The organism is Candidatus Pantoea symbiotica (assembly GCF_056491525.1).
The window spans coordinates 1,377,336-1,492,678 of the sequence record NZ_JBSZHR010000002.1; the positions used below are offsets into that span (position 1 = coordinate 1,377,336).

At 54.9% G+C, this 115,343-nt stretch carries 107 protein-coding genes (1 of these 107 only partly in view); 49 read left to right on the top strand and 58 right to left on the bottom strand.

What is annotated here, in order from left to right; genetic code table 11:
• Window positions 1–139: 139 nt before the first annotated feature.
• On the top strand, window positions 140–1,573 hold the full coding sequence (gene ptsG, locus ACXIZX_RS06970) for a PTS glucose transporter subunit IIBC (protein WP_008103049.1): 1,434 nt from the start codon (window positions 140–142) through the stop codon (window positions 1,571–1,573).
• A 180-nt stretch (window positions 1,574–1,753) separates the two neighbouring features.
• On the opposite strand, the gene bglB is transcribed toward ptsG, so the two are convergent.
• Together bglB and ACXIZX_RS06980 are read right to left on the bottom strand one after the other, a co-directional pair.
• On the bottom strand, window positions 1,754–2,893 hold the full coding sequence (gene bglB / locus ACXIZX_RS06975; RefSeq protein WP_479403835.1) for a beta-galactosidase BglB: 1,140 nt from the start codon (window positions 2,891–2,893) through the stop codon (window positions 1,754–1,756).
• Window positions 2,890–4,494: an MFS transporter gene (locus ACXIZX_RS06980; RefSeq protein WP_154194698.1), complete on the bottom strand. Its 1,605-nt coding sequence runs from the start codon at window positions 4,492–4,494 to the stop codon at window positions 2,890–2,892. Before ACXIZX_RS06980 ends, bglB begins: the two co-directional genes overlap by 4 nt.
• Window positions 4,495–4,850: 356 nt before the next feature.
• Between ACXIZX_RS06980 and hinT the strand changes: the two genes are divergently transcribed.
• The 8 genes from hinT to ACXIZX_RS07020 all read left to right on the top strand — a co-directional run bounded on the left by hinT (window position 4,851) and on the right by ACXIZX_RS07020 (window position 10,990).
• Complete coding sequence (gene hinT / locus ACXIZX_RS06985) at window positions 4,851–5,201, top strand: purine nucleoside phosphoramidase (protein ID WP_007885755.1); 351 nt, start codon at window positions 4,851–4,853, stop codon at window positions 5,199–5,201.
• Window positions 5,202–5,218: 17 nt separating this feature from the next.
• Entirely contained in the window at window positions 5,219–5,584 is a 366-nt protein-coding gene (locus tag ACXIZX_RS06990; protein WP_008103043.1) for a YcfL family putative periplasmic lipoprotein, read from the top strand.
• Between the two features lie 10 nt (window positions 5,585–5,594).
• Window positions 5,595–6,191, top strand: coding sequence for a penicillin-binding protein activator LpoB (gene lpoB, locus ACXIZX_RS06995; protein ID WP_479403836.1), 597 nt, complete (start codon window positions 5,595–5,597; stop codon window positions 6,189–6,191).
• Window positions 6,192–6,207: 16 nt separating this feature from the next.
• On the top strand, window positions 6,208–6,993 hold the full coding sequence (gene thiK, locus ACXIZX_RS07000) for a thiamine kinase (protein ID WP_479404854.1): 786 nt from the start codon (window positions 6,208–6,210) through the stop codon (window positions 6,991–6,993).
• Window positions 6,994–7,008: 15 nt separating this feature from the next.
• Window positions 7,009–8,052 (top strand): beta-N-acetylhexosaminidase, encoded by a 1,044-nt coding sequence (nagZ, locus tag ACXIZX_RS07005; protein ID WP_479403837.1) that lies wholly within the window; start codon window positions 7,009–7,011, stop codon window positions 8,050–8,052.
• 38 nt (window positions 8,053–8,090) lie between these two features.
• A complete protein-coding gene (gene ycfP / locus ACXIZX_RS07010) occupies window positions 8,091–8,633 on the top strand; it encodes an alpha/beta hydrolase YcfP (protein ID WP_008103034.1) in 543 nt (180 codons plus the stop codon).
• Window positions 8,634–8,845: 212 nt separating this feature from the next.
• Window positions 8,846–10,150: an NAD(P)/FAD-dependent oxidoreductase gene (locus ACXIZX_RS07015; protein ID WP_085982480.1), complete on the top strand. Its 1,305-nt coding sequence runs from the start codon at window positions 8,846–8,848 to the stop codon at window positions 10,148–10,150.
• Window positions 10,151–10,447: 297 nt separating this feature from the next.
• Window positions 10,448–10,990 (top strand): glycine zipper 2TM domain-containing protein, encoded by a 543-nt coding sequence (locus tag ACXIZX_RS07020; RefSeq protein WP_007885735.1) that lies wholly within the window; start codon window positions 10,448–10,450, stop codon window positions 10,988–10,990.
• Between the two features lie 118 nt (window positions 10,991–11,108).
• On the opposite strand, the gene mfd is transcribed toward ACXIZX_RS07020, so the two are convergent.
• Window positions 11,109–14,552 (bottom strand): transcription-repair coupling factor, encoded by a 3,444-nt coding sequence (gene mfd, locus ACXIZX_RS07025; protein ID WP_179451256.1) that lies wholly within the window; start codon window positions 14,550–14,552, stop codon window positions 11,109–11,111.
• A gap of 127 nt (window positions 14,553–14,679) precedes the next feature.
• Window positions 14,680–14,889 (bottom strand): hypothetical protein, encoded by a 210-nt coding sequence (locus ACXIZX_RS07030; protein WP_064740896.1) that lies wholly within the window; start codon window positions 14,887–14,889, stop codon window positions 14,680–14,682.
• A 229-nt stretch (window positions 14,890–15,118) separates the two neighbouring features.
• Between ACXIZX_RS07030 and lolC the strand changes: the two genes are divergently transcribed.
• From lolC to cobB, 4 genes are all read left to right on the top strand, one after another.
• Window positions 15,119–16,318, top strand: a complete 1,200-nt coding sequence (gene lolC, locus ACXIZX_RS07035) for a lipoprotein-releasing ABC transporter permease subunit LolC (protein WP_154194704.1) — start codon at window positions 15,119–15,121, stop codon at window positions 16,316–16,318.
• A complete protein-coding gene (lolD, locus tag ACXIZX_RS07040) occupies window positions 16,311–17,012 on the top strand; it encodes a lipoprotein-releasing ABC transporter ATP-binding protein LolD (RefSeq protein ID WP_008103026.1) in 702 nt (233 codons plus the stop codon). The genes lolC and lolD overlap by 8 nt, the downstream gene beginning before the upstream one ends.
• Complete coding sequence (gene lolE / locus ACXIZX_RS07045; protein ID WP_061716936.1) at window positions 17,012–18,256, top strand: lipoprotein-releasing ABC transporter permease subunit LolE; 1,245 nt, start codon at window positions 17,012–17,014, stop codon at window positions 18,254–18,256. The genes lolD and lolE overlap by 1 nt, the downstream gene beginning before the upstream one ends.
• A gap of 97 nt (window positions 18,257–18,353) precedes the next feature.
• Complete coding sequence (gene cobB, locus ACXIZX_RS07050; protein WP_008103022.1) at window positions 18,354–19,187, top strand: Sir2 family NAD+-dependent deacetylase; 834 nt, start codon at window positions 18,354–18,356, stop codon at window positions 19,185–19,187.
• Between the two features lie 72 nt (window positions 19,188–19,259).
• On the opposite strand, the gene potD is transcribed toward cobB, so the two are convergent.
• From potD to potA, 4 genes are read right to left on the bottom strand one after another with little or no spacing between them, the layout of a single operon-like run.
• Window positions 19,260–20,303 carry a spermidine/putrescine ABC transporter substrate-binding protein PotD gene (gene potD, locus ACXIZX_RS07055; protein ID WP_479403838.1) on the bottom strand — a complete coding sequence of 348 codons (1,044 nt, stop codon included), beginning with the start codon at window positions 20,301–20,303 and terminating at the stop codon, window positions 19,260–19,262.
• Between the two features lie 10 nt (window positions 20,304–20,313).
• On the bottom strand, window positions 20,314–21,087 hold the full coding sequence (potC, locus tag ACXIZX_RS07060; RefSeq protein WP_479403839.1) for a spermidine/putrescine ABC transporter permease PotC: 774 nt from the start codon (window positions 21,085–21,087) through the stop codon (window positions 20,314–20,316).
• Window positions 21,084–21,944: a spermidine/putrescine ABC transporter permease PotB gene (gene potB / locus ACXIZX_RS07065; RefSeq protein WP_479403840.1), complete on the bottom strand. Its 861-nt coding sequence runs from the start codon at window positions 21,942–21,944 to the stop codon at window positions 21,084–21,086. The genes potC and potB overlap by 4 nt, the downstream gene beginning before the upstream one ends.
• Entirely contained in the window at window positions 21,928–23,040 is a 1,113-nt protein-coding gene (gene potA / locus ACXIZX_RS07070) for a spermidine/putrescine ABC transporter ATP-binding protein PotA (RefSeq protein WP_479403841.1), read from the bottom strand. Before potA ends, potB begins: the two co-directional genes overlap by 17 nt.
• Window positions 23,041–23,339: 299 nt before the next feature.
• Here potA and pepT point away from each other — a divergent pair, with 299 nt between their 5' ends.
• The gene (gene pepT, locus ACXIZX_RS07075; RefSeq protein ID WP_479403842.1) at window positions 23,340–24,566 is read left to right on the top strand and encodes a peptidase T; all 1,227 of its coding nucleotides are present in this window, start codon (window positions 23,340–23,342) and stop codon (window positions 24,564–24,566) included.
• A gap of 74 nt (window positions 24,567–24,640) precedes the next feature.
• Here pepT and ACXIZX_RS07080 read toward each other — a convergent pair whose 3' ends face one another.
• The 8 genes from ACXIZX_RS07080 to rluE all read right to left on the bottom strand — a co-directional run bounded on the left by ACXIZX_RS07080 (window position 24,641) and on the right by rluE (window position 32,475).
• Entirely contained in the window at window positions 24,641–25,762 is a 1,122-nt protein-coding gene (locus ACXIZX_RS07080; RefSeq protein WP_008103010.1) for a ribosomal protein uL16 3-hydroxylase, read from the bottom strand.
• Between the two features lie 57 nt (window positions 25,763–25,819).
• Entirely contained in the window at window positions 25,820–27,280 is a 1,461-nt protein-coding gene (gene phoQ, locus ACXIZX_RS07085) for a two-component system sensor histidine kinase PhoQ (protein ID WP_479403843.1), read from the bottom strand.
• Between the two features lie 3 nt (window positions 27,281–27,283).
• Window positions 27,284–27,952, bottom strand: a complete 669-nt coding sequence (phoP, locus tag ACXIZX_RS07090; protein ID WP_256696218.1) for a two-component system response regulator PhoP — start codon at window positions 27,950–27,952, stop codon at window positions 27,284–27,286.
• Window positions 27,953–28,054: 102 nt separating this feature from the next.
• Window positions 28,055–29,425: an adenylosuccinate lyase gene (purB, locus tag ACXIZX_RS07095; protein WP_008103005.1), complete on the bottom strand. Its 1,371-nt coding sequence runs from the start codon at window positions 29,423–29,425 to the stop codon at window positions 28,055–28,057.
• 44 nt (window positions 29,426–29,469) lie between these two features.
• Window positions 29,470–30,111, bottom strand: a complete 642-nt coding sequence (gene hflD, locus ACXIZX_RS07100) for a high frequency lysogenization protein HflD (protein ID WP_061716917.1) — start codon at window positions 30,109–30,111, stop codon at window positions 29,470–29,472.
• 36 nt (window positions 30,112–30,147) lie between these two features.
• Window positions 30,148–31,260: a tRNA 2-thiouridine(34) synthase MnmA gene (gene mnmA, locus ACXIZX_RS07105; protein WP_479403844.1), complete on the bottom strand. Its 1,113-nt coding sequence runs from the start codon at window positions 31,258–31,260 to the stop codon at window positions 30,148–30,150.
• Window positions 31,261–31,302: 42 nt separating this feature from the next.
• Window positions 31,303–31,776, bottom strand: coding sequence for an NUDIX domain-containing protein (locus ACXIZX_RS07110; RefSeq protein WP_479403845.1), 474 nt, complete (start codon window positions 31,774–31,776; stop codon window positions 31,303–31,305).
• A gap of 30 nt (window positions 31,777–31,806) precedes the next feature.
• Window positions 31,807–32,475, bottom strand: a complete 669-nt coding sequence (gene rluE / locus ACXIZX_RS07115) for a 23S rRNA pseudouridine(2457) synthase RluE (protein WP_479403846.1) — start codon at window positions 32,473–32,475, stop codon at window positions 31,807–31,809.
• Window positions 32,476–32,576: 101 nt separating this feature from the next.
• On the opposite strand from rluE, the gene icd reads away from it, so the two are divergent.
• Entirely contained in the window at window positions 32,577–33,827 is a 1,251-nt protein-coding gene (gene icd / locus ACXIZX_RS07120) for an NADP-dependent isocitrate dehydrogenase (protein WP_008108175.1), read from the top strand.
• Between the two features lie 85 nt (window positions 33,828–33,912).
• Here the strand turns inward: icd and ACXIZX_RS07125 are convergent, their stop codons facing one another.
• From ACXIZX_RS07125 to ACXIZX_RS07150, 6 genes are all read right to left on the bottom strand, one after another.
• Window positions 33,913–35,325: a hypothetical protein gene (locus ACXIZX_RS07125; RefSeq protein ID WP_479403847.1), complete on the bottom strand. Its 1,413-nt coding sequence runs from the start codon at window positions 35,323–35,325 to the stop codon at window positions 33,913–33,915.
• A complete protein-coding gene (locus tag ACXIZX_RS07130; RefSeq protein WP_179451234.1) occupies window positions 35,318–36,232 on the bottom strand; it encodes a glycosyltransferase family 2 protein in 915 nt (304 codons plus the stop codon). Before ACXIZX_RS07130 ends, ACXIZX_RS07125 begins: the two co-directional genes overlap by 8 nt.
• Complete coding sequence (locus ACXIZX_RS07135) at window positions 36,229–36,588, bottom strand: GtrA family protein (RefSeq protein WP_008108178.1); 360 nt, start codon at window positions 36,586–36,588, stop codon at window positions 36,229–36,231. The genes ACXIZX_RS07130 and ACXIZX_RS07135 overlap by 4 nt, the downstream gene beginning before the upstream one ends.
• Window positions 36,589–36,764: 176 nt before the next feature.
• A complete protein-coding gene (locus tag ACXIZX_RS07140; RefSeq protein ID WP_479403848.1) occupies window positions 36,765–38,021 on the bottom strand; it encodes a mechanosensitive ion channel family protein in 1,257 nt (418 codons plus the stop codon).
• Between the two features lie 99 nt (window positions 38,022–38,120).
• Window positions 38,121–38,516, bottom strand: coding sequence for a type II toxin-antitoxin system HicB family antitoxin (locus ACXIZX_RS07145; RefSeq protein WP_312663127.1), 396 nt, complete (start codon window positions 38,514–38,516; stop codon window positions 38,121–38,123).
• A 40-nt stretch (window positions 38,517–38,556) separates the two neighbouring features.
• Window positions 38,557–38,739: a type II toxin-antitoxin system HicA family toxin gene (locus ACXIZX_RS07150; RefSeq protein ID WP_061717566.1), complete on the bottom strand. Its 183-nt coding sequence runs from the start codon at window positions 38,737–38,739 to the stop codon at window positions 38,557–38,559.
• A 270-nt stretch (window positions 38,740–39,009) separates the two neighbouring features.
• Here ACXIZX_RS07150 and ACXIZX_RS07155 point away from each other — a divergent pair, with 270 nt between their 5' ends.
• Complete coding sequence (locus ACXIZX_RS07155; protein WP_008108184.1) at window positions 39,010–39,207, top strand: DUF6404 family protein; 198 nt, start codon at window positions 39,010–39,012, stop codon at window positions 39,205–39,207.
• Between the two features lie 101 nt (window positions 39,208–39,308).
• Window positions 39,309–39,503, top strand: a complete 195-nt coding sequence (locus tag ACXIZX_RS07160; protein WP_061716803.1) for a hypothetical protein — start codon at window positions 39,309–39,311, stop codon at window positions 39,501–39,503.
• Window positions 39,504–39,531: 28 nt separating this feature from the next.
• On the opposite strand, the gene ACXIZX_RS07165 is transcribed toward ACXIZX_RS07160, so the two are convergent.
• The 3 genes from ACXIZX_RS07165 to ACXIZX_RS07175 all read right to left on the bottom strand — a co-directional run bounded on the left by ACXIZX_RS07165 (window position 39,532) and on the right by ACXIZX_RS07175 (window position 40,871).
• Window positions 39,532–39,780, bottom strand: a complete 249-nt coding sequence (locus ACXIZX_RS07165; RefSeq protein ID WP_007891510.1) for a CsbD family protein — start codon at window positions 39,778–39,780, stop codon at window positions 39,532–39,534.
• Window positions 39,781–39,928: 148 nt separating this feature from the next.
• The gene (locus tag ACXIZX_RS07170; protein ID WP_179451230.1) at window positions 39,929–40,480 is read right to left on the bottom strand and encodes a hypothetical protein; all 552 of its coding nucleotides are present in this window, start codon (window positions 40,478–40,480) and stop codon (window positions 39,929–39,931) included.
• A 61-nt stretch (window positions 40,481–40,541) separates the two neighbouring features.
• The gene (locus ACXIZX_RS07175; RefSeq protein WP_008108186.1) at window positions 40,542–40,871 is read right to left on the bottom strand and encodes a hypothetical protein; all 330 of its coding nucleotides are present in this window, start codon (window positions 40,869–40,871) and stop codon (window positions 40,542–40,544) included.
• Window positions 40,872–41,070: 199 nt separating this feature from the next.
• Here ACXIZX_RS07175 and ACXIZX_RS07180 point away from each other — a divergent pair, with 199 nt between their 5' ends.
• Window positions 41,071–41,250: a hypothetical protein gene (locus tag ACXIZX_RS07180; RefSeq protein ID WP_008108187.1), complete on the top strand. Its 180-nt coding sequence runs from the start codon at window positions 41,071–41,073 to the stop codon at window positions 41,248–41,250.
• Window positions 41,251–41,379: 129 nt separating this feature from the next.
• Complete coding sequence (locus ACXIZX_RS07185) at window positions 41,380–41,763, top strand: hypothetical protein (protein ID WP_479403849.1); 384 nt, start codon at window positions 41,380–41,382, stop codon at window positions 41,761–41,763.
• A gap of 1 nt (window position 41,764) precedes the next feature.
• Here ACXIZX_RS07185 and ACXIZX_RS07190 read toward each other — a convergent pair whose 3' ends face one another.
• Together ACXIZX_RS07190 and ldcA are read right to left on the bottom strand one after the other, a co-directional pair.
• On the bottom strand, window positions 41,765–42,439 hold the full coding sequence (locus tag ACXIZX_RS07190; RefSeq protein ID WP_179451226.1) for an MBL fold metallo-hydrolase: 675 nt from the start codon (window positions 42,437–42,439) through the stop codon (window positions 41,765–41,767).
• Window positions 42,440–42,462: 23 nt separating this feature from the next.
• Window positions 42,463–43,386, bottom strand: coding sequence for a muramoyltetrapeptide carboxypeptidase (ldcA, locus tag ACXIZX_RS07195; RefSeq protein WP_479403850.1), 924 nt, complete (start codon window positions 43,384–43,386; stop codon window positions 42,463–42,465).
• A 163-nt stretch (window positions 43,387–43,549) separates the two neighbouring features.
• On the opposite strand from ldcA, the gene emtA reads away from it, so the two are divergent.
• Window positions 43,550–44,179 (top strand): membrane-bound lytic murein transglycosylase EmtA, encoded by a 630-nt coding sequence (emtA, locus tag ACXIZX_RS07200; RefSeq protein WP_072093393.1) that lies wholly within the window; start codon window positions 43,550–43,552, stop codon window positions 44,177–44,179.
• Between the two features lie 46 nt (window positions 44,180–44,225).
• Here emtA and ACXIZX_RS07205 read toward each other — a convergent pair whose 3' ends face one another.
• The gene (locus tag ACXIZX_RS07205; protein ID WP_179451222.1) at window positions 44,226–45,176 is read right to left on the bottom strand and encodes a sugar-binding transcriptional regulator; all 951 of its coding nucleotides are present in this window, start codon (window positions 45,174–45,176) and stop codon (window positions 44,226–44,228) included.
• A gap of 183 nt (window positions 45,177–45,359) precedes the next feature.
• On the opposite strand from ACXIZX_RS07205, the gene ACXIZX_RS07210 reads away from it, so the two are divergent.
• From ACXIZX_RS07210 to ACXIZX_RS07240, 7 genes are all read left to right on the top strand, one after another.
• Window positions 45,360–46,301, top strand: coding sequence for a D-ribose ABC transporter substrate-binding protein (locus tag ACXIZX_RS07210; RefSeq protein WP_061716792.1), 942 nt, complete (start codon window positions 45,360–45,362; stop codon window positions 46,299–46,301).
• 13 nt (window positions 46,302–46,314) lie between these two features.
• Window positions 46,315–46,926: a DUF2291 family protein gene (locus tag ACXIZX_RS07215; protein WP_179451220.1), complete on the top strand. Its 612-nt coding sequence runs from the start codon at window positions 46,315–46,317 to the stop codon at window positions 46,924–46,926.
• Complete coding sequence (locus ACXIZX_RS07220; RefSeq protein ID WP_154153915.1) at window positions 46,926–48,440, top strand: sugar ABC transporter ATP-binding protein; 1,515 nt, start codon at window positions 46,926–46,928, stop codon at window positions 48,438–48,440. Before ACXIZX_RS07215 ends, ACXIZX_RS07220 begins: the two co-directional genes overlap by 1 nt.
• A 1-nt stretch (window position 48,441) precedes the next feature.
• Window positions 48,442–49,548, top strand: a complete 1,107-nt coding sequence (locus tag ACXIZX_RS07225; RefSeq protein ID WP_008108196.1) for an ABC transporter permease — start codon at window positions 48,442–48,444, stop codon at window positions 49,546–49,548.
• Window positions 49,549–49,636: 88 nt separating this feature from the next.
• On the top strand, window positions 49,637–50,470 hold the full coding sequence (locus tag ACXIZX_RS07230) for a transketolase (protein ID WP_154194740.1): 834 nt from the start codon (window positions 49,637–49,639) through the stop codon (window positions 50,468–50,470).
• Window positions 50,463–51,407 carry a transketolase family protein gene (locus ACXIZX_RS07235; RefSeq protein WP_154181488.1) on the top strand — a complete coding sequence of 315 codons (945 nt, stop codon included), beginning with the start codon at window positions 50,463–50,465 and terminating at the stop codon, window positions 51,405–51,407. Before ACXIZX_RS07230 ends, ACXIZX_RS07235 begins: the two co-directional genes overlap by 8 nt.
• A gap of 2 nt (window positions 51,408–51,409) precedes the next feature.
• Entirely contained in the window at window positions 51,410–52,897 is a 1,488-nt protein-coding gene (locus ACXIZX_RS07240) for an FGGY family carbohydrate kinase (RefSeq protein WP_479403851.1), read from the top strand.
• 203 nt (window positions 52,898–53,100) lie between these two features.
• Here ACXIZX_RS07240 and ACXIZX_RS07245 read toward each other — a convergent pair whose 3' ends face one another.
• Window positions 53,101–53,835 (bottom strand): flagellar brake protein, encoded by a 735-nt coding sequence (locus tag ACXIZX_RS07245; protein WP_179451216.1) that lies wholly within the window; start codon window positions 53,833–53,835, stop codon window positions 53,101–53,103.
• A gap of 186 nt (window positions 53,836–54,021) precedes the next feature.
• On the opposite strand from ACXIZX_RS07245, the gene ACXIZX_RS07250 reads away from it, so the two are divergent.
• Window positions 54,022–54,270, top strand: coding sequence for a GlsB/YeaQ/YmgE family stress response membrane protein (locus ACXIZX_RS07250; protein ID WP_008102737.1), 249 nt, complete (start codon window positions 54,022–54,024; stop codon window positions 54,268–54,270).
• 62 nt (window positions 54,271–54,332) lie between these two features.
• Here ACXIZX_RS07250 and ACXIZX_RS07255 read toward each other — a convergent pair whose 3' ends face one another.
• Window positions 54,333–56,432, bottom strand: a complete 2,100-nt coding sequence (locus ACXIZX_RS07255) for a TonB-dependent siderophore receptor (RefSeq protein ID WP_479403852.1) — start codon at window positions 56,430–56,432, stop codon at window positions 54,333–54,335.
• A gap of 317 nt (window positions 56,433–56,749) precedes the next feature.
• A complete protein-coding gene (gene treA / locus ACXIZX_RS07260) occupies window positions 56,750–58,429 on the bottom strand; it encodes an alpha,alpha-trehalase TreA (RefSeq protein ID WP_179451212.1) in 1,680 nt (559 codons plus the stop codon).
• A 208-nt stretch (window positions 58,430–58,637) separates the two neighbouring features.
• Between treA and ghrA the strand changes: the two genes are divergently transcribed.
• The 3 genes from ghrA to ACXIZX_RS07275 are packed head-to-tail and all read left to right on the top strand — an operon-like array spanning window position 58,638 to window position 60,926.
• Complete coding sequence (gene ghrA / locus ACXIZX_RS07265; protein WP_179451210.1) at window positions 58,638–59,576, top strand: glyoxylate/hydroxypyruvate reductase GhrA; 939 nt, start codon at window positions 58,638–58,640, stop codon at window positions 59,574–59,576.
• A gap of 24 nt (window positions 59,577–59,600) precedes the next feature.
• Window positions 59,601–60,338: a phosphatase gene (locus ACXIZX_RS07270; RefSeq protein WP_008102746.1), complete on the top strand. Its 738-nt coding sequence runs from the start codon at window positions 59,601–59,603 to the stop codon at window positions 60,336–60,338.
• A 27-nt stretch (window positions 60,339–60,365) separates the two neighbouring features.
• The gene (locus tag ACXIZX_RS07275; protein WP_008102748.1) at window positions 60,366–60,926 is read left to right on the top strand and encodes a TorD/DmsD family molecular chaperone; all 561 of its coding nucleotides are present in this window, start codon (window positions 60,366–60,368) and stop codon (window positions 60,924–60,926) included.
• Window positions 60,927–60,929: 3 nt separating this feature from the next.
• On the opposite strand, the gene ACXIZX_RS07280 is transcribed toward ACXIZX_RS07275, so the two are convergent.
• Both ACXIZX_RS07280 and ACXIZX_RS07285 read right to left on the bottom strand, forming a co-directional pair.
• Window positions 60,930–62,291, bottom strand: a complete 1,362-nt coding sequence (locus ACXIZX_RS07280; RefSeq protein ID WP_479403853.1) for a CoA transferase — start codon at window positions 62,289–62,291, stop codon at window positions 60,930–60,932.
• A gap of 46 nt (window positions 62,292–62,337) precedes the next feature.
• Window positions 62,338–63,222 (bottom strand): DMT family transporter, encoded by an 885-nt coding sequence (locus ACXIZX_RS07285; protein ID WP_061716778.1) that lies wholly within the window; start codon window positions 63,220–63,222, stop codon window positions 62,338–62,340.
• 190 nt (window positions 63,223–63,412) lie between these two features.
• Here ACXIZX_RS07285 and ACXIZX_RS07290 point away from each other — a divergent pair, with 190 nt between their 5' ends.
• Window positions 63,413–64,138: a glutamine amidotransferase gene (locus ACXIZX_RS07290; RefSeq protein ID WP_479404855.1), complete on the top strand. Its 726-nt coding sequence runs from the start codon at window positions 63,413–63,415 to the stop codon at window positions 64,136–64,138.
• Here ACXIZX_RS07290 and ACXIZX_RS07295 read toward each other — a convergent pair.
• Complete coding sequence (locus tag ACXIZX_RS07295; protein ID WP_061716776.1) at window positions 64,126–64,689, bottom strand: class I SAM-dependent methyltransferase; 564 nt, start codon at window positions 64,687–64,689, stop codon at window positions 64,126–64,128. The genes ACXIZX_RS07290 and ACXIZX_RS07295 overlap by 13 nt on opposite strands.
• A 318-nt stretch (window positions 64,690–65,007) precedes the next feature.
• Here ACXIZX_RS07295 and exaC point away from each other — a divergent pair, with 318 nt between their 5' ends.
• Window positions 65,008–66,528 (top strand): acetaldehyde dehydrogenase ExaC, encoded by a 1,521-nt coding sequence (gene exaC, locus ACXIZX_RS07300; RefSeq protein ID WP_479403854.1) that lies wholly within the window; start codon window positions 65,008–65,010, stop codon window positions 66,526–66,528.
• A 172-nt stretch (window positions 66,529–66,700) separates the two neighbouring features.
• Window positions 66,701–66,913 carry a hypothetical protein gene (locus ACXIZX_RS07305; RefSeq protein WP_008102759.1) on the top strand — a complete coding sequence of 71 codons (213 nt, stop codon included), beginning with the start codon at window positions 66,701–66,703 and terminating at the stop codon, window positions 66,911–66,913.
• 101 nt (window positions 66,914–67,014) lie between these two features.
• Here ACXIZX_RS07305 and fumA read toward each other — a convergent pair whose 3' ends face one another.
• Window positions 67,015–68,658, bottom strand: a complete 1,644-nt coding sequence (gene fumA, locus ACXIZX_RS07310; protein WP_008102761.1) for a class I fumarate hydratase FumA — start codon at window positions 68,656–68,658, stop codon at window positions 67,015–67,017.
• A 164-nt stretch (window positions 68,659–68,822) separates the two neighbouring features.
• Complete coding sequence (locus tag ACXIZX_RS07315; protein WP_008102763.1) at window positions 68,823–70,337, bottom strand: anion permease; 1,515 nt, start codon at window positions 70,335–70,337, stop codon at window positions 68,823–68,825.
• A 605-nt stretch (window positions 70,338–70,942) separates the two neighbouring features.
• Here ACXIZX_RS07315 and ACXIZX_RS07320 point away from each other — a divergent pair.
• Together ACXIZX_RS07320 and ACXIZX_RS07325 are read left to right on the top strand one after the other, a co-directional pair.
• On the top strand, window positions 70,943–73,723 hold the full coding sequence (locus ACXIZX_RS07320) for a flavocytochrome c (RefSeq protein WP_154152585.1): 2,781 nt from the start codon (window positions 70,943–70,945) through the stop codon (window positions 73,721–73,723).
• 146 nt (window positions 73,724–73,869) lie between these two features.
• Window positions 73,870–74,835: an FAD:protein FMN transferase gene (locus ACXIZX_RS07325; protein ID WP_479403855.1), complete on the top strand. Its 966-nt coding sequence runs from the start codon at window positions 73,870–73,872 to the stop codon at window positions 74,833–74,835.
• Here the strand turns inward: ACXIZX_RS07325 and dcuR are convergent.
• The 4 genes from dcuR to ACXIZX_RS07345 all read right to left on the bottom strand — a co-directional run bounded on the left by dcuR (window position 74,829) and on the right by ACXIZX_RS07345 (window position 78,433).
• Window positions 74,829–75,548, bottom strand: a complete 720-nt coding sequence (gene dcuR / locus ACXIZX_RS07330; protein WP_008102769.1) for a two-component system response regulator DcuR — start codon at window positions 75,546–75,548, stop codon at window positions 74,829–74,831. The genes ACXIZX_RS07325 and dcuR overlap by 7 nt on opposite strands.
• Complete coding sequence (locus ACXIZX_RS07335; protein WP_479403856.1) at window positions 75,545–77,170, bottom strand: sensor histidine kinase; 1,626 nt, start codon at window positions 77,168–77,170, stop codon at window positions 75,545–75,547. The genes dcuR and ACXIZX_RS07335 overlap by 4 nt, the downstream gene beginning before the upstream one ends.
• A 108-nt stretch (window positions 77,171–77,278) precedes the next feature.
• On the bottom strand, window positions 77,279–77,815 hold the full coding sequence (gene msrA / locus ACXIZX_RS07340; RefSeq protein ID WP_479403857.1) for a peptide-methionine (S)-S-oxide reductase MsrA: 537 nt from the start codon (window positions 77,813–77,815) through the stop codon (window positions 77,279–77,281).
• A gap of 63 nt (window positions 77,816–77,878) precedes the next feature.
• The gene (locus ACXIZX_RS07345; RefSeq protein ID WP_008102775.1) at window positions 77,879–78,433 is read right to left on the bottom strand and encodes a flavin reductase family protein; all 555 of its coding nucleotides are present in this window, start codon (window positions 78,431–78,433) and stop codon (window positions 77,879–77,881) included.
• 106 nt (window positions 78,434–78,539) lie between these two features.
• On the opposite strand from ACXIZX_RS07345, the gene ACXIZX_RS07350 reads away from it, so the two are divergent.
• Together ACXIZX_RS07350 and ACXIZX_RS07355 are read left to right on the top strand one after the other, a co-directional pair.
• Complete coding sequence (locus tag ACXIZX_RS07350) at window positions 78,540–79,043, top strand: P-loop nucleotide/nucleoside kinase family protein (RefSeq protein WP_154194764.1); 504 nt, start codon at window positions 78,540–78,542, stop codon at window positions 79,041–79,043.
• Window positions 79,044–79,061: 18 nt separating this feature from the next.
• On the top strand, window positions 79,062–80,120 hold the full coding sequence (locus tag ACXIZX_RS07355; RefSeq protein ID WP_479403858.1) for an NAD(P)H-dependent flavin oxidoreductase: 1,059 nt from the start codon (window positions 79,062–79,064) through the stop codon (window positions 80,118–80,120).
• Window positions 80,121–80,134: 14 nt separating this feature from the next.
• Here ACXIZX_RS07355 and ACXIZX_RS07360 read toward each other — a convergent pair whose 3' ends face one another.
• Window positions 80,135–81,061, bottom strand: a complete 927-nt coding sequence (locus ACXIZX_RS07360; RefSeq protein ID WP_479403859.1) for a LysR family transcriptional regulator — start codon at window positions 81,059–81,061, stop codon at window positions 80,135–80,137.
• Between the two features lie 95 nt (window positions 81,062–81,156).
• Here ACXIZX_RS07360 and ACXIZX_RS07365 point away from each other — a divergent pair, with 95 nt between their 5' ends.
• Entirely contained in the window at window positions 81,157–81,660 is a 504-nt protein-coding gene (locus tag ACXIZX_RS07365; protein WP_479403860.1) for an N-acetyltransferase family protein, read from the top strand.
• A gap of 61 nt (window positions 81,661–81,721) precedes the next feature.
• On the opposite strand, the gene ACXIZX_RS07370 is transcribed toward ACXIZX_RS07365, so the two are convergent.
• From ACXIZX_RS07370 to ACXIZX_RS07385, 4 genes are read right to left on the bottom strand one after another with little or no spacing between them, the layout of a single operon-like run.
• Window positions 81,722–82,543: an alpha/beta fold hydrolase gene (locus ACXIZX_RS07370; protein ID WP_479403861.1), complete on the bottom strand. Its 822-nt coding sequence runs from the start codon at window positions 82,541–82,543 to the stop codon at window positions 81,722–81,724.
• A gap of 36 nt (window positions 82,544–82,579) precedes the next feature.
• A complete protein-coding gene (locus ACXIZX_RS07375) occupies window positions 82,580–84,205 on the bottom strand; it encodes an MFS transporter (RefSeq protein ID WP_479403862.1) in 1,626 nt (541 codons plus the stop codon).
• A complete protein-coding gene (locus ACXIZX_RS07380; RefSeq protein WP_479403863.1) occupies window positions 84,192–84,611 on the bottom strand; it encodes a DoxX family protein in 420 nt (139 codons plus the stop codon). Before ACXIZX_RS07380 ends, ACXIZX_RS07375 begins: the two co-directional genes overlap by 14 nt.
• Window positions 84,612–84,613: 2 nt before the next feature.
• On the bottom strand, window positions 84,614–86,491 hold the full coding sequence (locus ACXIZX_RS07385) for an amidohydrolase (RefSeq protein ID WP_479403864.1): 1,878 nt from the start codon (window positions 86,489–86,491) through the stop codon (window positions 84,614–84,616).
• A gap of 196 nt (window positions 86,492–86,687) precedes the next feature.
• Between ACXIZX_RS07385 and ACXIZX_RS07390 the strand changes: the two genes are divergently transcribed.
• The 5 genes from ACXIZX_RS07390 to ACXIZX_RS07410 are packed head-to-tail and all read left to right on the top strand — an operon-like array spanning window position 86,688 to window position 93,926.
• Window positions 86,688–87,380, top strand: coding sequence for a hydrolase (locus ACXIZX_RS07390; RefSeq protein ID WP_479403865.1), 693 nt, complete (start codon window positions 86,688–86,690; stop codon window positions 87,378–87,380).
• Between the two features lie 54 nt (window positions 87,381–87,434).
• Window positions 87,435–87,686 carry a DUF1427 family protein gene (locus ACXIZX_RS07395; protein WP_479403866.1) on the top strand — a complete coding sequence of 84 codons (252 nt, stop codon included), beginning with the start codon at window positions 87,435–87,437 and terminating at the stop codon, window positions 87,684–87,686.
• 2 nt (window positions 87,687–87,688) lie between these two features.
• Complete coding sequence (locus ACXIZX_RS07400) at window positions 87,689–87,940, top strand: XapX domain-containing protein (RefSeq protein ID WP_008102799.1); 252 nt, start codon at window positions 87,689–87,691, stop codon at window positions 87,938–87,940.
• 41 nt (window positions 87,941–87,981) lie between these two features.
• Window positions 87,982–88,368, top strand: coding sequence for a response regulator transcription factor (locus ACXIZX_RS07405; RefSeq protein WP_179451191.1), 387 nt, complete (start codon window positions 87,982–87,984; stop codon window positions 88,366–88,368).
• A complete protein-coding gene (locus ACXIZX_RS07410; protein WP_479403867.1) occupies window positions 88,365–93,926 on the top strand; it encodes a trifunctional serine/threonine-protein kinase/ATP-binding protein/sensor histidine kinase in 5,562 nt (1,853 codons plus the stop codon). The genes ACXIZX_RS07405 and ACXIZX_RS07410 overlap by 4 nt, the downstream gene beginning before the upstream one ends.
• A 67-nt stretch (window positions 93,927–93,993) precedes the next feature.
• Here the strand turns inward: ACXIZX_RS07410 and ACXIZX_RS07415 are convergent, their stop codons facing one another.
• Entirely contained in the window at window positions 93,994–94,608 is a 615-nt protein-coding gene (locus ACXIZX_RS07415) for a response regulator transcription factor (protein WP_061716758.1), read from the bottom strand.
• A 190-nt stretch (window positions 94,609–94,798) separates the two neighbouring features.
• A complete protein-coding gene (locus tag ACXIZX_RS07420; RefSeq protein WP_008102808.1) occupies window positions 94,799–95,191 on the bottom strand; it encodes a YgiW/YdeI family stress tolerance OB fold protein in 393 nt (130 codons plus the stop codon).
• A 251-nt stretch (window positions 95,192–95,442) separates the two neighbouring features.
• Between ACXIZX_RS07420 and katE the strand changes: the two genes are divergently transcribed.
• Both katE and ACXIZX_RS07430 read left to right on the top strand, forming a co-directional pair.
• Window positions 95,443–97,707: a catalase HPII gene (gene katE, locus ACXIZX_RS07425; protein ID WP_479403868.1), complete on the top strand. Its 2,265-nt coding sequence runs from the start codon at window positions 95,443–95,445 to the stop codon at window positions 97,705–97,707.
• Window positions 97,708–97,976: 269 nt separating this feature from the next.
• Entirely contained in the window at window positions 97,977–99,545 is a 1,569-nt protein-coding gene (locus ACXIZX_RS07430) for a sensor domain-containing diguanylate cyclase (RefSeq protein WP_479403869.1), read from the top strand.
• Window positions 99,546–99,553: 8 nt separating this feature from the next.
• Here ACXIZX_RS07430 and ACXIZX_RS07435 read toward each other — a convergent pair whose 3' ends face one another.
• From ACXIZX_RS07435 to umuD, 3 genes are all read right to left on the bottom strand, one after another.
• Window positions 99,554–99,805 carry a hypothetical protein gene (locus tag ACXIZX_RS07435; RefSeq protein ID WP_479403870.1) on the bottom strand — a complete coding sequence of 84 codons (252 nt, stop codon included), beginning with the start codon at window positions 99,803–99,805 and terminating at the stop codon, window positions 99,554–99,556.
• Window positions 99,806–100,472: 667 nt separating this feature from the next.
• Complete coding sequence (gene umuC / locus ACXIZX_RS07440; protein ID WP_479404856.1) at window positions 100,473–101,510, bottom strand: translesion error-prone DNA polymerase V subunit UmuC; 1,038 nt, start codon at window positions 101,508–101,510, stop codon at window positions 100,473–100,475.
• A 37-nt stretch (window positions 101,511–101,547) separates the two neighbouring features.
• Window positions 101,548–102,492 carry a translesion error-prone DNA polymerase V autoproteolytic subunit gene (umuD, locus tag ACXIZX_RS07445; RefSeq protein WP_479403871.1) on the bottom strand — a complete coding sequence of 315 codons (945 nt, stop codon included), beginning with the start codon at window positions 102,490–102,492 and terminating at the stop codon, window positions 101,548–101,550.
• A gap of 348 nt (window positions 102,493–102,840) precedes the next feature.
• Between umuD and ACXIZX_RS07450 the strand changes: the two genes are divergently transcribed.
• Both ACXIZX_RS07450 and arsH read left to right on the top strand, forming a co-directional pair.
• The gene (locus ACXIZX_RS07450; protein ID WP_050680605.1) at window positions 102,841–103,176 is read left to right on the top strand and encodes an ArsR/SmtB family transcription factor; all 336 of its coding nucleotides are present in this window, start codon (window positions 102,841–102,843) and stop codon (window positions 103,174–103,176) included.
• The gene (gene arsH / locus ACXIZX_RS07455) at window positions 103,173–103,895 is read left to right on the top strand and encodes an arsenical resistance protein ArsH (RefSeq protein ID WP_050680606.1); all 723 of its coding nucleotides are present in this window, start codon (window positions 103,173–103,175) and stop codon (window positions 103,893–103,895) included. Before ACXIZX_RS07450 ends, arsH begins: the two co-directional genes overlap by 4 nt.
• A 58-nt stretch (window positions 103,896–103,953) precedes the next feature.
• On the opposite strand, the gene arsC is transcribed toward arsH, so the two are convergent.
• From arsC to cadR, 4 genes are all read right to left on the bottom strand, one after another.
• Window positions 103,954–104,382 carry a glutaredoxin-dependent arsenate reductase gene (gene arsC, locus ACXIZX_RS07460; protein ID WP_050680607.1) on the bottom strand — a complete coding sequence of 143 codons (429 nt, stop codon included), beginning with the start codon at window positions 104,380–104,382 and terminating at the stop codon, window positions 103,954–103,956.
• 49 nt (window positions 104,383–104,431) lie between these two features.
• A complete protein-coding gene (locus ACXIZX_RS07465; protein ID WP_050680608.1) occupies window positions 104,432–105,715 on the bottom strand; it encodes an arsenic transporter in 1,284 nt (427 codons plus the stop codon).
• Window positions 105,716–105,811: 96 nt separating this feature from the next.
• Complete coding sequence (locus tag ACXIZX_RS07470) at window positions 105,812–106,165, bottom strand: metalloregulator ArsR/SmtB family transcription factor (protein WP_006785991.1); 354 nt, start codon at window positions 106,163–106,165, stop codon at window positions 105,812–105,814.
• A gap of 262 nt (window positions 106,166–106,427) precedes the next feature.
• Window positions 106,428–106,886 carry a Cd(II)/Pb(II)-responsive transcriptional regulator gene (gene cadR / locus ACXIZX_RS07475; protein ID WP_050680609.1) on the bottom strand — a complete coding sequence of 153 codons (459 nt, stop codon included), beginning with the start codon at window positions 106,884–106,886 and terminating at the stop codon, window positions 106,428–106,430.
• 259 nt (window positions 106,887–107,145) lie between these two features.
• Between cadR and ACXIZX_RS07480 the strand changes: the two genes are divergently transcribed.
• Entirely contained in the window at window positions 107,146–109,596 is a 2,451-nt protein-coding gene (locus ACXIZX_RS07480) for a heavy metal translocating P-type ATPase (protein ID WP_061704436.1), read from the top strand.
• Between the two features lie 199 nt (window positions 109,597–109,795).
• On the opposite strand, the gene silA is transcribed toward ACXIZX_RS07480, so the two are convergent.
• From silA to silC, 4 genes are all read right to left on the bottom strand, one after another.
• Window positions 109,796–112,942: a Cu(+)/Ag(+) efflux RND transporter permease subunit SilA gene (silA, locus tag ACXIZX_RS07485; RefSeq protein ID WP_039389865.1), complete on the bottom strand. Its 3,147-nt coding sequence runs from the start codon at window positions 112,940–112,942 to the stop codon at window positions 109,796–109,798.
• 10 nt (window positions 112,943–112,952) lie between these two features.
• On the bottom strand, window positions 112,953–114,245 hold the full coding sequence (locus ACXIZX_RS07490; protein ID WP_050680612.1) for an efflux RND transporter periplasmic adaptor subunit: 1,293 nt from the start codon (window positions 114,243–114,245) through the stop codon (window positions 112,953–112,955).
• Window positions 114,246–114,358: 113 nt separating this feature from the next.
• On the bottom strand, window positions 114,359–114,712 hold the full coding sequence (gene cusF / locus ACXIZX_RS07495) for a cation efflux system protein CusF (RefSeq protein ID WP_039389861.1): 354 nt from the start codon (window positions 114,710–114,712) through the stop codon (window positions 114,359–114,361).
• Between the two features lie 28 nt (window positions 114,713–114,740).
• Window positions 114,741–115,343: the end of a Cu(+)/Ag(+) efflux RND transporter outer membrane channel SilC gene (gene silC / locus ACXIZX_RS07500; protein WP_479403872.1), read on the bottom strand. The gene runs 783 nt beyond the window's last position; 603 of the gene's 1,386 nt are visible here — the last part of the coding sequence; its start codon lies beyond the right edge, outside the window; its stop codon occupies window positions 114,741–114,743.

The window sequence follows — 115,343 nt, forward strand, 5'->3', positions numbered from 1 at the left end:
TGGCCGTCAATTTAACAATTAGCGATTTATTTTACTCTTCGTAATAAATCAAAAGACGCTCAGCGTCACCCCGGCGAAGGATCCTCCCCCTAAGCCATGCGCACTGCGCAAAAAATTGCACTCATACTCAGGAGTTTCTATGTTCAAGAACGCATTTGCGAACCTGCAGAAAGTAGGTAAATCGCTGATGTTGCCGGTATCGGTTTTGCCGATTGCCGGTATTTTGTTAGGTGTTGGTTCAGCAAACTTCAGCTGGCTGCCGGAAGTAGTTTCCCACGTCATGGCCGAAGCGGGTGGTTCGGTGTTTGCCAATATGCCGCTGATCTTTGCGATCGGTGTGGCACTTGGCTTTACCAATAACGACGGCGTGTCTGCGCTGGCGGCCGTAGTTGCTTACGGCATCATGGTGAAAACCATGGCGGTGGTTGCGCCACTGGTACTGCATATGCCTGCCGGAGAAATCGAGGCCAAGCATCTGGCGGATACCGGTGTGCTCGGCGGGATCATCGCCGGTTCCATTGCGGCGTATATGTTTAACCGCTTCTACCGCATCAAACTGCCTGAGTATCTCGGCTTCTTTGCCGGCAAGCGCTTTGTGCCGATCATCTCCGGTCTGGCCGCGATTTTCACCGGTGTGGTGCTGTCATTCATTTGGCCGCCAATCGGTACCGCAATTCAGGACTTCTCACAGTGGGCTGCATACCAAAACCCAGTCGTCGCCTTTGGACTTTACGGTCTGATTGAGCGTTCACTGGTGCCGTTTGGTCTGCACCATATCTGGAACGTACCTTTCCAGATGCAGATTGGTGAATTCACCAATGCCGCAGGTCAGGTGTTCCACGGTGATATCCCACGTTATATGGCGGGCGACCCAACGGCAGGCAAACTGTCAGGCGGCTTCCTGTTCAAAATGTACGGTCTGCCAGCAGCAGCGATTGCGATTTGGCATACCGCTAAACCAGAAAACCGCGCCAAAGTGGGCGGCATCATGATCTCAGCCGCGCTGACCTCGTTCCTGACCGGTATTACCGAGCCAATCGAGTTCGCTTTCATGTTCGTGGCGCCGATTCTGTATGTGATCCACGCGATTCTGGCGGGCCTGGCCTTCCCAATCTGTATCCTGCTGGGTATGCGTGATGGCACCAGCTTCTCACACGGTCTGATCGACTTTATCGTGCTGAGCGGTAACAGCAGTAAAATCTGGCTGTTCCCGATTGTGGGTATCATCTACGGCCTGATTTACTACACCGTGTTCCGTTTCCTGATTGTGAAACTGAATCTGAAAACCCCTGGCCGTGAGGACACCGCGATGGAGCAGAGCAGCGCAACCGGCAGCGAAATGGCTGGCAAACTGGTTACCGCGTTTGGTGGTAAAGAGAACATCACTAACCTTGATGCCTGTATCACTCGTCTGCGTGTGAGTGTGGCAGATGTCGGCAAGGTTGATCAGGCTGAACTGAAAAGCCTTGGCGCACGTGGTGTGGTGGTAGCAGGTTCAGGCGTTCAGGCGATCTTCGGCACCAAGTCCGATAACCTGAAAACTGAAATGGATGATTATATCCGCAGTATGTAACGATAAAGGGCAGGCAGAGCCGGTGCGATGAAGCGGCGTCAGATCGTAAAGACGCCATAAACCATCCCTGGGGCTCGGCCCAAGCCATCCCTGGCTTGGGACGCTTTACTCCTCTGCCGCCACTTCATCGCACTTCACTTTCGGTGCGTAAAAATGCCCTCAAATGAGGGCATTTTTTATTTATAAATAAACCCGCAAATACTCTGTCAAACACAGCAGCGCCATCGCCTGACCATACGGCATCGAGGTGAGTGGTATCTGACGGTAATACTCCAGATCGCTACCCATCGCCGTTCCGAACGACACCTGCTTCAGTTCCCCATCCTCATCGATATTTCCGATCACCCCACGCAACGCTTTCTCCGCTAGCGGTAAATAGGCGGGCGAAAGGTAGTGTTTGCGCACCGCTTTAAGAATGCCATAGGCGAAACCGGCGGTGGCGGAGGCTTCAGGATAGCTGTTGGGATCGTCGAGCAAGGTGTGCCACAAACCGCTGCTGTGCTGACAGGTGCTCAGCGCCTTCACCTGGCTCTCCAGCACCTGCTGCAGGAAACGCCGCGTGGCATGCTGTTCCGGCCAGTTCATCATCTCGAGGAAATCAGGAATAACGATAGTCAGCCAGCTATTGCCGCGCGCCCAGCGCGCGTTGGCGAAGTTGTGCCGTCCCTCGAACGTCCAGCCGTGGAACCACAAACCGGTTTGGCGATCCATCAAATATTGGGTATGAATCAGGAACTGATAACTGGCTTCTTCGACAAACTCCGGACGTTCCAGCAGCTGACCAATCTTCGCCAGCGCCATCACGCTCATCATCAAGGTGTCATCCCACAGCTGCTGGGTGTTTTCGTTGTTGTAGACGATGTGCTGCAAGCCGCCTTGCTCGGTACGCGGCATCTCATACATCACCCATTCAGCCCAACGCTCCAGCACCGGCCGCCACGCGGCATTTCGCGTCTCTTCATAGCGATACGCCAGCGTCAGGAACGGACAAACGGTATTGACGTTCTTGGTTGGCGTACCTTCCGCCAGCCGCGCACTGAACCAGTCATCGATGATCTTCAGCGTCTCTTGATCGCCGGTTTGCTGATAGTAGTGCAGCATGCCGTACAGGCCGATGCCGTGTGTCCACTCCCAACCGGCCCAGCCTTTGGTATCGATCACGCGGCCATCATCGAGGCGCAGCAAAAACTCGCCGCTGTGATCGGTAATATTCACCAGATTATGGGTTAGCTGCTGAATCAACTGCACCAGCTCACTACGTGGCAACAGATATTCAGGCTGGCGCAGTAACGCGCTGTGCTTCACAGGAAATACAGTCATGGTTCATTCCTATCGTTAATCAGGGTAGAGAGAGAAGGTAAAGATCGTGGCTGAGTCGGCAGCGGCGGTGCGGCAGGCTTATGACGGTTGAGATACCCGACGTTGTTATTGCCCCACAGATTTTCATACGGCATGCCCGCCAGCATTTCGACCACTTCACGCGCTTGCGGCGTAATGCGTTCCGGCACCACGCGTCCGGCTTCGCGCATTTTCAATGTCTCTTCGCGCAACACGGTGTGGGTTTGCAGGTTGAGCTTGAAGCGCAGTGAAATAATGAAGCCGCAGGCCAGCACGCAGAGTGTGCCCACGCTGAGGATCGCCAGAATGGTATGGCCGACAGCCGGGACTTGTGTGGCCTTGCCGGAAGAGAAGCCCGCCAGCTGCAACACGATCCCGACGAACATCACCGCACCTGCTTGTGACGCTTTGCGCGTCAGCGTCATGATGCCGGCAAAAATGCCTTCGCGACGTTGACCGGTAATCACTTCATCGACGTCAGCGATGTAGGTGTATGTATTCCACGGCACATAGTTGATGCCACCGCGACCAAGACCAGCAAGGCCAGAAATCAGTACCAGCAGGGCGAAGTTGTCGTTCATGCCGGTGTACCACAATCCGGCGTAGGAGAGGGCGCTCAGACCAAACAGCACCACCACCATACGATACGCGGGCGCTGGTCCAAGGCGAATACACAGCGGAATCATCGCCATCACCGCAATAAACTGCATCACCGCCATGGTGCCCATCAGGTTGGAGGCGATTTGCGCGCTTTGCATCAGCACAAACACCACATACCAGGTAAACACCGCGTTAAACACGTCCTGCGCGATATAGCCACCGAGATACATGCCCAGATGCTGGCGGAAAATACGAATGCGCAGCGTTGAGGCCAGCTCGGTGTAGAGGCGTTTCAGGCTCTGCAGCAAGGTCAGCTGTGATTTCTCCTGCTCTGCGCGGCGTGATTCAGCAGAGAAATCGTCGGGATCGCGCTCCCATGTAAACAGCCACACCAGCGTTAACACCAGCGCACAAATCACTGAGAACACCAGGCTGGCGTAGAAGAAGGAGATCGGATTATCTTTGCCAAACCAGCCAATCAGCACGCCCGGCAGGAACGCCGCCAGAATAGCCGACAGCTGCGCCAACCCAATACGCGCGCCAGAGAAGCGGGTTTTCTGTTTAAAATCATCGGTCATCTCCGGCACCAGCGTTTCGTAGGGCACCAGAATCATGGTGTAGACCATATCGAACAGCAGATAAGTCAGCAGATACCACCAGAAACTCATGTCACCAACCCACATCAGGCTGTAGCTGAACACGCACGGGATGCCGAGCAGGATAAAGAATTTGCGGCGGCCAAAGCGCTTGCCGAGCCAGGTCGAACCAAAGTTATCGGTCAGGAAACCCATCAGCGGGCTCACTACCGCATCCAGCACGCGAGCGGCAGCAAAAATGAAGGTCGCCTGAATCGGCGAGAGCCCACAAAAGGTGGTGTAAAAGTAGAGCAGCCAGGCGGCGGTTAACGCCGTGGTGCCTGCACCGAGGAAATCCCCGGACCCATAGGCCAGATAATGGCCCAGGCCAATCTTACGAGAGCGCATGGCAGGTTCTCCTTGAATTAGTCGGTAAACACATCCCTCATCACTCCGTACAACTTGCTCGGATTGGATTGAAAGTAGAGCGGCTTAAGCGTGCAAACCTTCGTGATTTCGCAATGACTTTCTGGTGGATGGCAAAATCACAAAGAAAATGGCGTGATATCTCTAATTTATAAAACAGCGTTTCATTTTTGTGGTTAATGAGATGTTAGAAATGCGAGTTGCAGCACAATGCGTGGCGAAGGGAGAAAACGGCTTAAAGGCAGTCATTTAATACAGGAAATGTGGTCCTGAGGTTGAAAGAAATGGAATTCCTCACGCATACTGCCTGACTGAACTCAGGCTTAAGGAAATGCACCATGGCTGAAGAAACCATTTTCAGTAAAATCATCCGTCGCGAGATCCCCGCCGACGTGGTTTATCAGGACGAACTGGTCACCGCCTTCCGTGATATCGCGCCCAAAGCGCCTACCCATATTCTGATCATCCCCAATGTATTGATTCCCACCGCCAACGATGTGCAGGCCGCACACGAGCAGGCGCTGGGCCGGATGATTACCGTGGCCGCCAAAATTGCCCGTGATGAAGGCATTGCCGAAGATGGCTATCGTCTGATCATGAACTGCAACAGTCATGGCGGTCAGGAGGTTTATCACATCCATATGCATTTGGTCGGCGGTCAGCCGCTGGGCCCAATGTTGGCCATCTAACTCAGGCGGACAAATTGATGCGTCAATGGCTGAGTGGCTTGCTGTTGCTGACCCTTGCAGGTTGCAGCAGCGATAAGCCGATGATTAATACCTCGCAGTCGCTGGTAATGGAATCGTCTGTATTATCCGCAGGCATTATTACCGATGATCCGAAGTTGACCGAGCAAGATGGTCAGCAGCGTGCCATGAGCGTGTTGTATAACCAGCGGGAAACGCCGGTGAAAGTGCACTATCGTTTCTATTGGTACGACGACAAAGGATTGGAAATCACGCCGGAAGAGCCGGCGCAGAGCCAAATTGTCCCGGCGCATGGCAGCGTAGAAGTGGCCTCACAAATGGGCAATCCGACCGCCAGTAAGGTGCGTCTCTATCTTTATCTTTGAGGAGTAAGCTGTGATTTGCAGTGTAAAACGTTCGGGCGCGTTGTTATTTGCGCTAATGCTCACCGGTTGTGTGGTGAAACAACAGACGCCAGCGCCGGTAGAACCCACGCAGCCGACCACGCCAACTCAGCCGGTTGAACCGACGCCGCAGCCGGTGCCGCCGCCAGAAACCGTGCCGCAGCCACCGAAGCTGAAAACCATTAACTGGGATGCCAGCGTCCAGCCATTAGTCGGCAAGATGGTGCAATCTTCAGGCGTGAATCCTGGCAGCGTGCTGCTGGTGGATCGCATAAAGAACAGCACCAACGGCGCGCTGCAAACCGACAAAGCCACCGATGCGATTCAGAATGCGCTGGCCAACAACGGCAAGTTCACGCTGATCACTCCCGAACAGCTGGCGCAGGCCAAGCAGACGCTGGGCTTATCGCCGGATGACAGCCTCAACTCGCGCAGTAAAGCGATTGGTCTGGCGCGCAACGTTAACGCGCAGTATGTGCTCTACAGCAATGCGCAGGGCGATGTGAAAGCACCAACGCTGCAAATGCAGCTGATGCTGGTACAAACCGGTGAAATCATCTGGTCAGGAAACGGTGTTGCTCAACCCTGATCCGCAGCTGCAAAACATGCTTCAGCAACAATGGCCGACGGCGCAAGCTGCCGGTCATTTTTTCGCGCTACCGGGACTGAGCGGGCAAAGCGTGCGCGTGCAGATGCCGCAGGGCGCGTTGCTGGCGCGACGTGCGCCGCCGCAGCCGATCCCGTTTGTTGATCGCCAGCGCGAATACCGCATCCTGCAGCAGCTCAGATATGCAGATCTCGGGCCGCAGCCGCTGGCATGGCGCGATCCCTGGCTTCTGCAAAGCTGGTTGCCGGGCGAGGTGCTCACCTCCGCGCAGTTTAACGCGCAGCGGGAGGCGATTGTGGCGCTGCTGCAGCGCCTGCATCAACAGCCACTCACCGGCTATCGTTTACGATTAGCGCCACTGCTGCAGCGCTATTGGCAACTTTGCCAGCAGCGTCACTGGCGCTGGCAGCGTCGTCTGCAACGCTTATTACAGCAGGGCGAACCGCCGCCGCTGCGCCTGGCACCGCTGCATATGGATGTCCACGCCGGCAACCTGATTGCCACGCCTGCCGGTTTGCGCCTGATCGATTGGGAATATGCCGCCGATGGCGACGTGGCGCTGGAGCTAGCGGCGGTTTGTGCGGTTGATGGCGATACGCGTTCAGCGTGGATTGCCGAGTACGCCTCGCGCGCGAAGTTGGATGAGCATGAACTGGCGCGCCAGATGCAGCGCTGGCAGCCGTGGCTGCAACTGCTGATGGCCAGCTGGTATCAGTTGCGCGCCGAGCAGAGCCAGGACGACACATTACAACAGCTGGCGCAGGCCAGTTGGCACGACCTTTAACGTAGGATTTTAATCATGACCATGAACACGCCTGGACCGCTGATGCTCGACGTCGAAAGCTATGAGCTGGACGCCGAAGAACGCGAAATTCTGCAGCATCCGCTGGTGGGCGGACTGATTCTGTTTGCCCGCAACTTCCACGATGTCGACCAGCTGGCAGAGCTAGTGCGCCAGATTCGCGCCGCGTCGCGCCATCGTCTGGTTGTCGCGGTGGATCAGGAAGGCGGACGCGTGCAGCGTTTCCGCGACGGCTTCACGCAATTGCCGGCCATGCAATCCTTCGCCGCGCTGCACGATCTCAACAGTGCCGGTGAACTGGCGCAGCAGGCGGGCTGGCAGATGGCATCGGAAATGATCGCCATGGACATCGACATCAGTTTCGCGCCGGTGCTCGACATTGGTCATATCAGCGCGGCGATTGGCGACCGTTCGTTCCATGAAGATCCGGCCATCACCCTGCAAGTCGCGCGTCGTTTTATCAACGGCATGCATGAAGCGGGCATGAAGACCACCGGCAAACACTTCCCCGGTCACGGTGCGGTCAGCGCGGATTCGCACAAAGAGACGCCGCGCGACAATCGCGATGCCGCCACGCTGCGTCAGCATGACATGGCGATCTTTAAGCAGTTGATCGATGAGCAACTGCTTGATGCGGTGATGCCAGCGCACGTTATCTATACTGAGGTGGATCCGTTGCCCGCCAGCGGTTCACCGTACTGGCTGCAAACCGTGTTGCGCAAAGAGCTCAGCTTCAACGGCGTGATTTTCTCCGACGATTTGTCGATGGAAGGTGCCGCCGTGATGGGCAGCTACGCCGAACGCGCACAGCAGTCGCTGAATGCCGGTTGCGATATGATCCTGGTGTGCAATCAGCGCGCCGGCGCGGTAAGCGTACTGGATAACTTGACGCCGATCGGGGCAGAGCGCGTGACGCAGTTATACCATCAAGGGCGTTTTACCCGTCAAAGCTTGCTGGCAAGCGAGCGCTGGCGGCAAAATCAGCGTCAGCTCAGCGCATTGCAAGAGCGCTGGTTGGCGCACAAAGCTTCGGGCAGATAAGCCGCGCTGCCCGGATTTATTCCACGCTGAGGAAAATCATGATCATCTATCTGCACGGTTTTGATTCCAACAGTCCGGGCAACCATGAAAAAGTGCTGCAGCTGCAGTTTATTGACCCGGACGTCAGATTAGTCAGCTACAGCACTCGCCATCCCAAACACGACATGCAGTTTCTGCTGAAAGAGTGCGACAAGCTGCTGCAGCAGGGCGACGATGCGCATCCGCTGATTTGCGGGGTTGGGCTGGGCGGTTATTGGGCCGAGCGCATTGGCTTCCTGTGTGGCATGCGTCAGGTGATCTTTAATCCCAATCTGTTCCCGTTTGAGAACATGGAAGGCAAAATCGATCGCCCGGAAGAGTATCTCGATATTGCTACCAAATGCGTCAATGATTTCCGCGAGAAGAACCGCGATAAGTGTCTGGCGATTTTGTCTCGTCAGGATGAAGCGCTGGATAATCAGCGCAGCGCGGCGTATCTGCAGCCGTTCTATGAAATCATCTGGGATGACGCAGCCAGCCACAAATTCAAGAACATCGCCCCGCATTTACAGCGCATCAAAGCCTTCAAACTCCTCGCCTGACCGTCGGTGCGCCGTGTGACGCGGCGCATAAAATGTGTAACATTCTGATAATGCTGCTTAAAGATTGATGTACATCAATTTTCTTATGTGATGTCTTTGACGCCGTGATATTCTGCCCTCAGCTCGCGATTTAACGTCGCCAACCCTATGTTTATTAAGGTTTTTATTAACCATTAATTAACTATTGGTTTACAACTTTGAGGGGGTCTTTGTTGACTACATCTATGGAAAAAATCGTTATTATCGGCGGTGGTGCTGGCGGCTTAGAGCTGGCAACGCAGCTCGGTCACAAGCTGGGACGCAAGAAAAAGGCCGAGATCATATTGGTCGATCGTAACCACAGTCATCTGTGGAAACCGCTGCTGCACGAAGTGGCAACCGGTTCGATGGACGAAGGGATTGATGCGCTGAGCTATCTGGCGCACGCGCGTAATCACGGCTTCCAGTTCCAGCTGGGGTCGCTGACGCAAATCAACCGTGAAAACAAAACCCTTGAGCTGGCTGAAATCCGCGATGCGGAAGGCGCGTTGTTAGTGCCGCAGCGTGAGCTGGCCTACGATCGCCTCGTTATCGCACTTGGCAGCACCTCAAATGACTTCGGCACGCCGGGTGTGAAAGATCACTGCATCTTCCTTGATAACCCGCATCAGGCACGTCGTTTCCACAACGAAATGCTCAACCTGTTCCTGCGTTTCTCGGCCAGCGAAGGCAGCCTGGAAAAAGTGAATATTGCGATTGTCGGCGGTGGCGCCACCGGCGTTGAGCTCTCCGCTGAGCTGTACAACGCGGTAAAACAGCTGCACAGCTACGGCTACAAAGGTCTGGATAGCAGCTCGCTGAACGTCACGCTGGTGGAAGCCGGTGAACGCATTCTGCCTGCGCTGCCACCGCGCATCTCGGCGGCAGCGCATCAGGAGCTGACCAAACTTGGCGTGCGGGTGTTGACGCAAACCATGGTCACCAGCGCCACTGAAAACGGCTTGAATACCAAAGGCGGCGAATTCATCGATGCCGATTTGATGGTGTGGGCGGCCGGTATCAAAGCGCCAGATTTCCTGAAAGAGATTGGCGGACTGGAAACAAATCGCATCAATCAGCTGGTGGTGAAAGAGACGCTGCAAACCACGCTGGATGACGACATCTACGCGATTGGTGACTGCGCCTCCTGCGCGCTGCCGGGTGGCGGATTTGTGCCGCCGCGCGCGCAGTCAGCGCATCAGATGGCATCGCGCGCGCTGGAGAACATCCTTGCACAGCGTAAAGATAAACCATTGAAAGCCTATGTTTATAAAGATCACGGTTCGCTGGTATCGCTGTCGCGCTTCAGCACCGTGGGCAGTTTGATGGGTAACCTGATGCGCGGATCGATGATGGTGGAAGGGCGCATTGCGCGTTTTGTCTACATTTCTCTATATCGCATGCACCAGATTGCGCTCCACGGATACTTCAAGACCGGTCTGATGATGTTGGTCGGCAGTCTTAACCGCGTCCTACGTCCGCGCCTCAAGCTGCACTGATGATTTTCGGGCGGTGAATGCCGTTCCACGCCACGCCAGCTGCCGTAACCCGCTGAAAACAGCACGTTCAGCTTAAGGTTACGGCACTATTTCACCCGCTCTCAGAACTCTCCTAAAAGCTGGCCCTGATGGGTTTCCGCTGCGTTTCCTCCATTAATCTGATGTTGCAATTACGGTCCATCTGTAAAACTTATTACCAACAAACACGGCGCGGCGCGCACGCCGGTTATGCCTCGGCTACATCAGGATTTCGTAGCGGCAGGAATGCGCGGTAACAACCTTCAGGAGGACATTCCTGTGAATAAATCAATGTTAGCGGGTATCGGTATCGGCGTAGCAGCAGCGTTAGGCGTTGCCGCAGTCGCCAGCATGGATGTCTTCGATCGCGGCCCGCAGTTTGCACAAGTTCTGTCGGCGACGCCGATCAAAGAGAGCATCAAGCAGCCGCGACAGGAGTGTCGCAATGTGACGCTGACCCATCGTCGTGCGGTGCAGGATGAGAATCGCATTGCCGGTTCGGTGCTGGGCGCAGTAGCCGGCGGCGTGTTGGGCCATCAGTTTGGTGGCGGACGCGGACGCGATGTGGCAACGGTAGCGGGCGCGTTGGCCGGTGGTTACGGTGGTAATCAGGTGCAGGGTGCGCTGCAGGATCGCGACACTTACACCACCAACGAGCAACGTTGCAAAACGGTGTACGATAAACAGGAAAAAATGCTGGGTTATGACGTGACCTATAAAATAGGCGACCAGCAGGGCAAAATCCGCATGGAAAATGACCCTGGCACCCGCATTCCGCTCGACCGTAATGGTCAGCTGATCCTGAATTCGAATCAGGCCTAATTGGGCAAAGATGCATCACAGCAGCAGTAACAAAAAAGCGCCGCAAGGCGCTTTTTTTCGTATTACACATCATAGCGGTGTAGGGTCGCCATTCATGGCGACCTTCCGCAACACGGCATCAAACCCGATTTTTCGCCAGCTCGCTGACAAAACCCTGCACCCATTCCATACGGATTTTCCGGTCCGCCATGTCTCGGGTGAATTTCAGGCGCGTTGGGCCATCCAGTTTCCACTGCTTAGGATCTTTCTGCAGCAGGCCAATCAGCCAGCCCGGATCAACCTGATTCTGCGGCGCAAATTCGAAGAAGCCGCCTTTGTCGCTGGCTTCGATCTTACGAATCCCCAATTGGCGCGCCACTAGACGCAGCCCGGCGATATCCAGCAGATTACGTGCGGCATCCGGCAGTTTGCCGAAGCGGTCAATCATCTCGACCTTCAGCTCCGCCAAATCCTGCTCATCCGCCGCGCTGGCCACGCGCTTGTAGAGCGACAAGCGGGTATTCACGTCCGGGATAAAATCATCCGGCAACAGAGCAGGCATACGCAATTCGATTTCAGTTTGATTGCTGGTGAGATCTTCCAGCGACGGCTCGCGGCCCGCCTTCAGCGCATCGACCGCATTCTCCAGCAGCTCCATATACAGCGTGAAGCCGATGGTTTCCATCTGGCCGCTCTGGTCTTCGCCGAGCAGTTCACCCGCGCCGCGAATCTCCAGATCGTGGGTTGCCAGCGCAAAACCGGCGCCAAGATCTTCCAGCGACGCGATAGCTTCCAGACGCTTCTGCGCATCGGTGGTCATCGCTTTTGGATGCGGCGTCAGCAGCCATGCATAGGCCTGATGGTGCGAACGTCCCACGCGGCCACGCAATTGGTGCAGTTGCGCCAGGCCAAAGTGATCGGCGCGTTCGATGATAATGGTGTTGGCGCTGGGAACGTCGATACCGGTTTCGATGATGGTGGTACACACCAGCACGTTAAAGCGCTGATGGTGGAAATCATTCATCACCCGCTCGAGATCGCGTTCGCGCATCTGGCCGTGACCAATGGCAATACGCGCTTCCGGCACCAATTCGGCCAGTCGCTGCGCCGCTTTCTCGATGTTTTCGACGTCATTGTAGAGATAGTAAACCTGGCCGCCGCGCAGCACTTCACGCAGGATCGCCTCGCGCACCACCAGACTGTCGTACTCGCGCACAAAGGTTTTCACCGCCATGCGTCGCGCCGGTGGCGTGGCAATAATCGACAAATCGCGCATGCCGCTCATCGCCATATTCAGGGTACGCGGAATCGGCGTGGCGGTGAGCGTCAGGATATCGACGTCGGCGCGCATCGCCTTGATCCGCTCTTTGTGACGCACGCCAAAGCGGTGCTCTTCATCGACAATCAGCAGGCCGAGATCGTGCCATTTCAGGTCGTTCGACAGCAGCTTATGCGTGCCAATCAAAATATCGACTTTGCCCTCGCGCGCCTGTTCCAGCACCTGACTCTGCTCTTTGGCGGTGCGGAAGCGCGATAGCATTTCAATGCGCACCGGCCAGTTAGCGAAACGATCGCGGAAGTTGTCGTAATGCTGCTGCGCCAGCAAGGTGGTGGGCACCAGCACCGCGACCTGTTTGGCGTTCTCAACCGCGAGGAACGCGGCGCGCATCGCCACTTCGGTTTTACCAAAGCCGACGTCGCCGCACACCAGACGGTCCATCGCCAGCGGCTGACACATGTCGCTCAGCACCGCGTTGATCGCCTGACCTTGATCCGGCGTGGTTTCAAACGGGAAGCCTTCGCAGAACAGCTGATATTGATCGCGATCGTGCTTAAAGGCGAAGCCGGTTTTGGCCGCGCGCTGAGCGTAGATATCCAGCAGCTCGGCCGCTACGTCGCGCACTTTCTCGGCGGCTTTCTGTCGCGCGCGCGACCAGGCATCGCTGCCGAGTTTATGCAGCGGCGCATTCTCATCGGCGCCACCGGCATAGCGGCTAATCAGATGCAGCGATGAAACCGGCACATACAGCTTGGCGTCGCCCGCATAGGAGAGCATCAGATATTCGGCCACGATGCCGCCGGCTTCCAGCGTGGTCAGGCCGATATAACGTCCAACGCCGTGCTCCAGATGCACCACTGGCTGGCCGGGATGCAGCTCGGCGAGGTTACGGATCAGCACATCAGGATTGATGGTGCGGCGATTATCCTGGCGACGACGACTGACGCGCTCGCCAAGCAGATCGCTTTCGCAGATCAATGCCAGCTGGCGTTGCGTATCGATAAAGCCGCGCTCGCTGGCGCCAATCATCAGGCTATGCGGTTGATTGGCGGCCTGATCAAAGTGATCGATGGCATGCGGACGCAGTTTGATGCGCGTCAGCAACTCTTGCAGGCTTTCGCGGCGACCTTCACTCTCAACCGAAAAAATCACCTGACCGCTGAATTGTTCAAGGAACTGACGCAGCAGATCGAGTGGCGCTTTTGCCTGCGCCTGCACGGTTAATTCCGGCAGCGGCTGATAACCCAGATTGGTATTTGCCGCTTTCTCCGGCAGCGTGTCGCTGCTTAACTGCATGCGCGGCCAGGCTTTCAGTTCGCTCATTAGCGTGTCGGGACGCAGCCACAGCGTAACCGGCTCCAGCAACGGACGCATCGGATCGATACGCCGATTCTCAAAGCGCGCGTTGGCATCAAGCCAGAAGCGCTCGGCGCTGGCCAGCAAATCGCCGCTGTTGAGCAGCAGGGTATTGGCGGGCAGATAGCTAAACAGCGTTGGCAATTCCTGCTCAAAGAACAGCGGTTGCCAGTATTCGATACCGGCGGGCAGCGTGCCTTTGCTCACCTGCTGATAGACGTGCTCCGGCTCGCGCCGAACGTCAAAGGTTTCGCGCCAGCGGCTACGGAACAGCTCGATGGCGGCTTTATCCGTGGGGAATTCATGCGCCGGCAGCAGGTTAATCGCGTTAACCGCTTCCAGCGTGCGCTGAGTATCGACATCAAACAGGCGCAGGCTGTCGATCTCGTCATCAAAGAAGTCGATGCGATAAGGTTGATCGCTGCCCATCGGGAACAGATCGAGCAGCGCACCGCGTGTAGCATATTCGCCGTGCTCCATGACCTGATCGACATGGCGATAACCAGCCTGCTCCAGCTGATCGCGCAGCGCATCGCGCGACAGCTTTTGCCCTTGCTGCATCACCAGCGCATGACCGTGCAGGAAGCTGTGCGGACAAACGCGCTGCATCAGCGTGTTGACCGGCATAATCAGCATACCGCGCGTTAAGTTGGGCAGCTGATACAGCGTGGAGAGGCGAGCAGAGATAATGTCCTGATGCGGCGAGAAACTGTCGTAGGGCAGGGTTTCCCAGTCAGCGAGGTTAGTGACCGGCAGATCGGTGAACTGGCGTATCTCCTCCTGCAGACGCAAGGCAGATTGCATATCCGGGGTAATCATCAACACCGGACCGCTGTGGCGTTCGGTGATACTGGCACACTCAAGCGCTTGCGCGGCGCCGACTAGCTGGCCGAGCTGGCGATGGTCGCCGGCTTTGACTGGCAGGGTATAACGACTCTGTTCCGACATGGGATCTCGACATTCTCTCCTTGGATTACAGGGCGTCATCATTCCATAATCCGCCCTGAGGATCATCTGTCGTTTCGGAGTTTCTGCCAGGTCGTCATAAATGACGACCCTACAAAACCCCCACGAATCACTTACTCGATTGCTGTGTGTAGTGCATACGCGGGCGATCGACATTGGCCCATGACAGCTCTTTCTCCAGATGGTAGCTGTGATTGCCGTCGTCCCACTTCACGTAATAGCCGGTTGGCGCATCTCCCTGTTCAAAAACGTTAACGATCTCGCCTCTGATCTCTCCCGATTTATGCTTCACGATACTGTTCTTAGGGAATTTGAACATGGTGTACTCCTCGTCGCCTACGGTAATTCACCTTTAAGTCTACGCCAGCCGATGACGAATAAACGTACAAATAACATCATTAATTTGTCGCAATTTTATGCATAAGCGTTGGCTGGTACGGTTTTTGACACAACTTTGCCGCAGACTCAGAGGGTTAGAGGTTTCATAAAGGGGACGCCTCCTTTATCATCCCACTACTTATTTTCAGGCAACTGCCAAGACGGATCTCATGTATCAACCAGTCGCGTTATTCATCGGTTTGCGCTACATGCGTGGACGTGCCTCAGACCGCTTTGGTCGCTTCGTCTCCTGGCTCTCTACTATCGGCATCACGCTCGGCGTGCTGGCGCTGGTCACCGTGTTATCGGTGATGAACGGCTTCGAGCGTGAGCTGGAGGGTAATATCCTCGGCCTGATGCCGCAGGCGCTGATCACCAGCGACAAAGGCAGCATCAACCCAAAGGAATTGCCAGCCGAGGACCTCAAGCTGCAAGGCGTTAAGCGCATCGCTCCGCTCACCACTGCCGATGTGGTATTGCAGAGCGCGCGTAACGTCTCGGTCGGCGTGATGCTCGGCATCAATCCTGACGAACAGGATCCGCTGACACCGTTCCTCGTCAACACCCAACAAAGCGTGCTGCAAGCGGGCCAGTACAACGTCATCCTCGGTGAGCAACTGGCTGCACAGCTGGGCGTGAAGCGTGGCGATCAGCTGCGTTTGATGGTGCCGTCGGTCAGCCAGTTCACGCCGGTGGGCCGCTTGCCGAGCCAGCGTATTTTCACCGTGGCCGGCACGTATGCCGCCAACAGCGAAGTGGATGGCTATCAGATTCTGGTCAATCAGCAGGATGCATCACGCGTGATGCGCTATCCGCTCGGCAACATCACCGGCTGGCGTTTGTGGCTGGATAAGCCGTTGAGCGTTGATGCGCTCAGCCAGCAGAAACTGCCGGATGGACTGGCGTGGAAAGACTGGCGTGAACGCAAAGGCGATCTGTTCCAGGCGGTGCGCATGGAGAAAAACATGATGGGGCTGCTGCTGAGCCTGATCATCGCAGTGGCGGCCTTCAATATTATTACCTCGCTCGGCCTGCTGATCATGGAGAAGCAGGGTGAAGTGGCGATCCTGCAAACGCTGGGTTTAACCCGCCGCCAGATTGTCGCGGTATTTATGGTGCAGGGCGCCAGCGCCGGTATTATTGGCGCGTTGTTAGGTACCGTGCTTGGCGTGCTGCTTGCCAGCCAACTGAATAATTTGATGCCGGTAATTGGCCTGTTCCTCGATGGCGCGGCGCTGCCGGTCGACATCAATGTGCTGCAGGTGATCACCATCGCGCTGGTCTCAATGGCCGTCGCGCTGCTCTCTACTCTTTATCCGTCGTGGCGCGCTGCCGCCGTCCAACCCGCTGAGGCTTTACGTTATGAGTAATACTCCTTTGTTGCAGTGTCGTGACCTGTGCAAACGCTATCAGGAAGGCAGCGTGCAGACCGATGTGCTGCGCAATGTGGCTTTCAGCCTGCAGCCGGGTGAATTGACGGCGATTGTCGGCAGCTCCGGTTCGGGTAAAAGTACCTTGCTGCATCTGCTCGGCGGCCTGGATGCACCTACCTCGGGCGATGTGATTTTTGATGGTAAATCGCTGAATGCGATGTCGTCCGCCGCGAAAGCCGAGCTGCGCAACCGCGAGCTGGGCTTCATCTATCAGTTCCACCACTTGCTGCCGGACTTTAGCGCGCTGGAGAACGTGGCGATGCCGCTGCTGATTGGCAAAATCGGCAAAGCGGAGGCGGAGTCACGCGCGCGTGAAATGCTGGCGGCGGTCGGGCTGGAAAAACGTGCCGCGCATCGGCCTTCTGAGCTGTCGGGCGGTGAACGTCAGCGTGTGGCGATTGCCCGCGCGCTGGTGAATCGTCCGCGTCTGGTGATGGCCGATGAGCCCACCGGTAACCTCGATGCGCGCAACGCCGATGCAATTTTCGAACTGCTCGGCGAGTTGAACGTCAAGCAGGGCACCGCTTTTCTGGTAGTGACGCACGATCTGCAGCTGGCGAAACGCCTGAGCCGTCAGATGGAGATGCGCGACGGTGAGCTGAGCGACCAACTGACGCTGGGAGTGATCTGATGGCTTCGTCATTATCCCTGCTGCTCGGGCTGCGTTTTAGCCGCGGTCGGCGGCGTGGTGGCATGGTCTCGCTGATCTCCATCATCTCCACCATCGGCATTGCGCTTGGCGTGGCGGTGCTGATCATCGGCCTGAGCGCCATGAACGGCTTTGAGCGTGAGCTGAACAACCGCATTCTGGCGGTGGTGCCGCACGGTGAAATCGAGCCGGTGAATCAGCCGTTCCGCAACTGGCAACCGATGATCGCGCCGATTGAGCAGGTTGCTGGCATTGCCGCTGCCGCGCCCTATATCAACTTCACCGGACTGATTGAGAGCGGCGCGAAACTGCAAGCGCTGCAGGTGAAAGGTGTCGATCCGCAGCAGGAAGCGCGCCTTAGCGCCTTGCCGAGCTTTGTTGCCGGTGATGCGTGGTCGCAGTTCGCGGCCGGTAAACAGCAGATCATTCTGGGTGGTGGCATCGCTAAATCGCTCAACGTTAAACAGGGCGACTGGATCACCATCATGATCCCGAATAATGATGGTGAGAATAAGCTGCTGCAGCCGAAACGCATTCGTCTGCAGGTCAGCGGCGTGCTGCAACTGAGCGGCATGCTCGATCACAGCCTGGCGCTGGTGCCGCTGGCGGATGCGCAGAAGTATCTGGATATGGGCGACAGCGTCAGCGGTATCGCGTTGAAAATGAACGACCCGTTCCAGGCGCAGAAGCTGGTACGAGACGCCGGTGAAGTGACGCACTCTTACGTCTATATCAAGAGCTGGATTGGTACTTACGGCTATATGTACCGTGACATCCAGATGATTCGCGCCATTATGTATTTAGCCATGGTGCTGGTGATTGGCGTGGCCTGCTTCAACATCGTTTCGACGCTGGTAATGGCGGTGAAAGACAAGAGCAGCGACATCGCGGTGCTGCGTACGCTGGGTGCCAAAGATGGCCTGATTCGCGCCATCTTTATCTGGTACGGCTTGCTGGCGGGCCTGCTCGGCAGCGTCAGCGGCGTGGTGGTCGGCGTGCTGGTGGCGCTCAATCTTACGCCGGTGATGCGCGTATTTGAGCACATTACCGGGCATCAGTTGCTGGCGGGAGATATCTACTTTATCGATTTCCTGCCGTCCGAACTGCACTGGATTGATGTGATTTCGGTGCTGGGCACCGCGATTGTCCTGAGCCTGATTGCCAGCTGGTATCCGGCACGCCGCGCCAGCCGTATCGATCCGGCACGCGTGCTTAGCGGTCAGTAAAGATAAAACGCAGCCGCCGTGCGGCTGCTATTATCGGGCAGATTAGCCCGAAAAATACCCGACGCGCGGCGATAAACGCCGCAGATAAGGAGCTTTTATGCGCATACCGCGCCGCCGCCTACGACTCGCCCGCGACAAAAAAAACCGCCGCAAGGTGCATCAGCGCTTTCGCCAGCGCATCTTCGAGCGCGATCGCAAAGCTGAACTGGCCGCGCATCCGCAACCGCGCGTGGTGGTGCTGACCGGCGCGGGTATCTCCGCCGAGTCCGGTATTCGCACGTTCCGCGCTGCCGATGGCTTGTGGGAAGAGCACCGCGTGGAAGATGTCGCCACGCCGGAAGGTTTTCAACGCAATCCGGCGCTGGTGCAGGCGTTTTACAATGCGCGCCGTCAACAGCTGCAGCAGCCCGAAATCCAGCCTAACGCCGCGCACAAAGCGCTGGCAGAACTGGAGCAGGTGCTGGGCGATAACTTTCTGCTGGTGACGCAGAATATCGATAACCTGCACGAACGCGCCGGCAGCCAGCGCGTGTTGCACATGCATGGTGAACTGTTGAAAGTGCGCTGCGTTAGCAGTGGACAAGTGCTCGACTGGACGGAAGATTTAACCCCGGACGATCGCTGCACCTGCTGCCAGTTCCCGGCCATGCTGCGCCCGCACATCGTGTGGTTTGGTGAAATGCCGCTGGGAATGGAAGAGATTTATCAGGCGATTGAGCAGGCGAATCTGTTTATCGCCATTGGCACCTCGGGTCACGTTTATCCCGCCGCTGGTTTTGTCCACGAGGCGAAACTGCAGGGCGCGCATACCGTGGAGCTGAACCTGGAACCAAGCCAGGTCGGCAATGAGTTTGCCGAGCGTCATTACGGCTTAGCAAGCGAAGTGGTGCCGGAGTTTGTGCATACGTTTTTGCGTGGGTTGTATAAGTAGCGATCGTCGGAGGGTGCGCATTTATGCGCACCTGGCATGCCAGGTCGCCATGAATAGCGACCCTACGAAAGATTAACGTCCCGCCTTCAGCTTCTGGAACAGCGTCTCATACTGCACGCTGGCTTCACCGACATCGTTCTGCCACTCGCCTTTTTTAATCACATCCTCAGCAGGATAAAGCGAAGGATCGTTGGCTACTTCCTGTGGCAATAACTTCTTCGCCGCCAGGTTTGGTGTGGGATAACCAATGGTTTCCGCCACTTGCGCCGCCACGTCTGGACGCAGCAGGAAGTTAATCAGCTTCAGCGCGCCTTCACGGTTTTTCGCGTTGGCGGGAATCGCCAGGTTATCCATCCAGAAAATCCCGCCTTCCTGCGGCCAGATAATCTGCAACGGCGTACCTGCCTGGCGCGCAACGTAGGCAGAACCGTTCCAGATCATGCCAACGTTCACTTCGCCTTCCATAAACGGGTTGCCCGGATTATCGGAGTTAAACGCCAGCACGTTCGGCATCAGCTTTTTCAACTCTTCATAAGCGGCTTCGATCTGTTTGGGATCGCGGGTGTTGCCCGAATAGCCCAGCTTGCGCAGCGCCATCTGGAACACTTCACGCGCGTCGTCGGTCAGCAGCAGGCTCTGCTTATACTCTGGCTTCCACAAATCGGCCCAGCGGGTAATGCTTTTGGCATCCACTTCGTCGGTGTTGATACCAATGGCGGTCGCGCCCCAGATATAAGGGATCGAGTAATTGTTATTAGGATCGAACGGCTTGTTCAGCAGGTTAGGATCGAGATTTTTGAAGTTGCTGAGCTGGGATTTATCGATCTTTTGCAGCATGCCTTCATTACGCATCTTGGCGACGAAGTAGGTGGAAGGCACCACCAAATCGTAAGCGCCATCTTTCCAGGTCTTCAGCTTGGCATACATGCTTTCATTAGATTCGTAGGTGGAGTAAATCACCTTGATGCCAGTCTCTTTAGTGAACTGCTCCAGCAGTCCCGGCGGCACGTATTCGGTCCAGTTATAGAAGTAGAGCGTTTTGCCGGCATCCGCCTGCGCGCTCTGCATGCCCAATGCCAGCGCCCCAGCCGCCAGCCAATGAGACCACTTTTTCATCGATTATCCTCTATTTGGTTTTATCACGGAGCAACAGCTGACTGAGCGCCACCAACAGCAGCGACAGCAGCAGCAAAATTGTCGCCAGCGCGTTCACTTCCGGTGACACGCCAACTTTAACCATCGAGTAGATTTTTAACGGCAAAATTTCGAAGCTCGGGCCGGTGACGAACGACGATACCACGACATCGTCCATCGACAGCGTAAAGCTGAGCAGCCAACCCGCTGCGACCGCCGGTAGCGCCAGCGGCAGCAGAATTTTGCGCAAAATGGTGACTTCGCTGGCACCGAGATCTTTGGCGGCTTCCAGCATGCGCACATCAAACCCTTTCAGGCGCGAATAGACGGTGATCACCACAAACGGCAGGCAGAAGGTGATGTGCGAGAACAGCAGCGACCAGAAGCCAAGCGAAATGCCCAGCAGCATAAACAGCACCAGCAGCGAAATTGCCATCACAATATCCGGCGACATCATCACCACAAACAGCATGCCGCTGACGAACGGTTTACCACGGAAGTGATAGCGATAGAGCGCGACGGCGGTCAGCGAGCCGATAGTTGTGGCGCAGCTGGCGGAGAGCACGCCCATCAACAATGAATGTTGTGCCGCCTGAATCAGGCTGTCGTTGTTCATCAGCAGGCGATACCACTGCGTGCTGAAGCCCTGCCAGTTAATGCCGAAACGCGAACTGTTGAAGGAGTTGACGATCAGAATGATGATCGGGATATAAAACCAGGCGTAAATCACGGCCATGAAGCCGCCACGTAACCAGCGCGCCATCATTGCAGTTCCACCTTGCTGTTCAGCATACGCGCTGCGCGCCAGTAAGCCATCAGCATCAATCCCATCAGCAGCGTCATCACAATGCTGGTGGCGGCACCGAATGGCCAGTCGCGGATATTCAGGAACTGGCTCTTGATCACGTTGCCAATTAACAGGTTTTTCGCGCCGCCCAGCAAATCTGCCACAAAGAACAAGCCCATCGCCGGGATAAACACCAGCAGGCAACCGGCGACAATGCCTGGCATGGTCAGCGGCAGAATGATGCGTAAGAAGGTTTTCACTTTACTGGCGCCGAGATCGCGCGCCGCTTCGAGGCAGGATTTATCCAGCTTTTCCAGGCTGGAGTAGAGCGGCAGCACCATAAACGGCAGCAAAATGTAGATCAGTCCCAGAATCACCGCTTCTGAGGTGTACATGATGCGAAACGGTTTATCGATCACCCCAAGCCACAGCAAAAATTCATTCAGCCAACCGCGTGTGCTGAGGAAGATTTTCAGGCCGTAGATACGGATCAGCGAGTTGGTCCAGAACGGCACAATCAGCAGGAACAGCATCAGCGGACGCAGGCGCGCCGGCAGTTTCGTCAGACACCAGGCAAACGGATAACCCAGTAGCAGGCAGCACAGCGTGGCGATAAACGCCATATTCAGCGAGTGCAGCAGCACGTCGGCGTAAAGTGGATCGAGCAGTCGCGTGTAGTTATCAAGGGTGAAGGCCATACTGACAAAATGCGCATCATCGCGCGTCAGGAAGCTGGTGGCGAAGATCATCAGGTTAGGCAGCAGTACAAACAGCGTCAGCCAGCTGACGATCAGCGCGACAATCACTTTCTGCAGGCGGTTACGCATCAACTTCATACGGCAGCACCACCTCCCAGTTTGGCACCCAGCTGACCGCCATTTTCTGGTTCAGCGAGTGATCAAAATCAGGATCGTCTTCGTTGAAGAACTCGCTCACCGTCAGCAGCTTGCCGTTCTCCAGCTCAACGGTGGATTCCAGCGTCATGCCTTTATAGTTGCGCTCGCGCACATAGCCAATCAGGTTGTCGCTGCGGCTGTCGTGATCAATCTCTTCAACGCGCAGATCTTCCGGGCGCAGCAGCACAAGTAGCTTATCGCCCGCGCTGACCGGGAAATCACATTGCAGCTCACATTCACGGCCTTCCACGCGCGCGCGGATAGTGGGCGCATGGTCGCTGTTCAGCACCTCGGCATCGAACACGTTTATTTCGCCGATAAAGCGCGCGACAAACAGGTTGGCGGGCTCTTCGTAAATCTCGCGCGGCGTGCCGTCCTGTTCGATGCGGCCATCGCGCATCACCACGATACGATCGGACATAGTCAGCGCTTCTTCCTGATCGTGGGTGACGAAGACAAAGGTGATGCCGAGCTTACGCTGCAGCGCTTTGAGCTCGTTTTGCATCTGGCGACGCAGCTTATAATCCAGCGCCGACAGCGACTCATCCAGCAGCAGCACTTTCGGGCGATTGACCACCGCGCGCGCAATCGCCACGCGCTGCTGCTGACCGCCAGAAAGCTGATGCGGACGGCGATCGGCAAAACTCTCCAGCTGCACCATCGCCAGCGCATCCTTAACGCGCGTGGTGATCTCGGCCGCCGGGGTTTTCTGCATGCGCAGACCAAAGGCGACGTTCTCAAACACCGACATGTGCGGGAACAGCGCGTAGCTCTGAAACACGGTGTTGATGTGGCGATGCTCGGCGGGCAGATCGGTGATGTCATTATCATCAAGAATGATGTGACCGCGATCGGCATCTTCCAGCCCGGCAATCAGCCGCAATATGGTGGTTTTTCCGCAGCCGGAAGGGCCAAGCAGCGTGATGAACTCGCCGTGACGGATGGTCAGGTCGAAGTCAGAGATGATGCTTTTGCCATCGAAAGCTTTACTGATGCCAGAAAGCGTAACCAGCGCAGGCGCGCGTGTTTGCGTCATTTTAGTCACTCAGTCTGATGGTGAATCAGGTTACAGCATAGCCGCTGGTGGCCGCTTGCTGTGATGAAGGGCGCGATGATACCGCAAAAATGTGTCAATGCCATGTTTTGCCACGGATTTACCTTGAAAACTCTGAAAAATGCCGGAGTATGCGTAACGGATAAGTCGGACAGGCGATAGTGAGCGAATTTTCAGCGCAATTCACGTTGAGAGAGCTAACCTGAAGGATAATGATTTGACGCAACATGGTGCCATCAGGCCACCATGATAATGACGCAGGTTCTTTAGAGGGATGACAGATGGATCAATTACTTGAGCGTTTTCTCAGTTATGTCGCAGTAGAAACTCAGTCAAAACCTCAGGCACGACAGGTGCCAAGCAGCGAAGGGCAGTGGACGCTGGCGCGCCAATTACAGGAAGAACTCATCGCGCTGGGCTTTGTTGATGTATCTCTGAGCGATCATTGCTGTGTGATGGGCACCTTGCCGGCTAACGTCGATTGGGCCACGCCGGTGATCGGCTTTATTTCGCATATGGATACCTCACCAGATTTCACCGCTAAAAACGTCAATCCGCAGATTATTGAAAACTACCGCGGTGGCGATATCGCGCTCGGCAACGGTGATGAAATTTTGTCGCCGGTGATGTTCCCGATCCTGCATAAGCTGATCGGCCATACGCTGATCACCACCGATGGCAAAACCCTGCTCGGCGCAGATGACAAAGCCGGTATCGCCGAGATCATGACCGCGATGGCGCGTCTGGCAAAAAGTGATACGCCACACGGCGCGATTCGCGTGGCCTTTACCCCGGATGAAGAGATTGGTCGCGGCGCATCGCACTTCGACGTTGAAGGTTTTGCCGCCGATTGGGCGTATACCGTGGATGGCAGCGATCTCGGCGAGTTCGAGTTCGAAAACTTCAACGCCGCCACCGCAATGGTCAAAATCACCGGCAACAACGTGCATCCGGGCAGCGCCAAAAATGTGATGGTCAATGCGCTGGATCTGGCGATGCGCTTCCACGCGGAATTGCCGGCCAAAGAGAAGCCGCAGTTCACCGACGGCTACGAAGGCTTCTTCCATCTGCATACCATCAAAGGCACGGTTGAACATGCCGAGCTGATGTATCTGATCCGTGATTTTGATGCCGACAACTATGAACAGCGTAAACAGCTGCTGGAAGAGATTGGCCAGCGCGTCAGCAAAGGGCTGCAAAGCGAGTGTTCGGTGAAGGTCGAGATCAGCCATAGCTATCGCAACATGCGCGAGAAGGTTGAACCGCATCCGCACATTATTGAGTTAGCGCTGCAGGCGATGCGCGATTGTGGCATTGAACCGAACGTCAAACCAATTCGTGGCGGCACCGACGGCTCTGCGCTGTCGTGGAAAGGATTGCCGTGCCCGAACCTGTTCACCGGTGGCTACAACTATCACGGCAAGCACGAGTTCGCCTCACTCAATGTGATGGCGCAGTCAGTGGATGTGATTGTGCGTTTGGCTGAGCTGGCGGGACAGAAAAAGTAACAGTATCCAGGTGCGCATTTATGCGCACCCTACAACGTCGTAGGGTCGCCATTCATGGCGACCGTAACGCCAGCTTACTCGCCGAAGAACCAATAGCCGCTATTCACCAACGCCGCCAGCTGCGCCAGCAGTGAAGGATCATCCAGCGCATCGCCGAAATCTTCCAGCGTCAGCACGTGATTGTGCGCCAATGCCGCCAGCACATGCGGATGGCTGCTGGTGATCGATTCCCCGTTCACAAATACCACATCGCCGATGGTCAATACGCGCAGGCCGCCGAGACGCGTCAGCGCATCGCCTTGCTGCAATGCATCGTAAATCTCATCCGGTTGATACGGCGGCTCTGGCGGCGCGACGTCCAGCTCATGACGCGACTGAGAAATAAACTCACCAAACCACTGATTAAACTGCTCTGGCTGGTTAATTACATCCATCATCACTTTACGGATACCTTCCAGTTCTGATGGCAGGATCTGCGATGGGCATTCACGCGATGGCACATCAGGATCGCTGTAGCGATAGCTGCCCAATTCGTTGGCCAGCATGTGATCGGCAAAGCCGCTGATTAGCTCACGACCGTTCGGTGCGCGGAAGCCGACCGAATAGTTGATGGCGTTTTCCAGCGAATAGCCTTCGTGCGGGAATCCAGGCGGAATATAGAGAATATCGCCGGGCTCCATCTCTTCATCGATGATGGCGTCGAACGGCTCAACCTGCAGCAGATCCGGATGCGGGCAGTGCTGTTTCAACGGCACTTTTTCACCCACGCGCCAGCGACGACGGCCGGTTCCCTGAATGATAAACACATCGTACTGATCGAAATGCGGGCCCACGCCGCCACCCGGCACGGCAAAAGAGATCATCAGATCGTCAACGCGCCAGTCGGGCAGGAAACGGAATGGGCGCATCAGCGCGGCAGAAGGTTCATGCCAATGGTTGACCGCCTGCACCAGCAGCGACCAGTTGCTCTCACCGAGATGATCGTAGCTTTCAAACGGGCCGTGACTGACTTGCCATTTGCCTTCGTTATGGCTGACAAGGCGGCTATCCACCTCATTTTCCATTGCCAGACCGGCCAGCTCGTCAGGAGAAATAGGATCGACGAAGTTTTTAAATCCACGTTTAAGCACCACCGGGCGTTTCTGCCAGTAGCGCTGAATAAAGTCGGGCCAGTTGATATCGAGCTGATAGTCCATATGGGGAGTCCGTTTGCTGCAAAGAATGATGGCAAGTATAACAGCCCGCGTCCCTTTCTACTCGCGGTGATGCTCGACTTCCTGGCGCTGGAAAATGACTTCCATGCGCGCGCCACCGAGCGGGCTGGTGGTCGCAATCACTTGACCCGCGTACTGTTCGAGGATATCGCGCACCACGGCTAAACCTAATCCCTGACCGGGACGCAAGGTGTCGGCACGTTGACCGCGCACGAAGATCAAATCGCGTTTGCTTTCCGGAATGCCGGGGCCGTCATCATCAATAAACAGATGCAAAGTGTTGTCGGTTTGGCGCGCGGTGACTTCAATAAATTCGAGGCAATATTTGCAGGCGTTATCCAGCACGTTGCCCAGCACTTCCATAAAGTCATTTTTATCGCCGATAAAGGTCAGTTCCGGCGAGATATCCAGCGTGATCGCCACGCCTTTACGTTGATAGACCTTATTCAATGCCGAACACAGGCTGTCGAGCAGCGCCGACACCGAATGCAAATCGCGCTGCAGAGGATTGTGATCGGCCTGCATACTCGCGCGATGGAGGTAATAACCAATCTGCTGTGAGATGCGGCTAATCTGCTCCAGCATCACCGGTTCGGCCTGCTCAATGGTTAACTCTTTACCATTGCGTAACGATCGCAGGGTACTTTGCAGCACCGCCAGCGGGGTTTTCAGGCTGTGGGTGACATCCGAAAGTGTGGTGCGATAGCGCGTGTAGCGCTGGCGTTCATTGCTCAGCAGCAGGTTAAGATTGCGCACCAGGCTGCGTAGCTCCTGCGGCGGATTGTCATCGAGATTCTCGCGCTGGCCGGTTTCCAGCTCGCGCACTTGCGAAGTGAGATCGCCAATCGGCCGCAAACTCCAGTGTGCCGCCAGCCACAGCAGCGGAATCACCAGCAATAGATTCGCCGCCAGCACATAGCTGAACCACGACCACACCACATCGGAATGCTGCAGCTCTTGCGGAATCGAATCGACCACCACAATGGTTAACGCCGGTAAGTTGGTGGTGGCATCGTAGCGATTGACGGCGACCGAGTGGGTAAAGGTGTCATTGCTGTCGCTATCCAGCGCGTGCAGTCGCTCTTTCGCCTGCGGGTTATTGCCCATCGCCGCCATGCTGGTGCGATTGCTGGTGTCGATTTCGTAGAAGTCGGGCTTGAGCAGCCATTCACGACGAATTTTTTTACGAATGTCCGGCACATCGCGCTGCTGCCACAGCAATTTGCCGTGTTCATCGTAGATAAAGACCAGCGTGGGGAAATTAAGCGTCATGCGCTCAGGCTGACCAATTGTGAGCTGATTGTCGTGCCATTGCGCCAGCGTGAAGAACAGATTGCTCTCGCCGCGCATCACGCGATAGGTATTTTTATCGAAGCTGACGACGTAGCCGACCACGGCGACCATGCCGTAGGAGAGCGACAAAAACAGTACGATCGCGGCCGTCGCCAACAGGAAACGGGCGCGAAGTGAGAAGGGGCGTAAGCGTTGTAACCACGTCATAAATCAGAGATCAAAGCGATATCCCTGGCCGCGCACGGTGTTGATCACTTCGGTCGGATAGAGTGACAGAATTTTTTTGCGCAGACGACCCATCAGCACGTCAATGGTGTGGCTTTCGCGCAGTTCGGCGTCGGGATAGAGCTGCAGCATCAACGAATCTTTGCTCACCACTTTACCGGCGTTGCGAATCAGAGTTTCGACGATGGTGTACTCGAAGGCGGTCAGTTTTACCGGTTCGTCTTGCACCGTCAGTTCACGGCGAGAGAGATCGACCTGGAACGGCGGCATAGAGATAATTTGCGATGCATGACCGCTGTTGCGACGCATCAGCGCCTGCAAACGTGCAGCCACTTCTTCAATGTGGAACGGCTTGGTCACGTAGTCGTCGGCACCGGCTTCCAGCGCTTCCACTTTGGCCTGCCAGCCTTCGCGAGCGGTTAATACCAGAATCGGTTGGCGAACGGCATCGGTGCGCCAGCGGCGAATCAGCGACATGCCATCTTCGTCCGGCAAACCGAGATCGACCAGCGCGATGTCAGGGACATGTTCTTGCAGGAAATAATCCGCTTCTTTGGCATCTTCTGCGGCATCGACCTGATGGCCCATGTCACGCAGCTGCACGGCGAGGTGATGGCGCAGCAGCGCATTATCTTCCACAACCAGTACACGCATAGTATTTCCTTAGCTTCCAACGTAGTGATGATGGAATGAGTATATGCGAAGCCAACTAAACCATAGAACAACCAGGCGCGCTAAGCGCGCCTGGTTGATACATTACTTCAAATCATCAACCATCTGAATCGCACGGCCGAGGTAGTTGGCTGGCGTCATCTGCTTCAGACGCACTTTCTCCTCTTCCGGCAGCTCGAGGCTATCGATAAAGGTCTGCATGCCAGCGGCATCAACGCGTTTACCGCGCGTCAGCTCTTTCAGCTTCTCGTACGGTTTTTCAATGCCGTAACGACGCATCACGGTTTGGATTGGCTCAGCCAGCACTTCCCAGTTGTGGTCCAGTTCGTCCAGCAGACGATCGCGGTTCACTTCCAGCTTAGAGATGCCTTTCAGCGTAGCTTGATAGGCGATAAGCGCATAACCGATACCGACGCCAAGGTTACGCAGCACGGTGGAGTCGGTCAGGTCGCGCTGCCAGCGTGAAACCGGCAGTTTGCTCGCCAGATGCTGCATCATCGCATTAGCCAGGCCGAGGTTGCCTTCGGAGTTTTCGAAGTCAATCGGGTTTACTTTGTGCGGCATAGTAGACGAACCGATTTCACCGGCGATGGTTTTCTGCTTGAAGTGATTGAGTGCGACGTAGCCCCAAATATCACGATCAAAGTCGATCAGAATGGTGTTGAAACGCGCGATGCAATCAAACAGTTCAGCGATGTAATCGTGTGGCTCGATCTGCGTGGTGTACGGGTTCCAGGTAATGCCCAGCGAGGTGACAAACTGCTCGCTCAGCTGGTGCCAGTCCACTTCCGGATAAGCCGAGATGTGGGCGTTGTAGTTGCCGACCGCACCGTTGATTTTACCCAGCACTTCAATCTTGCTCAACTGACGCAACTGGCGTTCCAGACGATACGCCACGTTCGCCATCTCTTTACCCATAGTTGACGGCGTTGCTGGCTGGCCGTGGGTGCGCGACAGCAGCGGAATGTCACGGTATTCGTGCGCCAGACCTTTAACTGCATCGATCAGTTTGTTCCAGAACGGCACGATCACATCACGACGTGCCGTTTCCAGCATCAGCGCGTGCGACAGGTTATTGATATCTTCGGAGGTGCAGGCGAAGTGGATAAATTCAGACACCGCATGCAGCGCAGGGATATCGGCCACTTTCTCTTTCAGGAAATATTCCACGGCTTTGACGTCGTGATTGGTGGTGCGCTCGATGGTTTTGATACGCGCCGCGTCTTCTTCGCTGAAATTGGCGACAATGGCATCAAGGAAAGCGTTTGCGTCGGCATCAAATGCAGGAACTTCCTTGATCTCTACAGTCGTAGCCAGTTTTTGTAACCAGCGAACCTCAACCTCAACGCGGAATTTCAGCAAACCGAACTCGCTGAAAATGGCGCGCAGTGGGCTGACTTTATCGCCGTAACGACCATCGACAGGTGAAACGGCGGTCAGAGAGGATAATTCCATCAGTGCAACTCCTGAATCGTTTAACAATTATGCCGGGGCGGCGCTTAATACGCCGGGCCCAGGCGGGATAAAATGGTTTTGGCTTCGCTCAGCAAGCGCTGGCGCGAGAACATCAGCTGCAGACGGCCACCGCCAACCTGCTGCCATAACACCGCAGAGCGAATGCCGGCCAGCAGGGCGGCGCGCACTTTACTCTGCACTTGTGAATTCTGTAATACCTGCGGCGAACCGGTCACCTGAATGCGCGGGCCCAACGGGCTAATCACATCCACATAAATGCCGGCCATCGCGCTGGTGATGGTGTCTGATTCCAGTTCGTAATGCGCCAGTTGACGGTCAAGCTGGCCGATGCGCTGTGCCAGCGTGTTCATCGCGGCTTTATTGCCGTGCAGCTTACGCTCCAGCACCATCATGCTTAAGGTGTAGCGCGTCAGCTCTGCGCTGGCGCCCTGACGATTGCTGCTATTCAGCACCGCCATTAAGGTCTCTAATCCAACCTTCAAATTGGCTTCGTCGTTGCCAAATACCGCCAGCGTTGAACCGGGATTGAGATCGATCAGGCTGCGCAGCGACACATTCAGTGCCGCGTTATTGCAATGTCCCTGTTGCGCGAGCTGTTGCACCACATGGGCAGCCTGGCATACGCCCGCCAGCGCCAGTGTAATCTCATAATAGTTCTTAGCCACGCTTAACTCCTGTCATCGCGTCGGGCAGCGCCGACCTTAGGCTTCTGCCAGAGGCAGGCGTTGTTCGATAATGCCGCCGCCGAGGCACACTTCACCGAGATAAAACACGGCAGATTGGCCTGGCGTGACGGCCGCAACCGGCTCGTCAAAACGGACTTCAATACGGTCGTCGCCGTGCGGAATGATTTCACACGGAATGTCGGTCTGGCGATAGCGGGTTTTGACCGTGCAGCGCAGCGAGGCGGTAATCGGCTGGCGATCGACCCAATGCAGCTGTTGGGCAATCAACCCCACAGACATCAGGCGCGGATGCTCGCCGCCTTGCGCCACGATTAGACGATTGCGCGCCACATCTTTGTCGACCACATACCAGGGATCGTCGTTGCTCTCTTTACGACCGCCAATGCCCAGGCCTTTACGTTGGCCGAGCGTGTGATACATCAAGCCCTGATGTTCACCGACGATTTCACCGTCAACGGTTTCGATTTCGCCCGGCTGGGCAGGCAAATAGCGGGCAAGGAAGTCACGGAACTTGCGCTCGCCGATAAAGCAGATGCCGGTGGAATCTTTCTTCTTGGCGGTGATCAGATCCAACTGCTCAGCGATGCGGCGCACTTCCGGCTTATCCAGTTCGCCAACCGGGAACAGGCTTTGCGCGATCTGCTGGTGGCTGAGCGTGTAGAGGAAATAGCTCTGATCTTTGTTGCCGTCGAGGCCGCGCAGCAGGCGGCTTTGACCGTCAACATCCTGACGGCGCACGTAGTGGCCGGTGGCGATGAAATCTGCACCGAGATCGTCCGCCGCGAATTCGAGGAAGGCTTTGAACTTGATCTCTTTGTTGCACAGGATGTCGGGATTCGGCGTGCGGCCCGCTTTGTACTCTTCCAGGAAGTGCTCGAACACGTTATCCCAGTACTCAGCGGCGAAGTTGATTTTGTGCAGTTTGATGCCGAGTTTGTCACACACGGCTTGTGCGTCAGCCAGATCATCGGCGGCGGTGCAATACTCCTCGCCATCGTCTTCCTCCCAGTTCTTCATGAACAGGCCTTCAACCTGGTAGCCCTGCTGCTGCAGTAACCAGGCGGAAACGGAAGAATCGACGCCGCCGGACATTCCGACGATCACTTTTTTCTGGCTGTTGTCAGACATGACGCACTCTTAGATTACGATAAAAACAGGCGGCGCATTCTATCATGCAGAAGCGGGGCGCGCACCCTCATGAAACGGCCACTGGAACGGCGCGATCAGATGCAGCGGATAACGCTCGCCTTGTTGCCACAGCCGCACGCTCTCTGCCACTAGCGGCGAACGCAGGCGATTAGCCGTCAGAATCTGCTCTGGCGGCAGCCACCAGCAGCAATCGATGTCGCGGTCGTGCGGCGAGGTTTCGACTTTCTCGGCCAGATCGAGGCCAAACAGGAAACGCACAAAAGGTGTATCGTCCGGGGCAATCCACTGCTGCACGCCGAGGAAATATTCGGGATGGGCGTCGATGCCGGTCTCTTCAAACAATTCACGCTGGGCGGCTTCGAGCAGAGTTTCATTGGCCTCAAGATGCCCGGCGGGCTGATTCCAGGTAATACGACCGTGCACACGCTCTTCAACCACCAGCAAATGTCCCTGCGCCTGCACAATACAGGCGACCGTTACATGAGGTTTAAACATCCTTCCTCCGAAATTGTTAACTAAAAGTTATTAAATGGCTGCGCTGATATCGCGCCATTCTCCGGGCGGTAAATCGCCTAGCTGATGTTCGCCCATCGCAAAGCGAATCAGGCGCAACGTCGGAAAACCGATATGTGCCGTCATGCGGCGCACCTGACGATTTCGGCCCTCAAACAGGGTGATTTTCAGCCAACTGGTGGGGATCGCTTTGCGTTCGCGAATTGGCGGCTGGCGCGGCCACAGCCATTCTGGCTCGTCCACTAACTCAATGCCTGCCGGCAACGTCGGGCCATCGTTGAGCGTCACACCGTTGCGTAACAGGGATAAATCAGATTCCTGCGGCGCGCCTTCCACCTGCACAAAATAGACCTTTCCGGTGCGCTTGCCAGGCTGCGTCAGCGCGGCTTGCACCGCGCCATCGTTGGTCAAAACCATCAATCCTTCGCTGTCGCGATCGAGGCGGCCCGCAGCATAAACGTCGCCTACCGGCACAAAATCTTTCAGCGTGCGGCGTCCGGCTTCATCACTGAATTGCGGCAAAACATCGAAGGGTTTGTTAAAGAGTATGACGCGTCTTGGGCCTTTCGGACGGGTATCACGGCGCACGGGCTTACGTGCTGGGGAGTTCGCACGCTTATCCTGGTGAATTCGTTGAGAAGTTTTTCGCATGGGCTTTGCAGTCAGAAACATTCGGCGCATTATAGCGCGAAACTACGGTGATTGGCGTAGCGGAAATAATCAAGTAGTATTGACCCGCATCTTACAAATCATTAACAAAAAATCGCTCGAAGGAGAGGTTGATGGAAAGCAAAGTAGTTGTTCCGGCGGAAGGTCAAAAAATCACCCTGGCTCAGGGAAAACTTACAGTTCCGAATAACCCGATTATTCCTTACATTGAAGGTGACGGTATCGGTGTTGATGTTTCCCCGGTAATGTTGAAAGTGGTTGATGCCGCTGTGAAGAAAGCCTACAACGGCGAGCGTAAAATTTCCTGGATGGAAATTTATACTGGTGAAAAATCAGTAGAACTTTACGGCCAGGACGTCTGGCTGCCGCAGGAAACCCTCGATTTAATCAAAGAATATCGCGTTGCCATCAAAGGCCCACTGACTACGCCAGTTGGCGGCGGTATTCGTTCTCTGAACGTTGCACTGCGTCAGGAGCTGGATCTGTACGTGTGTCTGCGTCCGGTTCGCTACTACAAAGGCACTCCAAGCCCGGTTAAACGCCCTGAAGAAACCGACATGGTGATCTTCCGTGAAAACTCAGAAGATATCTATGCCGGTATCGAGTGGAAGGCGGGCACGCCAGAAGCGGATAAAGTGATCAAGTTCCTGCGCGAAGAGATGGGCGTGAAGAAAATTCGCTTCCCTGAGCAGTGCGGTATCGGCGTTAAGCCATGCTCGGAAGAGGGTACCAAACGTCTGGTGCGCGCAGCAGTTGAATACACCATCACCAACGATCGTGATTCTCTGACCCTGGTTCACAAAGGCAACATCATGAAGTTCACCGAAGGTTCTTTCAAAGACTGGGGCTACCAGTTAGTGAAAGAAGAGTTCGGCGGCGAGCTGATCGATGGCGGCCCGTGGATGAAGTTCAAGAACCCGAACACCGGTAAAGAGATCATCGTTAAAGACGTGATCGCTGATGCCTTCCTGCAGCAGATCCTGTTGCGTCCAGCTGAATACGACGTGATCGCCTGTATGAACCTGAACGGTGACTACATCTCTGATGCCCTGGCGGCACAGGTTGGCGGTATCGGTATCGCACCAGGCGCAAACATCGGTGACGAATGTGCTCTGTTCGAAGCGACACACGGTACAGCACCTAAGTATGCAGGTCAGGATAAAGTGAACCCAGGTTCAGTAATCCTGTCAGCAGAAATGATGCTGCGTCATCTGGAGTGGTTCGAAGCGGCTGACCTGATCGTTAAAGGTGTTGAAGGCGCCATCGCTAACAAAACCGTGACCTACGATTTCGAACGTCTGATGGACGGCGCTAAACTGCTGAAATGTTCAGAGTTTGGTGATGCGATCATCAACAACATGTAATTTGCCACTCAGGCAGAAAGCATAACGGGAGCCTATGGCTCCCGTTTTTTTTGCTTTAAAATGAGCAACTATTACAGCTAAAAATTTATTTCATTGCCAGTACGGATTGAGCATCAATAATAATGCACTTGCCTGGGCAGTTGTCGTTTCCGGTGATCACTGGCGATTCCGTAAGAGTGAAATTCATACCTGCTTCTTTCTTTACGGTGTATGCCATACCAGCAAATGTCCACGGCATGCCTAAAGATAAAGAACCAAACTCATCATATTTCGATGATTTTGCAATTTTTGGCAAATTCTCAGTATTCAATCGGTAGTAAAGCGTGCCATCGAAATCTTTTGGCACCACTTTAGTGATTTCGGCCTGTAAAAGTGCATACTCTTTTTGCTGAGGCGAAGAAAACCCCTCTTTAATATTGCTGGCTGCAAGCCATCCTGCAGCGACAGGCAGCAATAGATAAATGAATCGTGAGTATTTTATTTTATCGATAATAAAGAATAACCCGATAAGGAAGCAAGAAGTGGTAATCAGCGAGAGCGCGCTGATAGTACGGTAAGCCGCCCAACTCTCTGTCACTAGCAAGTTTGGTGTCACTGCTGCAACAGCGAAGAGGAAAGATAAAAATACTTTTTCTTTGCCATTCTCGCTAATGTTTTTCAATCCGATAAAGATAAAACCTAACGATATAATGATCGAGAGTGCTTTTCTGCCGGTGTCAAAATTACAGATGGCATTTTTTAATGGTTCTACAAAGAACCATTTAATCTTTCCTATAAGATCAATGGTGATGTTACTTCTTGAAAGTGTCTCGCCGAATAACAGGAGCGGGATGGCTTTAGCTAATACTAATGCCATCAGCATACCAAAGAAAATCATTGCGAAAGTACGAATAAGTTCCTTTTTTTCAATTTTGCGGGAAGTCAGGCAAGTGTCCATAAATGCAAAAAAAAGGAAACACATTGCAGTTGGTTGATAAATAGCGAAGGAGAATGTGATCAGCAATGCTGATAACATAATCCCTGAAATGCCGCGCAATGTAGTTAGTGCTGAGTAACTCAATCCAGCAAGAATAATAGAGGTGACAAAAGGAAAACATACTGACCACGAGTTGAATACCTGGAAAGAGGGCAGTAAACAGATTGTTAATGAGAATATCACTCTCTGCAGATTATTTTTGAGAATATTTCTATCAGAGATAAATTTGTAAAAGTAACAGCTTAGTATGATAAGAGAAGAAACGGATAGCAATCTTAACAGTATTAACGAGTCCACGCTGGATATAAAGAATGAGAGTAAATAGCGCAAACCGCCGTAGGCCGGCCTTCCTGAAAGAACATCCCATTTAAAAATGCTGGCTGGATCAGTCTGAGAGCTTAACAGATAGTACCAATCATCCGAAAAAGCATAGCTCGAGAGAAAAACAGGGCTATAACTGACGATCAAGGCCACGGCTAATAAAAAATAAATTTTAAAGTTATTGCAGACTATATTAGTCATTTGATTCCTTTTTTATATATCGAGGTCTGTGTTTGGTTTCAATATAGATCCTGCCAATATATTCGCCTAATACACCTATTCCTATCAACTGAATGCCACCTAAAAAGAGTATTGAAACCAGTAGTGACGGATATCCGGCAACAGGATTTCCCCATATTATTTTATCAATAATCATCCATGCGCCATAAACGAACGACAAGAACGCGACAAAAAAACCAATATAGGTCCACACTCTGAGCGGAAATGTTGAAAAGCTGGTAAGCCCTTCAAGAGCCAGATTCCAAAGTCGCCATCCATTAAATTTTGCCTCTCCGGCAATGCGCGCTGGGCGGCTATATTCAACGATGGCAGAATCACCTTCCACCCAACTCAGAAGACCTTTCATAAACAGATTGCGTTCCTGCAATTGCTTAATGTTTTCGACAGTTGCACGAGAAAGTAAACGAAAGTCGCCAACATTTTCTTCTAATTTTGGTGAGCTAATTTTATTGTGTAACTTGTAAAACCATGCAGCAGTTTTTCGCTTAAAACGACTATCGCTACGCCTATCATTGCGCTTGGCCAATACAATCGGCCAGCCTTCTTGCCATTTATTTATCAGCAAAGGAATGACTTCAATGGGATCCTGGAGATCAACATCAACTGGAATGACTGCATCACCACTAGAATGTTCAAGTCCAGCGAGCAGCGCGGCTTCTTTACCAAAGTTACGAATAAAATTGATGACTAATACAGATTCGTCATTATTCTGAAGCGATTTAATAATCTGTTCTGTACTATCAGTACTGCCATCATTAATAAAGATGATTTCAAGATTGTAAGAAGAAAGTTTTTCTTTAACGGTCCGGTAAAAAACCGGAATTGCATCTTCTTCGTTGAAGACAGGCACCACCAGAGAAATTTTCATTTTTTCACCCTAAAAACAATAAAGTTTGAATAGATGAAGCCGAATATCAGACTTATTATGGAAAATGAAATAAGCGTAATAATCGGATTAATATGCGTATGATCGGCGAAACTGCCAATACCTGCGGCCATCATGCCCATAAAAGCAACAAAGATGACATAGCGAAAAGTTGTCGCTTCGGCTTTAAACGTCCAGCGTGCGTTAGCAAAAAATGAAAATGTTACGGCGACAATGAAAGCCAACAGATTAGCCAGCCATTGGCGGGTATTCAGAGAATACAGGGCTGCAAACACCATCCAATGGATCAAGGTGTTAATGATGCCAACTGATAAAAACCGTGAGAATAATTTCAACATAGTGAAATGTTAGCCATGAGGACATCATTATTTTAAAAATAGTGGGGAATTTTACATGGAGGCTCACAACAAATAAAGTTGTAAAATCATCGTTCTCGCCAACATGTCATTAGAGAAAGCCATTGGCTTACGAACATTAAAGAAACGGGAGCCAGTGGCTCCCATTTTTTATTGCATCAATCGATTTGCTGCTCATTGGATTTTGCCACCTGAGCTCGCTCCTGCGACAGCCGCCAGAAATCACTACCGCCCGGCTGCTGATACATCCGCAGCGAGAAGTGGCCGACAATCGCGTAGATATACTCAAAAATGGCCGATTGAGAATCCTCGTAATCCACCCACAGCACTGACGAGGTGAAGCAATAAACCTCAACCGGCAAGCCCTCAGGCGAAGGTTTCATGGCGCGTACCACGATATACATATCTTTCTTGATATCGTCGCGCTGCGATAGCCACGCCGTCAGGTATTTACGAAACACCGTCAGGTTGGTGATGCCGTTTTCCGCAAACCAGCGTTCGCCCACCGCATTGCTGTCGCGACCATCCATCAGCGCTGAGAGTTGCTCACTGACACCGCGAATTTGGCTCATCTGCTGCACCATATCGTGATCGAGAAAACGAATCGACATCTGATCAAGATGGAAACTGCGCATAATGCGGCGCGCGCCGGAGGAGAACATCGCCTGCCAGTTGGTGTAGGTTTCGGTGAGGAAGTTTTTGGTCGGGATGCGCGACAGGGTATTGTCCCAATTGCGAATGGTGATGGTGTGCAGCGCGATATCGATCACTTCGCCACTAATGCCATTGTCAGGCATCTCGATCCAATCTCCGAGTTGCAACACATCGTTAGAGGACACCTGAATATTGGCCACCAGCGACATCAGCGTATGCTGGAACACCAACATTAACACCGCCGCTACCGCACCCAAACTGGAGATAATAATCACCGGTGATTTATTCGACATAATCGCCAGAATCATGATCGCCGAAATAATATGCACCAGAATCTTCCCGACCTGGATATAACCCTTGATCGAGTGATTCTTACGTTTGGCTTTTTTCGAATAGGAGTTATTAACGATCTCCAGCACTTCGGTAAAGAACAGTGATAAATAGACGAAGAACAGAATGCCGCAGATGGTCTTTATCGCAATCAACAGATGTTCTGGTAAATCTGGCATAAACTGCAGCAGATAGTAGACCGTGATCACCGGGATAAAGTTAGAGAGCTTCTCCGACAGCCTGACGTCCTTATCCAGCGGCACCTGATTCTTGTGCGTGCTGAAGAACACCTTCCTGACCACCTTCACAATAAAGAATTTACAGATCAGATGGGCGATCATGCCGGCAAACATCAGTAACACCAGGCTAAATGCGGCCGAAAGCACCGTGTTGCCCTCAATAAAATTTTGAATCTTGCTTAAATAATTCATTTCAACCACATACCGGACAGTGTTGGCGGGAATTCAAACATAAACGCGCCAAAGGCGATATGCTACGCGTGCGCAAAGGCGTTGTTGCGCAGTGACACGTTAAGAGTGTGATAACGCTTTACGCGCGGCTTCAGCGAGAAAGTGGCTGCGGCTGTTATAGCGCGCATCATTCCCCACGGCCTGATCTATCTTCTCAATCAACAAGTTCGGCATAGTGATGTTGATGCGCTCAGATTTACCCAGATAGCGCGTAATATCGATCTCAACATAAATCCAAATTCCTGTCTGGCTAAAATCGGTGATCCAATTCTGCGAAGGTTCGGGAATGAGCATGCCTTTCTCTGCCATTAATTCAAAATGCGCACTCAGCGCTGACTGGGCATCGTAAAGGGTATGCTCTGGCGTATCTCCAGCAAAGTAGCAGCCGGTTACGTCAGGGAAGAAACCGCTGGCAGAGCCATCAACATCAATTTCAACAAAGGCGGGATACAACATAATTTTCACCTGTGGCTGAGTTTAGTAGGGCGTTATCGCGCTATTTAAGTTTGGCGTCCTTCAAAATCTGCATCAGCGTTCCTGTTTTTAGGTCCTTTCTCGGGTGCGGAACGGTAATGAGATAACTGAAATCAGGATGGGAGAACTGATGATGACTGCCTTTGATTCTTTCAAGAATCCATCCGGTGTTCACCAGCATTTTAATTAGCTCAGAGCTTTTCATCGCCATCTCTGTCATCAAATTATACACACGATACACACCTAAGCAATCGTCCTACCTTGCCTATGGCGTGCTTAACCTCGCTTAAATTAACCTGATGACGCCAAAGTTGCGGCAGAGCTAAAGTGCAATTTGTGCAGAGTATTCCTATCACTTTGCGTTGCTTTACAATTCACTTCATGGAAGTTTGAATCAGTTAACATTTACGTGCTGATAGCAGTGTGTATTAAAGACTAAACCGCTATCTTCAGCGCTTACGATTCAGGAGGTGGTATGCAAGGTGTAATCAAGTTCGTCAAAGGCTGGCTGATTTTTTCCCTGTTGTGGGGCATTTTTATGTGGTTTGTTTCGTGGCAGGCGCAGGGCAAAGAGATCGGCATGGTGATCGTGATGAGCTTGTATGCGGGATTAATTTATCAGGCGCTGATGACCATGGTTGCGCGCTACAAAGCACGGCGCGCGCAAGTTTAGTTGTACACAACTGACTACACAGCTTTGCGGCAAGTTGACGCTGATTTGCATTGATTCGGGCAATCTGAGCCGACATATCTCAGCTTGCTGGTAAGAAAACGATGGGAAAGAAGGTTATCGCTGCGTGGTTTTTTCTGCTGCTGTCCGTGGCTGCTTGCGCCCAGCCTTCAGGCTTAATTACGCTCACCATGCCGCACGAACGTCATTTGAAGATGGAAAACAGCACTGCAGATGTGGCTGAAACGCCGGATGAGCATATTCAGGAACGCGTTGAGGATGTTGGACATCGCCAATAAATTGGGGCCTTAAGGCCCCATTTACAGATTACTTACGTCCGAGCAGAAAACCGACAATCACACCAATGCTGGCTGCAACTGCCAGGCCGGTCGCGGGATTATCGCGTACCGATTTCACCACACAATCCGCTGCATCCTGAACCGCATAGCTGGCCTGAGCCGGATAACGACGTGCCGCACCTTTGGCTTGCTGACGGCGTGAACCGGTGAATTCGCCAAATTTTTCCTGAACGGCACCTGCCGCTTCATTCAATTTTGCTTCCGCTTTGTCGCTCATAATTACTCCCTGATCGTGGTGAATGTCCTGTAAAGCGTAGTCAGAGAAACTGCAGGCAGCAAATGACGCAGCGGTAAAGGTTGTAACAGCAGTTTGCAGTACGCAAAAATTCTGCGCGCAGCAGAAAGGCGGGACGCAATAGTCTGAACTAGGGCTTTCCGCGATAAGCCGGATACCAGCTCACAAGGAAGTGACGCAGATGATCAAAACACCATTCGGCATCGTCAGCCTGCTGGCAGTAATAGCGCAAGGTCACTTTTTCATAACGCATGTGGCGCTGCTGCAGCGGTGACCAACCCCAATCCAACACGGCACGCGCATAATTGATCAGCGTGCCGCTCTGCATATTGTGCTGCTTCTCTTGTCGGCTGAGGTAGATTTCAAACGCCTGATCGAGGCTTTGTGTCTCTTCCGTGTTAAAGCCTGCAGTCGTCGGACGAAATGCCACATCGATAAAGCCGCACACGCCGTCGTCACGCTGCTGCCAGTCGCAGGCCAGCGTCATAAACAAGCCCTCCTGCAAATTGACCTCTTCCAGTAGACGCCGCATATTTTCGGAATGTTTACCGGCGGTAATCTCATCAATACGATCGGTTTCCAGCGTCAGGTCGAATCCACAAGGATTCACCGAGCCATCCGCATTGGTGCTGGCCGGGAAGGGGAAATCGACATAGCCGTTGTTATCCAGACTCTTTTCCATCAGGCAGGTCCGCAGCGTGAGATGGTCAGACAATAAACCATCTCGCACTGCGACGCACGGCTTATGGGCACGTCCAGGTGATCATGGTGTTCTGATAGGGATTGATCAGGCGGAACTGTTTATCAGACAGCCGTTGCGCGTAGAAGCCTTCTGCGGTGATGGCCGAAGGCACGTACTGAAAGCGATCGGTGGAGTGCAGCGTGCCGCTTTGCACCTTCACGCCGTCGCGCGAGACGGCGAAGGCGTTCACCAAATCAAAGATGCGCGCCTGCGTATTGCCCATCGATTGTCCATAAATCGTCGACACTTCGCCCGGACAGTCGACACCTTTCGGTGCGGAACTGCAGCCAGCTAAAACTAAAAGGGTGAGTACAACCGTGATTCGCCACATGAGCACCTGCTTCATTCCCTGGTTTGCAATGGCACGCCAATGCGTACTGATAAGTGGATCATAGCAGGTCTGGCGCTGCTTCCCATTTGTCATTTGTATAATCGTTAAGCGGAAGGAATGTAAAGGGGTGACTTTACTAGCAGAGAAACGGTATTCTTGCCAGCGTTGCGCACCGGGTAAGCAAAACAAGGGTAAATTAATGAAAGAAGAAGAAGCGAGTTTAATGATTCTTCAGCACGCGATCGACAAATTAGAAGCCGACAAAAAGAAGCAGGTAATGAACTGCGTAGCGGCCATTCAGGAAGTGATGCAGCGTTTTGAAGCCGAAGAGGCCGGGCTGGCATTGATGTTGGTCGCGGCGCAAGTGGCTGCTGAGTAGTTCCTGCTCCCGCGAAATTTCGCCACGTTTGATGTACCAGGCTTTGCTGCTGTTAGATAACGTTCATGGAATGCAGCAGCAAGGCAAATCACTCCACGAAATCATCATTTAACCTCAGCGGAGAACCCAATGAAGGCGATAGTTATGGCCGTTGGCGTGCTGGCTTGTCAGATTGCGCCCGCCTGGAGCGAAACCGAATATCAAATTACCTGTCCCGGCCGTCCCACCATGACGGTATCGCGTGCCGAGTATGGTTTGAGTACCTTAATGTGGCTGACGCGCCACTTCCAGATCGCTGCTGGTCAGCAGCGCACCAGCCTGAAAGGCGGTGACAAAGTTGCCATCACCCGTTTTCGTAATGGCGATCAGTTAATCGTGAATAAAAATAACGATGAAACCTTCTTCGTCTACGCTAATAGCAACAAGCTATTGCCCTGCAGCCGTACCGATAAGCGCGATGCACAGATTCTGTCGCTGGAACGTTACGACGACAGCGCGCGTCCAAACTCGTGAGTTAATAACCCTGTTTGATCAGTTGCCGTTGGCGCAAATCCAGCGGTGATTGTTCTGCCTCATCGATGGCTGCCAGCCAGCTCTGCAAATTCACTTTGGCCCACGACAGATGTCCACGCGTGGTGCTCATCAAAACCACATCGGGACGCAATGAGCGATAAAGCTCCAGCGACTGCTGCAGTTCGGTGGGATTACTGTCTGGCATTAGCACGCTGATCCAGCGATTGTAGTCGCGGGTCAGCGTATCGCCGACAAACAGATAAGTCTGGCCAAGCGGCGAGTGATACAGATAGCTACTGCTGCCAGGCGTATGTCCGGGCGTCGGCAACAGGTGGAAATCGCCGAAGTGTGTCTCTTGTTGGGTAAAGGTTTCGTCAGGCTCAATCACTAAACTAACCGGTCCCAGCGAACGACTGTGACAATAGAGCGCACTATTAAAGCGCTGCTGAATGGCGATCGCGCCCGGTGCGGCTTCATGCCAGTGGGTCAAATAGTGGCGAATCACGCCGCCGGCATCGTTGAGGAATTCATGATCGAGTGGATGCTCCACGCGACCAATCAATAAATTGCCGCGTGGGTGGCACAGCATAAAGCCATGCATCATTAAATCATTCGCCGTCTCTTCGGCGGGGAATTCTGGCGTGGAGATCCACAAGTCGTCGTACAGTGGCTTCATTGTCGGTCTCCTGCGGCAAAACGTTAGCGCAATGTCGGGTGGCCGGTGAAGGCGAACTGTGCTTCTCCATTCTCAATCTGCAACGTGGCGCTGGCACCCAGCGGCAGCGTCACGGTATCAGCATCGTGTCCAAAAGCCAGATCGCTAATCACCGGAATCTGAAACTCGTCACGGATGCGCTGCCACACGGTGGCAAAATCAAAACCGTTGTCATACGCCGACAGCGAGGTGCTGGTGAAACTGCCGGTAATAATCGCTTGCTGGCGCGACAAAATGCCACTCTGCTGCAGCTGAATCAGCATGCGTTCGATGCGGAACGGATGTTCGTTCACATCTTCGATCACCAGAATCCCGCCTTCGATTTGCGGCATCCACGGCGTACCAATCAGCGAGCAAATCATCGCTAAATTGCCACCCCACAAGGTGCCTTGCCAGCGGCCGTGATCCGGGCTTGTGCTCGGCCAGCTTAGATTGACTGTAGGTGAAGTTAGCGTTTGCCAAAAGTGCGACTCGGTAAAATCAGATAATGCCTCTGCACCAAAGTTACCGGCCAGCATCGGACCGCTAAAGGTAATCAGGCCGATTTGCGCCAGCAACGCCAGCTGCAGCGCGGTGAAATCGCTGTGGCCGCACAGCGCCACCGGTTGATTGAGCAATCGACGTTGCAGACCAACATAATCGATCTTATCCAGCAAACGTGAAGCGCCATAGCCGCCACGCACCGCCAGCACGATATCAGGCAGCGCCTCCAGCGTAGCCAGCGCATTGATATCATTCAGCCGCTGCGCATCATCGCCAGCAAAGCGTTGAAAGCGGCGGGTGATGGCAGAGAGATTCTCAAGATGATGGCCTGCGGCCTGTAAACGAAGCACCGCACGTTGGGCGGCGTCCTGATTGTGGCAATAACCGGAAGGGGCGATAAGACGTAGCGTGCGGGGAGTAACCATAACTTCCATCCTGCTGTAGAGTGGCCTGCCGATGATGACGAAATGCGTTATCGAAGTCACGGTAGCATAAGGTTTTTTACCGATTTAGGATAAACGGTAATTTTGCATCGCGCTGCGCCAGGTATGATAGCTTGCGCCAACCCTATTGCGGAACCAAAAATCAGTGAAAATTCGCCTACTTATGCTTTCTGCACTGCTGCTTGCTGGCTGTTCAAGCGAGCCGGAAAAACCGGCACTGCCCGAGAAGAATACGCCTTTGACCCAGGCACCGCCGTCGAAAGTGAATGATGCATGGTCAATGTTTACCGAAGATGCCGCCAGTCATTATGGCGTTGATGAGAAGTTAATCAGCGCCATTATTAGTGTCGAATCCGGAGGCAATCCCACTGTGGTGAGCCGTTCCAATGCGGTCGGTCTGATGCAAATTAAGGCCTCTACTGCAGGCCGCGAAGTTTATCGCACCCAAGGCCGTCATGGTCAGCCATCCTCTTCCGAGCTGCGCGATCCGGCGAAGAACATTGATATCGGCGCCGCCTACCTGAAAATTTTGCAGGACTCCGCATTAGCTGGGATTCGCGATCCGCTCACGCTGCGCTACGCCACTATTGTCTCCTACGCCAACGGCGCGGGCGCCTTGCTGCGTACCTTCTCGCGTGACCGCGACCGTGCGATTGCGATGATTAATTCGATGACGCCGGACGAGTTTTACCAGCACGTACAGAACAAACATCCGGCGGCGCAGGCCCCGCGTTATTTGTGGAAAGTCACCACCGCCTACCGCACCATCGGTTGAATGTAGGGTCGCCATTCATGGCGACCTTTTTAACAACCCCACCAAACTAACCCTCCACCAACACTCTCGCCGTCGGATAATCCACAATCAGCACCTGCACATAACCACCACGTAACGCCCCACGAATCGCCTGCGCTTTCTCTTTGCCGCCCGCTAACGCCACCACCTGCGGACAGCGTTTCACCTGCGCCAGCTCCATGCCAATCACCGGATCTTCCTCTGCACTGAGCACTGGCTGACCATCGGCGTCAAAATAGTGCAGGCAGATATCGCCCACCGCGCCGCGTTCGGCCAGCGTTTGCAGCATCGCACCGTCGTAATAGTTGCCGGAGTTGCGTAGCAGGGCGGAAGGCTCAAGATCGCCAATGCCGACAATCGCCAGATCCACCTGATCAAACTTCTCCAGTACCACCGCGACATCGGGATTAACCGACAAACGCTGGCGATCCTGCACCGAATGCTCGATCGACTGCGACGGCAGCAGCCACGCCGGACAATCCAGCAGTGCCGCCAGATTCTGCGTCAGAATCGTGGCCTGCACGTTGCCGTTGGCGCCCACGCCGCCCAGCAGCTGAATCACGCCTTTGCACGGCGCGCTGAGCGGATGCAGCGCATCCACCATCGCGCGAATCGTGCCGCTCCAGGAAGAAATGCCGATCAGCTCATCGGCGCGCACGCGCGTTTCCAGATAGTGCGCGGCAGCGGAACCGATTGCCTGTTTGATCTGCAACGCCGACGCCTGATCCGGCACATCCACCACAATCACCTGCGGCAGTTGATAGAGCTGCTCAATGGCTTTTTCCAGCTCAGGGAACACATTGGCCGGCGGCACCACGCTGATCTTCACCACACCTTCTTTCACGCTGCGATTGAGGATGCGCGACACAAAGGATTGCGACAGCTTCAGCAGCTGCGCAATGTCGGACTGCTTCCTGCCTTCCACATAATAAAGCGTGGCGATTTTCACCATCAGCCGCTGTTCATCCTGTTTTGCCATGGTTTTTTCTCTCTCTTAACCTGCCTGGTATTGTTAATCAGCCGGTCATAAATAACAACGCAGAACATTTTGTGATCGTTTTCGCTTTTTGAGGATCGGGCAATGGACGTGCTCAGAAAGCCAGCGCATAGTCATTATGCATATAAAATCGCAATTGAATATATATTCAATCGGAGATAACAAATGAAAGCCTCTGTCCTCAAAATCTCTCTACTTGCTTCAATCATGATGATCTCGGCGGCGTCGCTGGCGGCGGATAAGGGGTTGCTGGCCATCATTACGCCATCGCATGACAACCCGTTCTTTAAAGCGGAAGCCGATGGCGCGCAGGAAAAAGCCAAAGCGCTCGGTTACACCACGCTGGTGGCTTCGCACGATGATGACGTGAATAAGCAAAACCAGCTGATTGAAACCGCCATCGCGCGTAAAGCCAAAGCCATCATCCTCGATAACGCCGGTGCGGATGCCACGGTTGGCCCGGTGCAGAAAGCGAAAGATGCCGGCATTCCTACCTTCCTCATCGACCGCGAAATCAACAAAACCGGCATTGCCGTAGCGCAAATCGTCTCCAACAACTATCAGGGCGCACAGCTCGGTGCCGAGAAGTTCGCCAAACTGCTCAACGGCAAAGGGGATTACGTCGAGCTGCTGGGCAAAGAGTCGGATACCAATGCGGGCGTGCGTTCGCAGGGTTATCACGACGTACTGGATGATTATCCCGATCTGAAAATGGTGGCGCAGCAGAGTGCCAACTGGAGCCAGACCGAAGCCTTCAGCCGCATGGAAACCATCCTGCAGAAGAACCCGAATATCGTCGGCGTAATCTCCGGTAACGACACCATGGCGCTCGGTGCGGAAGCCGCGTTGAAAGCGGCGGGCAAAACCAATGTGATTGTGGTCGGCTTCGACGGCAGCGATTACACCCGCGACTCCATCCTCAATAAAGGCAACATCAAAGCCACCGTACTGCAGCCGGGCTGGGATCAGGCGCAGATGGCCGTTGAGCAGGTGGATTACTACCTGAAGAACGGCAAAGCGCAGAAACAGGAGAAGCAGCTGATGGATTGCGTGCTGATTGACGACAGCAACGCCTCGAAGCTGAAAACCTTCAAGCTGGCGCAATAACATGGAGGTCGGCATGAAGGGGAAAGCGCTGAGCGGCATGCTGATCGGGCTGCTGACGCTGATGTTAGCCGCCTGCACCGTGGTGGATCTGGATGCCGACGGCAAACCCATCATGCCGAAAGATCCCAACGCCAAACCGGGCTACAGCGATCAAACGCCGCAGCAGATTGCGGAATCAAGCTGGGCCAGCCGCGTGCAGCAGCCCGCTGAGAAGCAGGCGCTGAGCTGGGCAGATATGGAAACCAAAAGCCACACCGTCAAAGCCGGCGGCAGCGAGAGCGTGTTTGTGCGCGCAGCGGGCACGGTGACGGCGTTTGATAACAGCAACGATCGGGAACGCAGCCTCACCATGACCATCAACGGCAAGCCGGTGAAAGTGTTGATTGGTCCGGTGCTGCGCGGCAACGCCATCCGCGATGCGGCCGGTTTCCGCTTCGAAGAGTTCACCAATCAGGTGCAGTACGCGCAGCTGACCAAAGCGCTGAATCGCCACGCGGTGAAACAGTTGCCAGCGGTGGATGCCAGCTGGGTGGGCAAACCGGCGCAGGCGCTGCTTGCCGTCAGCATGGGCGCAGGCACGGTGGATGATGTGGTGGCGATTCAGCTGAAGCAGGGGAATCCATGATGAGCGACGAGATCATTCTGCAGGCCAATCAGATGTCAATGCTGTTCCCCGGCACCTTAGCGCTGGATCGTGTGGATTACCGCGTGTGGCGCGGCAAAGTCAACGTCATCATCGGCGAGAACGGCGCGGGGAAATCGACGCTAATGAAGATCCTCGCCGGCGTGCAGCAGCCGACCAGCGGAGAAATGTTCCTCAATGGCAACAAAGTGGCGTTTCACAGCACGCGAGACGCCGCGCGCCACGGCATTGGCATGGTGCATCAGGAACTCAACCTGTTTGAGAACCTCAGCGTGGCGGAGAATATTTTCCTCGGCCGCGAAATTCAAAGCGGCATCCGGCCCATCAATGAAGTCGAGCAAAAACGCCGCACCGCCGCGCTGATGCAGCGCCTCGATCAGCCGATTTCACCGGATGAGAAGGTTGGCAGCCTGAAGGTCGGCCAGCAGCAACTGGTGGAGATCGCCAAAGCACTGGCGGAGGACGCCGACATTTTGATCCTCGATGAACCGACCTCGGCGCTGAGTAAAACCGAAGTGGAAATTCTGTTTCGGGTGATCCGCGAACTGACGCGCCAGGGCGTTTCCATCATCTATATCTCGCATCGGCTGGAGGAGCTGATGGCGATTGGCGATGTGATCACCATTCTGCGCGACGGACGTTTTCAGGCCGAAGCGCAGGTCAGCGATATCGACGTGCCGTGGATCGTACGTGAAATGCTGGGTAGCGAACCGGTGGGCACCTTTCTGCCGCCGGACCGCCAGTTTGGTGCGCCGGTGCTGGAAGCCGAACACATCACCTGCGTCAGCCCGAACGGCAACACGCTGGTAGATGACGTTAGCTTCCAGGTGCGTTCCGGAGAGATCGTCGGCATTTACGGATTGATGGGAGCGGGGCGCACCGAGCTGTTTGAGTGTTTGCTCGGCACGCAGCGTAACTATCTCGGCAAGCTGTGGCTCGACAGCAAACCGCTGCCGACGCGTCTGCCGACCGCAGAACGTATCCGTATGGGCATGAGTCTGGTGCCGGAAGATCGCAAACGCTCGGGCATTTTTCCCATCTCATCGGTGGCGAGCAATCTCACCATCGCCAGCCTGTGGCGGCGTCTGTCGCATCGCACGGTGATATCAGAGCAGGCGGAACGCGAAGTGGTGACCAGCACCGTCGGCAATCTGGCGATCAAAATTTCTTCGCCGGATGTCGCCATCAGCGCGCTGAGCGGCGGCAATCAGCAAAAGGTGGTGATTGGCCGTTCGCTGTTGACCAATCCGCGCTTGCTGCTGTTGGATGAACCAAGCCGTGGCATCGACGTCGGGGCCAAAGGCGAAGTGTTCCGCATGATGGTGAAGCTGTCCGAGCAGGGCATTGCGGTGGTGTTCTCCACCTCTGATTTGAAAGAGATCATGGCCGTTGCCGATCGCATCATTGTGATGTCCGGCGGCAAATTGACTGCTGACCTGCCGCGCGCTGAAGCGGAAGAGGCGGCGCTGGTTAAAGCAAGCGCACAAGGGTTCTGATATGAAAAACAACGGCGCGCTCGCGCTCGCATCGCCAGCTAAAGCGTTCAACTCACGCGAAAGCCTGATTTTGCTGCTGCTCAAACTGCGCACCTTTATTGCGCTGTTTCTGATTGTCGGTTTCTTCGCTATCACGGTGCCCGATTTCCTCGCGGTGGGCAGCATGGTGATCATGGTGAAACACATCGCCATTAACGCCTTCCTCGCGCTCGGCATCACATTTGTCATCATCACGGCGGGCATCGATCTCTCCATCGGCGCAACACTCGGCCTGTGTGGCATGATCGCCGGTTGGCTGATCACCAAAGGCATTGTGTTGCCGATGTTTGGCATCGCCATCTTTCCCAGCGTGTGGCTGATCGTACCGATTGTGTTGCTGATTGGCGGTCTGATTGGTGCGGCAAACGGCTGGATCATCACCCGTTATAACGTGGCACCGTTCATTTGCACGCTCGGCACCATGTACATCCTGCGCGGCACGGCGATGCTTACGTCAGGCGGTGAAACCTTCCCCGGTTTACAGGGCAATGAAATGCTCGGCAATACCGGATTCGACAAGATTGGCGCGGGCTATTTTCTCGGTTTGCCGTGGGCCATCTGGATGATGGTGCTGCTGGCGCTGGTGATTGCCTATGTCGCGCGCCGTCTGCCGTTTGGTCGTCAGGTTTACGCGATTGGCGATAACGAACGCGCCGCTGAACTTTCGGGCGTGAAAGTGAAGTCAGTGAAAATCTGGGTGTATGCCATCTCCGGTTTCTGCGCGGCGATTGCCGGCATCGTGGTGTCGTCGCAGCTGGTGGCCAGCCATCCGGCGAACGGAACCTCCTTTGAAATGAACGCGATTGCCGCAGTGGTGCTGGGCGGCACCTCGCTGGCCGGTGGACGCGGCACCATTCTCGGCACGCTGATTGGTGCGTTCGTGATCGGCTTTCTCGCCGACGGTTTGATCATGATGGGCGTGAGCGAGTTCTGGCAAATGGTGATCAAAGGCATCGTGATTATCGTGGCGGTGATCATCGACCAAATGCAGAGCCGCATGCAGCAGAAAGCGGCGGTGGTGGCGCAGAAAGCGCTGATTGAGGAGGGCGGTAGCCCGGCAAAAGGTTAATCGGTTGGGTGCAGGCGCTGATTGTCTGCACCTTTTTTTCTCCATTACGAATAAATATTCATCCATGCTTTAAAATTCAGAGGTGTCTATGAATCCTTTCAAATATTCGGTAGCGGATCTGGCAGCGAAAGCGCGCGCCGTGCGCCGCCGCATCATTCAGCTCAATGCGGGCAGCCCGGCGGGCGGGCATACCGGTGCCGATCTGTCACAGGTGGAGATCCTCACCGCACTCTATTTTCGCATTCTTAACTGCGCGCCGGATCGCACCAACGATCCGCAACGCGACATCTATATCCAGTCGAAAGGCCATGCGGTGGGCGGTTATTACTGCGTGCTGGCAGAAGCCGGTTACTTCCCGACCGAATGGCTGCCGACCTATCAGCATTCGGATTCGCATCTGCCGGGCCATCCGGTGCGCCAAAAAACGCCGGGCGTTGAGCTGAATACCGGTGCGCTGGGCCACGGTTTACCGGTGGCGGTCGGCATTGCGCTGGCGGCGAAGAAAGATAACAGCGATCGACGTATTTTTGTCGTTACCGGCGACGGTGAGTTGGCAGAAGGCAGCAACTGGGAAGCGGCGCTGGTGGCGGCGCATTACGGCCTCGATAACCTGGTGATCATCAACGACAAGAACAAGCTGCAGCTGGCGGGGCACACGCGTGACATCATGAACACCGATCCGCTGCCGGAAAAATGGCGCGCCTTTGGTCTGGAGGTAAGCGAGTGCAACGGCAATGACATGGCGGCGGTGGTTGAAGCCATCGAAAACCTGCCGCGTAACAGCGGCAAGCCGCAGGTGATTGTGGCGCATACCGAAAAAGGCTTCGGCATCTCCTTTATTCAGGGCAAACCGGAGTGGCATCACCGCGTGCCGAAAGGGGAAGAGATTGAGTTGGCACTGGAGGAGTTGAAAGATGAGTAATGCAAAACACCTGGCGACGGTAATGGTCGAGGCATTTATTGATGCGGTTAATCGCGGCGTCGATTTAGTGCCGGTAGTGGCCGATTCCACCTCAACCGCCAAAATCGCGCCCTTTATTAAGGCGTTTCCCGATCGGCTGGTTAACGTCGGTATCGCCGAGCAAACGCTGGTGGGCACCGCCGCTGGTCTGGCGATTGGCGGCAAAGTGGCCGTGACCTGTAACGCCGCGCCGTTCCTGGTTTCCCGCGCCAATGAGCAGGTTAAAGTCGACGTCTGCTACAACAACACCAACGTGAAATTGTTTGGCCTGAATGCCGGTGCCAGCTACGGTCCGCTCGCCAGCACCCATCACAGCATCGACGACATTGCGGTGATGCGCGGCTTCGGCAACATCGAAATTTATGCGCCATCCTGCCCGCTGGAGTGCCGCCAGATTATTGAGTATGCGCTGGCGCATGTCGGGCCGGTGTATATCCGTTTGGACGGTAAAGATCTGCCGCAGCTGCACGATGAGAACTACCAATTCCGTCCCGGGCAAATCGACGTTTTACGTGAAGGTCATGACATTGTGCTGGTGGCGATGGGCTCGACGGTTCACGAGGTGGTTCACGCTGCCGAGCAACTGCATGAGCAAGGCATTACAGCGGGTGTGATCAGCATTCCATCGATTCGACCTTGTGATACCCAACAGCTGCGCGAGCTGTTAAATCACTATCCAGCGGTAATTACCGTGGAAGAACACAACGTCAACGGCGGCGTCGGCAGCCTGGTGGCAGAAGTGCTGGCGGAAGGCGGCTGTGGCATCCCGCTGCTGCGTTTGGGTATCCCCGATGGCGAATACGCGATTGCGGGCGATCGCGCCTCAACCCGTGCCCGACATGGCATTGATGCCGCCAGCGTAGTGAAGAGTGCAGCGCGCATCTGTGCAGGAGCGTAAAGATGGCAGGTTCGGTGATACTGGCAATTGATGAAGGCACCACCAATGCGAAAGCGATTGCGGTCGATCGTGCCGGCAACGTGGTGGCACGCGGCAGCCAGCCGCTGACGCTGGAACATCCGCAGCCGGGTTTGGCGGAGCAGGATCCACTGGCGATTTGGCAGGCGGTGAAACAGGCGGTGAGCGATTGTCTGGCGCAGTGTGCGGGTGCGCAAGTTGCGGCAGTGGCGATCAGCAACCAGCGCGAATCGGTGCTGATCTGGCAGCGACATAACGGTCAGCCGCTGACGCCGCTGGTCAGCTGGCAGGATCGCCGTTCGGAGGCGTTTTGCCGCGATTTACGTGTGGCGGGTAAAGCGCCGCGCATCACTGGGCTTACCGGGTTGGCGGTCGATCCGATGTTTCCGGCCGGCAAACTTACCGGCATGCTGGCCGCGCTGCCGAACGGATTTTCTCGCGCGCAGGCCGGTGAACTCTGTATCGGCACCGTTGATAGCTGGCTGAGCTGGCAACTGAGTGGCGGCGAAAGCTTTGTCACCGATCATGCCAATGCGGCGCGCACCCAGTTGTATAACCTGCACAGCGGCGATTGGGACGAGGAACTGCTGGCGCTGTTCCATATTCCCCGCGCAGCGCTGCCGCAGATTGTGCCCTCGGCCAGCGCGCAGGGTGTAGTGACACGTAACGATATTCCCGGTTTAGCGCCCGGCACGCCGATTTTGTCGCGCATCGGCGATTCGCACGCTGCGTTGCAAGCGCAGCGCAGTGGCAGCGAAGAGGTGGTCAAAGCCACGTACGGCACCGGTTCGTCACTGATGATGTCGATGGCGACGCCGCTGCTAACGGAAAATGGCCTCAGCACCACGGTGGCGTGGCACGACGGCACGCTGCGCTATGCCTTTGAAGGCAATATTACCCACACCGGTTCCGGCGCGGCGTGGCTGGGCCGCATGCTGGGCATCAAGGATCCACGAGAACTCACCGCGCTGGCGCAGCGCAGCGAACACAATCAGGGCATCTATTTTGTACCGGCGCTCTCTGGTCTCGGCGCGCCCTGGTGGGATTTAAAAGCGCGCGGCATGGTGTGTGGTTTGACCGATGCAGCAACGCCGGAAGTGCTGGCGCGCGTGGCGCTGGAATCGATCACTTTCCAGATCGCCGACGTGTTTTTTGCCATGGAGCAGGCCAGCGGTGTGCAACTTCCTGCGCTGTGCGTGGATGGCAGCGCCACGGAAAACGGCTGGTTGATGCAGATGCAGGCCGATGTGTTGCAGCGGCCATTGAAGCGCGTACCGACGGCAGAAGTTTCAGCGCTGGGTGCCGCGCTATTAGCGGGCCGCACCTTAGGCTGGTGGCAGCAGGGCAGTGAGATGCAGGCGTTGCAGGGCGGCAGCGTAATTATGCCGCGTGAAGATCAGGCGAAAAGCATGCAGGAGAATTATCACGGCTGGCTGGATGCGGTGGCGCGTTGCCGTTATCAGCCACGATGATGGGTGCGGTTTTGTGTGGATCTGGGGGATTGGTCGCCATGAGTGGCGTAAAGCCGCTCAGTTAAGCATTAATTTACATATGTATGCAGGTGCGCATGAATGCGCACCCTACAAAAAAACGCGCCAATCCTTTGTAGGGTCGCCATTCATGGCGACCGATTCACGCCTGGCTGACAAGCATTACGCCATAAAATTGAACGAAGCTATTGGAAACGGTTGGCCTTATCGCGCGCCAGACGTTCCAGCGCAAAAATCACCTGCTGCAGCTGGCGTTCCTGAATCGGCTCGATAGCGGTAAAGCGGAAGCTGAGGCGCGGAGTGACGCGGGTTTCATTCTTGCTGGTCACCATGGTGCGCTCACCAATGTGCAGCAGCTGTGCCGTCACCTCAAAGTGGCCGTACTCAGCCAGGTCAACGCGCAGCTTTTTAAAGGTATCGCCGCGATTGAGACCCTCTGGCAGCGCTTCGTCCAGCAGCACGCCCACGCCGCCCAATGACAGATCCTGCAGGCGAAAACGCGCAGTGGTTCCATCCGGCCACTGGCTATGGCAATAAAAAACCGGCTCCAGCGGCGCATTGACACGGAAGAACTCACGGCGTTGAATCTGCCACACCAGTTCAGGTAGCGACGCAGCAAAAGCGGGCAAGCCTTCGAATTCGATACGCTGTAAACCGATTAAGCTAAATTCGACTTTGGCACCGTGCGTTTCGGCAAAGATATTCACTTCACCACCTTGCAGCGCTAAATCGTTATCCAGCGCGTTGCTGCCAAGGTCAAAGATCACCTGATCTTCATCGGCTGACAGCATGCGGCTGATAAACTGACCACGCGAAAAATTCACCATCAACGGGGTTTGAAAACGCAACAGATCCTTCATCACGCCCAAAACCGCTAACGTGCCTCGCTTGAGGTATTGTTCTTTATCGGCTTCTCCCACGTCCTGCTCCACTTATCCGATTGTTATTTTCACGACTGACAATGCTGTTCGTCAGTTATCGGCGTGGCTGCGCTAACCTTTAATTAGCTAACGATTATTTACTGCGGTAAGTTGCGAGGCAGATCATAAAATCCCGTCTATACTAGAGGCGGTGAACACATTGATTAATAACGTAAGGAGCAGTACATGGGTATTCTTTCATGGATTATTTTTGGTCTGATTGCCGGGATTATCGCGAAGTGGATTATGCCGGGTAAAGATGGCGGCGGCTTTATCATCACCGTGGTTCTGGGTGTGGTAGGTGCGGTTGTCGGTGGCTGGATCAGTACCCTGTTTGGTTTCGGTAAAGTTGACGGTTTCAACTTCGGTAGCTTCGTGGTGGCCGTGATTGGTGCCATTGTGGTGCTGTGGATTTACCGTAAAGTACGAAGTTAACAGCATAGAGATTTGATGAAATCCGCCATCCCGCAAAGGATGGCGGATTTTTTTATGCCTGATTAAAAGTCGTAGCCCACCGTGGCCATGACCGTGCGCTCGGCACCGCGATAGCAGTAACCGGTGCCATAACAGGCGGCCAGATACTTTTTATCGGTCAGGTTGTTGGCATTCACCTGCAGCCAGGCGCCTTTCAGCTGTGAGTTCCATGCGCCCAGATCGGCGCGAACCGAGGCATCAAACAGCGTCACGGATGGCAGACGCGTAGTGTTCTCGTTATCCGCCCACTGTTTGCCGATATAGCGCACACCGGCCCCGGCGCTCAAGCCGTAATCAAACTGATAATGTCCCCACAACGATGCCATGCTGTTCGGCGTGACATACGGCGTATGGCCATCGTTACCGTCCACGGAATCTTTAAAGCGCAGATGGTTCAGCGTATAGCCAGCGATGGTACTGAAACGCGACGTCAGCTGATTGCGCGCTTCCAACTCGATGCCCTGCGAATGCACTTTGCCCGACGGCGTGTACGTGCCGTCCTGCACGTTACGGTTGGCGACATCGTCCTGAGTCAAATCGTACAGCGCGATTGAGTACATATCGCGCGTGCCCACCGGCTGATATTTCACGCCCGCTTCATATTGCTCTGAGGTGGTCGGTTTCAGCTGATTGCCCTGCGGATCGGTTAACGAAGCCGGTGTAATTGCCTGGCTCCAGCTGACGTAAGGCGAGATGCCGTTCTCGAAGGCATACAGCAGCGCGGCGCGGCCGCTGATGTGATCGTCCTGACGACGGCTGGTGCCGTTTTCCGACACGATGCGGTCATAGCGTCCCGACAAATCCAGATGCCAGCGATCGAGCTGCAACTCATCCTGCAGATACAAACCGGTTTGATAGTAGCGGCGCGTCTGCGATGTCCAGTCGAAGTCCGGCATGATGCCCACTTCTTCGCCGTTCCACGCATTCAGCGCGCTAGCGGCACCGCTGGCTTTGGTGATGTCATTTTTATAACGATGGTATTCCGCGCCCAGCGTCACGCGATGCTGAACCGCGCCGGTGGCAAAATCCGCCTGCAAGCGGTTGTCGTTGGCCCATGCGCTCAGTGATGAACGCTCGCCGGAGTAATAGCGGTTCAGCAGGTCAGGGTTAGTTGCATTCCAGCCAATCTGATAAACCTGATCGAGATCGGTATTCGAGTGGCTGTAGCTGCCGGTGGAGTATACCGACCAGACTTCGTTGAAGCGGTGTGAGAAGTCATAGCTGTAAATCTGCTCGCGACGTTTGAACTGATCGAGCGAACTGTCGCCTTCATAGAAACTGTCGCTCAACTTGCGGCCGTTATGGCTGTAGAGCGTGCCTTCCGCCGGTACCGAACCGTGATAGCCGCCGGACGGATCTTTCTGCAGATAGGCGCGCAGCACTAAGTTGGTGTCTTCGCTTGGCTGCCACATCAGCTGTGGCGAAATGGCATATTTCTCTTCACGCGTGTGATCGTACTGCGTATCGCTGTTGCGCGTGATGCCGGTTAAGCGAAACGCCCACTGGTCGTTGATGGCGTTGGTGTAATCAAAAGCGGCGCTATTGGTGGCGTTGGTGCCGCTCGACAGGCGGAAGTGACCCTCTTCGGCAAACTGCGGACGCTTGCTCACCATGTTCACTAATCCGCCCGGCACCGTTTGGCCGTAAAGCGCGGAGGAGGGACCTTTGATCACATCAATGCGATCAAGGAACCAGTTGTCCACCTGCAGGATGTTGAAGCTGCCGCCGTCACTCATCACGCGCAGGCCATCGAGGAAGGTGTTGTCGACATCGCCGCCGTGGAAACCACGCAGAGCGATGGTGTCGTAACGCGTGGCGGCACCACCAAAGTTGGTGAACACGCCCGGCGTGTAACCCAGCGCCTGATTGAGATCCTGCGCGCCCTGATCTTCCATCTGCTGACGTGTCACTACCGAAATCGACTGCGGCGTGGTAATCAGCGGCTGATCGCTTTTGCTGGCGCCGCTGCTCCGCGTGGCGAGATAGCCCTGCGTCGGCGAGGTGGCGTTCTCTTGCGGTTGCGCAGTGACGACAATCGACTCTTCGGCGAAGCTTGCAGCGGGTAAAGCCAGCGCAAGCGCGCACAGAACGCGGCCACGGTTAAGGGTAAACAGCGAGGTCATGAGAGGTTCCTGATATTTTAATGGGAATAGCTATCGATATTAGATTGAGAATTATTATCTTTTGTAGCGAGTGTTTCAAGATGTGAGTTTGTTGTAAGAGGGTTGTGAGGAAAATGCACAGGCAGGGCGGGATTAGCGTGCAAGCATATGAGGTTGTAGGGTGCGCATTAATGCGCACCTGGGTTGATGGTCGCCATGAATGGCGACCCTACGACGGATATGCGTGGTTTTCGTAGGGTGCGCATTAATGCGCACCTGGTTTAATGGTCGCCATAAATGGCGACCCTACAACGGTTACGTATGGATCAGGAAAAACGTTACTTCGCGCTACTCAAAACCGGCATATTCGGGATATCGCCGGCGTTATTACAGGTTTTATCTTTCGGGCAGTACTTATCGAGCAGCTTTAGCGTCACACCGTTGGTCCAGCCGAAGCCATCCTGCAGCGGATATTCACCGCCGCCACCGCCGCCCAACTGCGCGCCTTCAACCACATATTTCTCAACCAGCTTATGCTCCTTGTCATAGGTTGCCTGCACGTTCTGCAGGAAGCGCTGACCAATCTGCTGCGCCAGTTTCGGCTGCTTGTAATGCTCCAGACCTTCCACCGCCACCCATTGCAGCGGCGCCCAGCCGTTTGGCGCATCCCATTGCTGGCCGTTATTCACTGTGGTGGTCACCAGACCGCCCGGTTTCAGCAGCTGTTTTTCGACGGCGGACGCGGTGCGCTCAGCTTGCTTATCACTCGCCACCTGCATATAGAGCGGGAACAACGTGGCGGCGGTCAGCTGTGGATGAACCTGCTTCTTCTGGAAATCGTAATCGGCGTACCAGCCTTTTTTGTCATCCCAAAGATAGCGATTGATCGCCGCTTGGCGTTTCTCGGCATCCGCCGCGAACTGTTTGGCTTTGTCATCCTGCTTATCCAGTTTGGACGCTTTAGACAATGTCTGTTCGAGGTGGAAAATCAGGCTGTTAAGATCGACCGGCGCCAGCTGCGTGGTACGAATCGACGCCAGATTGTGCGCATCGGTGAACCAGCGCGAACTGAAATCCCAGCCTGATGCCGCGCCTGCACGCAAGTCGCGATAAACCTGCTGCTTATTACGATCCGGCGCTTTATTCGCGGTGTTGACGTCATCAAGCCAGGATTCGGTGCGCGGTGCATCGCGATCGTCCCAGTAGCGGTTAAGCAGCGTGCCGTCGCTAAGTTTAATCACGCGTTTGCTGGCCTGGCCGGCTGCAACTTTGTCGCTGTCCGCCATCCAGTAATCGTACTCTTTCTGCAGCTGCGGCAAGTATTGGCGATAGACATCGTCGCCTTTGTGCGTTGCCAGCAGGTCAACCATCAGGCTGAAGAACGGCGGCTGCGAGCGGCTGAGATAGTAGCTGCGGTTGCCGTTGGGGATATGGCCATATTTATCGAGTTCGGTGGCGAAGTTATCCACCATATCCTGCACGCGATCCCAGTGACCGCTCTCCGCCAGGCCGAGCATAGTGAAGTAGCTGTCCCAGTAATAGACTTCGCGGAATCGGCCGCCTGGCACCACGTAAGGTTTCGGCAGCGGCAGCAGCGAATCGTACTGACTGGCACTTTGCGCGGTGCGTGTCAGCACCGGCCATAAACCGTTGATGTGCTCGCGCAGGCTTTGCCCGGCGGGCGGCACATATTTGTCTCCCTCTTTTGGCAGCGTGAAGTTGCTGTCGACAAAATGCTTGAGATCGAAGTTGCGCTGGCTTTTCTGCATCTGCCAGTCGGCCAGAATCGAAGAGGGATTGGATTTCGGCACCGCATCGGCGAAGGTTTTCTGGTCCGGATAAAATTTCGCCTGCTGCACGGCATTGAAAAGCGGTCCCAGACGCACATCTGGCGGCTGCGGTTGGTTGCTGAGCATGCGGCTTTGATCGTCGGCGTGTGCGTTGCTGGCAGCGGCCAGCAACGCAGCGCTGAGTAAAAAGGTCAGACGCGCGGGCGTGAATACGGCATTTTTTATCATCGGTTTTTCTCCTTGTCCGAAAAGGTGGTGTGCTAACGCATTGACCACCCGAACAACTTTAGTCGCAATCGCACCGCTTAGCCTTGTACAGCGGTGGAAATGTGAAGCGCCCGGAATTAATCACGCGAGAAATTGCATCAAGGCTAAGGTTTTTGCTTGCCCTGTTCGGCTATTTGCCTGAGGCTGAAGCAAAAAAAAGGAGAGTCGAATGGAGATTATCTGGTATCACCCGTCGCTGGCGCCGCAGGGCTGGCTGGAAGGTTTGCATCAGCGTTTACCTGAGGCGCGCGTGCGTTACTGGCAGCCGGGCGACAACGCGCCGGCCGATTACGCTGTGGTGCGTTCGCCGCCGGTTGAGATGCTGGCGGGGCGTCAACTGAAAGGCGTGTTTGCCATGGGCGCGGGCGTGGACGAGATCCTCAAGCAGCTGCGTGACAATCCACAAATGCTGGCTGACAACGTGCCGTTATTCCGCCTCGAAGATACCGGCATGGCGCGCCAGATGCAGGAATACGCTAACTGGTGCGTGCTGGGCTGGTTCCGCCGTTTCGCCGAATATCGTCAACTTCAGCAGCAAGCAAAGTGGCAAGAGCTCGATGGCTTGGATCGCCACAACTTCACCATTGGCGTGCTTGGCGCAGGCGTGTTAGGCCGCAGCGTACTGGAGAGTTTGCGTCAATGGGGCTTCCCGTTACGCAGCTGGAGCCGTTCGCCGAAGCACATCGACGGCGTGCAAAGCTTCCATGGCCGCGATCAACTCAATGCCTTCCTCGAGGGCACGCAGGTGCTGATCGATCTGCTGCCCACCACGCCGGAAACCACCAACCTCATTGATAGCCAGCTGCTCAGCGCGTTGCCGCACGGTGCCTGCTTCCTTAATCTGGCGCGCGGTGCGCATGTGGTGGAAGTCGATCTGCTGGCGGCGCTGAACAGCGGTCAATTGGCCGCCGCCGCGCTGGATGTGTTCCAGACCGAGCCGCTGCCGCACGATCATCCGTTGTGGTCTCATCCGCATGTCACAATCACGCCACATACTGCAGCGATTACCTTGCCAGCCGAGGCGATGGATTACATTGCGGATGCCATACTTGCTCTGGAGCAAGGTCAACAGCCGGGTGGTTTGGTCGATCGCCAGCGCGGTTATTAATTCACATTGGGTCAGGAGATGAAGATGTATCCCGTTGATTTACATATGCACACCGTTGCCAGCACGCATGCTTACAGCACGCTGCATGATTATGTGGCGCAGGCGAAAAAGAACGGCCTGAAGCTGTTCGCGATTACCGATCACGGTCCGGATATGGCCGATGCGCCGCACTATTGGCACTTCGTTAACATGCGCATTTGGCCGCGGGTGATTGATGGGGTTGGCGTGCTGCGCGGTATTGAAGCCAACATCAAAAATCAGCAGGGCGAGATCGATTGCAGCGGCCCGATGCTCGATGCGCTGGATCTGATCGTCGCGGGCTTCCACGAGCCGGTTTATGCACCGCGTGATAAAAAGCATCACACCGAAGCGATGATTGCGGCGATGGCGGGCGGTTTGGTGCATATCATTTCGCATCCGGGCAACCCGAAATTCCCGGTGGATATCCGCGCAATAGCCGAAGCCGCCGCGCATTACGATGTGGCGCTGGAGATCAACAACTCCTCCTTTACCCATTCGCGCCTCGGCAGCGAACCGAACTGTCGCGCTATTGCCGAAGCGGTGCGCGATGCCGGCGGTAAACTGGCATTTGGCTCCGATTCGCATACGGCGTTTACGCTGGGCAATTTCGAACACTGCCTGCGCATCACCAGCGAAGTGGATTTTCCTGAAGATCGCGTGTTAAATGTCACGCCGCGTCGCCTGCTCGATTTCCTCGAACTGCGCACCGGTAAAACGATTGCCGAATTTGCTGATTTTTAACTTTTTTGCCTCAAGGAATTCTGTTGCATGAATGAGTTTTCCATTCTCTGCCGCGTCATCGGCTCGCTGTTTAATCGCCAGCCGCAGGATCCGCTGCTGGTGCCATTGTTCACTCTGCTGCGTGAAGGCAAACTGCAACAGCAGTGGCCGCTGGAGCAGGATGAACTGTTGACGCGCCTGCAGCAGAATAGCGATCCGCAGGCGCTGGCCGCCGACTACAACGCGCTGTTTGTTGGCAGCGATTGCAGCGTGCCGCCGTACGCATCCCAATGGCCGAACGGTGTTGCTGAAGCGGACGTGCGTGCATTTCTCAGCGCGCGCGGCATGCCGCTGAGCGAAGCTCCCGCCGATCACTTTGGCGTGCTGCTGCTGGCGGCATCGTGGCTGGAAGATCAGTCAGCGGAAGATGAATCCGCCGCGCAGCTGGCGCTGTTTGATGAGTATCTGCTGCCGTGGTGCGGCGCGTTCCTCGGCAAAGTGGAAGCGCATGCTACCACGGCATTTTATCGCACGCTGGCGGCGCTAAGCCGTGAGGCGATTCAGGCGATGTACGACGAGCTGAACGAAGAGCAGGGCGACGAGGCCTAACCGTTACCAGCTGGCTGCGCTGCTGCCGAGCTTCACGCCTGGCGTAGCGCAGATCATTGGCGTGCCGGGCAAATACGCTGCGGCACGCAATCTCTCGGCAATTCCCCATTGATTAATCTCTATCGCGCTCAACGCGTCATCGTGCTGCGCGTGGATACCGTTTTGCACATTCTCCGGCGCGGCGCCGAACTGCTGTAACAGCCGCGCGGTGCGGGCCAGCGATAAACGCGCCTGCCAGCCAACGCCATTGATCAACCGCTGACGTAAACCTTCCAGCACCGCCGCAGCCATCAGATAACCGGTGGCGTGATCGAGCGCCTGCACCGGCAGCGGCGTTGGCTGGTTATTGCCGCTCCAGCGCATGCCTTGTTCGGCGATGCCGCAGCCCATCTGCACCAGACTGTCGAAGCCACGCCGGTTGCGCCACGGCCCGCTCCAGCCCCACGCATTGAGGCTGACATCCACTAAGCCCGGCGCGAGTTTGCGGCGCGTCTCAGCATCCAGCCCGAGTTTTTCCAGCGCATCGGCACGATAACCGTGTACCAGCACATCGCTGTGCTGCAACAGCTGGCGCAGCTGTTCACGCCCGGTGCGGGATTTGATATCAAGCCGCGCACAGCGTTTGCCACAGGTGATCTCCTCTTCCAGCGTTGGTTCGTGCCAGTCGGGCGGATCGATGCGCAGCACCTGCGCGCCGAGGCTGGCGAGAAAACGCGTCGCCACCGGACCGGCGATGATGCGCGTGAGATCCAATACGCGTACGCCGAGCAGCGGCCGCGCGGGCGATAACAGCCAGGCAGGCGCGGGTGCAGCGTCGGTGGCCTGTTGGGCAATCAGCGCTTCCTGCTGCACGGCGCGGCCTTGCGCATGCTGAAGCCATTGCGCTTCGCTACGCATCTGCGCGGCGCAGCCGCCAGCATCAATCACGGCCTGTTCCAGCGTAGCGGCGGGCCAGCGTGCCACTGCATCGGCCAGTGCGGCACGATTAGCATGCTGGCCGAGCACGCGCTCCATCGCCGCACGATGATGAGCCGCGTTGGTGTGCAGGCGGATCCAGCCATCGGCGCTGGTGTAATCACCGGCGAATTCATCCCACAGCGCGGCAGGCGGTCGATTAAGCGGGATCAGGCTGTGCTGAAACCAGCGCGAGGCGAGACGGACATTGATGCTGACCGGTGCGGCCTGGCCGAGCAGATCGCTCAGTGCCTGGCTGGCAAGACCAATGCTGGTGGCCGCCAGTTCGCTGACGGCAAAGGCAGAGGAAAAGGTGTCGGGCTGGAGAAAAGTAGGCGAGGGAAGCGGGTCCGCGCCTCGCAATCCCTGCCACATTTGCTGCCACAGTGCGGCAGCACGTTGAGAATCCATGTTGAGTCTCCGGATAATGCGCGAGACTCAAGCATAGCAGAGCGGATTATCGGCGGCGTAAGCGCGGGAAACGCGCGTGCATCCGCAGGTTACGCAGATTGATCACCGCAATGGCGGTACCCAACACCACTAACGAGGCGCCGAGAATCTTAAAGCTGTTCATGCTGTCACCCAAGACAAAAACGCCCATCAACACCGCCAGCACCGGCGTCAGCAGCGAATAGGGCATGATCAGGTTGACGTTGTACTTCTTCAGCAGCGCATACCACAGCGTATAGGCGACAATTGACGAGGCGAGCGCGCTATACAGAATGCCAAACCAGCCGCGCCAGCCGGCGTGGCCTAATGCGTAAAATTGATTGGATTCGGTCAGCCACGAAGCGGCACCAACAATCGGCACCGCAAGGAAGGAGATCCAGCCGGTTAGCGTCAGCGGTTTTATCGGCGGTGATTTCTTCACAATCATATTGCTGATTGCCCAGCCAAACGCGCTGCACAGCAGAATACACAGCACCCACCAGGCCGGAATGGTCGGGCTGCCCGACAGCACCGCAACGCCGCTCAGCGAAATAGCGATGCCGATCAGCTGCACCAGGCGCAATTTCTCTTTCAATATCACCATCGCCAGCAGCATGGCAATCGGCGTGCCGAGCTGAACCACGATGGCGCCGGTGCCGGCATCGGTGTAGCGCATGCCGACAAACAGCAGCGAGAAGTGCATAAAGCCAAAGGTGAATGCCAGCGTCAGCAGCCACGGCAATTGTGCGCGCGTGATGCGGCAAAACGGCACCAGCACAATCGCCACCACCACAAAGCGCATCCAGGTGAGAAACAGCGGCGGAAGTTCCAGTAATCCCCACTTCACCGCCACGTTGTTGAAAGCCCAGATGGAAACCACCATCAGAACCATTAAAAAATGCCGCACTGCCACGAGGTCTTCCTTCACGCTGTACAAAGATTATCACCGGCTAATGATGGCATGAAGGTGCGTACTTCGGGCATGTCTGGCGAAATTTTTTTCGCTTAAGCATTAGCTTATGCAGGAAAAAAATAAGACATGTCGCTGATTTACTGTCAAAGTGGACGTCCGAAAGGCGACCATAATGAGGACCGTATTCGGCATGACACACACCCGCGCTTTACCTCTTGCTCTTATTCAACTCGAAGTTCCGCCGCCGCAGGTTGTGGCGCAAATTGGTGAACAACCCCGCTGGTTTATCGACGCGCTGCAATTGCAGCCTGATGACTATGTGATTGTGCGTCCGCATCTGGGTGATGATTTACCGGCCTTTGACCGCGTCAGTGGCGCGATCCTCAGTGGTTCCTGGGCGATGGTGACCGATCACGCTGACTGGAGCGAACGCACCGCCGCCTGGATTCGGGGCGCGCTGGAAGCGGATCTGCCGCTGCTTGGCGTCTGTTACGGACATCAATTGATGGCATATGCGCTGGGGGGCAAAGTGGGCGATAACCCGCATGGCTGGGAGCGTGGACTGAAACCGCTAACGCGCAGCGCGCAGGCGCACAACGATCCTTGGCTGGCTGCGTTACCGGGTGAATTTCATGCGTGGTTGTCACATCGGCAATCGGTGCTAACGCCGCCGCAGCATGCGCAGGTGCTGGCGAGCTCGGCGCTGGATGGCTGTCAGATTCTGCGTTATTCGCCGCAGGCGCTGTCGGTGCAGTTCCATCCGGAATTTACCCACGACATTATGAGCGCCTGTTTACCCGCGGGCGTGAGTGACGATGGTACGCAACTGGCGGGGGAAGATTGGTCACGCGAACTGCTGCGCCGCTTCTGGCTGCAAACGCGGCCGCAGCCGCGCGCACAGGTTCAGGGCGCGTAATTACGCGTGCAGCGATAAACCCACGCGGGTGGCATGTTTTTCAGCACCCGCTGGCGTTCCCAGGTGAAGTAGCGTGACAAATTGGGTTGGGTGAACGAGGTGTATTGAAACTGCACGAATACGCCACGTGGACCCAGCGCATCATGCACCGCGCTGAGAATATTGTCACGTGTGGCGGGCGGTAATGACAGCAGCGGCAAGCCAGAGAAAATCACATCATATTCCCCAGCAAGATATTCTGCCGAGCAGGCGCGCACCTGCATGCGCGCATCGGGCAATCCCCGCAGGCTTTTCACCAGTTCCGGGCTAATTTCGAACACATCCAACTGAGCTTGCGGTGACATACGCGACAGTACGTGGCGTGTGAGCACGCCGTCACCGGCGCCGAGTTCAGCGATACGCAGGCTGTTATCCCAATTCACCGCATCGCACATGGTGCGGCACAGCGCGGCGGAAGAGGGCGTGATACTGCCCATTTTGCGCGGGTTACGGATGAATTGCTGAACAAAGTTCGCTTTGGCGCGCATTAACGTCAGGGCTGAAGCCAACATCTGTTTCTCCTGGTTAGTATCCTGCTTCATATTGACCACATATTTCGCCCATGTTCCGCTTTTTGCGGCATAAGTGGGAAAACTCGGAATTTTCCGTAACGGAACTGGGGATGATACACAGGCTGCATTTTAGGCATACAAGACCTGGCTGAAACTTAGGGCAATGTGAAAAATCGTAAAGCGATGGGCTGTGCCGGATTTCCTTCGATGCGGTCACAGTTTCCCCTTCTGCGATCTGACAGGCTGGCGTTGATCGCTCAATGTTAATAACAGGTTTCATAGTTGTTAATCGCCACTCTGTCCGCAAGGAGAAACACCATGCGTTACGCTGCTCCGGGAGAACAAGGTTCTCTCATTACTCTGCAATCGCGTTATGGCAACTTTATCAACGGCGAATTTGTTGCGCCGGTGAACGGTAACTACTTCGTCAACACCTCACCGATTAATGCTTCCACCATTGGCGAGTTCCCACGCTCGGATCGTGCCGATATCGATAACGCCGTAGCTGCCGCCCAGGCCGCTGCCGATGCGTGGGGCAAAACTTCGCCGCAGGCACGCTCGCTGGTGCTGCTGAAAATTGCCGATCGGCTGGAAGAGAATCTGGAATACATTGCGGTCAACGAAACCTGGGATAACGGGAAGCCAGTGCGTGAAACGCTGGCAGCGGATCTGCCGCTGGCGGTCGATCACTTCCGTTATTTCGCTGGATGCGTGCGTGCGCAGGAAGGCACCGCTGCTGAAATCGATGAGTTCACCGCCGCCTATCACTTCCACGAACCGCTGGGCGTGGTCGGGCAAATCATTCCCTGGAACTTCCCGCTGCTGATGGCGGCATGGAAACTAGCACCGGCACTCGGCGCAGGCAACTGCGTGGTGCTGAAACCAGCCGAGCAAACGCCGCTGTCGATCACGCTGTTTATGGAAGTGATCAAAGATCTGCTGCCGCCGGGCGTGATTAACGTGGTGCACGGCTACGGCAAAGAGGCGGGCGAAGCGCTGGCGTCGCATCCGGGCATCGCCAAAATCGCCTTTACCGGTTCTACCGCTACCGGCGGCCATATTCTGGAGCTGGCGGCGAAAAGTCTGATTCCGTCCACCGTTGAGCTAGGGGGTAAATCGCCGAATATCTTCTTCGAAGACATCATGGATGCCGAAGAGAGTTTCATTGAGAAAGCGGCCGAAGGTGTGGTGCTCGGCTTCCTTAATCAGGGGGAAGTCTGTACCTGTCCATCACGTGCGCTGGTGCAGGAATCGATCTTCGAGCCGTTTATGGCGGCGGTGATGAAGCGTATCAAAACCATCAAACGTGGTGATCCGCTTGATACCGAAACCATGATTGGCGCGCAGGCGTCACAGCAGCAGTTCGATAAAATCCTCTCCTATCTGGAGATTGCGCAACAAGAGGGCGCACAAGTGCTGCACGGCGGCGGTGTTGAAAAGGTAGGGGACGCGTTTGCCAGCGGTTATTACATTCAGCCAACGCTGCTGAAAGGCGACAACAGCATGCGCGTGTTCCAGGAAGAAATTTTTGGCCCGGTTGTCGGCGTGCTGACCTTCAAAGATGAGGCGGAAGCGCTGGCCATCGCCAATGACTCGATTTACGGGCTTGGCGCAGGCGTGTGGACGCGTGATATCAACCGAGCCTATCGCATGGGCCGCGCGATCAAAGCCGGTCGCGTGTGGACCAACTGCTATCACCTCTATCCGGCGCACGCGGCGTTTGGCGGCTATAAGAAATCGGGGATTGGCCGCGAAACTCACAAAATGATGCTCGACCATTATCAGCAGACTAAAAATCTGCTGGTGAGCTACAGCACGCAACCGCTTGGTTTCTTCTAACGGTAAAAGGCAGCGGAGTGATTCGCTGCCTTTTCATCTCTTCGTCATCTTGCGACCGCAGGATGACTCTATCGCCAGAAACTTCTGATGGAAGTGGCATCTTTAAGCCAGGTCTTGTGTGTTTAAAGGATGCGATTGGGCAGAATAGCCCACCTATTTTCAAGGAGAACCCATGAACACGTTGTATAACTACCTGGAACAGCATGACGAGATGCTGGACGGTGTGGAGCAAAATATTATTACCGTTAACCTGCCTGGACGTCAGGCGGTGTATGTAATTGGTCAGAACGATGCTGACCTGCTGTTGGAAGTGAAAGCACGCGAAGTCGCCACGGCGCAGCGGATGGAAACATTGCGTCAGCTGGAGAGCCAATTCCGTTTTTAACTTTTCTGCTTTGCCTCATTTAATGATCAATTCGTCAGAAATATCGCAATAAAAAAGCCGCTATCACGCGATAACGGCTTTTTTTTGGTGCGATGCGTAGATTACTTCACGCAGGCGGCGCAGTTGTTATGAATCTGCTGGAAGAAGTCGTTGCCTTTGTCATCTACCAGAATGAACGCCGGGAAGTTTTCCACTTCAATTTTCCAGATCGCTTCCATGCCGAGTTCGGCATACTCCACGCATTCCAGACTCTTAATACTCTGCTGTGCCAGCACCGCTGCCGGGCCGCCGATGCTGCCCAGATAGAAGCCGCCGTGTTTATGACACGCATCGGTAACCTGCTTGCTGCGGTTGCCCTTCGCCAGCATCACCATGCTGCCGCCGTTAGCTTGCAGCAGGTCAACGTAGGAATCCATACGACCTGCAGTAGTTGGGCCGAGTGAACCAGAGGCATAACCTTCTGGCGTCTTCGCCGGGCCTGCATAATAGACCGGATGATCTTTGATGTACTGCGGCAGACCTTCGCCGTTATCGATGCGCTCTTTCAACTTGGCGTGCGCAATATCGCGCGCCACGATGATAGTGCCGTTGAGTGACAAGCGGGTTGAAACCGGATAGGCCGACAGCAGCGCCAGAATCTCGCTCATCGGCTGGTTTAGATCGACATGCACCACTTCGCCTTCGCCCTGCTGACGCAGCTCTTCAGGAATGTAGCGGCCTGGATTGTCTTCCATCTTCTCAATCCAGATACCTTCACGGTTGATCTTGGCTTTGATGTTACGGTCCGCAGAGCAAGAGACGCCCATGCCCACCGGACAGGATGCGCCATGACGCGGCAGACGTACCACACGGATATCGTGGGCAAAGTATTTACCACCAAACTGCGCGCCGAGACCCAGTTCCTGCGAGGCTTTCAGCAGCTCTTCTTCCAGTTGAATGTCACGGAAGGCCTGACCGTGTTCATTACCTTCGGTCGGCAGCGAATCGTAATAGTGGGTTGAGGCCAGCTTGACGGTTTTCAGCGTGGCTTCGGCTGAAGTACCGCCAATCACAAACGCGATGTGATAAGGCGGGCAAGCGGCGGTACCCAGCGACATCATCTTATCGACCAGATAATTTTTCAGCTTGGCGGGCGTAATCAGCGCTTTGGTTTCCTGATACAGATAGGTTTTATTGGCGGAACCGCCACCTTTAGCAATACACAGGAATTTGTACTCGTCGCCATCAACGCTATACAGGTCAATCTGCGCCGGCAGGTTGGTGCCGGTATTGACCTCTTTATACATATCCAGCGCGGCATTCTGTGAATAGCGCAGGTTATCTTCAATAAAGGTGTTGTAGACGCCTTGCGACAGTGCAGCTTCATCGCCGCCGCCGGTCCAGACGCGCTGGCCTTTTTTGCCCATGATGATGGCGGTGCCGGTATCCTGACAGGTTGGCAGCACGCCTTTGGCGGCAATTTCAGAGTTGCGCAGGAACTGCAGGGCAACGTATTTGTCGTTCTTGCTGGCTTCGTCGTCGGCAAGAATTGACGCGACCTGCGCCTGATGCGAGGCGCGCAGCATGAAAGAGGCATCGTGGAATGCCTGCTTCGCCAGCAGCGTCAGCGCTTTGGGATCGACTTTCAGGACTTCTTCGCCATCGAAGTTGGCCACTGAGACGTAATCAGTGCTCAGCAGATAGTATTCGGTATCATCTTTGGCGAGAGGAAAGGGATTCTGATAATAGAAGGGTTTGTTCGACATGTTGGCTCACTTAGCTTCGTGTTACCCGCCAGCATGACGGGCGACAAATTAGGCAGTCTGTTATTCGATTTTCTCTCGCCAGCCCTCCGCAGGGGCTGACTGGCGAGCATCATAACATTTTCACGGTAATGCGCGGCTCCGTTTTTAACATCGAAGCAACATCATCAGAACATCATCACCATCCATGGATAGGCGACAACCATCAGAAGAACCAGGAACAGCGCGCCGAAGATGGTGCCCAGGCGCCAGTAATCTTTGGTTGGCAGATAGCCGCTACCGTAATAAATCGGGCTTGGGCCGGTGCCGTACGGGGTGATAATGCCCATCACACCCAGAGAAACACACATCATCAGGCAGAATACCGGCATGTTGATGCCCGGGATTGAGGCGGCGATAGTCAGCATTGCGGGCAGCAGCGCGGTGGTGTGCGCGGTGGTACTGGCGAACAGGTAATGCAGCAGGTAGAAGGCGATTAACAGCACCACGGCAGAAACCTGTGGATCGTAACCGTGCAGCAGCATCGCACCTTCTTTACCCAGCCAGGCGATGAAGCCGACGCGCGCTAAACCATCTGCCAGCGCAACCAGCGTGGCGAACCAGGCGAAGGTGTTCCATGCGGCTTTATTGCTGGTGATGTCATTCCAGTTTAGTACACCGGTCCACAGCATCAGCACGATGACTAACAGTGCGGCCATTGCCGGTTCAATCCATGCGGTGGCGAAGATCCACATCATCAGCGCGGCAACCACGAAGCCCAGCAGCAGGATTTCGTTACGTTTCAGCTTGCCGAGTTTTTCCAGCTCAGCAGTCGCCCAGCGCGGCACTTCGTCATTCACTTTCACTTCTGGCGGATAGAGCCAGTAAGCCAGCAGCGGCATGGTGAGAATCAGCAGCACGCCCAGCGGCAGGAAGGCGAGGAACCACATGCCCCATGAGATTTCAAAGCCCACCACGCTTTTCACCAGCGCCAGCGCCAGCAGGTTCGGCGCCAGAGCTGAAAGGAACATTGAGCTGGTGATACAGGCAGCGGTGATCGCCACCCACATCAGGTAAGAACCAATCTTACGCGCGCTTGGGTCATTCGGTTTTGAACCGTACAGCGGCGGCAGGTTAGCGATGATTGGATAGATGGTACCGCCACTGCGCGCGGTGTTGGATGGCGTAAACGGTGCCAGCAACAGGTCAGCGAAGGTAATGGCGTAACCCAGCGTCAGGCTGCGGCGGCCAAGATACTTCACCAGAATCAGCGCCAGGCGACGACCGAACTGGGTTTTATCGTAGCCGGCGGCGAACATAAAGGCACCGAAGATCAGCCAGACCGTAGAATTGCCGAAGCCACTTACCGCCCATTTGAACGACTGCGCAGCGGTTTTGAACTTGGGATCCGCCAGTTCTGCCGGGCTAAACAGCACCCACTGGCTGAACAGCGCAATCACCACCACGCCGGTTAAACCGATAACGGCGCCCGGCAGCGGTTCGAAAATCAGTCCCACAATAACCCCGACAAAAATGGCGAAGAAGTGCCATGCGTAAGGTTCCAATCCCGCAGGAGTCGGCACCAGCAGCAACAGCACAGCCACAATAATTGGCAGGCACAACATTATCAGGCGGTTCTTTTTCTTCCCCGGTGCCGCGGGAGGCGCGGTGAGGGATTCACTCTGGGTTGTTTGTGTGTTCATAGTTTTGTCTGCAAGTTATGGAGAATGCGTATATACGCCCCGAACCAAGCTGGTTTTTTTAGTTACAAAACTCTTTTAACAGATTAGTCGTGACATTTAAAACTGAGTTTTAATAAATCGCTATTTACAAAATTTGATGCGCGAATTATCTAATGGATGCGCCTATGATGCGATTAATTAAAATATCTATTTTGATCCAGATCAATAAAATTTATTCGTGGTTTTTTTGCTTTAAACATGCACGCCTTAATAAATGAACCATTAGGTGAAAATTAACTGTGTGAGGTGAATAAAACGGCACAAATCAAGCAAAAAACAGAGAAAGGAGACGATTTATCTTTATGATAAGGCTGGATTTGTTTTAAATGTAAGGAAAAAGTTGATTTTTGTCAAGTCTTGGTTAAAACTTAGCTCAGCGCAACTTTCAGCAATAGGTATCAAATATTATTTCCATGCGTAAAACTTATATAACTAACGAATAAGGTTATGTAAGTAAATAAAATGGTATATTTACGCCATGAAATCGGACCACTCAAATAATTATAAATGTCTCCGAACCGCCAAAGAATTGAATACAAAGTTTCTTAATTCTGGAGTTGCTCATCATGAATACGCTCACCCCGATTCTTAATCCGCTTACGCTACCGAAAGGTGCGGTGCTTAAAAACCGATTGGTTATGGCGCCGATGACCACCTGTACCGGTTATTACGATGGCGGTGTTACCAGTGACCTTGTCGAATATTATCGCGTGCGTGCCGGCAGCATCGGTACCGTAATTGTAGAGTGCTGCTTTATTGATAACCGTGGACCTGCTTTCCCAGGTGCGCTCGGTATCGACAGCGACAACAAAATCCCCGGTCTGGCGAAAATTGCCCACGCCATCAAATCGCAAGGCTCCAAAGCGGTTCTGCAGATCTATCACGGCGGCCGCATGGTGGAACCGGCGCTGATCGGCGGTAAAACTCCGGTCGCACCGAGCGCCATCGCCGCACCGCGTGACGGTGCCACCAAACCTCAGGCGCTGACTGCAGAAGAAGTGGATGTGATGATCACCAAGTTTGGTGATGCGGTGAACCGTGCGATCAAAGCCGGCTTCGACGGTGTAGAAATCCACGGTGCCAACACCTATCTGATCCAGCAGTTCTACTCGCCAAACTCTAACCAGCGTGACGACAAATGGGGAGGCAGCCGCGACAATCGCGCACGTTTCCCACTGGAAGTGCTGGAAATCACCCATAAGATGGCGGACCGCTTTGCTGCGGCAGATTTCATCATCGGTTATCGCTTCTCACCGGAAGAGCTCGAAGTGCCGGGCATCCGCTGGGACGACACGCTTTACCTGCTGGAGAAACTGGCGGAACGCGGTCTCGATTACGTGCACTTCTCGGTGGGGCAACTGCTGCGTCCGTCGATTGTCGATACTCAAGACCCAACGCCGCTGATCACCAAATATCTGGCGCAACGTTCTCCTAACCTGGCGAAAGTGCCGGTGATTGGCGTCGGCGGCATCGTTAATAAAGAAGATGCCGAGAACGCGCTGGAGCACGGTTTCGATTTAGTGGCGGTGGGGAAAGCCTGCATCGCCTATCCGGACTGGACCGATCGCGTCATCAAGAATCAGCACATGGAGCTGTATATTGACAGCACCAAGCGCGAAGAGTTGACCATTCCAGAACCGCTGTGGCGCTTCTCGCTGGTGGATGCGATGATCCGTGACACCAGCGATACCGGCCGTAAATACAAAGCGGGCGTGTATCAAGCCAAAGTGGAAGCCGAAGCGCTGAAGCTGAAAATCAACGTCACGCTCGACACCGACCGTATCACCGATATCTCGCTGGTGCCGGATCCGAGTCTCGACGTCGACTTCACCAGCACCTTCGAAAGCCTGCGTGAACGCATTCTGGTGGCGAACAGCCCGCACGTGGATGCCATCACCGGCGCTACTACGCAGAGTGAAGCGCTGAAAAAAGCGGTATCGCGCGCCATGACCACCTCAAGCAAAGAGTATGTGATTGAAGAGGGCGGTAACCCGAACGCACCGGTCAATTACGACGTCGTTGTAGTGGGCACCGGCGGTGCCGGTCTGGCGGCGGCGATTCAGGCGCATGACGATGGCGCACGCGTGGTGATCATCGAGAAGATGCCAACCATCGGCGGTAACACCATCAAAGCCTCGGTCGGTATGAACGCAGCGGAAACCCGTTATCAGAAGCTGAAAGGCATCGAAGACAGCAAAGAGCTGTTCTACGAAGAGACGCTGAAAGGCGGCAAATTCAAAAATAATCCGGTGCTGCTGCGCGAGTTTGTTGAGCAAGCGCCCGAAGCGATTGAGTGGCTGGCAGCGAAAGAGATCGAGCTGTGCGATATCACCATCACCGGCGGCATGAGCATTGACCGTACGCACCGTCCGGAAGATCGCTCTGCGGTCGGCGGCTTCCTGATTAGCGGCCTGGTGAAAAACGTTAACCAGCGCAATATCGAAGTGCTACTGGAAACCTCGGTTGCTGAAATTCTGGTGGAAAACGGCGCGGTCACCGGCGTGAAAGTGGTGGATGAGTACAACGACAGCCGCATCATCAACGCCAAAAGCGTGATTGTGGCGACCGGCGGCTTCAGTGCCAACCGCGAAATGGTGGTGAAATACCGCCCTGAGCTGGACGGTTTCGTCACCACCAACCACAAAGGTGCCACCGGCAGCGGCATCGCCATGCTGCAACACATCGGTGCGGATACCGTGGATATGGGCGAAATCCAGATTCACCCAACGGTTGAGCAAACCACCTCGTACCTGATTTCCGAAGCGATGCGCGGCGGCGGGGCGATTCTGGTGAGCCAGGCGGGCAAGCGTTTCTATAACGAAATGGAAACTCGTGACAAAGTTTCCGCTGAGATCATCGCGCTGCCAGAGAAGAGTGCGTGGATCGTGTTTGATGAGCAGGTACGCGCCAACAACAAAGCGGCTGACGAATACATCGCCAAAGGTTTTGTCATCAGCGCACCAACGCCACACGAGTTGGCGGTGAAACTCAACATGGATCAGGAAGCGCTGCAAACCACGCTCGGTCGTTACAACGAGTTCGTGGCGAAGCAGGATGACGAAGACTTCGGTCGTAAGACTGCGCTGCGTCATCCGCTGAATAAAGGTCCGTACTTCGCGATTCGTATCGCACCGGGCGTGCACCACACCATGGGCGGCGTGACCATCAACACCGATACTGCGGTGCTGGATGCGCAGAAAGAGGTGATTCCTGGCGCATGGGCGGCGGGTGAAGTGGTCGGCGGCATCCACGGCGCCAACCGCATCGGCGGCAACGCAGTGGCTGACATCATCATCTTCGGTATCAAAGCCGGTCATAATGCGGCTAAACTGGCGTTAGGAAATTAATCTCTCTCGCTGCCTGTCAGGTCGTTCATTCCATTCGGTGCGCATTAATGCGCACCCTACAGGTTTTGTAGGGTCACCATTCATGGTGACCGAATGGTGCTTAACGTCACTTGCAGGCATCTTTTTCTCTCTGAGAAGAGGCATCAATGAACACCGACGCTGGCGTCTATGCCTATTCTGCCGTTCTAATGGGTTCACCCATTCTGCTCAAATTGTTCGATGACAATCCCACGCTTGCCCGCCACGTCTTTCAACTGATCAAACAGCAAGAAAACCTGTTCACCGTTAATCGCGCTGAATCCGAAGTGATGTCGATCAACCACGCCGCAGGCCGCCATCCGGTGATCGTCAGCGAGCCAGTATTTGCCTTGATCAGCGTGGCGCACGCGGTGAGTTTGCTGCCGGAGAGCGCCTTCAATTTCACCATCGGCCCGGTGGTGAAACGCTGGAAAATCGGCTTCCAGGGTCGCGCCGTACCGCCTGCGCTAGAAATCGCCTCACTACTAAAACTGACCGATCCGCATCAGGTGCTGCTCAATCCCGCCGAACGCTCGGTGTTTTTGCAACAGCCGGGCATGGAGATCGATCTCGGTGCCATCGCCAAAGGCTACATCGCCGATCGCGTACAGGCGTTTTTGCGTCAGCAGGGCGTGCAGCAGGCGCTGATCAATCTGGGTGGCAATGTGCAAACGCTGGGCTCGCCGCCGCACGAACCTCAAGGTTGGGGCATTGGCCTGAAAAAGCCGTTTGGTCGCGATGATGAGCTGTTAGGCGTGCTGCAGGTGCAGGGCAAATCGGTGGTGACGTCGGGGATTTATGAGCGCTACTTCGAACTGGATGGCCGCTGTTGGCATCATATTTTTGATCCGCAAACCGGCTATCCGCTGGATAACGAACTGCTGAGCGTGACGGTGATTTCCGATCGCTCAATTGATGGTGATATCTACACCACGCTGCTCTATGGCATGGGCGTGGAGAAAGGGCTGGCTTATCTCGCTGACCAGCCCGACATTGACGCGGTTTTCGTTACTCGCGATCGGCAGATCATCTGCTCCTCGCCGCATCATTTCCATTTCCAGCAGCTCGATTTCGACTGGCAGCTGCGTTACTGACAATATTGCTGCAGCAGCGAATGGTATTCCGGCTGCAGACGATAGCGGTACACCGGACGACCTGTCGCGCCGTAGTGAATACTGGTGAACAGAATATTAATCTGCGCCAGCCAAATCAGGTATTTACGGCAGGATACGCGCGAGATATTCACTTCAGCCGCCAGTTCGTCGGTGGAGAATTCGTGTCCCGGATGCGCATCAATCCACTGACACAGCGTGCGCAGCGTTTGCGGCGTTAAGCCTTTTGGCAGGCGCTTGTTATCGTGCTGCGTCGCCGGACTGCCGTGAATCAGCAGATCCACATCCGCTTGCTGATAGTAATGCTGATTGTCCATCAGCGACTTCTTCTGCCGCCAACCGGTCAGCGCCTCTTCAAAACGCGGGAACTGGAACGGTTTGATCAGGTAATCGACCACGCCGTAGTGCAGCGAGGTTTTGATATTCTCCGCATCGGCAGCAGACGAAATGATGATCACTTCCACCGCGCTCTGCGCCGTGCGCAGCTCCGGCAACAGATCGAGGCCATTCTCCTGCTGCATATAGATATCCAGCAGCACCAGATCGACCGCGGTATCGCTGTTGAACAGGATCTCTTTCGCCTGCTTCAAGGTTGAGGCGGTGCCACAACAGTGAAAGCCCTGAATTTGGCCGATATACGCGCGATTAAGCTCGGCGACCATGGCGTCATCATCGACCACTAACACATTGATCATGCGGATTGGTTTCCTCCATCCCAGGGAAGTTGGACTAAAAATTGGGTAAACACGCCGGGTTCTGACTCGACACTTACGCTGCCACCGATATTTTCGGTTTGCTGCTGCAGCAGAAACAGCCCGACACCACGGTTTTCACCTTTGGTGGAGAAGCCTTTTTCGAAAATGGTGCTGAGATGATCGGCTTCAATGCCCGGACCATCATCACTCACTTCGCAGGTCAGCCAACCGTTTTGGTAGTGCAGCATCACGTGAATCTCGCCTTCTACCTGCTCGCTCATTGCATCCAGCGCATTCTCAATTAGATTGCCGATCACCGTAATCAGCGCCGCCATTTGCTGCTCATTGCCGCTGTCGGGCAGGAAGCTGGCATCGCTGATGGTCAGGCGATGGCCGCAATCCGACGCGCGATTGATTTTGCTCAGCAAGAAACCGGCAATCACCGGCGACTTAATTTTATCGAGCAGGAAACCGATCTCCGTTTGGTAATTATTGGCGGTTTTGAGAATGTAGCTTTCCACCTGCGTGTAGTTTTTCATGTGCAGCAGGCCGAGGATCACATGCAGCTTGTTCATAAATTCGTGCGAGCGCTCACGCAGCGCATCGACGTAGTTTACCATGCCCGTCAGACGCTGCATCAGTTGACTGATTTCCGTCTTATCCCTGAAGGTGCAGACCGCGCCGATAATCCGTCCCTGGCTGCGCACCGGTACGGTATTACTCAGCAACACGCGGCCATTCACATTTAACTCTTCATCACGCCGTGCGCGCCCGCTGTGCAGTACATCCTGCAGATGATCGTTGATCACCGAGGCATCGTAGATGCGGTCGCCGCTGATGGTGCCCATCGAATCGTTCAGCAACGAACGCGCCGCCTGATTCACCAGCGTCACCTGCGCCTGATCGTCCATCGCCACCACGCCTTCTTTTAGCGAATTGAGAATCGCCTGGCGCTGTTCAAACAGGGTGGAAATTTCGTAGGGTTCAAGGCCAAACAGGATGCGCTTCAGCACGCGTACCAGCACAAAGGTGCCAATGGCGCCCGCAAAGGTGCCAATCAGGATAGTCCACAAGATGCTCCAGCGGCTTTGGTTAATCTGATCGGTAACGGCGCTGAGTGAAATGCCCACCACCACAACACCAATCTGCTTATGCTGCGCATTATAGACCGGCGTATAGACGCGCATTGCCCGGCCCAGTACACCTTGATTGACGGAGACATTTTCATGGCCGCGTATCGCGGGCTCAATATCCGTACCAATAAAGTGCTGACCGATGAGTTCAGGATTCAGGTGCGAATAGCGGATGGTATCCATGTTGGTCACCACCACAAACAGCAGGTTATTGCTCTCCTGCACGGCTTTAGCAATGGGTTGGATGCTGGTGGCATTTGGCGGCAATATCAGCGCGCGCTGAATCTCAGGAAATTTGGCCAACGTGCGCGCCACCGCCATGGCCTTATCTTCCAACTGCGCGCGCGTTGAAGCGCCAATCTGGAAAAAATAGAACATGTGCACGCTGAGCAGTACCAGCACAATCACCGCGCTGAGCATCAGAGTGACCAGCGTATTGAGCTTCATCGGCTGCTTGCGCGCCGCGATTCCTTGCTGTGAAGAAGACATGATCGCTCTCGGAGGAGAAGAGGGCGTGTATTATGACGGATAAACTGCAGAAGGTCGCGTATCACGTACGGTCGCCATTCATGGCGACCGTCTGAACTCACGCGGGAATTAACTCGATTTAACCCGATTGGCAAAACTCTTACGCAGCTTCTGCAGTTTCGGTGGGATTACCGCCATGCAGTAGCCGTTGCGCTGACCTGCGCCTTCCCAATAATCCTGATGATAACCTTCCGCCGCATACCACTCTTTCAGCGGCTCGATGGTGGTGACCACCGGATCGCTCAGGCCTTCCTGCGCACGCGCAATCGCGGCAATCGCTTCGGCTTCTTGCTCAGGATTGGCCGGGAAAATCGCCGAACGATATTGCGTGCCCACATCGTTGCCCTGGCGGTTCAGCGTGGTCGGATCATGGGTGGCGAAGCTGATATCCAGCAGATCGCCATATTTCACCTGCGCCGGATCGAAACCGATGCGAATCGCTTCGGCATGGCCGGTCGCGCCGCTGCACACCTGCTCGTAGGTTGGATTCGGACGTGCGCCGCCGGTATAGCCACTCTCGACTGACTCGACGCCAATCACATCTTTAAACACTGCTTCAGTACACCAGAAACAGCCACCAGCGATCACCGCATATTCGGTTGCCATTATATTTACTCCTGTCAGGGCGAAAGGTTAAAAGTGGGGGCAAGCCCATATCAATTCAAGCAGTTAAATTAACATTTCTGGCTTAAAGTCGCTGCGCTTGTCGAGCCGCAAGTTGCTCATCACGCTAAAGCGTCCTTCGCCGGTGTAGTGCAGCGTCGGGGGGAACTCCGGCGTTTCTGCCACATGCGCTTTGACGATCTCAAAGATAAAGAAGTTGTAGTTATCCACCATCGAATCGTCATACAGCTGGCACTCGAAGCTGGCAAAGCACTCATCGATTAACGGCGCATTGACTACGCTGGCCGGTTCGGGCGTCAGGTTGAAGGCATCAAACTTATCAAGGCGATCGCCGTGGCTGTTGCCGATCGCTACCACGTTATCCACCAGATTGGCCGACGGTACGTTGATCACGCACTGGCCGCTCTGGCGAATCAGTTCATGGCTGTAATTGCCGCCGGCAATCATGCAGCCAACCAGCGACGGCGAGAACTCCAAAATGGTGTGCCAGCCGAGCGTCATGATGTCGCGGTGATCCTCAAACTGTGAACTCAGCAGCACCACCGGACCCGGCTCCAGATATTTGCGCGCTTTACTCACCGGAAAGTCGATTTTATGCATCGGGATTCTCCTGTTGTAGGTACAGATGTTCTAAGTGTAGCTGCCACCCTTTACTGGGCTGGCATTTCACGGCATGTTAATGCGTCATCTTATCTGGAGCTGTTTTATGGAATCTGCGTGCGCGTCCACATCTCGTCCTGTGTTGCATCTGCTGTGCGGTAAAATTGCGGCGGGAAAATCAACGTTAGCTCATCAGCTGGCGCAGCAAACCGGTGCGGTGATCATTAGCGAAGATGCCTGGCTGGCGCATCTGTTTGCTGAAGAGATGCAGGATGTGGCGGATTACGTGCGCTGTGCCGGTAAACTGCGCAACGCGATGACGCCGCATCTGATTTCGCTGCTGCAGTGCGGTGTGTCGGTGGTGCTGGATTTCCCCGCCAACACCGTGGCTCAACGCCAGTGGATGAAGGCGGTGATCAACAGCGCCGAGGCTGAACATCAACTGCATTTCCTCGATGTGTCCGATGAACTGTGCAAATCGCGGCTGCACGCGCGCAATGCATCCGGCCAGCACGACTTCGCCGCCACCGATGCGCAGTTTGCGCTGATCAGCAGCTACTTCGTTGCGCCACACAGCGATGAAGGGTTTAACGTGGTTAATCACCGTTAATTAAGCAAGGAGGCTAAAATGAATTATCCGCTGTGCCAGAAGCTTAACCTCACTTATCCGATCATTCAGGCGCCGATGGCTGGCGTCTCCACGCCGGAGCTGGCGGCGGCGGTGAGTAACAGCGGCGCGCTGGGATCGATCAGCGTGGGTGCCTCAACACCGCAGCAGGCGGAAATCATGATCCGCAAAACGCGCGCGCTGACCTCAGCACCGATCAACGTCAACGTCTTTTGTCACGCGCCGGTGCAGCGCAATCCACAGCTAGAACAGGCGTGGATCGCCCGCTTTCAGCCGGTGTTTGCTCGCTATGAAGCGACACCGCCGGATGCGCTGTCGGAGATTTACCAAACGTTTGTCGATAACGACGCAATGCTGGAGGTGTTGCTGGAGACCGCGCCCGCCGCAGTGAGTTTCCACTTTGGTTTGCCGTCCGCCGCTTTCGTGCAGCGTTTGAAAAGTCGCGGCATTATTACGCTGGCGAGCGCCACCAGTATTCGTGAAGCTCAGGTGATTGAAGCCGGCGACATCGATTTTATTGTGGCGCAGGGCATTGAGGCGGGCGGACATCGCGGGATATTCCAGCCTCAAGGCGACGATCAGCAGCTCAGCACCTTTACGCTGGTGCAGGCGATTCGCCAGGTTTCGCGTCTGCCGGTAATTGCCGCCGGTGGCGTGATGGACGGCGCGGGCATTGCCGCCATGCTCAAGCTGGGCGCGGCGGGTGTACAGCTGGGCACCGCGTTTATTCTGTGCCCGGAATCCGCTGCCAATGCGGCGTATCGTCAGGCGCTGAAAAGCGAGCAGGCCAACAGCACCGAGATGATCGCCGCCATCTCTGGCCGCTCGGCAAGATGTCTCACCAACGATTTCTGCCACCTGGCGCGCGAATTCGCGCAGGAATCCATTCCACCTTATCCACTCACCTATGCGTTAGGCAAAGCCCTCGCCGCCGCAGCGGCTGCCAAAGGCGTGCACGGCTTTGGCGCGCAGTGGGCCGGACAGGGCGCGGCGCTGGCGCGGGAAATGCCTGCTGCTGAATTGGTCAAAACGCTGGTGAAGGAGTGGCAAGCGGCGTAATGTTCGCCGCCCCATTAATCATCAAAGCGGTAGGTTTTCTCCATAATGCTGTTAGCCATCATGGTTTTAATCCATTCAGTGGGTTCCCGTTTACCGCTGCGTTTGTGTGAATAGATTTTCACGGTGAACCTTGGCGCGGGAAACGGCAGTTTGAACAAGTTTACATCGGCGGCTTGTTTGATTTTACTGGCGACGAAGGACGGGATCGCCATCAGCAATTCACTTTCCGCGATAATAAAGGGTGCGCTCAACATGGATGGCGTTCTAATGGCAATGCGGCGCTTAAGACCCATGCGCGCAAGATGGGAATCCAGCAATCCCTGCTTTTCATTCCACGGCGTCACGACCAGATGTCCGGCGGCAAGATAGTCTTCAAGATTCAGGCTGCTACGTCGCGCATTGGCAATCACAATAAACTCATCACTGAATAAATCGGTCTCTTCCAGGTCTGGATGATGCATGCCTTCCGGCTCGCTAAAACTCAGCGCCATATCGATTTCACCAGCGAGTAATTCAATCAGCGCCGGATTATGTGGCAAATGGCAGAGTTCAAAACTCAGTTTGGGTGCCGTATTGGTCAGCGCATTCATCAGACCCGGAAACACGCAAAAAGCGGTGTAATCCGTTACCGCAATTCGAAAACAGTCATCGCTGGTCAGGGGATTAAAAGGCTGCACCGGGCTGAGATGCCGATTCAATCCGGTTAGCGTTTCGGCAATATAGGGTGCCAGCTGGCAGGCATAGACGCTGGGACACATTTTGTGGCCTTCGCGATAAAACAGCGGATCTTTAAAAAAATCACGTAATCGGGACAACGCGTGGCTAAGCGCGGAGGTACTCAGATTGAGTTCAATCGCCGCCAGCCTGACCGAACCGTGCCTGAAAACTGCGTCGAAAACGGGGAGAAGATTCAAGTCCAGTCGACGCAGAACATGATGCATGAAATTCACCTATCATTGATTTTATTGCACTTATTTCATCGAACAATACCCATTATGCTGAGCAGCATCAATCTGATTAAGAAAGAAAATAATGCATGAAGATGACTATTCGGCCAGCCAATCCTGAAGACGCAGACGCCATCTACGGCATGATTGCCGAGTTGTCGGTTTATGAGCATGGATTGCAGCAGTCAGTGACGACTGCAGAAGAGATCAGATCGATGCTATTTAATCCCGACAGTAATAGCGAAGCGCTGATGTGCGAGATTGATGGCTCAACCGCCGGTTATGCGGTGATTACGCGTAGCTACTCGGCGTGGCTTGGGCGTCGCGGGATGTATATGGAGGATTTGTACTTCTCGCCCAATTTTCGTGGTCTGGGCGCAGGCAAAGCGCTGCTGCAGTATGTCGCGCAGCACGCGGTCAATCATCAGTGTAATCGTATTGAGTGGAGTGCATTAGATTGGGATCAGTCCGCCAGAGAGTTCTATCTCAGCATCGATGCGCTGCCGTTAAATGAGTGGGTACGTTATCGACTCGACGGGGCAGCATTAGAGAAATTCGCCGCCGCCGCGCCGCAATCGGTGTTGGGTCTGTAACGCATTTCGTAGGGTGCGCATTCATGCGCACCAGGTCACCATAAATGGCGACCCTACGGAGTTACAGCGATTGCAGGAACGTCAGCAGATCCGCGTTGAGCTGATCGGTATGCGTCACTGCAAAGCCGTGCGGTGCGTTGTCATACACTTTCAGCTGCGCACCGCTAATCATTTCGGCGGCGACTTTCCCGGTGGTTTCGAACGGCACGATCTGGTCGTTGCTGCCGTGAATCACCAGCGTCGGCACGTCGATTTTCGCCATATCAGGACGGAAATCGGTCTCCGAGAAGGCGGTAACACAATCAATCGTCCCTTTCAGCGACGCCAGCAGCGCAATATTCATTGTCTGCGTCAGCGCGCCTTGTGAAACCGTTTGACCGGCGTTAATGCCGTAGAACGGTGTGGCAAAATCACTGATAAACTGCGCGCGATCTTTACGTAAGCCCTGACGAATGCCTTCAAACACCGACAAATCGACGCCCGCCGGATAATCATCGGCCTTGCCGAAGATCGGTGTCACCGCGCCCAGCAGCACTAAGCTATCAACCCGCGCTGTGCCGTAATTGTTGATGTAGCGCGCCACATCGCCGCCACCCATTGAGAAACCTACCAGCGTAACGTTTTGCAGATCCAGATGAGTAATCAGGTCGTTAATATCCGATGCGAAGGTGTCGTAGTTGTAGCCTTCCCACGGTTGATCGGAACGCCCAAAGCCCCGGCGATCAAAAGCGATAACGCGATAGCCTTTCTCCGCCAGAAAATTCAGCTGGCTATCCCACATATCGCCGTCGAGCGGCCAGCCGTGACTGAACAGCACCGGCTTGCCGGTACCCCAATCTTTGAAATAGATCTGCGTACCATCCTGAGTCTTGAATGTGCTCATGTTCCAGCCTTATTGATGTCGAGAGATGAGAGCGCCTTATTCAGGCGCCACGAGGTAACGAACTTCCGGCAGTGCTGTACCTTGATGGAATCCCAGCACGCGATTCTGAATCTTTTGATCGTTCATGGTGTAGCGCTCGCGCTGACGCAAATGCTCCATCCACGAACCAACCACAAAGGTCTCGACAAAAATGCCGGGCTGCAGCATGTCTTCATACAGCGACCAGTTCAGCGCGCCGCCACGCCGTCTGACGCGACGCATATCCTGCATGCAGACCGCAAAGGCATGCGCCTCACTGCGGTTGATCTGATAATGATAGCTGACCATCACCGGCCCACGATCGTGACGAATCTGCAGCTCGGGCAAGGGATCGCTAACCGTGCTGAGGTCGAGGTTCAAATCCGGATCCTGATCCAGCCGCCAGCGCAGCACCGTCAAACTCGCCAGCAGCATGCCGAGGGTGGCGACAGTCAGGGAGACTGGAATGCTGAATTTTGATGCTAGCTGTCCCCAGATAGCGCTGCCTAGCGTCATAGAGCCAAAAAACACCGTTAAATAAACCGCCAGCGCACGGGCTTTCACCCATTTTGCGGCGCTACGTTGCGCGCCTAGATTGAGGGTGGAAAGCACGGCGATCCACGCAAAGCCGGTAAAGAACTCGAACGCATTCAGCAACCAGATGTGACGAATAAACGCCAGCGCCAACATAGTGATGGCAAATATCACGCTCGCCAGCACCATCAGCTGATCGGGATTGAAGCGTTTACGCATACGCGGCAACAGCAGCGCACCGCAAATCGCGCCTACGCCGATGCAACCCAGCATAATGCCGTAGCCGCCGGGGCCGAGGCCCAGCTCGCGCCGCGCCACCAGCGGCAGCAGAGCCCAGCCGGCGCTACCAAAGACAAAGAAGGCGACTGTGCGTACCAGCACATTACGCAGTACCGGCGCGGCGTGCACATAGCGCACGCCAGCGCGCACCGCCGGGAAGAAGTGTTCTGGCGGTAAACGCTGCACGCTGGGCTGCGCTTTCCAGAGATACAGCACCAGAAACACGCCGAGTACCGAGAGCGTATTCAGCAGAAACACCATCCACGGACCGGCAAACGACAGAATCAGGCCGCCGAGCGCCGGGCCGATCGCGCGACTGATGTTGATGCCAAGCGAGTTGAGCGCGATCGCCGGACCCAGTTCCTCCTTACTGACCAAATCGGGCACGATGGCCTGGAAGGGCGGAGAGCTCATGGCCGCGCCGGTACTCAGCAGGAAAGCGGCAATCAGCAGCACCATCGGCGTCACCAGCCCGGCCCACGACAGCAGTGTCAGACTCGCAGCGGCAATAAATACCCAGATTTGTGAGAACAGTAGGTATTTACGCCGGTCAACGATATCCGCCATCACGCCGGACGGCAGCGCAAACAGAAACATCGGTAAGCTGCTGGCGGCCTGCACCAGCGCCACCGAGAGCGGATCGGCGCTCAGGGTTAGCATGGTCCAGTTAACGCCGACGTCGTTCATCCATGAACCGACATTGGAGACCACGGTAGCGATCCACAGCATGCGGAACACGCGTTGGCGCAGCGGCTGCCACGGTGAAATCGTCTGCGGAACGGGCGGGAGATCTGCCTCCGGGATGTCATGAATGTCATTAACCTGCGCCACGTACCACCTCCGCAACTCCGCCAAACACGCGCCAGCGACCGGGACCGGTCAGCGACAGTGTGGTGAAAATGATCAGCAGCAGCCAGCCAAACTGACCTTCCGCTATGCTCCAGTCGGGATGGACAAACAGCATCGCCACCAGCAGCACGCCGATAATCGGCAAACAGGCGAGGCGGGTAAAGACACCGAGCAGGATAAACAGCGGGCAGACCACTTCAGCCACGATCGCCGCCAGCAGGCTGAGGTAAGCACCAAGGCCAAACGGATCCTCAATACGTGTCAGTTCTTCACTGAAATGGAACACCTTCGGCAAGCCGTGCACGTGCAGCAACAGCAGGCAGCCGGTGAGGCGCAGGAAGAACAGCCCCGCATCAATGCGAGGCGGCTGAGAGAGTGAATGTTTCATGGTTAGAAAGCGAAGCAGCTGCAGCCGAGCGCGCCCCAGAAGGCGTTCTCTTCCGAAACCGGCAAGTTGGCACCGCGCGCAATCTCGTGGGAATGCGTATGCACGCCGCACGGGCCGCTACAGTGATGCGCTTGCTGCATCATGCCCACGCGCGTGGTGGCGGTGGGCGGCGCGCTGCGATAGTGGCCGGGAACCTTGACCACCGGCGACCATTCCGGCAGCACCGGAATTGAGGGTGGTGCTTCCGAACTGAAAGAGCCTGCGGCATAGACGATGTTACCGTCGACCAGGGTCAGCACCGACTCAATGCCTTTGATCTCCTCTTCAGGCACGCTGAAGTAGTCTTTGCTCAGCACCACCATGTCGGCCAGCTGACCGATTTTAATCTGGCCTTTTTTACCTTGCTCGCTGGAGAACCAGGCGCTGCCCTGCGTCCACAGCATCAACGCCGTATCGCGATCGAGGCGCGCGTTAACGTCATACATCTGCATGCCGCCCACAGTGCGCCCCGATACCAGCCAGTAAAGCGCGGTCCACGGGTTGTAACTGGCCACGCGGGTCGCATCGGTTCCCAAACCAACCGGCACGCCGGTCTCCAGCATGCGCGCCACCGGCGGCGTATGGCGTGTCGCCTCAATGCCATATCGCTCAGCAAAGTATTCGCCCTGGAAGGCCATGCGATGCTGTACGGCAATGCCGCCGCCCAGCTCTTTGATGCGATCAAGGTTACCCTGCGTCACAGTTTCGGCGTGGTCGAAGAACCAGTGCAGCCCGTTGAACGGAATGTCGCGGTTCACTTTCTCAAATACATCCAGCATGCGGCTGATCGATTCATCGTATGTGGCGTGCAGGCGGAACGGCCAGCGATGCTCCACCAGATGGCGCACCACGCGTTCCAGCTCATCTTCCATGCCTGGCGCTAGATCCGGACGCGGTTCGAGGAAATCTTCAAAATCGGCAGCAGAGAACACCAGCATTTCACCGGCACCGTTATGGCGGAAATAGTCGCTGCCCTGGCCCGGCGTCAGCATATCGGTCCACTTTTCGAAATCTTCCAGCTCGTGGCCCGGACGCTGGGTAAACAGGTTGTAGGCGATACGCAGCGTCATCTGCTTCTTCTCATGCAGCTCGGCAATGACTTCGTAATCTTCTGGATAATTCTGGAAACCGCCGCCCGCATCAATCGCGCTGGTCAGGCCGAGGCGGTTCAACTCGCGCATAAACTGGCGGGTGGAATTGACCTGCTGCTCCAGCGGCAGTTTTGGCCCTTTCGCCAGCGTGGCGTAAAGGATCATGGCGTTCGGGCGCGCAATCAGCATACCGGTTGGGTTGCCATTGCTGTCACGTTGGATCTCACCGCCCGGCGGATTGGGCGTGTCTTTGGTATAGCCCACCACTTTCAACGCGGCGCGGTTGAGCAGGGCGCGGTCATACAGATGCAGGATGAAAACCGGCGTATCGGGCGCGGCTTCATTGATCTCATCCAGCGTCGGCATGCGACGCTCGGCAAATTGAAACTCGGTCCAGCCGCCCACCACGCGCACCCACTGTGGCGATGGCGTGCGCAGCGCCTGTTCTCGCAGCATGCGTAGCGCATCGGCGATGGAGGGCACGCCTTCCCAGCGCAATTCGAGATTGTAATTGAGGCCGCCACGGATCAGGTGCAGGTGGGAATCATTCAGGCCGGGAATGGCGGTATGACCTTTGAGGTCAATTACTTTGGTGCCTTCGCAGTGATGCTGCATCACGTCGGCCAGACTGCCCACTTCGAGAAATTTGCCATCGCGCATCGCCACGGCCTCGGCAATTGGGTTGCCGCGATCGACGGTATGAAACCGCCCATTAGTCAAAATGATATCTGCTTTACCTAACGTAACCATAAAACCTCCTGAATGAGATGTCCTGCCAATTGCGCAGGTGAAATGCGTGGAGGGATTATGTTCAGGAGGTCTGGAAAGCGTCTAGTTATACAAAAGGATAGGTATACCTTCGTATAGTTATACCTTTAGATAATAGTTCGTGTGCCTAAAGGTTCCTACACTGCGTCCAGACATTCACCTCAATGGGCATACAAAAATGACAACCAGTAAATTAGAAGTACTGACGCCGCACAACTGCCAGATCATCTTCATCGACCAGCAGCCACAAATGGCCTTTGGCGTGCAGTCCATCGACCGTCAGGTATTGAAAAATAACGTGATGGCGCTGGCGAAAGCGGCGAAGGTCTTCAACATTCCTACCGTGCTGACCACGGTTGAGACCGAGAGCTTCTCAGGTAACACCTTCCCGGAGCTGCTGGATGTGTTCCCAGGCCAGGATATTCTCGAGCGTACCTCAATGAACTCGTGGGATGACCAGAAAGTGCGTGACGCTCTGGCGGCCAACGGTAAAAAGAAAATTGTGGTTTCCGGTCTGTGGACTGAAGTGTGTAACAACACTTTCGCGCTGTGCGCCATGCTGGAAGGCGATTATGAAATCTATATGGTGGCTGATGCTTCAGGCGGCACCACCAAAGAAGCCCACGACTATGCCATGCAGCGCATGATTCAGGCGGGCGTGATCCCGATGACCTGGCAGCAGGTGATGCTGGAGTGGCAGCGCGACTGGGCGCACAAAGAGACCTACAACGCGGTGATGGATATCGCCAAAGAGCACTCCGGCGCTTACGGCATCGGCGTGGATTACGCTTACACCATGGTGCACAAAGCGCCGTCGCGTCAGAAGAGCGAGCATCGCACGCTGGCGCCGGTTCCTGCGCCCGTTCGCTAAATCGTCACGCAGGCGAGCGCTATCGGGCTCGCCTTTCTTTTGCAAGGAGGACCGGTGAGTCCTTTACTGATTTCTCTGTCTGCGGGCGTGTTTATCGGCCTGATTTACGCCTTACTCAACGTGCGATCGCCAGCACCGCCCGCCGTGGCGCTGGTGGGATTGCTGGGCATGATAGTGGGCAGCTCGCTGGGCGGAAAATTGACGCATCCCATGGCCACCGCTGCGCCAGTTGATAAAACGCAGCACGCGATTGCCGCTGAGAAGCCGTCACACTCCGCCACGCTCACGCCAAAACAGGCGGGATGAACATGCTGAAAACCTATGCGATTTCGCTCTCCGTCGGCATTTTAGTCGGCATCATTTATGCCGTTATCGACGTCAATTCCCCGGCGCCGCCAGTGATTGCGCTACTTGGCCTGTTTGGTATGCTGGTCGGCGAACAGATTATCCCGCTGTGCAAGCGCCTGATTAACCGTCAACCGGTAACGCTGGCCTGGTTTCGTCATGAGTGCGTGCCTAAAATCAGCGGCACGCCGCCGCCCAGTGACAAAACCTCCTGAGGACGCGCCGCAGGCAGTGAATAATAATTAAGGAACACAGCATGCAGCTGTCGCAGCGCATTGTCGTTGTTGATGATGAACGATCTGTTCGCAGTGGTTTATGTAATCTGCTTCAGTCGGAAGGATACGCAACGCAGGCATTTGAGTCGGCTGAAGCGCTATTGGCGGACGAGACGGCGCTGCACGACGCTGCGCTGTTTATTATTGATGTTGAGCTCAACGGCATGTCGGGCTTTGAGTTGTTCCGTGCGCTGGTAGAGCGTCTCGAGAACCCACCCGGTATCATCATCTCCGGCAACGGCGATGAGAATATGCTCTGGTATGCCATCAATCTAGGCGCGATAACCTTTATGCGAAAGCCCATTGATATCGACCTGCTGTTTGAACATATCCGCCTGGCATTTTCTTCCCAGGCTGCGCGCCAATGAGCACGCTTTTCCTCTCATTAAATATCGCGGATGACGCGGCGCTGGTACTGGCGGATGACATCGTTTTCACCCCGCTGGCGCAGGAAGGACAAGTTGAGTGGATCGAATGCCGCCACTTGATTTCCGATGAGTGCTTTGTGCTGGCTACGGCGGCGGCCGAAGAGGCGGTGTTTCCGGTGACGCAACTGCTGAAAAATGAGTATGCGCTGCGCACCTTATTAGCCGAGAGCTGGGCGCTAAAACCGCTGCGCCACACCTTATATCAAGGGCGTTACGCGCTGATTTATCCCGCGTTCCACTACCAAACGCTGGCGGATTATCTGCGCCTGCCCGCCGGGAAAATCCAGAAGTTCATCAGCTGCGCCGTCCTGCTGTGCAATGCGCTCAGCAAGCTGCATCAGCAAGGTTTGGTGCACGGCGACATCAAACCGGCCAATTTCTTCTTCACCGACCAGGGCGACGTGGTACTAGGCGGCTTTGGCCTGGCGTTTATGGAAGCGGACTCACAGCAGCCGCTGCGCGCCGCGGTGACCGGCGGAACGCTGGCCTACATGTCGCCGGAACATACTTCGCGCACCGCGCACGCGGTTAGCCGGGTCAGCGATCTCTACAGCCTTGGCATTGTGCTCTACGAATTGCTCACCGGCAGGCTTCCCTACGGCAGCGCCGAAGGGGGTGCGGCTGAGTGGGTGCATCATCACATTGCCTCCGAAGCGCTGCCGCCGCACCGGCTGCGCAAAGATGTGCCGCTGGTGCTCTCGTCCCTCATTTTACGACTGCTGACCAAATCGCCGGAACAGCGTTATCAAACCGTCGAGGGCGTGCTGGCCGATCTGCGACGCTGCGAATCCAACTTAATGCCTGATGGTCTGGTCGAATCCTTTGCGCTGGGCTTACAGGATGTGCCGACCTCGACGCTATCCTCTGATGTGCTGTATAGCGACCATGCTCAGGCCAGTGAGATGCTGGCGGCATTTGATGAGGTGAGCAGCAGCGGCAAACACTGCATGGTGGCGATTAGCGGCGCGCCCGGCTCCGGAAAATCGTCGCTGATTGCCTCAGCGCTTAAAATCCTGCGGGAAAAAAATGCGCTGCTGACGGTGACCAAAGCCGATCAGCACTCACCCATTTTGCCCTATGCGGTCTTTACCTCAGCGTTTCAATCGTTGACGCTCCATCTGCTTGGGTTGCCCGCCGCAGAGATGGCGCGCTGGAAAACACACATCACGCGTCAGTTGGGGCATTACGTCGGGCTGGCGGTTAATCTTGTGCCTGAGCTGGGCATCTTGCTCAACCAGAAAGCCAGCGTGCAGGCAGATGCGCGCTCGCTGGATGCGCGCAATCGCCTGAATCTGGTGGCCTGCAGCCTGGTGAAAGCCTTTACGGTACCGGGGCGGCCGCTGATCCTGTTGATTGATGACGTGCACTGGGCCGATCAGGCGACTTTGCAGCTGTTGCAGAATCTGCTGCGTTCCAGCGACGATATCCCCTTGTTGCTGGTGATTTCTCACCGTGATCACGCTTCGTTGCCTTGTCCGACGGTGGTCGCCAGCCTTGATCGGATTCGTGCAGCCGCCACGCGCATTGTGGATGTGACGCCCGAGCCGCTGTCGGTGAAAAATATCGCCAGCTGGCTGGCCGGCATTTTTCACACGCGCAGCGCAGAGACCGCAGAGCTGGCGCAGATTATTCATGAAAAAACCGCCGGGAATCCGCTCGCCACGCGTGAGTTTTACCGCCAGGCGGTGCGCGATCATCACATCACGCACATCGCATCCCATAAATGGACCTACAATCCGCACGCGCTGAGAAACAGCCATTACACCGCGAACGTTGCAGCCAGCGTGCTGCAACAGCTGCAGTTGCTCGCGCTGCCGGTGCGCCAGCTGCTGGGCCGATTGGCCTGCATCGGCAGCAGCGGCGATCTGCCGGTATTGGCCGGCATTCTGCAGACGGCGGTTAGCGCGATTCATGTCACGCTGCGACCTGCGGCCGAGGCGCGGTTGATCTCGCTGACCGATCACAGCTACGCCTTTATGCATGACAGCATGCATGAGGCCGCGCTGAAGTTGCTGTCGTCGGCAGCAAAAGATGATTTTCACTTTGCCGCCGCCCGCTATTACATGCAGGCCGCGCGCGAGGATAATGCGCATGCGCTGCTGTTCAGTGCCGCGCATCACACCATCACGCTGCAAAACCGCGCACTTTTAACACCTGAAGCTGCTGCCTTCGGTCTGCTGTTACTCAACGCCACCCGACGCGCGAAGATTATGGGCGATTACGCTTCCGCGCTGCGCTTCTTACACACCGCCCGCGCGCTCAACGCAGAATCAGGCGCGGAGGAGGGCGGCGTAATTTTGTTTGAGCAAGCGGAGTGTGAGTTTCTAAGTGGCAACTTATCGGGCGCGCTGGCGTTGAGCTCTGAGATTCTCGCTACGCCCGGCGCGGTCACCGATAAAGCCGAGGCCGCGACGCTGATAGCGGAAATCCATATGCGTCAGTCCGACAGTCAGCTGGCGCTGGAAACCGCGCTGGCCTGGCTGGCGGTGTTTGGCATTCATCTAAACCGCTATCCGGATAAAGCCGAATGCGATGCCGCCCGGCAATTGCTGAAAAAGGATGTCGGCAAAAATCCCTACACGCGTTTCCGCTCTCTGTCGCGAGTGACCTGCCATAAAACCGAAGCCGTGATGAACCTGATGGCCAGCGCCAGCACCTTCGCTGCCTTTATCAGCCCACGGTTGCAGTTCATTATCCTGTGCAAACTTCTGCATCTGACAATGGAGAAGGGCATCAGCGGTGCCTCCACGCTGGCGCTTGCGTGGTACGGCGTGGTGTGTGGCGATCAGTTCAACGAATATAGCCGTGGTTTTGCCAGCGCGCTGCTGGCCCGCGAGTTGGTGTATAAGCACGATTTCGTCAGCTATAAAGCGCGTACGCTGATGCCGCTGGATCAGGTGAGCGTCTGGACCATGCCGCTCAGTTATGCCATTGAGTGCGCAAAAGCGACCTTTGATGTGGCGGTTGATATCGGCGATCGCACCTCGGCGTGTCTGGCGCTGCGTCACCTCACCATGAACTGCCTGGCGCGCGGTGACCATCTTGATGGGGTGCATACCTCGATCATGCGCGGCATGGTGTATGTGCGCAAAGCGCAATATCGCGATGTGGAAGTGATTCTCGGCATGCAGCTGGATTACGTGATGTTCCTGCGTAAATCCGTCGGTGAGACATTGTCCGGCGATGATTTCAGGGCGCCTGCGTTAAACGTGGTGCAACCGGAACATGCCATTGAACCACTTTTTTTGATGCAGTTTTGGGCGCGGCTGTACAAAGGCATGGCGCATTTCTTTGCCGGTGAATATGCCGCCGCCCATCGCCAGTTCAGCGACGCCGCGCCGCTGACAGAGGTGATTCCCGGCCATGTGCATATGCTGGATTTTCATCTGTATAGCGCGCTTTCGCTCACCATACCGCTGCAACCGAATGAGCTTGATGCCACGCAGCGGCAGCAACTGCAGCGCCATCTTGAAAGAATCATCACCTGGTCAGCGGAGAACCCAGGCACCTTTGCCGACAAGGAAGCGCTGCTGCGCGCTGAACTGCTCAGGCTGGAGGATAACAGCGGTGCGGCGCTGGAGCAGTTTGAAAAAGCCATCGAGCTGTCGCGCAAAGGTCAGTTCCATCCTATCAACGGTCTGGCCTGCGAACTGGCGGCGCGCTGCGCCAATGCGCGCGGCATGGCGTTCGCCGCCGAAGGATATATTAAAGGCGCGCTTGCCGCCTGGGAGCGCTGGGGTGCGGGCGCAAAAGTGCGTCAGCTTGAAATGCACTATCCGCATCTGGCGGCGCACCCGCCGCAGAGCGCATTAAACACCGTGACCTTTGAGCAGAGCGCGGTGATCAGCGACTTGCAAAGCATGGTGACGGCGATGCGTGCGTTAACCGAAGAGATCAATCTTGATCGGCTGATCCATATTTTGATGATGATGCTGGTTGAGCGCGCTGGGGCGCAGCACTGTATTTTGATCCGTCTCATCGACGGCAATGTGCCGGAAATTCAGGCCCGCGCCTCCTCCACGGTGGAAGGCGTCCGAGTGAAGATCGTCAATGAACTGCCGGTGGCGACCGATCTGCCGCTGTCGATTCTCTCGGCGGTGATCCGCACTGGACAAGAAATCCGTACCGGCAGGCCGGAAGTTTTCAGTCCGTTTAGTCAGGATAACTATCTGGTCGCCTCCGGCGCGGCGGTGATGTGCGTACCGATGTTCCGCCAGGCGCAAATGGTGGGCGTGCTCTACCTGGAAAACCGGCTGATGCCGGACGTTTTCACCGCTGAGCACTCGCGCATTGTCTCGATGTTAGGTGCGCAGGCCGCCGTTTCTCTGGAAACGGCGCGGCTGTATGCCGAGCTGGTGGAAGAGAACATCCAGCGGCGGAAAATTGAAAAACAGCTGCGCGCCAGCCAGACATCCTTGATGCTGGGTGAAAAAATCAGTAATACCGGCACCTGGCACTGGCATCTGGGGCCGGATATTCAGCTGATATCGGACGAATATAAACGCATCATGGGGCTGCCCGCCGGGCAGGTGAGTACCTCAATGGCGGAGTTTCAGCGGCGGGTACATCCAGACGATATTCAGTGCCTGAAAGCGCTGATTGAATCCAGCGTGGCCAATGGCGTGAGCATGCAGGCTGAATTCCGCATCATCCGTGATGATGGTGAATGCCGTTACATCAAAGGCATCGGTGAGCCGGTGGAGAACTGGCCGGAGGTCGCCGAATATTTCGGCACGCTGACGGATATCACCGCGCAGCGTCAGTCTGAGGATGCCGCCAGGATTGCGCAGGCAGAGCTGGCGCGCGTGGCGCGCGCTACCACGGTAGGACAGCTGACCTCATCGATCGCCCATGAAATCAATCAACCACTGATGTCGATTGTGGCCAATGCCGGCGCCAGCCTGCGTTGGTTGAAGCGCGAACCGGCTCAGCTCGACAAAGCCAGCGAAAGCATTGAGGAGATCATTAACGAAGGGCGGCGCGCCGGCGAAATTATTCGCGGCCTGCAGTCACTGACGCGCAATAATGTCGCGGAGTATGGCGCCGCCAGGCTGCATCTGCTGGCGCGCGATATTTTAACCTTGTCGCGTCTGGAACTTGAGCGCCGTTTTGTGGCACTGGAAATGGATATCAAAGCGCAATGGGATGAGGTTTTTTGCGAGCGCGTACAGATTCAGCAGGTGTTGTTGAATCTGGTGATTAATGCCATTGAGGCGATGGCTGATAATTCCGGGGCGCGTATCTTGCGGCTCTCATCTTCTAATCCTGACGCTAATCTTATTCGTATTGAGGTTGCCGACAACGGTACCGGCTTATCGGCAGAGGTTATCGGCAAGATCTTCGACTCGTTCTATACCACCAAAGCAGAAGGGATGGGAATGGGCCTGACCATCAGTAACGAAATCATCAAACGTCATGGTGGTGTGTTGAGCGCGGAAAATCGCCCGCAGGGTGGCAGCGTATTTAGCTTTACCCTGCCGTTGAATGCGGAGAAATAGTTTATCGTATCCTCCCGCACTATTTCGCGGGAGGATTGTTGTACAGTTATCGTTATAAAGCCTGACGTTATTCATCTTGCAATAAATGGAGTTTCTCTGCGGCTCTGACTAATTCTGAAACCGAACGCACCGCCATTTTTTCCATCACGCGGCGCTTATGCACTTTTGCCGTAATTTCACTGATGCCCATTTCAGCGGCAATCTGCTTATTTAATAAACCGCGAATAACTAACTGCATTAATTCCATTTCGCGTGGCGTTAAAGAGTGATAACGCGCGGTGAGGACAATTTTTTCCTGTGAGAGTGCCGCACTTTTTTCGGCCAGCGCCATGGCAGCGGATACCACTTGCATCAGCTCATCTGGCATCACCGGTTTAGTGAGAAACTCAAAGGCGCCCGCCTTCATGGCGCGGACCGTCAGGGGAATGGTGCCAAAGCCGGTGAGGAAAATAGTGGGAAGGGTATAGCCGCGCGCGGTGAGATTCTGCGAGACATCAAAGCCGTCGAGGCCGGGCATATTCATATCGACAATTAAACAGCTCGGAGTACGGTAATGCGGCTGATTCAAAAATTCAGCAGGGGAAGTAAAGGTCGAGATCAGGTAGCCTTCTGAGCTCAGAAGATTTTGCAGCGCGTTGGTGACCGCAGGATCATCATCAACAATATAAATCGTTCTATCCATAAAAACTCATTCAGACTCTTACGAGTTCTATTCACTACATGCGAACTAATATACCCGCAAAATAGTCTCTTAGGAATGGCGAAAAAATTATATGTGACAGTGATTATCTGCTGCGCTATTCGGTCTAAAAAGGGTGAGGATGAAAAGCCATGCACTCACCCGCCATTCTTAAGGTAATAACTGCGTAACCTTAAGGTTCTTCAATACGCGATACCTTTAAGGTGGTTTGATCGCCACGCCCATACACTTTTCCGCTGACGCGAACTTTATCACTCGCTGAATAGGTTTTCTCTTTGAATGCGGGTTGCTCAGCATTAATGATAATCGTGCCGGTATCATCACGGAATTTATAGCTATCACCTTTCAGCTTTTCAATAATATGGCCTTCGAGCGTGACATAGCCGCCCTGACGGAAATCACGAATACGTGAAATCGGTGTTTGCGCGGTATCTTCCGAACCTTTATAACCGGCATCTTGATTCTGCTGCGGCGGTGCTGTTTCGCCTGATTTATAGCCGCCTTCTGCTGCGCTTACGCCGACGCTGAACATCATGATTACCGAAGCTAAAACAAACTGTTTCATACGCTCTCCATGGATTTTCCTGCTCACACGGTGTTAAGTCTGGCACAAATAAGCGTGGCTGCACGACAAACGCAGCGCTATTTATCAGGATTAATCTCATTAATAAAAAATTAATTAAACGGTTCGCTTAAAATAACCTCGCTTTAAATCAAGCTCATTAATCTCTTTAAACATCATTTATAAGCGAGACGGAATTTTAACGCTATTTTTGCTCTACAGTTAATAGGGTCTTAACTGGAGGAGCATGTGAAATGTCGAAAGATAAAAAAGAACAAAATTTAACCCATACCGCGCCGCATAAAGGGCCAGAAACCTCTGAGCCGGGTTTAGGCGACTTGGCGCCGCATGATGGTGGACATAAACCTGCCGCCGAACCTACACCGCCGGGCAAACAGCCCACCGCGCCTGGCAGCCTTAAAGCGCCCGCAACGCAAAACGACAAGCTTGAGCAGCTCGATGCGTACCGTAAAAATGGTGAAAACGCCGACCTGACCACCAATCAGGGCACGCGCATCGCCAACGATCAAAACTCGCTGCGTGCCGGTTCACGCGGCCCAACATTGCTTGAAGACTTCATCATGCGCGAGAAAATCACGCATTTTGACCATGAACGCATTCCTGAACGTATCGTGCATGCGCGCGGTTCGGCGGCGCACGGCTATTTCCAACCTTATCGCTCGCTGGAAAAACTGACCAAAGCGGGCTTCCTCAGCGATGCCGAAAAAATCACACCCGTCTTCGTGCGTTTTTCCACCGTGCAAGGTGGCGCAGGATCGGCCGATACCGTGCGCGATATCCGTGGATTCGCCACCAAGTTCTATACCGATGAGGGCGTATTTGATTTAGTCGGCAACAACACGCCGGTGTTTTTCATTCAGGATGCGCATAAATTCCCGGACTTTGTGCATGCGGTGAAACCCGAGCCGCACAACGAAATCCCGCAAGGGCAGAGCGCGCATGACACCTTCTGGGATTATGTGTCGCTGCAACCGGAAACGCTACATAACGTCATCTGGGCGATGTCGGATCGCGGTATTCCGCGCAGCTATCGCACCATGGAAGGTTTCGGTATCCATACTTTCCGCCTGATTAACGCCGAGGGTAAATCTACCTTTGTGCGTTTCCACTGGAAACCGGTGGCAGGCAAAGCATCGCTGCTGTGGGATGAAGCGCAGAAGCTGACCGGCCGCGATCCTGACTTCCATCGCCGCGATCTGTGGGAAGCGATTGAAGCCGGCGATTTCCCGGAATATGAGCTGGGTCTGCAGCTGATCCCGGAAGAGGATGAGTTCAAGTTCGATTTCGACATACTCGATGCCACCAAACTGATTCCGGAAGAGCTGGTGCCGGTTGAGCTGGTCGGCAAAATGGTGCTCAACCGTAATCCGGATAACTTCTTTGCGGAGACCGAACAGGTGGCATTCCATCCGGGCCACATCGTGCCGGGGCTGGATTTCAGCAACGATCCGCTGCTGCAGGGCCGCTTGTTCTCCTACACCGATACGCAAATCAGCCGTCTGGGTGGGCCGAACTTCCATGAGATTCCGATCAATCGTCCGGTTTGCCCGTACCATAACTTCCAGCGTCAGGGCATGCATCGTACGGAAATCGATACCAATCCAGCCAACTACGAACCGAACTCCATCAACAACAACTGGCCGCGTGAAGTGCCACCAGCGGCGAAACAGGGCGGATTTGAGAGTTATCAGGAACGTATTGAAGGCAGCAAGGTGCGTGAGCGCAGCCCATCGTTTGGCGAATATTACTCGCAGCCACGGCTGTTTTGGCTGAGCCAGACGGCGGAAGAGCAGCAGCACATTATTGGCGCTTACTCGTTTGAGCTCAGTAAGGTGGCGCGCCCTTATATCCGCGAGCGCGTGGTCGATCATCTGTTGCAGATTGATGTCACGCTGGCGCAGGCCGTGGCGAAAAATCTCGGTCTGAAGCTAAGTGATGAGCAGCTGAAAACCGCGCCGCCGAAGGATGTCAATGGACTGCAAAAGGACGAAAGTCTCAGTCTTTACGCACAACCGAGCGGCGATATTAAAGGCCGTCAGGTCGCGTTACTGTTGAGTGACGGGGTGAAAGCTGCCGACGTGCTGGCGATTTTGCAGGCGCTTAAAGCGCAGGGCGTGCATGCCAAAATCCTGGCGGCGCATATGGGGCAAGTGCTGGCTGATGACGGCTCGGTGCTGCCGGTGGATGCCACCTTTACCGGTCTTCCTTCGCTGACTTTTGATGCGGTGATTGTGCCGGATGGCAATATTGATGCGTTGCTGCTGAGCGGCGATGCGCGCTATTTCTTGCTGGAAGCGTACAAGCATCTGAAAGCCATTGGTCTGAGCGGTGATGCGCGCCGGTTTAAAGCGCAGTTCAACGTGCAGGATAATGAAACCGAAGAAGGGCTGGTGGAAGAGGTGAAAGCCGAAGGCAGCTTTATGGCGGATTTCCTCGCGTTGATGGCATCCCATCGCGTCTGGTCGCGCAGTAAAAAAGCGTTGACCGTCGCAGCATAAAACTTCAGGGCGGCGCTTTCTGCTCCGTCCGCTTTCCCTGCATCTCAAATAAAAAAAGCCCGCAATTTGCGGGCTGGTCGATATGACTACCGAATGATCTCGTTGTAAACGCGTGCCGTAGTGCAGCCACTCTGTGTGGTGAAGCTATACTACAGTAATATCTCGTTACTGGTCATATGAGTTATCGATGGTCCGAAAAATATCCGCCTCATCCCGCGCGGCATCAATTACATGCTTAACTCTGTTGTAGCTTGAAAACAGAGGACAACATGCAGTTAAAAAGAAAAATGGATCCCAGGACGACATCTGACGCAGGTTTGCAGCAAAGTATTGTGCTGTCCGGTCTCTTTTTAATTATTACCGTCGTGGGGATGAGTATCTGGACCCTGCGCGAAGACTGGCTCGGTACCGTGCGACAAACGCAGCAAACGGCGATGAATCTGGCGCTGTCGCAGTCGCGCCAGGCTGAAGATACCTTTCTGCAGACGGAGCTGTCGCTGCGGCAGATGCAGCGTGATCTCCAGCTTCAGCTGGCAACACATATTCAGGGTGCTGACCTGAGTAACACCATGCGCGAACTGCAACGTCGTCTGCCACAACTGCATGGACTGTTCTATTACGATGCCGAGGGCAAGTGGATCGCGACCTCTGCTGAACGCGTGCCCAACAATATTAATAACTCCGATCGTGAATACTTCACTTTTCAGCGCAGCAACCATCGTAACAGCGTGCATATTAGCCCGGTGATCACCAGCCGCAGCACCGGCGACTTGGTGATCCCTGTTTCCCTGCGCGTCAGTGATGCCAGCGGTGGATTTAAGGGCGTGTTGCTGGCCACTATCAAAGTGGATTTTTTCCGCCGCTTCTACAGCTACTACGAGATCGGTGCACGCGATGTGCTGGTGTTAATGCTGGCCGATAGCACCGTGCTCTATGCGCGCCCGATGCCAGACAGTTACATCGGTAAGAATCTCTCGGCCAGTCCGCTGTTTCAGGAGATGCTGGCTAAGATGGATCGCGGCAGCGGGCAGTGGCGATCGGTGCTGGATGGTCAACCGCGTATCTTTGGCTTTGCCCGCTCCGATCGTTATCCGATTATTGTGGCGGCGGGTTACAACAGCGACGATCTGTTCCACGTGTGGGTCAACGGTCGGGCGCAGGATATTCTGCTCAGCATCATTCTGCTGCTGACCATCATCTTACTCGGCACATTCCAGCTGCGTCAGGCACGTCGCGTGTTGCGCTACCAGCAGGAGCTGACGCTGCTGCGTGACGAGCTGCACAACGCCAATCTGACGCTGAACAAACTCGCGCATGTCGATGGCTTAACCGGGCTGGCGAATCGCCGGGAATTTGATCGTTTCCTGCGTGAAGCGTTAACCAATGCGGCGGCAAGCGGCAAACCGCTCTCGCTTATCATGATGGATATCGATTTTTTCAAACACTACAACGATACCTATGGTCACATTGCCGGGGATAAATGCCTGAAAGTGGTTGGCGAGGTGCTGGCGTCTGTAACCGGAAGACGTTCAGACATGGCCGCGCGTTATGGCGGCGAGGAGTTTGCGCTGATATTACCGGATACCACATTTGGCGAAGGGATGACCATTGCCAACCGCGTGGTTGAAGCGGTGAGGGTGATGCAACTTCCCCATGTTGCCTCGCCCGTTGGTCATGTCACGCTCAGTGCCGGCTGCGCCACCACCGTTACGGCGGCGGCGGTGAGCGCCGTGAAACTGCTGGAATACGCCGATCATGCTTTGTATCAGGCAAAGCGTGAAGGGCGTGATGGGGCGAAAGGCATGAATATCGCCTCGCTCCCAGAAGAGCAGAAATAAGCGTGGGCTTATTCCACGGCAGGCAGCTGGTATTTGATATATTGACGTAGCGCTTCGTGCATCTGGCTATTCCTTTCGTCATCTAAGCCGCGCTCTTCATATTCTTTCGCCAGCTGAATAATCACCTCATCATATTTCCCTTTGAAGGTGATGTTATTTACCGCCACCTGCTTAATCATTAACTCGCGCAAGGCAGCGACTTCAATCTGCAGCTGGTTTACCGTTTCTTCCAGCTCGTTTACGCGTTCTTCATTCGACATAGGTTCTCCGGATGTTATTAAGCTGTGGCTGTGTCAGGGCCTGAATATCGCATTGGCATGCGTGTAATTCAAGCGTGAAGCGGTTACTTCGCCAGCGGAAGATCCTCTCAGGGTTTGAGTCTGTGGTGCGCTGTGAAAAATAAAAACCAGCGCTGCTACTTGTTGGGAAACGTATGATGTAGCTGGAAGCATAAGGGATTACAAAAGTTGTTTGAAAAAGGTGATATCAGCGGCGTCCAGGCGCAGGACGCGGAACGCATTCGGCTTCTGGTCATCTATGAAGCGCTCTCCACGGATGAATTCAGAAACTATCCGCGCTGACTGGCGTAATGCTTGTCAGTTAAACCAACGACGAGTGCGCTGACCGGGGACACTTTTGGTCAGGCGCTGGCGCGTCTGCTGCGGCAAAAGGGCCATTCGCAGCGCTGAGGCTTTTACGTTGGGCCAGGAGCCTCACGCATGGATGCGTGAGGCAGTTCGGGGGCGGCCAGGGAAGGCCGATCCGCGAACGGTCCGTTGGCGCGACGTGGAAGCCGAAGGCACCGCGCTAGCGGCGCGAGGACGGCCCGTGACGCAGCAGATGTGTCAGAGCCCGCAACAGATTAGCTGTGGCCGTGTCAGGGCCTGAATATTGTATTGGCATGCGCGTAATTCAAGCGTGAAGCGGTTACTTCGCCACAGGAAGATCCGCCAGCCGCGTGGTGTACGCCGGTGACAGCATCTCGCGCTTCATCGACCAGGGTTTCTGAATGCCTTGCCCGGCAAACCATAGCGCGCCGCGCTGGTGGGCATTCATCTTATCGATCAGGGCCATCAGTTGGTCACTATTATGACGCGGCTGATATTCCGCAAATAGATCAAGCTGCGCCACGCCATCGCTAAAGAAATCGCCCAGCATCACGCCGCCTTTCATATAACGCTTACCGGGAACCCAGATACGATCTAAACAATTAAGCGTGGCCTGAATAATATCGCGACTGTCAGCGGTCGGCGTAATCAAGGTTTGACTGGCCGCATTGGCGTAATAAGGATGATGCGCATCGTGCGGGCTGGTGCGAATAAACGTACCGATATGACGACAATATTGCCGCTCGCTGCGCAGCTTTTCTGCGGCGCGCGCGGCGTAATTGGCGATGGCTTCGCGCATATCCTGATATTCGGTAATACGATCGCCAAACGAGCGCGAGCAGAGAATATTTTGTCGGTTGGGAATCACCTCCTCAAACGCCAGACAAGACTCGCCACATAATTCACGCACCGTGCGCTCCAGCACCACGCCGAAGTGTTTCCGGATCAGCGCGGTTGGGGTTTCTGCTAATTCCAGCGCGGTGCTAATCCCCATCAGGTTGAGCTTTTTCGATAAGCGGCGGCCCACGCCCCACACCTCTTCAACCTTGACGAGTTTCATCAACTCGCGCTGACGGCGCGGCAAAGAGAGATCCATCACGTTATCGGCTTTGGTCCAGCGTTTGGCGGCCCAGTTGGCAAGCTTGGCGAGGGTTTTGGTCGGTGCAATGCCGACACCCACGCGCAGATGGGTGTCCTGATAAATGCGGTCGCGGATATCGCAGCCTAACTGTTCAAACGTCATGCAGGCATTGATGCCGGTGACATCAACGAAGGCTTCGTCGATGGAGTACTCATCCACGCGCGTGGATATCAGCGCCAGCGTCTCCATCACGCGGCGCGACATATCGCCATTTATGTGGAATACAGATTCAACAGCTTAATTAATAACCGTCTCAGAGCACACGTGCTTTAGGAATGTCTGACCAGCGCGTGGTCCAGGCAGGGCTAAGCATTTCACGCTTCATTTTCCATTCCATGCTAATCCCCTGTCCGGCAAACCACACATTTCCCAGTCCTGACTGGTTAATGCCGTCCAATACCTTCATCAGCTGTGCGCTGTTAGCCCGTGGCCGATTATCGTCAAACAGATTTAGCTGGCTTACGCCGTTCGGCGTGAAGTTATCAAGCATAATGCCGGCTTTCATGTACCGGCGCCCCTCAAGCCAGATACGATCGAGTGACCGCATCGCAGACTCAATGATGTCCCGCGTGTCCTGTGTTGGTAGTGTCAGCTTCTCACCGGTGCTGTTTCCGTAAAACATCTCACCGCTTGCATGTGGTGACGTCCGGATAAACACGCAGATGTTGCGAGAGTACTGACATTCCCCGCGCAGCTTTTCCGCTGCGCGTGCAGCATACTGACACAGTGCCTGCTGCATGGCTGTTTTTGTAGTAATGCGCTCTCCGAAGCTGCGGCTACAGACTATCTGCTGTTTTGCCGGCGGAAGCTCTTCCGGATAGATGGCGGCGTAAGCAGGGTTCATGGGCAGCAGTGCCACCCGTGGGATCAGCTGCAGGCGCTTAACTGTGAACTCACCTCCAACCTCGGCGATGACGATGTCGCCGTGCGTGGGTGGCTCTGCGCGATCGACCACCATAACATCACCGTCATAAAGCCCCAGCTCCTGCATGCTGTTGCCACTGGCCCGTACGAAGAATGTGGACGCCCGTCTGCGAATACAGAGCTCATTCAGGTCCAGCTCTTTCTCTACATAATCCTGAGCAGGGGAGGGAAAACCAGCTGAGCAGGGATCTGCGTACAGCGGCACCTTTACCGTTGGGGTAAAAATCGGCGGCCATAACAGCGTCAGGCCCTGAGCGCAACTGACCGCTTTCATAACGCGGCGTCCCGGACGTGCTGCCGAGTACGGATTAAGAAAAAAAATGTAAAGCGCATAAAAATCCTCCTTTAAATTATACTGTTTATATGAACAGTATTATTGAGCCTGAAATTTCTGGCAAGAGGAAGCGAAACGGTTATGGCTAAAGCTGTTGTCAGATCGCTGAAATTTTACCGAAATTCTGAGCTATGGCCTTTTTATATGCGCTGCCACTGCAGCCGGGTCAACAGGGTATAAAAGGCTTTCCTTTTGAGTGCAGCCCTTTTATGGCAATAAGAGGCTTGACCATTCAGTAAGCTTTAAATTATATTTCCATTATTCTGGAAATATAGATTTGGTGATGGCATGGACATACAAAATGCTGCTAATGCTCTCAGGGAACTGGGACACGTGACGCGACTGGGAGTTTACCGTGAACTGGTGAAAGCCGGGCCTGAAGGACTGCCCGTGGGTGACATCCAGAAAAGACTGGCTATTCCTGCCTCCACGCTCAGCCATCATCTTTCTGCGCTGATGTCCGCTGGCCTCATAAGTCAGGAACGTCAGAGCCGAACCCTGTTCTGCAGGCCCTGTTATTCGCAGCTTGAGCAGCTGATGGCTTTTCTGACTGAAGAGTGCTGCGCCGGCGGCAGCGACTGCAGCCTGTTCACCGCTATTACCCTTAAAGAGACTCCATTGTGAATAACGTGAATGATGCCCTGAACAATATCGATCCGACGCTCCTGGATGCACCGCTGACGGAAGAAAAGCTGAAGGCAGCAGAGGTGGCACACCCGCCCCGCATCCTGATGCTCTACGGCTCGCTGCGTGAGCGCTCTTACAGCCGTCTCGCCACGGAGGAGGCCGCCCGGCTGCTGATGGCCATGGGCGCGGAAGTTAAAATATTCAATCCGTCCGGCCTGCCGCTGCCGGATGACGCCCCGGAGACGCACCCGAAGGTTGCAGAGCTCCGCGAGCTGGTACTCTGGTCAGAAGGCATGGTCTGGTGCTCGCCGGAGCGTCACGGTGCCATGACCGGCATCATGAAGACGCAGATTGACTGGATACCGCTGACGTCCGGTGCGGTCCGGCCGTCACAGGGAAAAACCCTTGCAGTGATGCAGGTCAGCGGCGGCTCACAGTCCTTCAACGCCGTAAATCAGATGCGCATTCTCGGGCGCTGGATGCGCATGATCACTATCCCGAACCAGTCATCCGTGGCGAAAGCCTGGGCCGAGTTTGATGAGGACGGCCGCATGAAGCCTTCTTCGTATTACGACCGCATCGTGGACGTCATGGAGGAACTGATGAAGTTCACCCTGCTGACGCGCGGGCGAAGCAACTGCCTGACCGACCGCTACAGTGAAAGGAAAGAGAGTGCCGCTCAGCTCTCAGAGCGGGTCAACCAGCGCAGCATATAAAAAAGCCGGCAGATGCCGGCTTTTTTCACACTCGTTATGTCTGCAGCCTGGTGAAAAATCAGTGGCTGACGCGGTGACCGTGCTCATCAATGACCACTTCGCCATCCTCTTTGGTAAACGCTCCCTGCTGCGGATCTGGCAGAATGTCGAGAACCGCTTCGGACGGACGGCAGAGCTTCGTTCCGAGCGGCGTCACCACCACCGGGCGATTAATAAGGATCGGATGAGCCAGCATGGCATCGAGCAGTTCGTTATCGCTGAAGCGGTCTTCTGCAAGGCCGAGCTGCTCGTACGGTTCGGTATTCTTGCGCAGCAGGGCGCGTAAGCTGATGCCCATGTCCGCAATCAGCTTCTTCAGCTCGTCGCGTGACGGCGGTGTTTCCAGATACAGAATAACCTTGGGTTCGGTGCCGCTGTTGCGGATAAGCGCCAGGGTGTTGCGGGACGTCCCGCACGCCGGGTTGTGATAAATGGTGATGTCAGTCATAAGCGGTACTCCGTAAAGGCGCTGCACAGTCGCAACACCGGGGTTAAGGTTAAACAGACAGGCGCAGGGCCAGCGCGGTCAGCGTCACAAAAAGTACCGGCAGGGTCATCACGATGCCCACGCGGAAGTAGTAGCTCCAGCTGACAGTAATGTTTTTTTGCGCCAGTACGTGCAGCCACAGCAGGGTAGCGAGGCTGCCGATGGGGGTGATCTTCGGGCCGAGGTCGCAGCCGATGATGTTGGCGTAAATCATCGCTTCCTTCACCACGCCCTGTGCGGTGCTGCCGTCAATCGAAAGCGCACCAACGAGCACGGTAGGCATGTTGTTCATGACTGATGAAAGCGCCGCCGTCAGAAAGCCGGTGCCGAGCGTTGCGCCCCAGACACCATGCTCTGCAAACCGGTTCAGGGCGGCAGAAAGGTAATCAGTTAGCCCGGCATTGCGTAGTCCGTATACCACCAGGTACATGCCCAGCGAGAAGATAACGATCTGCCAGGGCGCACCTTTCAGTACCTTTCCGGTATCAATCACATTGCCTTTCCGGGCTACCAGCCAGAGAATAAACGCCGCCACCGCGGCCACAAGGCTGACCGGCACGCCGAGTGGTTCGAGGGCAAAGAAGCCGATCAGCAGCAGGATGAGAACAATCCAGCCGGTTTTAAAGGTACGCGCATCGCGAATGGCCTCACGCGGCGCCTTCAGCTTCGCCAGGTCGTAAGTGGCCGGGATGTCCCTGCGGAAAAACAGGTGCAGCATCACCAGCGTGGCGGCCACGGACGCGATATTCACCGGCACCATCACCGAGGCATACTCGCTGAAACCCAGTTTAAAGAAGTCTGCCGTGACAATGTTCACCAGGTTCGACACGATGAGCGGCAGGCTGGAGGTATCAGCGATGAAGCCTGCCGCCATCACAAACGCCAGCGTGGCGCCCGGGCTGAAGCCCAGCGCCAGCAGCATGGCGATAACGATCGGCGTCAGAATAAGCGCTGCCCCGTCATTGGCGAACAGGGCGGCTACCGCCGCACCCAGCAGAACGATATACGTGAACAGCAACCGGCCCCTGCCGCCGCCCCAGCGTGAAACGTGCAGCGCGGCCCACTCAAAAAAGCCGGACTCATCAAGCAGCAGGCTGATAATGATGACCGCAATAAACGTGGCCGTGGCGTTCCAGACAATCTGCCAGACTACAGGAATGTCCCCGATGTGTACCACGCCGGTCAGCAGCGCCAGTGCGGCGCCGATAACGGCACTCCAGCCAATGCTGAGCCCTTTCGGCTGCCAGATCACCAGTATCAGGGTCAGGATAAAAATCGCACCCGCCAGAAACATACTCTCTCCTTCTTAATTATACCTGCCCGTTAAAGCGGGCTGCTAAGTGTACCCTGTAAATATATTCGTTTAATCGAATGTGTTTAGATAAAATTTTTACATGCAGACAGCTTTGCCGTTGGTGGTTGCGTTATCACGCTCAGCCTGCTGACTGAGATGAAGAATTTCATCCCGCTGACACAGATATGCCTGCTCAATGACCGCTGCTGCCCACGCAGGCATGTGTGGCGATAACCGGTAATGGATCCACTTGCCGTCGCGCCTGTCGATAAGCAGTCCACTCTCTCTGAGCAGGGCCAGGTGCCGCGATATTTTTGGCTGTGTTTCTTTCAGGATAGATACAAGCTCGCAGACGCAGAGCTCCCCTTTTTCGCGCAACAACAGCACCAGGCTGAGCCGGGTTTCGTCAGAAAGATTCTTAAAAAGTTGCAGGGGCAGAAGTGACGGCATAATTTCTCCTTCGTGGCGGACAGCAACAAGTCTCGTCTTCTGCAGACGAAAGGTCAATTTTATATTGATAAATTCATATATGTTGTGACGTGCTTACAGGCTTTTCTGTACAGCTTAATGAGGGAATAGCGGTTAAACGATGTCACACAGATTTTAACGGCAGCATACTTTCAGCAACCTGAATGGCCGGGCATGACGAAGTAACATCACAAAAAAAGCCTGTTGCTTTAGTGAACCGTTCTACTTACAGCAGAAAGCAGCATCAGCAAGAGTGGCTTCCGGCCAGATGACCTGCAGTGATAACCGGCACGATATCCTCAGGCTCTTCTGCCTGCTCCAGTTCGCGCAGAATACCGCAGTCCCGTGTTGCCCGGTTGGCATTGCAGTGGCTCCGGAGCTCAAACAGTTGCTTTTCCAGCATATTCAGTTCACGAATACGGGCCTGAACGTGGTTCAGATGTTCATTTATCAGGGCATTAACCTTACCGCAGTCTGCGTCAGGCTGGCTTCGCGCCTGCAGCAGCACCCGGATTTCTTCATGGGTCATATCCAGCGCCCGACAGCGCCGGATAAACATAAGCCTTTCGAGATGTGCGCTGTCGTAATGGCGGTAGTTATTAGTCTGGTCCCGCAATGCGGCCTGCAAAAGCCCCTCTCGCTCATAATAACGTACCGTCTCTACAGGACATCCCGCCTGGCGGGCCAGTTCACCAATTTTCATATCACACCTCTTCTGAGCTTGACCCTGTAGTTACATCAGGGTCTTTAATGCCAGTATACGTTATGAACGGGATAAAAAAATGAGTGACTGCTGCAGTAATAAAAAATGTGGATCAGCCGCAACCGGAGAGGAGGCGTCTGTTAAAAATACCGCCACTGCCCCGACTGAGGCTTCAGGGAAAATGCCACCAAAAACGACTCAGACCACACCGGCCTGTTGCAGCACCGGGAGCTGCTGCTCAACGGACGGACTGAGCCAGATGTCCGAACCGGTTGCAGAGCTTCCCCGCAACGATGACGTTCAGACGCGTCTGCGCATCATGCAGATGGACTGCCCGACGGAGGAGACGCTCCTCCGAAAAAAACTGGCAAAATTACCTGCCGTCAGCAATCTTGAATTCAATCTGATACAGAGGGTGCTTACCGTGACCCATACACCGCAGGCGCTGGAACCGGTTCTGCAGGCGGTGCGCTCGCTGGGTTTTGACCCGGAACCGATTGATAAAGCAATGCAGCCTGAAGGCAGCTGCTGCTCAGGCCGTGAGGCGGAAAATACCGGCGGTTCCTGCTGCTCGCCTGCCCCTGTCACATTCGGTGAGCTGCAGACGCAGCAGGTGACCGCTGACGGGGTGCGTACCAGTATCAGGATCATGCAGATGGACTGCCCGGTTGAAGAGGGCATGATCCGTAAAAAGCTGGACGGCATGTCAGCCGTCAAGGAACTGGATTTCAATCTTATGCAGCGTGTACTGACGGTGGTTCACGCACCGGATACGCTGGAGCCGGTTCTGGCCGCCATTCGTTCGCTGGGCTTTGAACCTGAACTTCCTGACAGTAATGGCCGGCACGCGGTCACTGAGGAAAAGAAAAAACACTGGTGGCCGCTCGCGCTTGCCGGTGTGGCGGCAATCGCCGCCGAAGCCATGCACTGGGCGGGCATGCCGGAATGGCTGGAAGCGGCTCTTGCTCTGGCTGCCGTTGCGGCCTGTGGCCTGTCCACGTACAAAAAAGGCTGGATTGCTCTTCGCAACGGCAACCTGAATATCAACGCCCTGATGAGTATTGCCGTCACCGGGGCGCTGGCGCTCGGACAGTGGCCTGAAGCCGCCATGGTAATGGTGCTGTTCACGATTGCGGAACTGATTGAAGCGAAATCTCTTGATCGCGCCCGCAATGCCATCGGCTCTCTGATGAAGCTGACGCCTGAAACGGCCACGGTTCAGCAACCGGACGGCTCCTGGAAAGAAACTGAGGCCAGGTCTGTATCCCTTAACAGCGTGGTCAGGGTAAAACCGGGCGAGCGTATCGCTCTCGACGGCACGGTGGTCCGGGGCAGGACCGCCATTAATCAGGCACCTATTACCGGCGAAAGTCTGCCGGTGGATAAAGGGGAAGGTGACCCGGTCTTCGCCGGGACGGTCAACGGCTCCGGTGGCTTTGAGTACCGTGTAACGGCCGCTGCCGGAAATACCACGCTGGCGCGTATCATTCATGCCGTGGAGGAAGCGCAGGGGGCAAAAGCCCCTACGCAGCGCTTTGTTGATCGCTTTGCACAAATTTATACCCCTGTGGTGTTTGCTATTGCCGTCGCAGTTGCCGTTCTCCCACCGCTGATTGCAGGTGAAAGCTGGCAGGAGTGGATTTACAAGGCGCTGGTGATGCTGGTTATCGCCTGCCCCTGTGCGCTGGTCATTTCCACGCCAGTGACCATTGTCAGTGGCCTGACGGCAGCAGCCCGCCGGGGGATATTGATCAAGGGCGGCGTTTATCTTGAAGAAGGCCGAAAGCTGAAGTGGCTGGCGCTCGACAAGACCGGCACCCTGACGCACGGTAAGCCGGTACAGACGGATGTGATTATCTATACCGGGGTGGCAGAAGATGAGGGGCGCAGTCTGGCTGTGAGCCTGGCAGGTTACTCCGATCATCCGGTTTCGCAGGCTGTATCGGCGGCATCAGATGGCATTCAGCGTTATGAAGTGGAAAACTTTGAGGCTCTGCCAGGCCGCGGCGTGCGCGGCGTCATCAACGGTCAAACCTACAGTCTGGGCAATCTGAGGCTGGCTGAAGAAACGGTGCGCTGTCCGGAAGCGGTCAGGGCTGCACTAACGGAACTGGAGACTGGGGGTAAAACGGTCATCATGCTCTGTGACACTCATCAGGTGCTAGGGCTGTTTGCGGTGGCTGATACGGTGAAGGAAAGCAGCCGCGAGGCGATAAGTCAGTTGCATAGTCTGGGTGTTAAAACGCTCATGCTGACCGGAGACAATGCGCACACTGCGCAGGCCATTGCCGGTCAGGTTGGTATCGATGAGGCGCGGGGGGATCAACTGCCGGAAGATAAACTGCGTGCTGTAGAAACATTTACGGCGCAGGGCACGACCGGCATGGTGGGCGACGGCATCAATGATGCACCGGCGCTGGCCCGCGCCGATATCGGCTTTGCCATGGGTGCAATGGGCACGGATACCGCCATCGAGACGGCCGATGTGGCCCTCATGGATGATGATTTGCGTAAAATTCCGGCTTTTGTCCGACTCTCCCGGCAGACGTATAACATTCTGGTTCAGAATATCGTTATGGCTATTGGGATCAAGGCAGTGTTCCTGGCCCTGACCATTGCAGGTATGGGGACCATGTGGATGGCGGTATTCGCGGATGTGGGAGCAAGCCTGCTTGTTGTAGCAAACGGCCTGCGCCTGTTGCGTAATTAGCAGGGCTGCTGCCTATCGGATTAGGGCGGGCAGTGACAGGAGACGTAGTTGGCTTATATTGTCTGCGTTATGCTACCAAGGTCGGCTCTGAAAAAGAGAGGGACAGCATCACTGACACCGCTCTTTTCATAATGGCCATAGTGCAGTTTTGATACCTATCCTGATATAAAGGCCCTCTCTGACAGAGGGCCTTTTGATATCATAATATCCTTGCTTTATGCCTACGCAGCCAGATTAATTTGTAGGCAGCAGGAATAATGAACAGTGATAGAAGCGGAGCTGTGATCATCCCCCCAATCATGGGTGCTGCAATCCGACTCATGACTTCTGAGCCTGCTCCCGTTCCCCAGAGAATGGGTAGCAGACCCGCAATGATCACTGCCACGGTCATGGCTTTTGGCCGGACACGCAGAACTGCACCATGGTAGAGGGCTTCATCAAGACTTTCAGATGTGAATGTCTCGCGGTGGGACAATTCCGGGTGTGCTTCAATGGCATGACGCAGATACATCAGCATGACCACTCCAAATTCTGCCGCCACCCCAGCCAGGGCGATAAATCCGGTTCCGGTCGCCACAGACATGTGGAAGTCCTGCCAGTAGAGGAACCATATTCCTCCGACCAGGGCAAACGGAAGACTCATCAGGATCAGCAGGGCTTCATCAGCCCGGCGGAAGGCGAGGTATAACAGAATGAAAATGATCATCACCGTCATCGGTACCATCAGTTTCAGTTTCTTGTTGGCGTGCTCAAGTAACTCAAATTGACCGGAGAATGACACACTGGTACCCGGTCTAAGTTTCACTTTCTTGCTGATGGCCGTCTTAATATCGTTTACCACCGAAACCATATCCCTGCCGCGCGCATCAATATAAATCCAGCTGGCAGGTCGGGCATTTTCCGTTTTCAGCATGGTTGGTCCGGAAACGACCTTAACGTCAGTCACATCCCCCAGCGTGATTTGCTGCTTCATCGGTGTCAGGATCGGCATCTGTTTCAGCGCCTGCGGACTGTTCCGGTAATCCTGCGGGTAGCGGATATTAATCGGATACCGGGCCACGCCCTCAACCGTTTCCCCAACCGTCGCGCCGCCGATAGCTGAGGAGACGAACAGCTGGACATCACCCACCGTCATCCCGTAGCGGGAGGCTTTTTCACGGTTAATATCGATGTCAATGTAGCGCCCGCCCTCCAGTCGCTCAGCCAGAGCAGATACCACACCCGGCACGGTTTTGGCTACCGCCTCAATACTCTGCGCCGTTGCATCGATATCGGACAGAACAGTACCTGACACCTTGATACCTATCGGACTTTTGATCCCGGTAGAGAGCATATCAATACGGTTACGAATGGGGGGCACCCAGAGGTTAGCCAGTCCGGGTAAACGGACCGTTTGATCGAGTTCGTCAATAATCTTGTCAATCGTCATGCCGGGCCGCCACTGATCCTCTGGTTTGAGCTGGATTGTGGTTTCCATCATTTCGAGCGGCGCGGAATCCGTCGCGGTCTCGGCCTTCCCGGTCTTGCCAAAAACAGAAACTACTTCAGGTACGGTTTTGATGAGCTTATCCGTGGTCTGTAAGAGCGCAGCGGCCTCTGCCGGCGATACGCCCGGCAATGTTGAGGGCATATACAACAGGTCGCCCTCATTTATCTTCGGCAAAAACTCGCCGCCCACCTGACTCAGGGGCCAGATAACCGTGAAGATGGATAAGGTCGCAACCAGCAGGGTTGTTTTTGGCCAGTGAAGTACTCGCAGCAGCAAAGGATGATACGCTTTGATCAGCAGCCGGTTCAGGGGATTGCTGGTCTCGGCAGGAATTTTCCCCCGGATCCAGAATCCCATCAGAATCGGGATGACGATGATGGCCAGCGCGGCCGCGCCCGCCATGGAGTAGGTTTTCGTAAAGGCCAGCGGACCAAACAGACGACCTTCCTGTCCTTCAAGGGTAAAAATAGGAATAAAGGACAGGGTAATGATCAGCAGACTGATAAACAGCGCGGGTCCCACTTCAACGGAGGCATCGGTGATAACCTTCCAGCGCGTTGCGTTGTCAATCTGCTCATCCGGATGCTGATGATCCCACTCTTCCAGCCGTTTATGCGCATTTTCAATCATCACGATGGCGGCATCTACCATCGCCCCTACTGCAATGGCGATCCCTCCCAGCGACATTATATTGGCGTTCAGCCCCTGGAAATGCATGACAATAAAGGCGATACACAGACCAAGGGGCAGAGAAATGATCGCCACCAGGGCAGAACGAACATGCCACAGGAACAGGGCGCAGACGATGGCCACCACGATAAACTCTTCCAGGAGTTTGTAGCTGAGGTTGTCAATGGCCCGGTCAATTAACTGGCTGCGATCGTAGGTACTCACAATATCAACGCCCTCAGGCAAACTTGCCTTCAGGGTCTCCAGTTTATCTTTCACTGCCGTGATAACGTCGCGCGCATTTTTACCCGACCGCAGGATCACGACGCCGCCGGCGACTTCTCCCTGACCGTTAAGCTCTGCTATACCACGCCGCATTTCAGGCCCGGTCTGCACGCGGGCCACGTCCCGCAGATAAATCGGTACACCGTTTTCTCCGGTTTTCAGGACGATGTTATTGAAATCGTCTATGGACTGGAGGTAACCGCTGGCCCGGACCATGTACTCCGCTTCGGCGATTTCAACGGATGAGCCACCGGCTTCCTGATTAGATGACTCAAGGGCCTGTTTTACTTCAGGCAGGCTGATACTGTACTGGGTTAGTTTCTCCGGGTTAACCTGGATTTGGTACTGCTTGACCACACCGCCTACTGATGCCACTTCCGCGACGTTAGGGATAGTTTTCAGTTCAAATTTCAGGAACCAGTCCTGCAGGGAGCGCAGTTCGGAAAGGTCGTGTTTGCCGCTGTGATCAACCAGAGCATATTCAAATATCCAGCCTACACCTGTGGCATCAGGCCCGATTTCCGAGCTTACACCGGCAGGCAGTTTCCCCTGAACCTGATTTAGGTATTCCAGCACACGCGAGCGGGCCCAGTACAGATCGGTCCCGTCCTCAAAAATGACATAAACGTAGGAATCGCCAAACTGGGAAAAACCGCGCACGGTCTTGGCACCGGGTACCGACAGCATGGTGGTCGTGAGCGGATATGTAACCTGGTTTTCAACAATCTGCGGAGCCTGACCAGGATAGCTGGTCTTGATAATTACCTGTACATCGGACAGATCGGGTAGCGCATCCACAGGGGTGTTGATGATAGTCCAGGTGCCCCAGACACTAAGAAACAGAGCGGCCATCATAACGAGGAAACGGTTGGCAACCGATCGCCGTATAATCCATTCAATCATCATCGTCTCCTCAATGACCGGAATGTGTATTTGCAGACGGAGCGGACATTGGCGGCATTGTGCCGTCCGTTGTTTCCGGATGACGCATACGTTCCAGTGCGCCCGTAATGTTGGCTTCGGAGTCAATCAGGAACATGCCGCTGACTACCACCATATCGCCTTCATTGAGGCCGGTGCCGATACCGGACTGTTGCTGAGATTCGTGGAGAACGTGGACCTTTTTTGGCACAAACCGACCTTCTGCATCGACAGTGATCACGCGCTGTTCTTTACCGGTGTCAATAACGGCCTGCGACGGGATCAGCAACATTTCCTGGCTCCGGGTATTCAGTTTCAGATAGGCATTCATGCCCGGTTTAAGACGTTCGTCCTTGTTTGATACCTGCAGACGTACCTGCAGGGTCCGGGTGGTTTGATCGACGCTGGGAAGAATGTTCCATTTTTCTACATGGAACGATTTATCCGGATAGGCCGGTACTGAAATTTCAAATTGAGAGGTGTCTTTCAGGAGATAGGCGATGGATTCGGGTACTGCCGCACTGATCCAGACCGGATCCATCCCCTGAATCTGTGCCACCACTTTATCTTTTGAGATATTCATACCAGTGCGCAGGTCAAACGCCGTAATGACACCATCTATCGGTGCCTTAATGGTAAACCGGGTCTGAATACTCCGGGTTGACCGCAGTTTCTGGATATCCTTTTCCGGCATTCCGGCCAGACGAAGTCGTTCAAGCACACCTTTAATTTGCGTTGGTGTCCCTCCGGTGCCAGATAACAGTAGAAACTCACTTTGTGCTTCCACCCATTCCGGAATGGTAATATCGATAAGCGGTGTACCTTCCTTCACATGATCGCCAATCGTCAGGGGATACACTTTTTCGACGAAACCGTCAGAGCGAGCCTGCACAATGACAAACTGATACTCGTTGTAACTAACATTGGCCGGTATTGTCTGAGAATAATTCAGCATTCCGCGTGTGACTTTTTGCGTTTTTAATCCCAGGTTCTGAACCAGCGTTGGATCAATACGGATCCCATCGCTGATTTTCTCGCCGCTTTCATCTGCATATTTTGGCACCAGGTCCATGTCCATAAAGGGTGATTTTCCGGGTTTATCAAATTTCGTATCCGGTTTCATCGGGTCATACCAGAAAAGTATCTTTCGCTCCGGTGCCTTTAGTTCCGTTTGTACTGTTTTTTGTTCCGGGTTTACATACTGCAAGGCAGTAACCGATATCAGCCCTCCTGCTATCAGGCTGCTGATAATTATTGCAGCATATTTTATCTTTAAAGAAGCCATACAATTTCTCGCTGAAAAATCAAAACACCTGACATATGCGCCTGATCATTAATTCACAGAAATCTCTTTTTAAATGTTCAGGCACACTGGATGTATTCGCTCCGGGCTGACAGTCAGGATTGCGTAACGTTAATGCTTTTGAGTAAGGAGATATTTCCCTGCTGAATAAACGAGAAATCAACGTGGTTACCGGTTTTCAGCGCATTAATGGTGTCGTCTGCATTCATAAAGGTGAAGCGCATGGTCATTGCAGGCCAGCCCACCTCAGGGATAGCTTCGTGCGAAATGGTGATTTTTTTACTGTTCATATCAATGTCTTTAACGACACCGTTGCTATTAATAATTTGCTGTGACGAAGCATCACTGGCAGCATTCATATCGCCATGGTGATGTATTTCAGCATGAAGACCGGCAGAAAACATGACAGAGAAGGCGCCCAATAAAACGGCTTTAAGTGAATTACGCATTTTTTATTTCCTGATTAATTAAATAAATTTACTGTACCCAACCGCCACCCAGTGCGGTGAATAGATTGATTTCGTTAACCTGCCGGGAATATGTAAGATCGAGAATGATTTGCTGTGTCGTGAACAGGGAGCGTTCTGCGTCCAGCACTTCAATGTAGCTGACAGCACCACTTGAATATAATCCTCTGGCACGCTGGAGGGTTATCTGAAGTGAATCGAGATAACGCTGCTGTGCCTCAAGTTGCTGGTTAAGGCTGTCCCGCAGCGCAAGCGTATCGGATACATCCTTAAAGGCGGACTGAATTTTTTGTTCGTAGTTAACCACCGACTGTTGCTGGCGAATTTCGGCCAATTTCAAATTGGCTTTGTTCCTGCCGGCATTAAAAACAGGAATTTCAATTTTGGGAATAAAATTCCACATTCCGCTTCCTGGCGTAAAGAGGCTGGACAGCTCCGTACTGCTTGCGGAAAGACTACTGGTCAGGGTAATAGATGGGAAAAACGCCGCTCGCGCTGCGCCAATATTGGCATCAGCTGCTTTGAGCTGGTATTCCGCTTCCATGATATCCGGGCGCTGCAGTAAAATTTGTGACGACAGGTTTGGTGGCAGTTTTACTGGTGCGATCTCACC

Bases quoted from the DNA above. Each gene is read 5' to 3' on its own strand.
- ghrA (WP_179451210.1), top strand. From the start codon at position 58,638: ATGGAGATTATCTGGTATCACCCGTCGCTGGCGCCGCAGGGCTGGCTG.
- ACXIZX_RS07385 (WP_479403864.1), bottom strand. From the start codon at position 86,491: ATGGTTACGTTAGGTAAAGCAGATATCATTTTGACTAATGGGCGGTTT.
- ACXIZX_RS07320 (WP_154152585.1), top strand. From the start codon at position 70,943: ATGAATACGCTCACCCCGATTCTTAATCCGCTTACGCTACCGAAAGGT.
- ACXIZX_RS07220 (WP_154153915.1), top strand. From the start codon at position 46,926: ATGAGCGACGAGATCATTCTGCAGGCCAATCAGATGTCAATGCTGTTC.
- bglB (WP_479403835.1), bottom strand. From the start codon at position 2,893: ATGACTGTATTTCCTGTGAAGCACAGCGCGTTACTGCGCCAGCCTGAA.
- ACXIZX_RS07180 (WP_008108187.1), top strand. From the start codon at position 41,071: ATGAAAGAAGAAGAAGCGAGTTTAATGATTCTTCAGCACGCGATCGAC.
- purB (WP_008103005.1), bottom strand. From the start codon at position 29,425: ATGGAATTATCCTCTCTGACCGCCGTTTCACCTGTCGATGGTCGTTAC.
- cusF (WP_039389861.1), bottom strand. From the start codon at position 114,712: ATGCGTAATTCACTTAAAGCCGTTTTATTGGGCGCCTTCTCTGTCATG.
- ACXIZX_RS07315 (WP_008102763.1), bottom strand. From the start codon at position 70,337: ATGAACACACAAACAACCCAGAGTGAATCCCTCACCGCGCCTCCCGCG.
- ACXIZX_RS07335 (WP_479403856.1), bottom strand. From the start codon at position 77,170: ATGTCTTCTTCACAGCAAGGAATCGCGGCGCGCAAGCAGCCGATGAAG.
- ACXIZX_RS06990 (WP_008103043.1), top strand. From the start codon at position 5,219: ATGCGTCAATGGCTGAGTGGCTTGCTGTTGCTGACCCTTGCAGGTTGC.
- ACXIZX_RS07170 (WP_179451230.1), bottom strand. From the start codon at position 40,480: ATGGAAAAGAGTCTGGATAACAACGGCTATGTCGATTTCCCCTTCCCG.
- ACXIZX_RS07360 (WP_479403859.1), bottom strand. From the start codon at position 81,061: ATGCATCATGTTCTGCGTCGACTGGACTTGAATCTTCTCCCCGTTTTC.
- lolD (WP_008103026.1), top strand. From the start codon at position 16,311: ATGAGTAATACTCCTTTGTTGCAGTGTCGTGACCTGTGCAAACGCTAT.
- ACXIZX_RS07405 (WP_179451191.1), top strand. From the start codon at position 87,982: ATGCAGCTGTCGCAGCGCATTGTCGTTGTTGATGATGAACGATCTGTT.
- lolE (WP_061716936.1), top strand. From the start codon at position 17,012: ATGGCTTCGTCATTATCCCTGCTGCTCGGGCTGCGTTTTAGCCGCGGT.
- ACXIZX_RS07355 (WP_479403858.1), top strand. From the start codon at position 79,062: ATGAATTATCCGCTGTGCCAGAAGCTTAACCTCACTTATCCGATCATT.
- ACXIZX_RS07160 (WP_061716803.1), top strand. From the start codon at position 39,309: ATGGGAAAGAAGGTTATCGCTGCGTGGTTTTTTCTGCTGCTGTCCGTG.
- ACXIZX_RS07240 (WP_479403851.1), top strand. From the start codon at position 51,410: ATGGCAGGTTCGGTGATACTGGCAATTGATGAAGGCACCACCAATGCG.
- ACXIZX_RS07140 (WP_479403848.1), bottom strand. From the start codon at position 38,021: ATGAATTATTTAAGCAAGATTCAAAATTTTATTGAGGGCAACACGGTG.
- potC (WP_479403839.1), bottom strand. From the start codon at position 21,087: ATGATGGCGCGCTGGTTACGTGGCGGCTTCATGGCCGTGATTTACGCC.
- ACXIZX_RS06980 (WP_154194698.1), bottom strand. From the start codon at position 4,494: ATGCGCTCTCGTAAGATTGGCCTGGGCCATTATCTGGCCTATGGGTCC.
- ACXIZX_RS07155 (WP_008108184.1), top strand. From the start codon at position 39,010: ATGCAAGGTGTAATCAAGTTCGTCAAAGGCTGGCTGATTTTTTCCCTG.
- ACXIZX_RS07190 (WP_179451226.1), bottom strand. From the start codon at position 42,439: ATGAAGCCACTGTACGACGACTTGTGGATCTCCACGCCAGAATTCCCC.
- ACXIZX_RS07325 (WP_479403855.1), top strand. From the start codon at position 73,870: ATGAACACCGACGCTGGCGTCTATGCCTATTCTGCCGTTCTAATGGGT.
- icd (WP_008108175.1), top strand. From the start codon at position 32,577: ATGGAAAGCAAAGTAGTTGTTCCGGCGGAAGGTCAAAAAATCACCCTG.
- ACXIZX_RS07125 (WP_479403847.1), bottom strand. From the start codon at position 35,325: ATGACTAATATAGTCTGCAATAACTTTAAAATTTATTTTTTATTAGCC.
- ACXIZX_RS07380 (WP_479403863.1), bottom strand. From the start codon at position 84,611: ATGAAACATTCACTCTCTCAGCCGCCTCGCATTGATGCGGGGCTGTTC.
- thiK (WP_479404854.1), top strand. From the start codon at position 6,208: ATGCTTCAGCAACAATGGCCGACGGCGCAAGCTGCCGGTCATTTTTTC.
- ACXIZX_RS07420 (WP_008102808.1), bottom strand. From the start codon at position 95,191: ATGAAACAGTTTGTTTTAGCTTCGGTAATCATGATGTTCAGCGTCGGC.
- ACXIZX_RS07270 (WP_008102746.1), top strand. From the start codon at position 59,601: ATGTATCCCGTTGATTTACATATGCACACCGTTGCCAGCACGCATGCT.
- ycfP (WP_008103034.1), top strand. From the start codon at position 8,091: ATGATCATCTATCTGCACGGTTTTGATTCCAACAGTCCGGGCAACCAT.
- ACXIZX_RS07205 (WP_179451222.1), bottom strand. From the start codon at position 45,176: ATGGCAAAACAGGATGAACAGCGGCTGATGGTGAAAATCGCCACGCTT.
- ACXIZX_RS07080 (WP_008103010.1), bottom strand. From the start codon at position 25,762: ATGGACTATCAGCTCGATATCAACTGGCCCGACTTTATTCAGCGCTAC.
- exaC (WP_479403854.1), top strand. From the start codon at position 65,008: ATGCGTTACGCTGCTCCGGGAGAACAAGGTTCTCTCATTACTCTGCAA.
- fumA (WP_008102761.1), bottom strand. From the start codon at position 68,658: ATGTCGAACAAACCCTTCTATTATCAGAATCCCTTTCCTCTCGCCAAA.
- msrA (WP_479403857.1), bottom strand. From the start codon at position 77,815: ATGGCAACCGAATATGCGGTGATCGCTGGTGGCTGTTTCTGGTGTACT.
- ACXIZX_RS07345 (WP_008102775.1), bottom strand. From the start codon at position 78,433: ATGCATAAAATCGACTTTCCGGTGAGTAAAGCGCGCAAATATCTGGAG.
- ACXIZX_RS07215 (WP_179451220.1), top strand. From the start codon at position 46,315: ATGAAGGGGAAAGCGCTGAGCGGCATGCTGATCGGGCTGCTGACGCTG.
- pepT (WP_479403842.1), top strand. From the start codon at position 23,340: ATGGATCAATTACTTGAGCGTTTTCTCAGTTATGTCGCAGTAGAAACT.
- ACXIZX_RS07490 (WP_050680612.1), bottom strand. From the start codon at position 114,245: ATGGCTTCTTTAAAGATAAAATATGCTGCAATAATTATCAGCAGCCTG.
- ACXIZX_RS07175 (WP_008108186.1), bottom strand. From the start codon at position 40,871: ATGTGGCGAATCACGGTTGTACTCACCCTTTTAGTTTTAGCTGGCTGC.
- potB (WP_479403840.1), bottom strand. From the start codon at position 21,944: ATGAAGTTGATGCGTAACCGCCTGCAGAAAGTGATTGTCGCGCTGATC.
- ACXIZX_RS07250 (WP_008102737.1), top strand. From the start codon at position 54,022: ATGGGTATTCTTTCATGGATTATTTTTGGTCTGATTGCCGGGATTATC.
- nagZ (WP_479403837.1), top strand. From the start codon at position 7,009: ATGACCATGAACACGCCTGGACCGCTGATGCTCGACGTCGAAAGCTAT.
- phoQ (WP_479403843.1), bottom strand. From the start codon at position 27,280: ATGACGTGGTTACAACGCTTACGCCCCTTCTCACTTCGCGCCCGTTTC.
- ACXIZX_RS07435 (WP_479403870.1), bottom strand. From the start codon at position 99,805: ATGTCGAATGAAGAACGCGTAAACGAGCTGGAAGAAACGGTAAACCAG.
- ACXIZX_RS07370 (WP_479403861.1), bottom strand. From the start codon at position 82,543: ATGAGCACATTCAAGACTCAGGATGGTACGCAGATCTATTTCAAAGAT.
- phoP (WP_256696218.1), bottom strand. From the start codon at position 27,952: ATGCGTGTACTGGTTGTGGAAGATAATGCGCTGCTGCGCCATCACCTC.
- umuD (WP_479403871.1), bottom strand. From the start codon at position 102,492: ATGAAAGCGGTCAGTTGCGCTCAGGGCCTGACGCTGTTATGGCCGCCG.
- ACXIZX_RS07450 (WP_050680605.1), top strand. From the start codon at position 102,841: ATGGACATACAAAATGCTGCTAATGCTCTCAGGGAACTGGGACACGTG.
- ptsG (WP_008103049.1), top strand. From the start codon at position 140: ATGTTCAAGAACGCATTTGCGAACCTGCAGAAAGTAGGTAAATCGCTG.
- ACXIZX_RS07135 (WP_008108178.1), bottom strand. From the start codon at position 36,588: ATGTTGAAATTATTCTCACGGTTTTTATCAGTTGGCATCATTAACACC.
- ACXIZX_RS07165 (WP_007891510.1), bottom strand. From the start codon at position 39,780: ATGAGCGACAAAGCGGAAGCAAAATTGAATGAAGCGGCAGGTGCCGTT.
- silA (WP_039389865.1), bottom strand. From the start codon at position 112,942: ATGATTGAATGGATTATACGGCGATCGGTTGCCAACCGTTTCCTCGTT.
- lolC (WP_154194704.1), top strand. From the start codon at position 15,119: ATGTATCAACCAGTCGCGTTATTCATCGGTTTGCGCTACATGCGTGGA.
- treA (WP_179451212.1), bottom strand. From the start codon at position 58,429: ATGATAAAAAATGCCGTATTCACGCCCGCGCGTCTGACCTTTTTACTC.
- potA (WP_479403841.1), bottom strand. From the start codon at position 23,040: ATGACGCAAACACGCGCGCCTGCGCTGGTTACGCTTTCTGGCATCAGT.
- ACXIZX_RS07230 (WP_154194740.1), top strand. From the start codon at position 49,637: ATGAATCCTTTCAAATATTCGGTAGCGGATCTGGCAGCGAAAGCGCGC.
- ACXIZX_RS07350 (WP_154194764.1), top strand. From the start codon at position 78,540: ATGGAATCTGCGTGCGCGTCCACATCTCGTCCTGTGTTGCATCTGCTG.
- dcuR (WP_008102769.1), bottom strand. From the start codon at position 75,548: ATGATCAATGTGTTAGTGGTCGATGATGACGCCATGGTCGCCGAGCTT.
- ACXIZX_RS07130 (WP_179451234.1), bottom strand. From the start codon at position 36,232: ATGAAAATTTCTCTGGTGGTGCCTGTCTTCAACGAAGAAGATGCAATT.
- ACXIZX_RS07430 (WP_479403869.1), top strand. From the start codon at position 97,977: ATGCAGTTAAAAAGAAAAATGGATCCCAGGACGACATCTGACGCAGGT.
- ACXIZX_RS07150 (WP_061717566.1), bottom strand. From the start codon at position 38,739: ATGAAAAGCTCTGAGCTAATTAAAATGCTGGTGAACACCGGATGGATT.
- ACXIZX_RS07290 (WP_479404855.1), top strand. From the start codon at position 63,413: ATGACACACACCCGCGCTTTACCTCTTGCTCTTATTCAACTCGAAGTT.
- ACXIZX_RS07145 (WP_312663127.1), bottom strand. From the start codon at position 38,516: ATGTTGTATCCCGCCTTTGTTGAAATTGATGTTGATGGCTCTGCCAGC.
- ACXIZX_RS07305 (WP_008102759.1), top strand. From the start codon at position 66,701: ATGAACACGTTGTATAACTACCTGGAACAGCATGACGAGATGCTGGAC.
- ACXIZX_RS07225 (WP_008108196.1), top strand. From the start codon at position 48,442: ATGAAAAACAACGGCGCGCTCGCGCTCGCATCGCCAGCTAAAGCGTTC.
- cadR (WP_050680609.1), bottom strand. From the start codon at position 106,886: ATGAAAATTGGTGAACTGGCCCGCCAGGCGGGATGTCCTGTAGAGACG.
- ACXIZX_RS07415 (WP_061716758.1), bottom strand. From the start codon at position 94,608: ATGGATAGAACGATTTATATTGTTGATGATGATCCTGCGGTCACCAAC.
- ACXIZX_RS07235 (WP_154181488.1), top strand. From the start codon at position 50,463: ATGAGTAATGCAAAACACCTGGCGACGGTAATGGTCGAGGCATTTATT.
- ACXIZX_RS07465 (WP_050680608.1), bottom strand. From the start codon at position 105,715: ATGTTTCTGGCGGGTGCGATTTTTATCCTGACCCTGATACTGGTGATC.
- ACXIZX_RS07480 (WP_061704436.1), top strand. From the start codon at position 107,146: ATGTCCGAACCGGTTGCAGAGCTTCCCCGCAACGATGACGTTCAGACG.
- ACXIZX_RS07470 (WP_006785991.1), bottom strand. From the start codon at position 106,165: ATGCCGTCACTTCTGCCCCTGCAACTTTTTAAGAATCTTTCTGACGAA.
- ACXIZX_RS07400 (WP_008102799.1), top strand. From the start codon at position 87,689: ATGCTGAAAACCTATGCGATTTCGCTCTCCGTCGGCATTTTAGTCGGC.
- ACXIZX_RS07255 (WP_479403852.1), bottom strand. From the start codon at position 56,432: ATGACCTCGCTGTTTACCCTTAACCGTGGCCGCGTTCTGTGCGCGCTT.
- arsC (WP_050680607.1), bottom strand. From the start codon at position 104,382: ATGACTGACATCACCATTTATCACAACCCGGCGTGCGGGACGTCCCGC.
- rluE (WP_479403846.1), bottom strand. From the start codon at position 32,475: ATGCGCCGAATGTTTCTGACTGCAAAGCCCATGCGAAAAACTTCTCAA.
- katE (WP_479403868.1), top strand. From the start codon at position 95,443: ATGTCGAAAGATAAAAAAGAACAAAATTTAACCCATACCGCGCCGCAT.
- ACXIZX_RS07280 (WP_479403853.1), bottom strand. From the start codon at position 62,291: ATGGATTCTCAACGTGCTGCCGCACTGTGGCAGCAAATGTGGCAGGGA.
- ACXIZX_RS07030 (WP_064740896.1), bottom strand. From the start codon at position 14,889: ATGTTCAAATTCCCTAAGAACAGTATCGTGAAGCATAAATCGGGAGAG.
- ldcA (WP_479403850.1), bottom strand. From the start codon at position 43,386: ATGGTTACTCCCCGCACGCTACGTCTTATCGCCCCTTCCGGTTATTGC.
- ACXIZX_RS07410 (WP_479403867.1), top strand. From the start codon at position 88,365: ATGAGCACGCTTTTCCTCTCATTAAATATCGCGGATGACGCGGCGCTG.
- cobB (WP_008103022.1), top strand. From the start codon at position 18,354: ATGCGCATACCGCGCCGCCGCCTACGACTCGCCCGCGACAAAAAAAAC.
- ACXIZX_RS07185 (WP_479403849.1), top strand. From the start codon at position 41,380: ATGAAGGCGATAGTTATGGCCGTTGGCGTGCTGGCTTGTCAGATTGCG.
- ACXIZX_RS07365 (WP_479403860.1), top strand. From the start codon at position 81,157: ATGAAGATGACTATTCGGCCAGCCAATCCTGAAGACGCAGACGCCATC.
- mnmA (WP_479403844.1), bottom strand. From the start codon at position 31,260: ATGTCTGACAACAGCCAGAAAAAAGTGATCGTCGGAATGTCCGGCGGC.
- ACXIZX_RS07295 (WP_061716776.1), bottom strand. From the start codon at position 64,689: ATGTTGGCTTCAGCCCTGACGTTAATGCGCGCCAAAGCGAACTTTGTT.
- potD (WP_479403838.1), bottom strand. From the start codon at position 20,303: ATGAAAAAGTGGTCTCATTGGCTGGCGGCTGGGGCGCTGGCATTGGGC.
- ACXIZX_RS07390 (WP_479403865.1), top strand. From the start codon at position 86,688: ATGACAACCAGTAAATTAGAAGTACTGACGCCGCACAACTGCCAGATC.
- ACXIZX_RS07110 (WP_479403845.1), bottom strand. From the start codon at position 31,776: ATGTTTAAACCTCATGTAACGGTCGCCTGTATTGTGCAGGCGCAGGGA.
- mfd (WP_179451256.1), bottom strand. From the start codon at position 14,552: ATGTCGGAACAGAGTCGTTATACCCTGCCAGTCAAAGCCGGCGACCAT.
- hinT (WP_007885755.1), top strand. From the start codon at position 4,851: ATGGCTGAAGAAACCATTTTCAGTAAAATCATCCGTCGCGAGATCCCC.
- ACXIZX_RS07275 (WP_008102748.1), top strand. From the start codon at position 60,366: ATGAATGAGTTTTCCATTCTCTGCCGCGTCATCGGCTCGCTGTTTAAT.
- ACXIZX_RS07210 (WP_061716792.1), top strand. From the start codon at position 45,360: ATGAAAGCCTCTGTCCTCAAAATCTCTCTACTTGCTTCAATCATGATG.